The sequence below is a fragment of the Gemella sp. oral taxon 928 genome (genome assembly GCF_001553915.1).
GTDB classification, from domain to species: Bacteria; Bacillota; Bacilli; order Staphylococcales; family Gemellaceae; genus Gemella; species Gemella massiliensis.
Genome location: NZ_CP014233.1, coordinates 980,415 through 1,095,757, shown reverse-complemented (window position 1 = coordinate 1,095,757; position 115,343 = coordinate 980,415). Strand labels below are relative to the sequence as shown.

Sequence of the window (115,343 nt, the reverse complement as noted above, 5' to 3'; positions counted from 1 at the left end):
AATTAAAAGAAAAACAGGAGCAAGAGGATTACGTTCTATAATTGAAGAAATATTACTTGACGTAATGTATGATATACCTAGTAAAAAAAATATTACAGAGTGTATTGTAACTAAAGAGAATGTAATTAACAAAACAAAACCAATATTAAAATAATTGATTGAGAGAGGAGTTAGTTTTGGGTAAATATTATTTATTAGAGCATAAAGATTTATTTTTCCCGTCTAATACTTACACAATAGATATAGAGGATAAAAGATTTTTAAAAACTATAAAAGGATTGAAAAAAGATAAATTTTCCGTTTTTATTGCTAATAATCGAAAATTTATCGATACTTATGATGAGGAATTTTCAGAAGAGGATATGTATGATGCACAAGGTTTTAATATTTTCTTTGGTACATACGGTCAATTAACTGTTGATAAGAAAAATAAAATTTACCAATATTCATGTTACGGTGTTGCAGAAGTGAAAAGTGGTGTATATAAGGATAATATGGTAGAATACTTAGATATAACCACAAAAGAAACTGAACATGGTGATATTAATGAAAATGTGGCGTTGATAAAATTAAAAACCGAACTTAGTTCATACTTAGCTAATGAAAATTTTGAGATAGATCTTTATGAAACGGATGATTTGGAGAAATTTATTAATAAGAATATTAAGTATTTTCCAATTGATAAATTTTTTAAAAAACGTGTGTTATATTCATTAAGTTTAGATAAGAAAGTTGCTGCTATTATAAAAGGATTTGATATGCTTGATTCCGGTGTGGATTTAAAACGTAAAATTGATAAAAAAGTTAGAGAAAATATTGATAATCAACAAAAAGAATATTTTTTACGTGAGCAGATGAAAGTAGTTCAAGATGAACTTAAACAAATTGTTCCGGAAGATGACGATTTAGAAAAATTGAAAAAGCAAATTTTAGATATAAAATTAGCTAAAGAAGATGAAGATGTTCTTATGAAAGAGTTGGACAGATTAGAAAAAACTCCGGTAATGAGTCCGGAACATTCTATTATTAGAACATATTTAGAAACTGTAGTTGCACTTCCTTGGAATAATGTTACTAAAGATGAGATTGATATAAAAAATGCAGAAAAAATCTTAAATGAAGATCACTACGGTTTGGAAAAGATAAAAGAGCGTATTTTGGAATTTTTAGCAGTTAAAAAATTACGTGAGGATATGAAATCACCAATTCTCTGCTTAGCCGGTCCTCCGGGAGTAGGGAAAAGTTCTTTGGCAAAATCAATAGCGACTTCTATGAACAGAAGTTTTATTCGTATATCTTTAGGGGGTATAAGAGATGAAGCAGAGATAAGAGGGCATAGAAGAACCTATTTAGGAGCCTTACCGGGAAAATTAATTCAATCTTTAAAAAAAGTAAAAACTAAAAATCCGGTTATTTTATTGGATGAAATAGATAAAATGGCTTCAGATATAAAGGGAGATCCGGCAGCAGCAATGTTGGAAGTAATTGATCCTGAACAAAATAATGAATTTGTGGATCACTATTTGGATATTCCTTTTGATTTATCACAAGTATTATTTATTGCAACCGCTAATAATTTAGGGATGATTCCGGCACCGCTCCGTGATAGAATGGAGATTATAGAATTAGAATCTTATACGGTAAAAGAAAAAGAGAATATTGCAATTAAATATTTAATACCAAAACAAATAAAAGAGAATGGTTTAGAAATTAACAATGTTACATTTTCAAAAGCAGCGGTGAATAAGATAATTAACAGTTATACTTATGAAGCCGGAGTTAGAAGTTTAGACAGAGTAATTGCTTCGGTATGTAGAAAAGTCGCATTACGTGTATTAAAAGGTGAAGAAAAAATAAAAGTTGGCGTCAATAACTTAGAAAGTTTTGTTGGCCCTGAAAAATATAATATGAAAGATAAGAATAGTGAACCACAAATCGGATTAGTTAATGGTTTAGCCTATACTAGTGTAGGAGGGGATACTTTAGAAATAGAAACAAGTATTTCTAAAGGAAGCGGAAAAATTGTTCTTACCGGTAAGCTGGGTGATGTAATGAAAGAATCGGCACAAATGGCTATTTCATATTTAAGATCTAATGCGGAGGAGTTAGGACTTTCTGACATTAACTTCTCTGAAATAGATATTCATCTTCATGTTCCGGAAGGTGCAGTACCTAAAGATGGTCCTTCAGCGGGAATAACAATAACGACTTCTGTATATTCAGCACTTACAAAAAAAACGGTTGATAACAATATTGCTATGACAGGAGAAATGACCCTTCATGGAAAAATTCTTCCAATTGGCGGGGTAAAAGAAAAAGTTTTAAGTTCAGAAAAAATGAATATTAATACTATTATTATTCCAACTAAAAATAAAAAAGACTTAATTGATATTCCAAGAGAAGTTTTGAACAGATTGACTATTTATACCGTAGATAATATTCATCAAGTATTTGGTGTGGTGTTTGGAGAATAATATGAAAAAGTTAAATATTCATAATGTTGATTTAATGATAAGTGCCGTATCTAAAAAACAATATCCGAAACACAATAAACCGGAAGTTGCTATGTGTGGTAGGTCAAATGTGGGTAAATCGACATTTATTAATACAATATTAGAAAGAAAAAACTATGCCAGAGTATCATCAAAACCGGGGAAAACAAGAACGCTTAACTTTTTTGATATAGATAATAAAGTAGTATTAGTTGATGTTCCGGGGTATGGATATACTAAACTTTCCAAAGGTGAACAAGAAAAGTTATACGATATGATAGTAGAGTATCTTGTTAATAGTGAAAATTTAGGTTTTGTACTACATTTAGTAGATAGTAGACATAAGCCATCACAAGATGATATAGAAATGAATGAATTTTTGAATTATTATAAAATTCCATTTGTTTTAGTGCTAACTAAAGTTGATAAAATATCAAAAAATGAACTTGCAAAAAATATGGCAAAAATAAAAAAAGAATTAGATTTAACAAATAATATTTCAGTGATTGGGTTTTCTTCAGTTACAAAATTAGGTAAGGAAAAAGTAGTGGAAGAAATATCAAAAATTTTAGTATAAATAATATAAAATCGATTTTCTTATTAGAGATTTATCTATAATGGTTGTATAATAAATATTAAGGTATAAAAATATCCTTTACATCTCATTATAGAATCCCTTTAATGAGCAAGTCGATTTTTAAGAAAAACTGTTGATAAGCGTTTAAAAAAGTTTCCTTAAAATTAAAAATTTGATAATTAAAGTAAAAAATATTATAATTAATGGGGTATTGATTTAATTATTTTATAACAAAAAAGTATATGGAGGAAATTTTAGATGTCAGTTCTAGATATTAAAGATTTAGAAGTATCGATTAATAAAAAACAAATTTTAAAAGGGTTAGATTTAAAAATTAAATCAGGAGAAATTCATGCTGTAATGGGTCCTAATGGTGCCGGAAAATCTACACTTGCGTCTGCCATAATAGGGCATCCTAAATATGAGGTAGACGGAGGAAGTATTTTACTTGACGGTGAGGAAGTATTGGATATGGTGGTAGATGAACGTGCGCGTGCAGGTTTATTTTTAGCTATGCAATATCCATCAGAAATACCGGGTGTTCCAACATCCGAGTTTATAAAATCTGCGATTAATGCTCAGCGCGAAGATAATATTCCGTTGATGAAGTATATAAAAAAATTAGATAAAACAATGAAATTTTTGGATATGGATTTAAAAATGTCTCAGCGTTATGTAAATGACGGTTTTTCAGGTGGTGAAAAAAAACGTAATGAGATATTACAGTTAATGATGATAGAACCCAAATTTGCTATTTTAGATGAGATTGATTCAGGTCTGGATATTGACGCATTAAAAGTTGTTTCTAAAGGCGTTAATAAAATGCGTGGTGAAAATTTTGGATGTTTAATTATCACTCATTATCAACGTTTATTAGATTACATTGTTCCTGATTTTGTCCATGTACTAATGAATGGGAAAATTGTAAAAACCGGTGGGTCTGAACTGGCATTACGTTTAGAAAAAGAAGGATATGATTGGTTAAAAGAAGAGGTTTAATATGGAAAACAATAAGTTAAAATTAAGTATTAAAACTTTAAAAAGCGTTTTTTCTGATACAAATGAACCGACATGGTTTTTAAATATTAGAAAACTGGCTATGTATAAAAGTTATACTTTGCCTTTTCCTAAATTAGAGTCTATGAATTTAGAAAGTTGGCAATTATTTAATATTGATTTTTCGAATTTAAGGCTTCCTGATGAAAAAATTGATATTAATGAAATAAAAGATAAGTATAATATTAAAGATTCCGATATTGTTATAATTCAAAAAAACAATACAATACTATATATTAATGTTCCTGAACAGTATAAAGAAAAATTGGTTATTAAAAATATTTTTGAAGCTATGAATAATGACCACATTAAAGATAGTTTTTTATCTGTTGTTGATTATGCAGAAAGTAAGGTTACAGCGGTTCACTATAGTTTATTAAATGCCGGTTTATTTGTAGAAACTAAGGATAATGTTGTTATTAATGAACCTATTCAGTATATTGTAATAACTGATAAAAAACAAAGTTTATTTAATCATGTAACTATAAAAGCGGGTAAAAATTCGTCAATTAATTTTGTAGAAAACTATATAAACAATTTGAAAAATGATGATACACCGTTTAGTATTGTAGTAGAAGTTGTAGCAGAAGAGAATGCCAAAGTAAACTATAGTTCTATAACCAATTTACCGAAAGGAAAACGAGGGACTATTTTGCGTCGTGGATTAACAAACGATAATTCACTTATTAACTGGAATGTAGCAGCTATGGATGAGGCTGACGTTTATCATGACAATACTACTAATATTCTTGGAGACGGTTCGGAGGCTAACTTAAAAATAGTAACTCTTGGGGTAAAAGAACAAAAAACATATTTTAATAGTGAAGTGGTAAATCAAGGGTTAAACTCTAAAGGAGATATACTTCAACATGGGGTTATGTTAGATAGATCGCATATTGTTTTTAATGGAGTGGGATTTATTGTAAAAGGTGCTACCGGTTCAAATGCTTATCAAAGTTCACGAATGTTAACATTATCAAGTGAAGCAAAAGGTAATGCTAATCCAATGTTGTTAATTGATGAAAATGATGTTATGGCAGGGCATGGTGCTTCTCTTGGAAGAATTGATGAGGAACAACTTTACTATTTGCAAAGTAGAGGATTATCAAAAAAAGAATCAAGTAGATTATTAGTTCATGGTTTTTTGTCACCGGTTATATCAGAACTAACAGTTAATTTTATCAAAGAAATGGCAACTGTACTTATCGATGAAAAAATAAATAATAATGAGAGTGAATAGTATAATATGGAAAAATTCAGCAGTGTTAGGGAAGATTTCCCTATTTTAAAGCGAAAAATTGGAGATAATAAGTTAGTATTTTTTGATAATGGTGCAACTACTCAAAAACCTATTCAGGTAATAGATGCTATAACAAATTATTATAAAAATTATAACTCAAATATTCATCGTTCGGTTTATACTTTAGGTGATGAATCAGAGAAAATTTATATGGAGTCAAAAGAACTCGTAAAAAATTTTATTAATGCTGAAAGTTATGAGGAAATAATCTATACAAGTGGGACTACTGAGGGCTTAAACTTTGTTGCAAGAATGGTAGAACAAGAGTTAAACAGTGGTGATGAGATAATTCTTAGCTATATGGAACATCATGCTAATATTGTACCGTGGCAACAACTTGCTAAACGAAAAAATCTTGTATTAAAGTATCTTGAACTAGATGAAAAAGGTAGAATAAGCATAAATCAACTGCAAGATTACATTACTGCTAAAACTAAGGTTGTTTCCCTTTGTCACGCTTCTAATGTATTAGGTAATATTAATCCTGTTTATAAAATAGGGGAATTGTTAAAAGATAAAGATATTTATTTTATAGTAGATGCGGCACAATCGGCACCACACTTAACACTTGATGTTCAGAAAATGAACTGTGATTTTTTGACGTTTAGTGCTCATAAAATGTGCGGTCCTACCGGAATAGGGGTGCTTTATGGGAAAAAAGCATTATTAGAAAAATTTGATCCTGTTGAATTTGGTGGCGGTATGATTGGTATTGTTGAAGAACGTTCTGCGACATGGGCAGTTTTACCGGATAAGTTTGAAGCGGGAACGCCGTTATTAGCACAAGCTGCCGGTCTTGGTGCTACGATAAAATATTTAACTAATCTTAATTTAGAAAATATAGAAAAATATACTAAGGAATTGACTAAGTACCTTTATGATGAACTTTCTAAAATTGAAGATATAGATATATATGGTACTGATAATATTAATGAGAAAGTATCATTGATTTCATTCAATTTAAGGGGTGTCCATCCACATGATTTAACGAGTTTCTTGGACGAAAAAGGTATATGTATTCGTGCAGGACATCAATGTACCCAGTTGTTATTACAAAAATTAGGTGTTTACTCTGTTGCCAGAGTTAGTTTGTATTTTTATAATACAAAAGAGGAAGTTGATTTCTTTATTAAAACATTAAAAGAAACGAAGGAATTTTTTGATAATGAGTTTTAGTGATTTAAAAGATTTATATAAACAAGTGATCTTGGATCACAGTAAGCACCCACGTAATTATGGAGTGATAGAGGATAGTTACAAATTGGAAATGCTCAATCCTTCGTGTGGTGACAAGATTACCGTCAGTATGTGTATTGAAAATAATATTATAACTGATATTAAATTTATTGGGACAGGTTGTTCTATTTCTCTTGCTTCTGCTTCCATGTTAACAGAAGAATTAAAAGGTCTTAGTGTAGAAAAGGCTAATGAAAAAATAAAAGATTTTTTAAATATGATTATGGGTATGGAGTATAATGCCGATAATCTTGAAGACAGTATTTCTTTAGAAAATATTTCAAAATTACCGGCACGTGTTAAATGTGCTACATTGGCATGGAAGATTACAGAAAAAATATTAGAAGAAAATAGAGATAGTTAAAGTGTAGAAAAAGGAGTGAGTGCATTGAGTAAAAACGAAGAAATGTTTACCGATTATCAGTATGGATTTTCTGATGTTGATGTTTCAATATTTAAAACTGAAAAAGGTTTAACGAAAGAAATAGTTGAAACTATTTCAAAAAGAAAAAAAGAACCGGACTGGATGTTGGACTTTAGGTTGCATGCTTTGAAAGAATTTTATAGAATGCCAATGCCTACATGGGGTGGAGATTTATCCGAAATTGATTTTGAAGATTTAACCTATTATGTAAAACCATCTGAAAAAACAGAACGTTCTTGGGATGAAGTACCGACAGAAATCAAAAATACATTCGAAAAACTTGGTATTCCGGAAGCGGAGCAAAAATATCTTGCCGGTGTATCGGCACAATATGAATCAGAAGTTGTTTATCATAATATGCACAAAAAATTTGAAGAGTTGGGAATTATTTTTGAAGATACCGATACGGCACTAAAAAATCACGAAGAAATATTCAAACAATATTTTTCAAAAGCCGTGGATTATAACGATAATAAATTTGCAGCTTTAAATTCAGCAGTTTGGTCAGGCGGTTCATTTATTTATTGTCCTAAAAATGTTTCTATAGATGCACCATTACAGGCATATTTTAGAATTAATAGTGAAAAGATGGGACAGTTCGAACGTACATTAATCATTATTGAGGAAAATTCTTCTGTACATTATGTAGAAGGTTGTACAGCACCAACTTATTCTGCAAGTTCATTGCATGCAGCGGTTGTAGAGATATTTATTAAACCTAATGCACGTTTTAGATATACAACTATTCAAAACTGGTCAACAAATGTATATAATTTGGTAACAAAACGTGCTATCGTTGAACAAAACGGAACAATGGAATGGGTTGATGGAAATCTCGGCTCTAAGCTAACTATGAAATATCCGGCATGTGTTCTAGTTGGAGAAGGTGCCAGCGGTAGTACATTGTCGATTGCTATGGCGAGTGAGGGACAGGTGCTTGATGCGGGTTCTAAGATGATACATTTAGCACCAAGGACATCTTCTACGGTAGTATCTAAATCAATGTCACGTCGTGGCGGTAAAGTAAACTATCGTGGTTGGATACACTTTGGTAAAGATTCTGAAGGCTCACGTTCTAATATTGAATGTGATACGTTGATTTTAGATGAGTATTCAACATCTGATACTATTCCGTATAATATTATTCAAAATTCTAATGTATCATTAGAACATGAAGCCAAAGTATCAAAAGTTTCAGAGGAACAACTATTTTATTTAATGAGTCGAGGGCTAGATGAAGCACAAGCAACAGAGATGATTGTTATGGGATTTATCGAACCATTTACAAAAGAATTACCTATGGAATATGCAGTTGAATTAAATAGATTAATTTCATTTGAAATGGAAGGCTCAATCGGTTAATAATATGGTTATATAATAAATTTCAAAGAATTAAGATGTAAGACAAATAAGTTAATTAAGCTCTATGTTAAATAGTGGAGATAGAGAAAATTAGCCTCTGCAAAATGAGGCTCTGTGTCAAATACGGGCATGAGAAAAAAATAAAGATAAAATGCTAAGTAACATTGTGTTGCTTGGCATTTTTCAAATCACTCTTAAAAGAAATATTATTTTTATACTCAGAAACAAATAATCTGAAAACAACTAAAATGCGTAATCTAAAATTATTAGTTTCACATCTATTGTAACACTGCAATAGTCAAAATATTTGATTGTAATAATCATTTTGTTTTTTAAGATATTGTGATATTATAATATTAAACAATGATTTTAGGAGAAATATAGTTATGAATAAAAATAATAAAGAACAATATAATAATGTAAATAATTATTCTGAATACAATCAGGATAATTATCAAAATCAAAATTTTAATGATGAAAATTATCAATATGATCAATTTGGGAATTATAATACTGACTATCAGCATAATAAATTTAATAATGAACAATTCCAAGAAAATTATACAGATATACATCAAAATAACTATAATAACTTTAATGAAGAATATTACAAAGAAAAGCCTAAAAAGAAGAAAGGATTAATCACTTTTATTAGTGTAGTGATAATTTTAGTTTTAGGAGTTGGTGGTGTTTTCGGTTATAATTATTTTGTAAAAAATAAAACCATTACTGTTAATATGTCACAATATGATATTGAATTTGTTCCTTTTGGGACTGATGGAGACGGGAAACCGGAAGTGGATATAAAAAATATACCAACAGTAAATACAGATAGCGAAGATGTGAAAAAATTCTTACAAGAACCAACGATAACTTATAATAAAAATGATAATTTAAAAAATGGAGATAAAGTAGAAGTAATAATATCATTAAGTAAAACTTCTGCACAGGCAAAACATTTGGTACTTAAAGGGGAGTATAAAAGAACGTTTACTGTAAGAGGATTGAATGAAAAAACTAAAGAAAAAACAGTAATCGTAGGAGATAATCCATCATTAAGCGGAAAAATAAAAGAAGATCCTTTAATTGATACGAAAAAATTGTCAAAAGAACAAGTAGCCAAATGGGTAAAAGCATGTTATATAGAAAATAATACAGAATTAACAAATGATGATTTTATTGTTGATGTTTCGCTTGGAGAAGATAATTTAGTGTATGCTGTTTTAAGTAAAAATCCTAAATCATCTAAATTTAACTCACCTAAAGTGTTGGATCATCGATATAGAATAAATGCACATGGGGAACTGGAAATAAGCTCACGCTTGAAAGATGAGTGGACGATTATAAGTCGTGTATTCAAATATATAGAATAGCGTAAAAATTTAACGGTAAAATAAATAAAGGTGGGAAGCCTATCATAAAATATAATTATCTTCTTACTTATCCGTATCGTTATTTTGTAAAATTTTTTAAATAGCACTTGTAATTGTAAGCGATTAGTGAGATAATATTTAATATAATGTAAAACAACAATTAAGAGGAGATAGGCACTTATGACAAAGATATTAGCTATAAATTCGGGGAGTTCATCTCTTAAATTTCAATTATTTGAAATGCCTGAAGAAAAAGTTATTACCAAAGGATTAGTAGAAAGAATAGGAATTGAAAATAGTATCTTTACTATTGAGTTTAACGGAGAGAAAGATAAACAAATATTGGATATTCCTAATCATGATACAGCTATAGAAATGTTGCTGGAAAAATTAATATCGAAAGGGATAGTAAAAGATGTAAAAGAGATTGAAGGTGTAGGACACCGTGTTGTACATGGTGGAGAATTCTATGATTCATCTGTACTAGTAACTGATGAAGAACTGGCTAAAGTTGATTCAATTGAAGATTTAGCACCTTTACACAATCCGGCAAATATTAAAGGTGTACGCTCATTCCAAAAAGAATTACCGGGAGTTCCAAATGTATTAACATTTGATACAGCGTTCCACCAAAGTATGCCAAAATCTACTTACATGTATGCAGTACCTAGAGAGTTTTATGAAAAATATGGCGTTCGTAAATATGGGGCTCATGGAACAAGCCATAGATATATTGGACAAAAAGTTGCTGAAATTTTAGGTAAAGATCCTAAAGAATTAAAAACTATTTCTTGTCATATAGGAAACGGGGCATCAATCTGTGCTATTAAAAATGGTAAATCATTTGATACTTCTATGGGATTCACACCGCTTTCAGGCTTGGTTATGGGAACTAGAACAGGAGATATAGATCCGGCGACAATACCTTATATTGCACAAAAAACCGGTCTTTCATTAGAGGAAATCGTTCATATTTTCAATTTTGAATCAGGACTTAAAGGTGTTTCAGCTATCTCATCTGATTTACGTGACGTAGAGGTTGCAAGAGATACTGATCCGCACGCAGCAGAAGCTATTGATGTATATATTACAAGAATTAAAGAATATATTGGGGCATATGCAGCAGCGATGAATGGTGTCGATGCTATCGTCTTTACCGCAGGTGTTGGAGAAAACGCAGCTTGGGTACGTGAAGAAGTTCTTGAGGGCGTATCATTCTTAGGGGTTGAGGTTGATAAAGAGAAAAACGGCGTACGTGGTAAAGTCGCAGAGATTTCTACACCGAATTCTAAAGTAAAAGCATTTGTTATTCCAACAGATGAAGAAGTAATGATTGCTAGAGACACTTATAACTTATCTAAATAAATAGCAAGGATTTTAGTAGGCTGGGGCTTCCACTCCGGCCTTTTAATTTTATAAATGTGAAAAGCAGGTGAATTGTGTTAGAATATAATAATGAATTATTTAAAGAAAAATTTAATACAGCTATTGAAATTCTTAAAACATTTGAAAACAACAACTTTAAAGCATATTTTGTAGGTGGTTGTGTTAGAGATTATATATTAAAAAAAGAATTTTCGGATATAGATATAACAACTAATGCATTGCCGGAAGAAATAAAAACTATTTTCAATAGAACTATTGATACAGGAATCAAGCATGGGACTGTAACAATTTTCCATAAAGGTAATTATTATGAAGTTACAACTTTTAGAACGGAATTAGACTATACTAATCATCGTTCTCCGGATAAAGTAGAATTTGTTGGCAGTTTAGAAAAGGATTTAGAACGCCGTGATTTTACGATTAATGCAATGGCACTGGATTCAAGAGGACGACTTTATGATTTTCATAATGGGCTTAGTGATTTGAATTATAAAATCATTAAAACTGTAAATTCCCCAAATGAACGCTTTAATGAAGATGCACTTAGAATGTTGCGGGCATTCCGGTTTTCTTCCAAATTAGAATTTAAAATAGAGGATGAAACTTATAATGCTATTGTGAAAAATAGAGAATTAATTAAATTTGTTTCTATAGAAAGAGTAGTAGTTGAATTTAAAAAATTATTACATGAAAAAGGTAATAAAAATGCTTTAGAACAACTTATTAATAGCAAAATAGGCTGTTATATTCCTTTTATTAAATTTGTAAAAGAGTATACTGATTTTGCTAATTTTACTTTTTCTCAAGCATTATATTGGTTAATGTATTTTAATAATATAGAGTTATTGGAGTTAAAAAAATTAAAACTTTCCAATAATGAAATAAATAAAATTAAAAAATATAAAAAAATAAAATTGGAATTTGACAAAAAAACTCCTATTGAAGTAATAATTTATGATTTTGGAAAAGAAGATGTTAAATTCATAGTGGACATATTTAAGATTATGTCAATTGAGAAATTAAATGATATTTCTCTACCTATTTTAAACTTTTCTGAAATAGAAATAACATCAAAGGAAATAATAAAAATAATAAATAAAAAACCCGGATCATGGATAAAAGAAGTTAATAGGTTAATTGAAGTAAATATTTTATTAAATAATCTACAAAATAGTAATAAAGAGATAATAGATTTTTTATTAAAATTAAAGGATAAAATATAGATAGATAAAATTTAATTTTGTAATGAAAGAGAGGTGAGTAATTTGAAAAATAATAATTTTTGTATTGTGGATATAGAATTAACGGAAGAAAAAGAAATAATTCAATTAGCTGCAGTAAAACTGGATAGTAATTTTTTTGAAGTTGATAGTATGAACTATTATATAAAACCTGAAACAGGGTTATCCAATTTTGTTGTAGAATTTACAGGAATTACTGATAAACAACTTAGTAATAAACCGAAATTCTCTGATATTTCAAATAAAATATATAATTTTATAAAAGATTCTATTTTAATTTGTCATGGTTTAGATTCCGATTATGGAATTTTATATAAGCATTTTATTAAAAACGGAATATATTATAAACCACCTAAAATGTTTGATACTGTTAAATTGTCACAATTATTCTTCCCAATGGAAAGTAGTTATAGATTATCCGATTTAGCTAATTCATTAAATCTTTATAATGGAAATAATTATCACAATGCAAAGACGGATGTTATAGTCACATCTAATTTATTAAAAAAAATAACAAAAAAAATATCTTCTCTTGAACAAGAAAATTATAATAAAATATTAAAAATATTAACAGCTGTTAAATCCGATATTATTTGGTTTATGAAATTTAGTAGAACAAAAAGAAAATTTGTGAAAAATAATATAGGGTATATTTTTTATGCCGGAGTAAAATTTAAAAAAATATATTATTCAAATAAAAATAAAAATGTATCAGGAAAAATATTTTTTTCTGCAATTCCTGAAGAAGAATATGCTAAAATGTTTAAAATAAGAAACTATGAAATATTAAAAAATAAAAGTTCTTATGTTCCGCTTAATATATTTTCGCTCTTACCCAAGAAAAAAGATAATAATTTAGTCAATCTTAGAATAAAGTTAATTGTTTGGATATTGGAAACAAGTACGGGCGATTTTTCGGAATTAAATCTTTTAAATTCTGAAAAAGTATTTTTAGATGAAATTATGGATTACTTATCAAATAGCCATAAGTCTTATTATTTTGATATAAGAAATAAAAAAGCACAGATGAGCAAAAATATTATTACAAATTATTCTAATATTTCAAATATTATTAAAAATATATATTTTAAAAATTATAAGTTAATATTTGAAAATGCCAATGTACTGGGAAGAGAATTAAATTCTAAAAATATAAATTTCTATTTTTATAAAAATGTTATAACAGAGTTAAATATTGCTATATCGCAAAATCCCAGCAATAAAAATTTAAAAAATATTCGTGATAATCTGGATAGTTTGGTTAAATTTTTAAATGAAATGTATATTTCCGAAAGTTTGTTTTTATATAACGATAGTATTTATTTTATTAAGCAGGATATAGGGATACTTAAAGATGAGGTAAGTAATAGTAAGTTGAAAATTCCTATAACCAAAAGTTTTATTTTAAATTTGGATAAGGCAATAATAAATGAAAAAAATAGTTTTAAATTTGATAATTTTACCCAAGAGAACAGCTTGTACTTAAAGATTGTTAATGACAAAAATATAAAATATATAGTTAATTCTATTCATACAAAAAAATATTATTATTTAAATGTAAAAAACAGATTGAATATTAGTTACGTTTCCGATAAAAATGAGATATTGTTTAATAAAATACAAGGCAGAATTTTATATATTTTTGAAAGTAATAAATACCGTGACTTATATTTTAGTGAACGTGATAAAAAATCTTATATAAAATATATTAATTTTTCGTCAACAGATAATTTTAGAGACTTATATATTGATCTAAATAAAAATAATCGTTTAATGTATGTTTGCTATGCTACTAAAGATATTTTAGAATATAATTGTTATTTAAAAAATATCTTTGATTCTATAGTTGTTTTAAAAAATTTAGAATATTAAGTATTATATAAATATAGAAGCATTTTGATTTGATATTATTCCGTTATTATTTAAAAAAATATTATTTTATGTTATAATTTTATTAGTTTTTATAATTAAAGATTGAAATATTTAAAAGTAATTTTTTAAGGAGGAGTTTAGTTTGAACATCAATAATTTAAAGGAAAAACTAGGTCAAAAAGTAACGATTGGTGCTTGGATTTCCAACAAAAGAAGTAGTGGAAAGATAGCATTTTTACAATTACGCTATGGTGCCGGATTTATTCAAGCTGTTGCATTAAAAGAGAGTTTAGGAGAAGAACGTTATCAACAATTACGTCATTTGCCTCAAGAATCTTCATTGAAAGTAACAGGATTAATTAAAGAAAATAATAGAGAGTTATCCGGTATTGAGTTGGAAATTGAAGATTTTACAATTATTTCGGAAGCAATTGATTATCCAATTACGCCAAAAGAACATGGAGTAGAGTTTTTAGCAGATAATCGTCATATTTGGATACGTTCTAAAAAACAACATGCTATTTTAATCGTTCGTAATCAAATTATCAAATCAACTTATGATTTCTTTGAAAAAGAAGGATTTTTAAAAACTGATCCTCCAATTTTAACTTCATCTGCTCCTGAGGGAACTACCGAATTATTTAATACAAAGTATTTTGACGAAGAAGCCTATCTTTCTCAGTCCGGTCAATTATATTTAGAAGCTACTGCTATGGCATTCGGTAAAGTATTTTCATTTGGGCCGACGTTCAGAGCGGAAAAATCTAAAACACGTCGTCATTTAATTGAATTTTGGATGATTGAAGCAGAAATGGCATTTTGTAATCATAATGAAAGTTTAACATTACAAGAGGCTTACGTTAATCATTTAATTGCTGATGTTATTGAAAAATGCCCTGAACAACTAAAAATTCTTGGGCGTGATTTAGAAACTTTAAACAATGCTCGTGGTGAATTTCCTCGTATTAAATATAAAGATGCTATTAAGTTGTTAAAAGATAATGGTTTTGATGATATTGAATACGGTGACGATTTCGGTTCTCCACACGAAACATTTATAGCAAACAGTTATAATAAACCTGTATTTATTACTAATTGGCCAATAGACATTAAACCTTTCTATATGATAGAAGATCCTGCTGACCCGGGGACAGTATTATGTGCTGATCTTATTGCACCTGAGGGCTATGGAGAAATCATTGGTGGTTCGCAACGTATTGATGATTATGATAAATTGCTGGAAAATATCAAAAAGCATGATTTAAACTTGGATGCTTACGGTTGGTATTTGGATCTTAGAAAATATGGTTCTGTTGAACATTCAGGTTTTGGTCTTGGATTGGAAAGAACTGTGGCATGGATTACAGGAAATGGTCATGTTCGTGAAACTATCCCATTCCCACGTCTATTAAATAGACTTACACCTTAATTATGCTAAATGTTAACACTAATGGACTATTAGTTGATGCTGAATTTTTAATGAATTACAAAAATTATAATTTATCTGGAGAGGAAGCAATTTTTCTTCTTCAGATAAATTACTTAACAGAGCAAGGGGAGAAAATATTTTCTGTAAATTCATTTTCAGTAGCACTAAATATGCCTGAAAAAGATATATTTTCTATGTTGGACAGTTTACTTAGAAAAAGAGTTATTAAATTAGCAAAAAATAATGGAATTAGTTTTATTATTTTTAATACTGAAGATAATTTTTATACTCTAAAAGAATTACTAAAATTAGTTGAGAGTATGGTTTCAAGAATGTTGACTTCGAGAGAAATTGATATTATTTCATCTTGGATTGACAGAAAATTTTTAAAAAGTGAAATAGATGAAGCCCTAAACATTTCAAAAAATATTAATTATGTAAATGGAATTTTAAATAATAAAATTAACAATGATATGATAAATTCGGAAGAAAGCGAGAATATTTTGGGATATGACTGGCTTAACAAATAAAAAATTGAATGAAAAAGCTAAAAAAGTAAGTAAATATCTTGATAGAGTTTTTCCAAATGTTGAATGTGAGCTTAATTTTTCTAATAATCTTGAATTAATTATTGCTGTATTATTATCGGCACAGTGTAAAGATGAGTACGTTAACCGTGCTACTGTTGGTTTATTTGAAAAATATAAAACTATTGATGATTATGCTGATGCCAAAGTTAATGATATAGAAAAATTAATTAAAAGTCTAGGATTATATAAGGCAAAATCAAAAAACATCGTGGGTATGGCAAATATGTTAAGGGATGTTTATGATTACAAAATACCACAAACACGTGAAGAGCTTATAAAGTTACCCGGTGTTGGTAGAAAAACAGCAAATGTTGTCCTTTCTGTTGGATTTGGGATACCGGCTATTGCTGTTGATACGCACGTAGAACGTGTTACAAAATTGATGGGGCTTGTTGATATGAATGCTACACCGCTGGAAGTAGAAAAGAAATTAATGGAGATATTTCCTATGAAAGATTGGGGGAAAATTCATCATCAGCTTATACATTTAGGTAGATATAAATTACCTGCACGTGGTGAAAAAGACACAGATCCCGAGTTGGAAAGATTATTAATTGAATAATTTGTAAGGAGAGTTCGATATGGTATATATTATTATTTTTTCAATAATTTTTATTTTTTTAGATCAGCTTAGTAAATATTTTATTCTTAATGATATGAATTTAGGAGATAGTAAAGAAATCATAACTAACTTTTTTAATATTACTTCTCATAGAAATCGTGGAGCAGCTTGGGGAATACTTCAAGACAGCAGGTACTTTTTTATAGTAACAACACTTATATTTTTAATTATTCTTTTTTATTATATTTATAAACAAAGAGAAAAAATTACTAAATTTGATATTCTTACTTTTTCGCTGATTGTAGGTGGTGCAATTGGTAATTTTATTGATAGAATAATACGTCATGAAGTTGTTGACTTTTTAGATTTTGAATTATTCGGATATAATTTTCCAATTTTTAACCTTGCCGATACATTTATTTGTGTAGGGGTATTGTTTTTACTTGTAAAAATATATAAAGAAGAAAATTAATAAAATATGATAAAACAGTAAGGTAATAAAATTTTATGGCTCTGTGTCAAATACGGGGCATGAGAAAAAATAAGGATAAAATGCTAAGCAATGCAGTGTTGCTTGGCATTTTTCAAAACGCCCTTAAAAGAAATATTATTTTTATACTCAGAAACAAATAACTTAGAAACAACTAAAATGCGTAATCTAAAGTTATAAAAGCTATTATAACCATAAGAAACTCTCTTTAAAACCTTTATCTTATTATTAATACCCTCCAAAGAACCATTAGAGATAGAATACCTAACACTATTAAGCATATACTCTTTATGTTTTCTCATAGTATTAATAGCCTTACTAACACCATCAGATAAACCGATAGTAGATTTTTCAATTAATTCTTTAAACTCCAACTCATTTCTATACCTTATCGCATATCTAATATCCTGAACTCTCTCATAGCTAGCCTTAAATATACAATCTAATCCTAATAAATAATCTAAAATATCACGTCTAGTAACTAAACTCCTAAAACTCCTATTAAAGAAAAACCTACCATGAGTAACATTACTTTCATCTTCTAATATTAACTTCCAATTATTTTTTAAAAGAGTATAATTAATACCTTTTTGTTTTTTGTAAATATTCATTAGCTTAACTCTAGTTCTATTAAGTTCTCTATTAACATTTTGAATAAAGTTCTCTATTAACATTTTGAATAATATGAAACCTATCTATAACAATTTCAGCATTAGGAAACTTATTTCTAATCAACTTCATATAAGGAGTATAAATATCAATACAAATAGCCTTAACATTACTTCTAGCCTCTTTAGAAAATCTGGAAAAATAATTATTTAAAATATACTCAGTTCTACCATCAACTATATCAATAATCTCATGAGTTAAAGCATCTAAAAAAATAAAACTCATACCATTTTTACTATCTTTAGTAAACTTTAACTCATCAAAGCATAAATACTCAGGTAAGGTATTATAGTTAAGAATGTCTACATGGGATTTACATTTATAAAGAGTTCTTATAACAGTATTAACCGATACATTATTCATTTTGGCTATTTGTTTAAAAGATAAAGTATCAGCTAAATCACTCATTATAGAAAACTTAACATTTTTAGAAATACTACAGTATTTATCTACAAAAGAAGTAGTAGCTACAAATTTTTTATTACAAGTTTTACACTTGAAACGTTGCTTTCTTAGTTCCAAATAAGCAGGGATACCTGATATTTTTAATAGATTAATTCTAGTAAGTTCATTAAAGCCGTTTTTAACTACAGTATAACCTTTATTAAGACAACCACAGCATTCACACTTCTTGGGTTTATATGTTAAGGTACCTTTGAATACAAAGTACTTTTGATTATTTTTTATAGTTTCGTTATGTGTTTTCTCAATAGTTATATTTTTATCTTTTATTTGTAGTAGGTTTTTAATGAATTCTCCCTCTTTTATTTCTTTTGTTTTTGTGTTAAAATTATTCATGACAGATATCCTTTCATAGTTTATTTTTTTTGCACTTTAATTATATTGGATATTTGTCTTTTTGTATATTAAAAAACAATACGAGGTATGGATTTTTTTTCATGCCCCGTATTTATTATACAACCAATTTTATTATCTTACTGCTTTTTGATAACATAAAATATTTTGTGTAGATAAAATATTTAAAAGAAAATAAATTTATTATTATTCTTTTACTTGTAAAGTATTTGAATTAAAAGTATAACATTGTTATAATTGATATTATAGTTTTTATTTATGGAGGTAATATGAGAATTTCGTTTAAAAGAGGTAATATTAAATATTTATTAATTAGCGGTTTAATTTATTTTATGGCTGTATTTGTAATACCGAGTATTTTACCGACATCAATAAATGTTTACACAAGATTAAATATTGTTCTGGCTTTATCAATAGCTGCAACTATAATTTTAGGAATGTATAGCCGAAAAATAACGAACGACATAGAACATGATGGAAAAAGGTATAATTTTTTAATACTTTTTACAATAGGACTTATAGGGTTTATGGCAATGATGTTTTTACAGGGAGCTGTTAATTATATCTTGCAATATTTAGCGAAATTTTTTGAATTCCAGACTACAAGCAAAAATACCAGTCATGTAGTAGAAATTATAAAACGTATGCCAATTTTCGTGTTATATGTAACTGTATTAGGACCTATTATGGAAGAATTATTTTTTAGAAAAGCTGTTTTTGGATATTTTTATGATATTTTTCTTGGAAGTAAATCATGGATAAGATTTACTATACCTGCAGTAATAACAGGAGTAGTGTTCGCTTTACCGCACGACGGGTTTTCTCCGCTTATGTTAATTTATATCGTTATGTCAATAGTATTTAGTTATTTATATACTTTAACAAAAAGTATTATTACTCCAATGGTTGCTCATATATTTATGAATATTTTAGTTGTTGTTGTTCAAATATTTTTAGGTGCATAGAGGAGAGAAATATGTCATCAAAAACATGGTTATCCACAAATTATTTTTTACAATTTGCAGTAAATGGTGTATTTTTACCGTTTTGGATACTTTATTTAACGAGTGTAAAAAATATAACAGTTTTAGAGGCAAGTTCAATATTTTCAATGTTATATTTTGCCAGATTTCTTAGTGGTATTTTTGTAAGTCCCTATTTAGTAAAAAAATATAGTTTAGGTTTAACGTTGAAAATATCGGTTGCTGTGGGACTTGTACTTGCAATAAGTTATGGTTTTACAAATGAAAAAAGTATTTTAACTATAATAACATTTTTATTTGGAATGATTTATTTCACAGTATCACCATTGGTGGAAAGTCTTGCGTCACTATTTTTAAAAGAGGAAAATATTGATTATGGTAAGGTTAGAACATATGGTTCTGTCAGTTTCACCTTGGTTGGAATATTAATTGGTGGTGTTATTGGTTATGTTGGTAACAATGCGCTATACTATATTTTAGTATTTTTGGTATTGATATATTTGATTTTTATGTTTTTGCCACAACCAAAATTAGTAAGTAATCTTAAAGTAGAAAAGGAAGAAAAAAGAGAACAATTATATTCATGGGTAATAAAAGATAAAAATGCCTTATTTTTAATTATATCAATTTTTTTATATCAACTAGCTCATACAGCTTATAATAATTATAATGCTATTTATTTAGAAAGTATGAATATATCTGCGAAATGGTTATCAGGAATAATCTTGAATATTTCTGTGATAGCTGAAATATTATTTTTTATTTTTTCAAAAAATATAATTAGTAAAGTAAAACCAACACATCTTTTTATTTTATCCGGAGTTGGTGGTGTAATACGTTGGGCAGTGTTGGGAACTTTTCATAATATTTATGTTTTTATTTCAATGCAATGTTTTCATGCAATAACATTTGCAATGTCACATATTGCTTTTATTTTGATTTTAAATAAAGGATTTAGCACAAAAAAAATTATTGATATGCAGAATTTATATATGGCTATAGGTTTTCAACTAAGCATGGCTGTAGGACTTTACCTTATGGGAGGATTATGGGATATTAGTACAACATATGTTTTTTATGCTTCGGCCGGAATAGCATTAGTTGGAACAATATTTGCAATGAAAATAAAAGAGAAGTAAAAAATAATTTTATCATATTATAAAATTTTAATACATAAATTAAGTTAGTAAAACCGAAAGACTATAGAAAGTCTTCCGGTTTTATATCATTCATACCGATCATCGGGTCTATTATATTAATATTTTTAAAAGTTAGTATAGTATCCTCATTAAATTTATTATTAAATTCATTATCAGACGAATTATATCTAAAGAACCATTCTAAAGCTGTTTGTCGACTAATGGTATTCGTCGGTTCTATAGATTTATAAAATACATTAGGATTTCCACAAAGAATTAATTTCTTTTTGGCACGGGTTACAGCAGTATATGTTAAATTTTTATTTAACATAAAATTATAAGAATCTATAAAAGGTACTATTACATTATCAAATTCAGAACCTTGTGCCTTATGAATAGAAGAAGCATAAGCTAATGTTATTTGATTAAGTTCTTGTTTTTCATAGGTAACAAAATTTTCATCATAGTTGATTATAATTTTGAATTTTCCGTCTTCTTTTACTATATCATAGATATATCCAATATCACCGTTAAAAATATTATCTTCCGGGCGATTAACAAGTTGCATAACTCTATCATCAATCTTGTAGATTAATTCTCCATATTCAATATAAACTTCATTTATATTAAATATATTTTGGATAGTTTTATTAATTTCATTTATACCTACCATTCCTTTGTAAATAGGGGCAAGAATTTGTATTTTTTCTTTTCCGGATGTTTTTAATAAGTTACTATAAGTTGTAACTATTACATCAAGAATCTCGTTTTTATTAGCCATTAGGAATTCTTTATCATCGAAATTTTCAAGTACATCAAATGGGATATTATTTTTTATAGAATGGGATATATTTATAATACTAGAATTTTCACTTTGTCTGAAAATTCTATTCAATTTAACTGTTGATATTGTATTAGAGTTTATTAAATCGTTAAGAACATTACCGGGAGCGATTGAAGGAAGTTGATCATTATCTCCAACTAAAATAATTTTTGCATCAAAGTTGATTATTTTAAGAAGATTATACATTAAAAAAACGTCAATCATACTGGCTTCATCAATAATAACAAGTTCAGATTTAATACTTTTATCGCTAATAAATTCTTCCATATTTTCATTTTCATTAGTCCAACCGATTGCTTTATGTATCGTTGAAGCGTAGAAACCGGTGCTTTCTGCCATTCGTTTAGCAGCCTTTCCGGTAGGTGCACAAAGGGTCAGAATATTTTTATGTTCGTTTAATAGATCGCTAAGATCATAGTTTTTAATTTTTTGAAAAATTTTTATCACTGCAAGAATAATAGTTGTTTTTCCGGTACCGGGGCCTCCCGTTAAAATAGAAACATTGTTTAGGATAGAATTTTTTATTGCGGCAATTTGTACAATATCATATTTAATGTCTAATTCTTCTTCCACTTCTTCAATATATGTTTCCAATAATTTATCATCTAAATTAATAGTGTTTTCTCGTTCTAAACGTTTTTCAATATCACTATAAATAGAATACTCTGAATAATATATTTCAGGTAAAAATATTTTATCATCAAGTTCAATAAGTTTTCCCAAATCAAGGGCATAGTTTAGAGAGTTTACAATATCTTCCTTAGCTAAAACTTCTTCACGTGATGCATAAAGTGTATTAAAAGTGTTATAAAGCAAACTATTTTTCTTAATGTAAGTATTTCCGGTAGAAAAACAAAATGTGTTTATTGTATAAATAAAACCATATAAAATACGCTCTTTATCATTAGCGGCTATCCCATTAATTTCGGCAATTTTATCAACAGTTTTAAAATTTATTCCTTTAATATCTCGAATAAGAGAATATGGTGTTTCGGTTATAGTTTTTATTGTATTATGTTTATAAAAATTATAGATTTTTAAAATTAAATTATTACTAAGATTATATTCATTAAGTTTTAAAATAACATCTTGTGTTTGTTTATTAGTGATAATAGTAGAATAGATAATATCTTTTCGTTGTTTAGTGATACCCTTAATGTTATATAAAGAATCTTTATCATTATAAATTTTGTCAAGTGCTTCAATACCGAGAGTATCAACAATATGTTCAGCAGTTTTTCTCCCGATACCTTGAAAAATAGAGCTTGATAAATAAGAAATTATAGCTTCTTTATCTTTTTCAATAATGGGCTCGGCAACTATAGCGCTAAGTTGTTTACCATATTTTCGGTGTTCAATAATTTCTCCTTTAAACATATAAAGCACTTCATTTTCAAATTTAACATCGGGGAAAGTCCCAACAACACTGAAATAATCCCCATTAATAAAATCGTAATTATCATTTAAAAATATAGAAAGAATGTAATAATTGTTTTCTTTGTTATGGAAAATTATTTTATTTAAAAATCCTTCAACAGTTTTCATTATCTAACTCCTAATAAACTAAGTAATAACACTATAATAATACATAATAGACAAAAAGTCTATAAATAGCTAATAATGATAGTTGTAATTTTAATAGATATATTAAATTAAAGTATAAAAGGTAAAATATTAAAAGTAGTATGCAAAAAATGACATATAAAATTTTAAATTATATTAATAATATTGTAAGTATAGTTTATTGCTAAAACTAGTGGCGTATAAAAATATAATTTGTTATAATAACAATGTAAAGAATAATAGGAGGGAGAATATATGGACATAAGACAGCTTAATTATTTTGTTACTGTAGCAGATAAAAAAAATTATTCATTGGCAGCTAAAGAACTTTATGTGACACAGCCTACATTATCGCTTGCTATACAAAAATTAGAAAAAGAATTTGAAACAGTGTTATTTAAACAAAGCAACAGACAGCTAATACTTACTGAAAGTGGGAGAGTACTTTATGAAAGCGGAAAAGAGCTATTAAAAAACTATAATAAAGTTGTAGAGAAAATGAATGATTTTCATAATAGTAATCAAACGGTATTAAAAGTAGGGCTTACTGTACTTTTTGCTATACAGTATATGGACGAAATTTCAAATTTTATTGCTACACAACCTAAGGTTGAGTTACGTTTAATACAACACGGTTCTAAAAAATTACAGCATATGGTTGTGAATGATGAATTGGATATCGGACTATTGTCATTTCCTCAATATGAGAATTCCATTATTATGGAAAAAATAGAAAAGAAAAAAGGTTCATACAAGGCGGCGGTTGTACTTCCAAAAAATCACCATCTTTCTGAGAGAAGTTCATTATCTATAGCGGATTTTAAAAATCAAAAACTAAGTTCTTTATCTAAAAGTTATGTATTAGGTAATGAAATATATATTAAGTGTCGTGAATATGGTTTTGATCCTAATATAGTTTTTACTGATGATAATTGGACAGTGCTTGTAAAAAGTGTTCTTACGTTTAACAGTATGGTATTATTGCCGGCAGAATTTGAGGAAATTGGGAAATTTTCCGATGTTAAGTGGATACCTTTGGAAGAGGATATAGAATATTTTATTGGTGTTGCACATAGAAAAGATAAAGAAATTTCTGAAATGGCAGAGTTGTTTATTGAATCTATATTGAAGTAGAAAATAAAAGAGAAATAATTTTTAATGTATAGATATTATTTACATAAAATAAATTACGTAAACATATATAATTTTTTTATTACTTAAAACTGACTTATAAAAATATTGTTATCTTTTTTAATACGTGTTACAATAGTAATTGTAAATAAGATTATTTAATATAGAAAAGAGGGGTAGTATGCCGATAGGAGTGTTAATCAACACAGCGGCAATTTTTCTTGGCGGTATAGTTGGGGTATTATTCGGAAATAAATTTTCTGAACATTTTAAAGAACAACTTAATCTAATTTTTGGGTTATGCTCAATTGGAATGGGAATTTCAGCAATAGGACTTATGAAATATATGCCGGCAGTAATTTTTGCAATAATTCTCGGTACAATTTTGGGAATTATATTTCATCTTGGTGAATGGATATATCGAGGTTGTGCGCAATTACAAAAGGCAATGGTTAAAATTATACCTACACGTAAAAATACAATATCGGAAATAGAATCATTAACGGTGTTAATTACGGCGATTGTGCTTTTTTGTGCTAGTGGTACAGGTATATATGGTAGTCTTGATGAAGGAATGACGGGGGATGCCAGTTTACTGATTGCTAAATCTGTCCTAGATTTCTTTACAGCTGCAATTTTTGCTTGTAACCTTGGTTATATCGTATCACTTGTTGCGGTACCGCAATTAATCATTTTTTCATGTTTATATTTTTCAGCTGGATTTATTGTACCGTTAACAACACCGGATATGGTTGCTGATTTTAAAGCATGTGGTGGTTTTTTGATGATTGCGACAGGTTTTAGAATAATTAAAGTTAAAATGTTTCCGGTTGCTGATATGATACCGTCAATGGTTATTGTTATGCCGCTAAGTTGGTTGTGGGTTAATGTGATTTTACACTTAATATGATTATGTATACATTGAAAAAATGGACTTTTAAATCAGTTCATTTTTATTTTTGCTTTAAAAAATATTCATTACGTTCTTTTGATTTAATAAAAATTTGTTCATAATTTTCTAACATTTCGGCAGTATAAATTCCTTCTTTTATAATAATGTTTAAAGAAGCTAAAACTTTATTAATACGTTTAAAAATATCTTCTACTGTTAAAGGAATTCCAAGTAAATTTTCTAAAGTATCCATACACTCAGGCTTAATAATGGGGTAGTTGTAGTTAATTTTTTGATTAGAAATTCCGATGTCATAAAATTCTTTCATAATTCCAGCACGTCGGTTTTGATTGCCAAACAGGCTTATGTAAATAGAGATAATGACGGAATTTTTTATTTTTCGTTGGGCAATACCTGCAAATTTTTTTCCGTTAATACTCAGATCAAAATCTCCCGGGCAATATGAGTTTTTAATTTCATATGCTTTTATTGATTTACTTCCTTCGGGAAATATAGCTTTAATGAAATCAGTCATAAGAAAATAACCTTCATTAATTGAAAAATTTTCTTTGGGTTTTGTCATAATAATAGAAAAATTTAAAATACCGGTATCAGCGATAATTCCAAGACCACCGATATTTCTAACAGCAGGAATCATATTATTTCTATAAAACGTAAAAAGCGATTTATAAAAGAATGGAATTCTTGTATCAGGAATACCGATTATAGCTGAATTGGTTAATGTATATATGTGTAATATACATTCATTATCGGACAGTTCGGTTCTTAAAAACATCTCATCGGTTGCAATTGGAATAAGTGGGTTTACAATATTTATTGTTTTAAAAATATTAAATTTTTTATTTGTTAACAGTTTAAGCATAATGACTCCAAAAATGAAATTATTGTGTTACTTACTTATTATATCAAAAATAAAAAATCAAGCCAATATAATTATTAGCCTGATTAAGATAAATAATTTATTTTTCTTTAAAAATTTGAGCTGTTTCTTCACCATTTAAAACACGTAGTGCACCGTTAGCGAGTGCTGACATTTCTTTTTCACCGGGGACGGTAAAAAACGGTGCAATAAATTTCACACGCTCATGTACTTCTTCTGCAATAAAACTAGAATGAGCAATTCCTCCTGTGAGTACAGTTGCATCTACATTACCTTTTAAAACAGTCGCTAATTCTCCAATAGCTTTAGCAATTTGATAAGCCATAGCTTTTAGAACCAATAACGCTTTTTCATCACCATTATTCATCAATTCATGTATTTTTCGTGCATCATTTGTGCCGAAATACGAAACAAGACCACCTTTTTTTCGAGTTAGTTCGGTAACGGTTTGTTTATCGTACATGTAACACAGTTTGATATATTGTTTCAAAGGAATACCGCCCGTACGTTCACTTGAGAACATTACTTCATCATCTGAAATAACATCTATCATACGTCCTTTTTTATGTGCACTTGCGCTGGCACCACCGCCAACATGAACAACGATTATATTGCTTTCTTCATATGGTTTGTTAAGAGTTTTAGCTATCGTTCTGGCAACTGCACGCATATTCAATGCGTGGCCGGTGCTACTTCGTTCTATTAAAGAAGAACCGGAAATACGTGCAATATTGTCCATTTGATCGACAGTAACGGGATCATAAATAAATGATTTTGCAGATATAGAACCGAATTCCTTAGCAACTCTGTTTGCAAGAGCAGCACCAAGATTAGATGCATGTTCTAAGACCGGTCTGTTTTTTAAACAATCAATTAATTCATCGTTTACTTCTATAGCACCGGCTTCAACAGGTGGTAATAGTCCTCCGCGCCCAACGACAGCATCAAAGCTAATGTTCGTTAAATGTGTATTAATAATGTTTTTAATATCTTTAAAACGTAAATCAAGTTGTTCAAAAACTGTTTTAAATACTTTTAAATCATCAATATTATAAGTAAGTTCGGTTCCGAATACTTGTTGTTCATCTTCAAAATAAGCAACTTTAGTCGAAGTTGCACCGGGATTAATAACAAATATTTTTTTCATATTTATTTACCTCCACTGACTAGTAATGCGAGTGCTAATGAATATTTTTTTTCTATTTCAGTAGCAGAACGTGATGTTAAAACAATAGGAACGGTTGCTCCAAGCACAAGACCTGCCATTTGAGCGTTTGCCATTAGAATAAGTGATTTAGATACAGCATTTCCTGAAACAATATCCGGTACCAGCAACACATCCGCATCACCTTGAATAACACCGGTATAGCCTTTTTCTTCAGCAATAGGTTTATCAAGTGATATATCTAGTGATAGAGGGCCCTCGACTATAATGTTTGTGTTACTTTTATATTGTTCGGCTATTTCAGCAGCTTCGACGGATGATTGCAGTTTAGGGTTAACTTTTTCAGCAGCTGATAATAAACTGATTTTTGTTTTTTTATATCCTAATTTTGTAAAAATATCAGTTACATCGGTAATAATTTGTTTTTTTTGTTCTATAGTCGGAAAAAGGAGCATACCACCATCGGTGATACCAAGCAGTTTATTGTAATTTGGAATATCCAAAAGTGCTAGATGGAAAAGTACATCATTATTTCGAATACCTGTTTTACTGTTAACAACTTCACGAAGTAATGTTGCGGTATTAAGTTGACCTTTCATTAAAAAATCAGATTTTTTATTTTTGATTAATTCAACACCTTTCTTGGCAGCCAGCGTATCATCAGCCTCATCAATAATTTCATATGGAATATTTTCAGTATCAATAGAGGAAAGTATATTGATAATAGTTTCCTTAGAGTCGATTAAAATAGGAGTTAAATATCCTGCACGTGCAAACTCAAAAACACTCTGTAATGCGTGCTTTTGACCGGCTTTAACGACAACGATTTTTTTTGGAGTTGCTACATTTTTTTTTAATAATTCATCAATTTCTTTAAAATTTTTTATCATACATAAATCTCCTTGTAAAAAATGCACCTAATAAAACAGAATTTATTGTTGTTATTAGGTGCAATATATTATAAATTAATTTTATAGTCTTCTTCTTTAATAATAGGGATAATTTTTGTAAATAACTTAACAAAGAAATATCCTGTGATAATTGGTACTCCTGCAAAAATCAGAAAGGCTTTAATTATCTCAAAAATTCCTCCATTAGTAGTGCTTAGGTGTGCTAGTGGCCCTACAAATCCACTAAAACCGAAACCTGCACTCATTGCAGTACCTTTAATATTAAAAAATGTTGCTAGAACACCGGTGCATGCGGCACTGCATATAGCAGGGAGCATAATTTTTGGTTTAGCAAGAACATTTGCCATTGAAATTTTCGGCGAACCGATAAAATGTGCTAAGCTAATACCTTTACTATTAACATACCATCCTGCAATTGCAAGGGTAAAACCACAAGCACAAATACCAAGGTTAGCAGCACCGGAAGCAATACCGTCAATATTAATAGCAAGTGCAACACCAACAGAAGTAATCGGTGTTACTATTAAACAAGCGAAGATAATAGCAATTAGAATTGTTAGTAAAATCGGTTGAAGTGTTAATAAATGTTTAATACCGTCTCCGAGAATTCTAGTCAATTCTGAAAAGAAAGGCAGTGTATATCTACCAATACCGCCGACGCCAACTAATGTCAATGGCGGTAGTATTAATACCGCATAATTCTTAGTTTTATCACCGATTAATAGTATAAAAGCGGTAGCTAATGCTGCTGTAAAAATCATAGTAACAATGTCACCGGCACCTTTTAACATAAGTCCCGTTTTATCAGGTGTTAAAACAATAGAACCGCTTGCGTAAAGTGTAGCTAATCCGATGGAAATAGATTGTATAGGTGTAAACTTAAACATCATCCCTATAATAACACCGGATGCAAGCCCGATAACGGCATTAGATATTGTTGTTGACATTGATAAAAACGATAAACTTGGATATGCTTTGACTAAGGGTTTTAATAATTCACCTAGTAATGCGCCGGGTATTAAGCAAATAACAGTACCTAAAGCAATACCATTAAGTACATTCATAATAAATGTTTTAAACGTTACTTTTTCTTCCATTATAGTAACCTCCTTATAAATATTTAGTAGTAAAAATACTTGTTAAATATTATAAAACAAATTAGTATTTTTGTATAAAATTTGTAATAAATATACCATGAAGTTTACATAAACTTATTTATATTAATTATGCAATAAAGAGAAGGGGGATAATCCCCCTCAATCTCCGGAGTTATCCATGGATGGCTTTTTTCAATATCATATCTGCTGCTTCAACAACTACTTCATTTAATGACGGATGACCATGTATAGTTAAGGAAATATCATCAACGGTTAATCCTTGTTCTATTGCTATAGATAATTCTGCAATTAAATCACTGGCACCGGGACCAACAATAGCCGCACCTAATAGCTTGTTGGTATCTTTTAGTGCAATTATGCGGACGAATCCCTGATTTTGTCCAATGGATAATGCACGACCGTTGTGACCGAATGGATATTGACCGACAACAACATCATAACCATGTTCTTTAGCTTGTTCTTTAGTATATCCGACAAGTGCTATTTCCGGCGTAGTGAAACATACAGTAGGAATACTGAAATAATCTACAACAGCGGTGCTGTCCCCAACTAGTGCTTCAGCAGCTATTTTTGCTTCATACATAGCTTTATGTGCAAGTGTAGGACCGGGAACAATGTCACCGATAGCGAAAATATGTTTTACAGTGGTACGGCGTTGCTCATCGACACGTATTAAACCTTTACTATCTAATTCTATACCTGCATATTCCAAACCTAATTCTTCAAAGTTGGGTTTTCTTCCGACAGAAACGAGGACATAATCTGCTGAAATGGAGTATTTCTCATTACCTATTGAATAATTAACGAGGGCAGATGTATCACTACTTTCTGCATTTTCAGCATGAGCGTTGGTAATAATTTCCACACCTTTTGATTTGAGATTATTTATAACAACATTGGCAATATCATCTTCAAAGACGCGTAATATCTTATCTGTTCCTTCAAGTATCGTTACTTTTGTGCCAAGTGTAGCATATGCTCCTGCCAGTTCAATTCCGATATATCCTCCACCTATAACAACAAGTGAACTCGGAATTTCGATTAAATTTAATACTTCTGTTGAACTGAGAATACGATCTTTAAACTTAAATCCTTTTATTTCAATAGGTTCAGTTCCTGTTGCAATAATAGCATTTTTGAAATGATAGGTATTATTGTGGAATTCATCTAAAATAACACTGACGGTATTATCATTAACAAAATTAACTTCACCGTAGACTACTTCTACACCATTTTTCTTTAATAAATTCTTAACACCATTATGTAACAAACCTATTACTTCTTCATTTTTCCATTGTTGTGTAAGTGAAAAATCAATAGTAACATTATCAGCTTTAATACCTCTTGAAGTGTTTTTAGTATTCTCGTATTGGTGGCCGACTGAAATTAATGCTTTAGAGGGGATACATCCACAGTGTAAGCATGTACCGCCAACTTTATTTTTTTCAAAGAGAGTAACTTTTTTCCCAAGTTGTGCAAGACGAATAGCAGCCACATATCCACCGGGGCCTCCACCTATAACGATTGTTTCTAATTCTTGAATAAAATTTCCAACTACCATACTTATCCCTCCACCAATAATAATTCAGGATTAGCTAAGTATTCTTTAATTGTATTTAATGCACGTTGTGCTGTACCGCCATCTATTATACGATGATCAAATGAGAATGATAGTTTTAACATAGGAACAAGTTTTGGTTGTTTGTTTTCATCGGGAATAAATGTTTCTTCAAAACGTCCAAAACCTAAAATTGCCACTTCCGGTTGATTAATAATTGGAGTTGCCCATACTCCGCTGGTAGCGATTGATCCAACATTAGTTATAGTCATTGATCCATCAGTTTGAACGTCACGGCCCAATTTACCTGCATGTGCTAATTCTGTGTTTTTTTCCAGTTCACGAGCTATAGTAAATAAACTCTTATGGTTGGTATCTTTAATATTTGGAACAAATAATCCATGTTGAGTATCCGTAGCTACACCAACATTAATATAGTTCTTATAAATAATTTCCTGTTTTTCATTATCAATAGAAACATTCAATTCCGGGAATTTTGTCAATGTAGCGGCAACAGCTTTAATAAAATATGCCGTATATGTTAATTTTATTTCTCTATCTTGAGCGAGTGGTTTTATTGAATTTCTATGCTCTACCAATCGTTCAACATTAACTTGATCCAACACTGTTACATGAGGAGAAATTGTCTTACTTGAAACCATTGCTTTGGCAATTACTTTACGAATACCGGACATCGGAACACGTGTGATGCGTTCTTTATGCGTAGGAATAGTAGAAATTTGTGGCTGTATATCTTCTTGAGCAGCAGGTTTTATATCTTCAATAACGGCTTCCGGACTAATATCTACTATTGAATGTTTATCTATTGTTACTTGGTTAGTGCCGCTTAAATAATTATCAATATCTTTAATTGTAACTAGCCCACGTCTACCGGTTGGGGATACTAAGCGTATATCTACACCTTTTTCGCGTGCATATTTTCTAACACGAGGAATGGCTAACAAACGGATATCAATATCATTATTATTTTCTTTTTTAGATGATACCGGAGTAGGAATATTTATTTTTTCTTCTGTATTACTTTGTTTTTCTTTTGGGGAATCATTAGGTACATGTTCAGTTTCTATATCAACGATAACCGAACCTACCTTAGCAATATCTCCTTCTTTTGCATATATTGTTTTAATAGTACCGGTGACAGGTGATGGTAAACCGATAACAGCTTTATCACTTTGTATTTCTACTAAAATATCGTCTTCTTTGACCGTTTCACCTTCTTTGAATCCCCATAATATAATTTCACTTTCATGTAATCCTTCACCGCTATCCGGTAAAATAAATGAATAAATCATAATTTTCCCTCCTTTCAACTAAAAATCGTATATTTCCTTAGCTTTTGCTATAATATCTTCCGGAGTAGGTAGCCAGTAATCTTCTGCTAAACCGAACGCAAATGTTGTATCCGGTGATGTAACACGACCAACAGGAGCATCTAAATACATAAATGCACGTTCAGCAATTTCAGATAACAGTTGACCTGCAACCCCTGCCTGACGTTGTGATTCTTGAACAACTATGACACGACCGGTTTTTTTCACGGAGGTGATAACAGTTTCCATATCAATAGGAGATACTGTACGTAAATCAACAACTTCTACTGAAATACCTTGTTTTTCCAATTCTTCAGCTGCTTGCAAGCTGTAATGAACCATTAATCCATAAGTGATAATAGACACATCAGTACCTTTTCTTACAACACTTGCTTTGTCTAATGGAACACGATAAGCTTCTTCCGGAACGTCGCCTTTAATTGAACGATACATTTTCAGATGTTCTAAAAAAACAACAGGGTCGTTACTTTCGATGGCAGAAATCAGCAAGCCTTTTGCATCATAGGGGTTGCTTGGCACAACAACACGTAATCCGGGGATTTGTGCTAATAAACCGTCTAAGCTATCAGAGTGTAATTCCGGAGTATGTACAGGACCTCCAAAAGTGGAACGGATAGTTACCGGCATATTACGAGTATTTCCTGAACGATATCTAAAACGTGATAATTGAGAGTAAACTGCATCAAATCCTTCTAAAATAAAACTTAAAAACTGAATTTCAGGAATGGGTCTAAATCCTTCTGCGGCAAGCCCTATAGATAATCCTAAAATTCCTGACTCTGCAAGTGGGGTATCAAGAACACGTTTATCACCATATTTTGCTTGCAAACCGTCTGTGATACGGAACACGCCACCATTTTTACCTACATCTTCTCCAAAGATAATAGTTTTATCATCGGTTGCTAATTTATAATCTAATGCTTCTGTTACAGCTTGTGCAATAGTTTTTTCAGTCATGTTATTCCGCCTCCCTTTGTTTATAAATTTCAATTTGTTCTTTAATATTTTGAGTCGGTACTTCGAACATATACTCTAAGAATGTTGATATTTTTTGTTTTTCCGCTTTGTTAATGTTAACCATAGCTTCTTTAATTTGACGTTTTACATCTTCAACAGTTTCTTCTTCCATCGTTTCGTTCCATAATCCTTTTTTCTCAAGATATTTTCTTAATCTTATAAGCGGATCTTTTTTTTGCCATTCGGCTACTTCTTCATCACTACGATAACGAGTAGGATCATCTGACATGGTATGTGGTCCTAAACGGTACGTATATGCTTCTATTAATACCGGCCCATTCTCAATGGCATATTCACGTGCTTTTAATACAGCAGAATACATTGCCAGCGGATCCATTCCGTCTACTTTAATACAAGCGATACCGGCAGCAACACCTTTTTGTGCAAAGGTAAGTGCTTTTGTTTGTTTTGATGTTGGAGTTGAAATACCGTAACCGTTATTTTGTAGAATAGTTATTAATGGCGCATTATAAACACCTGCAAAATTTAAACCTTCGTAGAAATCTCCTTGCGATGAACCGCCATCACCACAAAATGCTAATACAACATTTTTTTCACCTTTTAAACGTTTACCGAATGCTACCCCGGTCGCATGTGGCATTTGACCACCTACGATAACTTGTGGAGAAAATGCAGTAATGCTTTCTGGATATTGATTTGATCTAATATGACCTTTATACCATAAAAATGCTTGTTCAAGAGTTAGTCCACGTAATAATAACGGAGGAATATCACGGTAGGTAGGTACTAAAAAATCATTATCCTGTAACGCAAATGTCGTAGCAAGCTGACTTGCTTCTTGACCACCGGCAGGCGGATAATTACCTAATGCACCTTGTCGATTAAGAATAATGACGCGTTCGTCATATGTTCTTCCGAAAATCAATACTTTCATCAATTCAACAAGCTTTTCATCACTTACATCAGGAAATAAATCGGGATTAACAATTTCTCCATCTTCATTTAAAACCTGATACATTGGAAACAGTTTCGCTGCTTGTGTGATTGAATCTTCAAAAGCAAAAGTTCCTTTGTTTACAATTTTCATAATGCTCACTCCTTTGTTATATTTGAAAACGATTCCTTATATCTTTATTATATTTTATTTATATAAAAATTTCTAATTGCATTTTTTAATATAAGTATTAATAAAATTAATAGTTCTTATAATTAAAAATATATTATATATTAGGTCTAAGAAGTGTTATATATAAATAGACAGTTAAATATTTTTAAAAAATTTAATATTTATATGTATTAAATTTTCTTAACTTAATAGATAAAATTTATACTTTATGGATATATTTTTTAACATGTTTAATTTCCTTGTTTAACATATGTATCTTTTGTGCCTAAAATTTATACTTTTTCCATTAGTTGTTTTAAGTAATATAATTATAAAAAATGTTATTGAGGTATATGAAATTTATTTTTTAAATAATTATAAAACGATAAAAATTTTAGTTTCTAGTATTTTTAATTTCTTCCTAAATATTAGTATTCTTTTGTATTATTGTTTTTCTGAAAAGAAAACGGTTTATTTGTTATAATATAGTTGAATAGTTTATGAAGGAATTGACAAATGATGAAAATTTAAGAATAATCGCTAAACAAATAGGTAGAAATTTTGTAATGCAAGTTTTTATTAGTGAATTAAGAAAAGATGAGAGAGCAAAGGTCTATAAATGGCAAGAGTTGGTTGATAAAGTAAACTCTATAAATACAAATAATATAGGTGTTAATATTTCTGGGCTGAGTGTTTTCAGTGAGGTTGTTCCGGAAAGTGAAATAAGTATTAAAGGGGCAGCATCAGCAGTTTATGATTTTGCAGCCTCACGTACTGAAAGGTTCTACTTACATTCTAAGGAACATAATTCTCATGAAGAATTAGGGATTGGACATGAAAAATTATCAGAAAGACTTTATTGGTCGTTTGCAGCAGTTCAAGATCCAAAAGGTCTTGATGCAGGGGTAACACAAAATAAAGAAATTTATATTATAGAGTATAGATTTTTTTAAAAAATGCATTTTACCTAAATACTTGAGATTTTTTAAGTTTAAATTTATAATAAAATAATTAAAGATGGAGTGTGAAAAAATGTACGCATACATAAAAGGAAATATAGCGGAAATAAATCCTACTAATATAATAATTGAAAATAATGGTATTGGTTATGAAATTATTGTAGCCAATCCTTATGAATATAAACTTAATAGTGAAATGACAGTTTACATTAATCAGCAGGTAAGGGAAGATTCAAATACATTGTACGGTTTTTTAAGTAAAGAACAAAAAAAAGTATTTTTGTTATTACTAAAAGTAAAAGGTGTTGGTCCGAAAAGTGCTTTAGCTATTCTTGCCGGTGCGACAAGTGATGAAATTATTTCAGCAATAGAAAAACAAGATGTCGTTTACTTAATGAAATTTCCGGGAGTTGGCAAAAAATCAGCACAACAAATTATTTTGGATCTACAAGGGAAAATAGATTTTAATGTAGCAAATTCAAAAATATCAACAACAGATATTTATTTAAAAGATGCGTTACTAGCGTTGGAAGCATTAGGATACAGTAAACGAGAATTAACAAAAATTGAAAAAAAACTCTCTACATTTGGATACGACGGTGTTGACGAATATGTAAAACAAGGATTAAAATTATTAATGAGTGTTTAGGAGAATAATATGGAAGAAAGAATAGTTTCTGCCGGACAAAATAGCGGAGAAGAAAGAGAAGAACAGTCTTTGCGTCCAAAATTTTTAAGCCAGTACATAGGACAAAATCAAATAAAAGATAATTTAAAAATATTTATTGAAGCGGCAAAATTACGTGATGAAGTATTGGATCATTGTTTGTTGTACGGTCCTCCCGGGCTTGGGAAAACAACGTTAGCAACGATTATTGCTAATGAAATGGGCGTAAATATAAAATATACCTCCGGACCGGCAATAGAAAAATCCGGAGATCTTGCAGCAATTCTTACCAGTTTAGAACCCGGTGATGTATTATTTATTGACGAAATACATCGTATTAGCCGTTCAATAGAAGAAATACTTTATTCTGCAATGGAAGATTTTTATTTAGATATTGTAATTGGAAAAGGAGATGAATCACGCAGTATTCGTATTGATTTGCCGCCATTTACTTTGGTTGGAGCTACAACACGTGCAGGAGCGTTAACTGCTCCGTTAAGAGATCGTTTTGGAGTACATTGTCGTTTAGAATTTTACAATATTGATGACTTACAACACATAATAAACAGAACCGCAGCTATTTTCGATTGCCAAATTGATGAGCAAAGCGGTTATGAGATTGCTATGCGATCACGAGGAACACCACGTATAGCAAATAGACTTCTTAAGCGAGTTAGAGATTTTGCTCAGGTAAAAAATGATGGAACTATAACACAAGACTTAGCAATAAATTCACTTGATTTACTTCAAGTTGATGCAAAAGGGCTTGATAGTGTTGATTATAAAATCCTTGAGTGTTTAGTAAAACGTTACGACGGGAGGGCGGTTGGATTAGAAACAATAGCCGTGACGATAGGAGAAGAAAGCATTACAATAGAAGATGTTTATGAACCGTATCTGGTAAAAGAAGGATTTATAGAAAGAACTCCACGAGGACGTCGTGCAACAATTAAAGCGTATAAACATTTGAATATAGAATATAAACAGTAGTTTTATATTATTAAATTTCCGTTATAATAGACATTTTTAAAAATGTCCGTTAAAATGGAAATTTTTTATAGTATATGATATAATAATTTTAAAAGAGGTGGTTAAATTGTATATAGCAATAATAGGAGATATTATAGCATCAAAGAAAATAATAGATAGGGATACTGCTCAAAAAAAATTATATACTTTATTAGATAAAATTAATATTAAATATAAAGAACAATTATATTCTCCATTTACAATAACGGCAGGTGATGAATTTCAAGCCTTATTTATACCTAATACTTATATATTTCAGATAATAGATGAGATTTCATTGGCTTTTATGCCGTATGAAATACGATTCGGTATCGGTGTAGGAACAATGTTAACCAAAATTGACAGAACCATAAGTATAGGTTCAGATGGACCGGCTTATTGGCGAGCACGTAAAGCAATTAATTTTATACATTCTAATAATGATTATGGAATGAACAGAATAGCTGTTTCCATAGAGAACAAAGCTACGGAAGAAGTAATTAACACTATACTTTCTGCTTGTGCTTTTATTCAATCAAAGTGGATAAAAACACAGCGAATAATCTTAAAACAACTAATTATTGAAAATAATTACAGTGAATATTTTTCAAATAAAAATTTAGCTAAATCATTGGAACTAACACCAAGTGCATTTAATAAAAGATTGAAAGCAAGTGGTATAAAAATTTATCTACGTAATAAAAATATTGCAATGAATATGTTACTTAATGAAACGAGGGAGGAATAGTAAACATGAATATTTTTTTCTTAGGTATATCAAATATGTTATTATATAACCCTATAGTATTAATTACATTATTAGTACATATATTATCGGATTTTCAGTTTCAAAGCGAAAAAATATCATCGCTAAAAACAACTAAATTAACATATTTACTTAAGCATCTAATAATTGTAGGATTACCACTTATACTATTGGTTATTATTTTCCCGATAAATATAACGTATTTTTTACTGGTATGGCTTAGTCATATAATAATAGATAGCATGAAATATAGTTTAAACACATACATTAGTAAAAATAAATTGGAACGCATAGCATTTGTAATTGATCAAATATTTCATATATGTTGCATTGTGTGTTTATATTATTTAGTTGGTTTTAATGATGAAAAATTAAATTCAGTTGGCAATATTTTACGTCTTATACTGTTTTTTGCTATATTAGGAAAACCTATTAATATTGTTTTTAAAATACTATTCTCTAAATATCAAGTTGTAGAAAATAATTCAGGTACTATTGCGGGGGCGGGAGCAATAATCGGCGTCTTAGAACGATATATTATCGGAATATGTGTATTATTAGGTCAATATGCATCAATTGGATTAATATTTGCAGCAAAATCAGTGGCACGTTATAATAAAATATCGGAAAACCAATCATTTGCTGAATATTATTTAATCGGTTCGCTATTTAGTATAATTTGCGTCTTGGTTACTCATATCGTTTTATTTATGCTATAATATTAATTGCTTGAACAAGATTGTAATAAATTTACGAATTTATAGAAAGGTTTTACATGATAGATAGTAAACAATTTATAAACACACGGCATAAAAATCAAAAAATAAATTATGATAATATACTAAAAAAACTTATTGAAGAATGGAAAAAAATTAATTTTAGACCTAAGATACTTATTCATTCATGTTGTGCTCCATGTAGTACATATGTGCTTGAATATTTATCCGAATTTAGTGATATAACTATTTTCTTTTCTAATTCAAATATTCATCCTAAAGAAGAGTATGTTAAACGAATGTTGGTTCAAAAAGATTTTGTAGAAAAATTTAATAAACGTAATAAAACTAAAATAACATTTCTAGCTGATGAATATGCACCGAGTAAATTTATAAAAGCTGTTAAAGGACATGAAGAGGATAGAGAAGGTGGAGAAAGATGTCATATTTGTTATGAAATGCGTCTTGATACTTCAGCATTAAAAGCATTAGAATTAGGTTATGATTATTTCGCATCGGCACTAACTATCAGTCCAAAGAAAAATGCACAGGTAATTAATGAAACGGGTTATATTCTTCAAGAAAAAGTTTCTATTTATTATTTACCATCAGATTTTAAAAAAAATAATGGATATAAACGCTCTGTAGAAATGTGTAATGACTACAATATATATCGTCAATGCTACTGTGGATGTGTTTTTGCAGCAACAGATCAAGGTATTAACTTGAGAGAAATTAATCAGAATGCAAAAGAATTTAACAGAAATCATGAAGATTACGAACGTTTTAAGTCATTAATTAAAGTGGGAGGTAAGTTAATATAAAGATTTAATAGATGTGGTTTAGTTAAAAACTAAAAATTCTAATAGAATTTACTGATTACCAGATGGAGGAAGTTGTTCATTAGATTTGGGAAAAGTTTTTAATAAGTATTATATAATTAATATATAATTTATTTAATAAAATTATATAAATATTTCATTTTCATTCTATTTTCATAAAATATTACATACGTATAAAATAATCTAATGAAACTGTTATCTTTACTGGATATTAAAAGAAAAATTGCAATTGTAACTTTATATAAAATACTTGTAAATATTGTTTTCATGTGGTATTATGTGTCTGTAAATATTTTTTTAAATCAAAGGAGAATATAACTATGGTACAAAAAGAATTTAAAGTAATTGATGAAACAGGAATTCATGCCAGACCGGCCACTTTATTAGTCCAAGCCGCTTCTAAATTCCAATCTAATATTGAGTTGGAGTACAATGGACGTAAAGTAAACTTAAAATCAATCATGGGTGTTATGAGCCTTGGTGTCGGTAAAGATGCCGATATAATAATTTATGCTGATGGATCTGATGAGACAGAAGCATTAGCTGTAATAGAAGAAACAATGAAGAAAGAAGGATTAGCATAAGATGTTACAACTAAAAGGTATAGCAGCTTCTCAAGGTATATCTTTTGCTAAAGCGTATATATTAGTAGAACCTAATTTAACAGTAAAAGAAATTAAAATTCAAGATGTAGATGCTGAAATTAAACGTTTTGAAAATGCAATTGAAGTATCAAAAAAAGAATTAACGATTATTAAGGAAAAAGCATTAGAAAATCTTGGTGCGGACAAAGCTGCTATCTTTGAGGCTCACCTGTTAATTTTAGAAGATCCTGAGTTTATGGGAACTGTTAAAACTGATATTGAGTCAAAAGTAATTAATGCGGAATATGCATTAAAAGAAACAAGCGATATGTTTGTTTCCATGTTTGAGGCTATGGATAATGAATATATGAAAGAACGTGCTGCGGATATTCGTGATGTTTCCAAACGTATTTTGGCGCATCTGTTAGGAGAAGATTTGCCTAATCCAAGCCTTATTGATGAAGAAGTGATTATTATTGCAGAAGACTTGACGCCGTCGGATACTGCACAATTAAATAAACAGTTTGTAAAAGGTTTTGCAACTAATATCGGCGGGCGTACTTCGCACTCCGCTATTATGGCACGTTCATTAGAGATACCGGCTGTTGTAGGTACTAGTACGATTACTGAAGAAGTAAAAAATGGCGATATTTTAATTCTTGACGGATTGGATGGTATGGTACTGGTGAATCCGGATGACGTTACCATGGCTGAATATAAAGAAAAACATGCTAAATTTGAAGCTAAAAAAGCGGAGTGGGCTAAGTTGGTGACCGAAAAATCTGTTACAAAAGATGGTCATGAAGTTATTTTAGCTGCCAATATCGGTACTCCAGCCGACTTAGATGGTGTAAATAATAACGGAGGAGAGGCTGTCGGTTTATATCGTACAGAGTTTTTATATATGGGACGTGATCAACTGCCAACAGAAGAAGAGCAGTTTGAAGCGTACAAATCCGTTTTAGAAGGAATGGGAGATAGATCGGTTGTTGTGCGTACTCTTGACATAGGTGGAGATAAAGAACTGCCTTACTTGGATCTTCCTAAAGAAATGAATCCATTCCTAGGTTTTAGAGCGATTAGATTGTGCTTAGAAGAAAAGGATTTATTTAGAACTCAATTAAGAGCGTTATTACGTGCATCTGTTTATGGGAAATTATGTGTAATGTTTCCTATGATTGCAACTATTCAGGAATTTCGTTCGGCTAAAGCATTATTCTTAGAAGAAAAAGAAAAATTAGTTGCAGAAGGTGTTGCAGTAAGTAATAACATTGAATTAGGTATCATGGTTGAAATTCCATCAACAGCTGTTATTGCAGATGTTTTTGCAAAAGAAGTGGACTTCTTTTCAATCGGAACCAACGATCTTGTGCAATATACAATGGCGGCAGATCGTATGAGCGAAAAAGTATCTTATTTATATCAACCCTACAATCCTGCTATTTTACGCCTTGTAAAAAATGTTATTGAAGCATCTCACAAGGAAGGTAAATGGACCGGTATGTGTGGAGAAATGGCAGGCGATAGTTTGGCAATTCCGCTGCTTTTAGGTATGGAATTAGATGAATTTTCAATGTCGGCAACATCAATACTTCAGGCAAGAAGTCAAATTAAAAACTTATCATTAGATAAAATGAAAGAATTAGTTAATAAAGCAATTAATTGCTCAACAACAGAAGAAGTATTAGTTCTAGTTGAAGAATATACTAAATAGCAAGATTAAGAAACTCATAGTTTATGTTTAAACTGTGAGTTTTAAATTTATATACTTTAATTATTAATAAATATAATAAATAAATTTTTTTATTTTTTCTCATAAATATCAAAGTTTATGATATAATTAATTTAAAATAATAAGGAGATTTATAAGGATATGTTTATAGTGGAAGTTTGTGCAAATAGTGTTCGTGATTGTTTAATATCTCAGACGGAGGGAGCAGGAAGAATTGAACTCGTTGGTGCAACAAATATAGGAGGATTAACTCCGACAACAACAACGCTTGATATGGCACTTGAGCGGGGAGTTACCATTCCTATAATATGTATGGTAAGACCCCGTGGGGGAGGATTTTGTTATACAGAATTAGAGAAAGAACAAATGTTTAGAGAAGCGAGAGAATTATTAAAACACGGTGCCAGCGGTATTGCGTTTGGATTTTTAACAGAAGATAGAAGGATAGATTGGCAAGCAACTGAAAAAATGATAGAGCTATGTGATTCGTTTGGAGCGGAGAGCGTTTTTCATCGTGCATATGATGTTGCAAAAAATCCGGAACACAATATTCAAAGACTGGTAGGGTTAGGTTGTACCAGAATTTTAACCAGCGGATTAGGAGAAACAGTGGAGCAAGGAGCTAGTATGCTACGTTATCTTCAAGAAAAATATGGTCGTCATATAGAAATTTTAGCGGGTGCCGGTGTTAATTCAAATAACATAAAGAGTATAGTAGAACAAACGGGTGTAACACAAATTCACGGAACATTTAAAACTTGGGGGATAGATCCTACAACAACCGGAGAAAAAGTTTCCTATATTTATAGTAATGAAGGTCATTATGAAGAAACAAGTCCGGAAGTATTAAATAGGGTAGTAGAACTTTTACAAGAACAATAAAGGGTCTTTAGGGAGAATATTATGAAAGTAGATAAAGATGAAATAATTGTTTTTTTAAAACAAAATAGTAAAACAATGCTTTGGGCTCTAACAATCAGTATTATTTTAGTTTGTGGAGCGGTTTACTTTTTGGGAGGTAGCAAAACTGAAGATTATAGTGATACAAACTTTGCAAAAGAAGCTAAGGAAATATCACAAGAAAAAACTTCAGAAGTTTCAAAAAAGATTTTTGTTGATGTAAAAGGTGCTGTTAAAAAACCGGGAGTGTACGAAACAACAAATGAAAAAAGAATAAAAGATATTATTGATGAAGCCGGCGGATTATTAGAGGGTGCAGATACTTCAAATATTAATCTTAGTCAAAAACTAAAAGATCAAATGGTTATTAATATACTCAAAAAAGGTGAAAAATCGAAAAATAAGGATAATTCAACAGATAATTTTCAAAATGAAAATAAAGAAATAATTAATATCAATACAGCCGATAAAGATCAACTCATGAAAATTTCCGGAGTAGGAAAAACAAAAGCGGAAGCGATAATTTCTTATCGTGAAAAAAATGGAGAATTTAAAAATAAAGAAGAAATAACAAAAGTAAAAGGTATAGGGAAAGCAACCTACGAAAAAATAAAAGAAAATATAGAGGTATAAAAGTTATGGAAAGAATTAGTTGGGATGAATATTTTATGGCACAAAGCCATCTCTTATCACTTCGTTCTACTTGTAGTAGATTAGCGGTTGGTGCAACAATAGTAAAAGATAAAAGAATAGTATCCGGCGGATATAATGGATCTATAAAAGGGGATGAACATTGTATTGATGTTGGTTGTAAAGTAGTAGAAGGTCATTGTGTGAGAACCATTCATGCGGAAATTAATGCGATCCTTCAATGTTCTAAATTTGGCGTTGGAACAGAAGGCGCAACTATTTATGTGACACATTTTCCATGTTTAAACTGTACAAAATCAATTATTCAAGCTGGTATTAAAGAAATTTGTTATGCAAATGATTATAGAAATAATGAATATGCAAAAGAATTATTAGAAAAATCAGGTGTTATAGTTCGTAAGGTGGATTATGACGTTCAAGCGGTAGTAGAAAGGTTATTAAATAAAGAATAATGTTTTATTTACAATTAGTTTTACTAGCGTTAATAGGTATATTATTAAACTATAATATACAAATCGCTTTAATGCTAACGGCTATTTTTCTGATAATACTTATGAAAAATAAAAATTTAAACGCTAGGAAAACTATCTGTTGTTTGATAGTCTTCTTAGTGTTCTTTGTGCGTGGTGTGCATATTCAAAAAACAAATATTACTCATCTTAATAATTCAAATTCTCAAGAAATTATGCTAAATGTAGATGATATGGTAGCTATTAATGGTAATTATTTAAAGGGAATTGCTACTATAGATAATGAAAAAGTATTGTTTAATTATACTTTGAAAACCAAAACGGAGAAAGATTTTTTTAAAGAAAATTTTACTATCGGAAGAATTTATGCAATAGGAAGTATAGAAGATTTGAAAGATCGAAATAATTTTTATTCATTTGATTATAAAAATTATAATAAAAATAAAGGAATTTTCAAACAAATAACTCTAAAAAATATAGAAAAAATTGAAGATAGTGAAAATATTTTATCAAAATTAAAAGAAATTAGAATAAAACTTATTAAAAAAATAGATAAAGATATTACTTTTGACAAAAGCGGATACTTCCAAGCACTAATATTTGGAGATAAGAGTTACATGCAAAAAGATGATGTTATAAGTTATAAAAATTTGGGGACGAGTCACCTTCTTGCAATATCAGGACTTCATCTTGGGGTATTAGTAGGATTAATTTATTACGTGCTGGGTAAGATGAGGGTAAGTGTTGAAATTATAGAAAAAATAATTTTTCTTGTTTTACCGTTTTATATTTTTATTAGTGGGCTAAGCCCTTCAATTTTAAGAGCCGGTGGAACGATTTTAATTTTTATTTTATTGAGAAAAAATGATAAAAGTAAAGTTGAGTCTTTATGTATAACATGTATAATTTTATTAGCACTAAAACCTCTTTATGTATTTGATATAGGGTTTGAACTTTCATTTTTTATTGCTTTTAGTCTTTTGATGTCCGGAGATTATATAAAAAGTTCTAAAAATCCGCTACAAAAAGCTTTTAAAATCAGCTTAATTTCAAGTATGGCAAGTTTTCCAATATTAGCAGCTAATTTTTATACGTTTTCTTATATTTCGCTAATAAGTAATATTATTTTAGTCCCAATATTTAGTTTAATAATTTTTCCAATAGTATTGATAAGTTACACTGTTTCTTTAATAAATTTATCTCTTTTTAAAATGTTGTTTAAACCTATATTAAACATTATATTCAATGTTTATGATAAAATTCAAGAATTATTTGGTATTTTTAAACCCATAGTAATAGGCAAACAAAAAATTATAACATTAATAACTTTATTTTTATTAGTATTATTTATTTTAGCTAATCTAAATAAACGTAACAATAAGTTAGTTATCATTAATTTAATAATTTTGACTTTTATAATAGGCAGCCTTAATTTTTTTAATTATGAATACAAATTTGAAAAATTAATTATCGCAGGAAAAGAAGTTTATTATTTAAGAGAAAAAAATAAAACTTTGTTAATAAATACTTCAAATAATATTAAAAATTTTTATACAGATTTTAGAAAAAAAGATAGTGAATATGATATAATGGACGAGTATCATTTACTGTTAAATCATGAATCAAAGAGAAATTTTGATTATTTATTAATAACGAGTTCTAATACCAATATTAGCGGTTATGCAAATGAAATAGCAGGTCATAATTTAGTGAAAAATATTATAATTTTAGATAATCAGGACGAAAAAACAAAAGAATTGGTAAAACTGGCTAAATTTAAAAATATAAAAATCGAAAAATTAGAAAAATATAGAGGAATAAAACTAGGTGAAGTGGATATTTATTATGAAGCAGATAAAATAATAATAAATAAAAACAGTAATAAGTTTGAGATTAAACTAGAGGATAAATAATGAAAAATATATATGTAATCTATGGAGAAAATAAAGAAGCTGTAAATGACTATGAAAAAAAAATAGCGAAAAATTATTTAAAAATATTAGATGAATTTAATTATATAAAAATAAATATGAATGAAAATACGATTGAGTCATTAATTTATGAATGTAGGAGTAGCGGTTTGTTTGGTAATGAAAAAGTTGTTATTGCCGAAAATTGTAATTTTTTATTATCAAGACCTAAAAAAATAAAAATAGAACATAATATTGATGTTTTAGAAAAATATTTAGAGAATATCAATGATGATGTTGTTTTAATATTAAAATCTTCTGAAAAAATTGATAATAGGAAAAAAATTGTAAAAATCTTGAAGACACAAGGGGAGTTAAAGGAATTTTCTAATTTTAATGAGAGAGAGCTTGTAGATTTTATTGTTAAAGAAGTTAAAAATTATAACATAAAAATTACTAAGGAAAATGCACAATTTTTAGTAAATTATACTAGATTTGATTTTTCAAATATTAAGCGTGAACTTGAAAAGTTGATACTATACTGTGAATCTAAAGGTAGTATAAAAAAAGAAGATATAGAGTTACTGTCTACCAGAAGTTTGGAATATGATGTTTTTGCTTTGACTAATGAGCTTTTTAATAAAAATTATGATAAATTAAGAGAAGTATATTCGGCTTTAGTATTAAATAAGGAAGATTCCACATTTTTACTTTTGTTAATAGCCGGTCAGTTGAGAATTTATTATAAAGTAAAAACACTTTTAAATGAACAATATTCTCAAAAAGAAATAGCGAAAAATTTAGGTCTTCATCCTTATAGAGTTCAATTGGCGGTACAAGGTGTGGTCCATTATGATATTGAGAAAATAATGAAAACATTAGTTCTTGCGGCAGAATATGATAAAATGTTGAAAACATCTTATATAGATAAGTATTTAATTTTAGATTTATTTATTAATAAACTAATAGAAGAATTTAAAATAAGCACTAATTAAGTAAATTTTACTAATATTTTCAGCTTTTAGGTTAGTTTAAATGACAGAAAAAACAATATAAAAGTATGCAAATAAGGAGATAAAACTTATGGATATAGAAAAATTTGTTAAAAAGTATAGTGTAGAACGTCGAAATACCGATTCATTGAAATGGGATGCCTTAGAAGAAAAATTTGGTAACTCAAATTTATTAGCGTTATGGGTAGCCGATATGGAGTTTAAAACACCGGAGTGTGTAAGAAAAACCCTGAAAAATAGGGTAGAGCATGGTGTATTTGGTTATACAAAATTAAGTGAAAGTTATTATACCGAATATATAAAATGGCATAAAGAGCGTCATAACTACACGATAGAAAAAGAATGGATAAGATTTGCTCCCGGTATAGTTCAAGCTATATTGTGGATATTACACGCTTATACGAAAGAAGATGATAGTGTTGTTATTATGCCGCCTGTTTATTATCCTTTTTCTTTAATGATAAAAAATAGTAAGAGAAAACTAGTAGAAGCAAATTTACTAGAAAAAAACGGAAAATTTAAAATAGATTTTGAAACTTTTGAGAAAGTCATAAAAGAAAACAATGTTAAATTATATATTCATTGTTCTCCACATAATCCGATTGGAAGAGTTTGGACATTAGAAGAGCAAATGAGAGTATTTGAAATTTGTGAAAAATATAACGTTCTTGTATTATCAGATGAAATTCATCAAGATTTTGTTTATAAACCACATAAACAAATAGCAACACTATCGCTTGAAAATGGGAAATACATCGATAGATTAATTGTTGCAAATTCCGGTTCAAAAAGCTTTAATTTAGCTTCATTATGCCATTCTTCCATAATAATTGCTGATGAAACTTTACGAAAAAGATTTGATGATTTCGGTAAAAAATATTTAGCTGTAGAATCGAGTTATTTAGGGCAAATAGCATTAGAATCAGCCTATCGCGAGGGAAAAGAGTGGTTGGAAAACCTTAAAGAAGTAATTGAGTATAATTATAAAATGTTGTACAATGAATTTAAAAAGTATTTACCGACTGTAACAGTTTATCCGTTGGAAGGAACCTATTTAGCGTTTGTCAATTTAAAAAGTATATTAAACGGTAGAACAATAAAGGAATTTATTCAAGATGAATGTAGCCTTGCAATAGATTATGGAGAATGGTTTGGGAAAAACTATAAAGAATATATTAGAATAAATTTAGCAACGACACCGGAAAATATAAAAGAAGCTATAAGTCGAATAATAGAAAGAGCATAAGTGAGAATACATTATGAAATAGAGCGAATTTGATATTGTCAATTCGTTTTATTTGTTTAAGAGTATTTTACTATTTGATAATAGAACAATAATTTAAAGTATGGTATAATTAATAAGATTAAGTTGTGATAGGAGAAATAAATGAGTAAGAAAAAAATAGTATTTATGGGTACACCTAAATTTGCTGTTCCAATATTAGAAATGTTAATAGAAAATTTTGGTGTAGAGTTGGTTATTACTCAACCGGATAAAAGAGTTGGAAGAAAAAAGGTATTAACTGCTCCGCCGGTGAAGGCCATTGCTGAAAAAAATAATATTCCGGTGTTACAACCGGAAAAAATATCTAATGATAAAGAAATATTAAATGCACTAAAAAAAATAAATCCGGATATAATAATTACAGCGGCTTATGGTCAACTAGTGCCGGATAGCATATTGGAAATACCTAAGTACAAATGTATAAATGTTCATGGTTCTTTACTTCCAAAATTACGAGGCGGGGCACCGATTCAGTATGCGATATTAGAAGATCACCGAAAAACAGGAGTGACAATAATGTACATGGTAAAAAAATTAGATGCCGGGGATATGATTTCAAAGGTTGAAATTGATATTTTTGATAGCGATAATTATGAAACACTTCATGACAAATTGTCATATGCGGGTTGTGAACTATTAAAAGAAACTTTACCAAAAATATTTTCAGGAGATATTTCTCCACAAAAACAAGATAATTCTATGGCAACTTTTGCTAGAAATATTCTTCATGATGATGAAAAAATATCTTGGGAGGAAAATGCAAGAGTGATTTTTAATAAAGTTCGCGCATTAGATCCTAATGTTGGAGCATTTACATATTTAGATAAAAATATTTTAAAAATTTGGAGTGCAGAAGAGATAATTGTTAAAGAAAATTATAATAAAAAAGTTGGTACAATAGTAAAACAAGATAAAAAATTTTTATATGTACTTTGCGGAAACAATACGATACTTAAAATTAAAGAATTACAAATTGCCGGAAAAAAAAGAATGCCCGTTGTAAACTTTTTATCTAATATGAAAGATTATGTCGGAATAACTTTTGGTGATAATAATGACTAAGATTGATGCAAGAAAAATCACTTATAAAGTATTATATGATATTATATTAGAAGAAGGATATAGTAATATCACATTAAATAAATATTTTAAACAAAATTCTTTAGATGAGCAGGACAGAAGATTTATTAGTGAGATAGTTTATGGAACTATAAAAAATAAAATTTATTTAGAATATATAATTAAACATTATTCAAAGGGGAGAATAAAGCCAAAGGTAAAAATAATTTTGTTAATGGGTGTTTACCAGTTGTTGTTTATGGATAAAACCCCGAATTTCGCTATTATTAATGAAAGTGTAAAACTTACAAAAGATGTTGCAGGAAATATTACCGGAAAGTTTGTTAATGGGATACTTAGAAATATAGAACGTACTTTTAATAAAGATAATTTAAAATATAGAAATTTAGATGAACAATTTATTATTGAAAAAAGTTGCCCTAAAGTATTATTTGACATATTGGTAAAACAGTATGGAAAAGAAAAGGCAAAAAGCATAATTTTATCTTTTAATACGAAAAGTGAAAACAGTATCCGTTATAATCCGTTAAAAATATCTAAAGATGATTTATTAGAATTATTAGGTAATAACCCAAGAAAAAGTTATATTTGCGAAGATAATTTAATATTAACTAAGCAAAATTTAGATAATGAATATTTTAAAAAAGGTTACTATATTGTTCAAGATGAGGCTAGTTCTTTAGTGGCCTGCTCAATAACTGAAGACGAGAAGAAAAATTATAAAATTTTAGATACGTGTGCCGCACCGGGCGGCAAAAGCATACATATCGCCACTAAGTATTTTAATTCGACTTTAATTTCATGTGATAAATATATACATAAGTTAAGGCTAATTGATGAAAATATAGAAAAACTTGGCATAAAAAATGTTGTAACATTAGAACAAGATGCAACTGTTAGTAATGATAACTTTGTGGATAATTTTGATATAGTAATTTGTGATGTTCCTTGTTCCGGAATGGGCGTAATAAAGAATAAACCGGAAATAAAATATAAAATTACTGATAAATACATTGAAGATATCGCAAAATTTCAATATAAAATTTTAGAAATTAGTAAAAACTACGTAAAGGACGGTGGAATACTTATGTATTCTACCTGTACAATAGATAAAAGGGAAAACATTGAAAATATAAAAAGATTTTTAATGAAAAATAAAAATTTTAAATTAGAACAAATAACTCTAAAAAATAGTATAGTGAAGACGACCGTGTATGGTGTTTTAGAAATATTACCCGATGAGTATAATTGCGACGGGTTCTTTATTGCAAAATTAAGAAAAGTGGAGGAAAAATGTTAATTTCGGATTTTAAAGGTTACAAGAAGTCAAGATGGCTTAAAGATTTTGAGAAAATGTCAATTTATTCTTTGAGATTAGATCAATTAGAAGAGTATTTTCTTAGTATTGGTGAAAAAAAATTTAGAGCTAAACAAGTATTTGATTGGCTATACAAAAAAAGAGTTACTGATTTTTCCTTAATGAAAAATTTACCTAAAAATTTGCAAGAAAAGTTAAATGAAGAATTTCAAATAACAACCTTGAAAACTATTATTAAGCAAGAATCAACAGATGGAACAATGAAATTTTTATTTGAACTACAAGACAAATATACTATCGAAAGTGTTTTAATGAAAAATAAATATGGTAATTCTCTATGTGTAACAACACAGGTGGGATGTCGAATTGGTTGTACTTTTTGTGCTTCAACTCTAGGTGGCTTAAAACGAAACTTGGAGGCCGGTGAAATTGTTTCTCAAGTATTAAAGGTTCAAAAAGAACTTGATAAACGTGGTGAACGAATTTCGAGCATAGTGATTATGGGTATTGGAGAACCGTTTGAGAACTATTCTGAAATGATGGATTTTATTAAAATAATTAATAGTAATGAGAGTTTTAATATTGGAGCAAGACATATTACAGTTTCTACGTCAGGTATTGTTCCTAAAATATACGATTTTGCGAATGAAAATATTCAAATTAATTTTGCCGTTTCACTTCATGCACCGACAAATGAATTAAGAAGTAAGATAATGCCGGTAAATAGAGCATATAGTATTGATAAATTAATGGAAGCATTAAAGTATTATCAAAAAACAACAAATCGTCGAATAACTTTTGAGTATGGGCTTATGGGTAGAGTTAATGACCAAAAAGAACATGCGGAAAAATTATCAGAAATAATTAGAGAATTAAACTGTCATGTCAATTTAATTCCAATAAATTATGTTCCGGAAAGAAATTATGTAAGAACAAGTAAAAATGATATTTTTGCTTTTGAAAAAGTATTGAAGAAAAATAGGGTTAATGTAACGATAAGAAGAACTCAAGGAGATGATATTGACGCTGCTTGTGGTCAATTACGTGCAAAAGAACGTAAAGATGAGGTAGAAGGAGGAATCCCAGATGCCACTAGTATATTCGTATAATAGTAATAAGGGTAGAAAAACAAAAAATGAAGATGCCGTAAGTGTTGTAAAGAATAGTAAAGGTGATGCATTAGCTATTATTTGTGACGGTGTCGGTAGCCATAGTAATGCTGCATATTCCAGCAATTATATTGTCACAACTTTGGAAAAAGAGTGGCAAAATATGTCTTTTGCTAATTTTAAAAATATGAAAAATTGGCTTTATGATAAAATTGAAAAATTAAATATAGAGTTATATACAAAATCTAAAAAAAGTAGTAAAAAAATGGGAACAACTATTGTTGTAGTAGCTACTTTCAAAGAAGAAGTTGTAGTTTATAATATCGGTGATAGTAGAGCATATGGTGTAACAATAGATAATGATATGAAATTATTGACTATAGATGATTCTTTTGTCGGTGCATTAATTAATGCCGGAGCAATTACAGAAGAAGAGGCAAAAAATCATCCGGAAAAACATATTTTAACACAAGCTTTGGCAACAAGAGAAAAGATAAATCTCCATACTTATACTGATACATTAGAAAAATTCGATTATTTTTTAATATGTTCTGATGGGTTATCTAATATGATAGAAACTGATGAAATAAAAAATATAATTAGAAATGAAGAATTATCTGACAGCATAGAGAAATTAATTAATTTAAGTGTAGAACGTGGTGGCATTGATAATATTTCAGTGGCAATCATAAAAAATCTAAGGGGTGGCAATAATGATTAATAAAATGATATGCAATCGCTACAAAGTATTGGATCATCTCGGAACCGGAGGAATGGCAACTGTTTGGCTAGGTTACGATACAATTTTAGATCGTCAAGTTGCGATTAAAACTTTTAAAATAGATGCAAACGACAAAGATGCGGTAAAAAGATTTAATAGGGAAGCGAAGGCTGTTACCAGTTTATCACATCCTAATATCGTTTCGATATATGATGTAGAAAATGAAGGCGATTTTTATTATTTAATGCTTGAATATGTAGAAGGTATGACTTTGAAAGATTATATGATGAAAAATCCGAAAATACCGATTGATACGATTATTTATATTGCTAAGCAAATTGCTGACGGATTAAGCCACGCTCATCAAAACGGCATTATTCATCGTGATATTAAACCGCAAAATATACTCATGAAACCGGATCTTACATGTAAAATTACAGATTTTGGAATAGCACGTGCTTATGGAGATACTACACTTACTCAAACTAATCAAATGTTAGGTACAGTTTATTATCTTTCACCGGAGCAAGCACGGGGTAATGTAGCAACAGCACAAAGTGATATTTATTCTCTTGGTATTCTAATTTTCGAGATGATAACAGGACAAATTCCATTTAAAGGTGAGTCAGCGGTTGCGATAGCACTTAAACATCTTCAAGAGGAACTTCCGGATATTGATAAATATCGTGATAATGTACCGCAAAGTGTAAAAAATATTGTCCTTCAAGCTACAATGAAAAATCCTAACGAACGCTATATTAGTTCTAAAGAATTAGCACAGGATATTTCTACTTGCCTGAGCCCTGAAAGATTAAATGAAAATAAGTATGTCGGATTTAAAATTCCAACTGATGAAAATCAACATTTTAATCAAACCCAGTATATTGACAGTAGAAACATAGAACCTTACTATGAAGAACAATATCAACCGGATGAATATTATGATAATTATGAAGATGACAACAGAACTAATCATAATAATAAAAAAAATAGCTATAATAATGTTGGAAAAAATAAAAAAGAATCATCTAAAGGGAAGCATATTATTCTGGCGTTATTAGCAATAATACTTATAGCTGTAGGTTCATTTTTTGCTTATAATTATATAGTAGGTGCAGACAGTGTTTCAGCACCCGATGTTAAAAATCAAAAATTAGATGAAGCAAAAGTTACAATAGAAAAAGCCGGCTTGGAAGTTGGAGATATAACAAAGGTAGCCAGTGATGAAATTAAAGAAAATACGGTAATTGACAGTGATCCTAAAGCCGGTAAAAAAGTTAGAAAAGGTACGAAAGTGGATTTACGGGTTTCTTCGGGAAAAACTACGGTTGATATGCCGAATTTTATCGGAATGGATGAAGAAACGGTTAAACGTAATGTATCAAAATTAGGCTTTAAGAATGTCACCGTAGAAAAAGTAGCAAGCGACAGGTATGATAGTGGCAAAGTCGTTGCACAAAGTATTCCTGCCGGAACACAAATAGTTCCGAAAGAAAAAGAGCTTATTATTCAAGTATCAACAGGTAAGAAAAAAGTTAGTATGCCTAATTTAGTAGGTATTTCGCGTGCTGAGGCAAAAAGTATTATTGATACTTATGGTTTTAGAAGTGTTTCTTATAAAGAAGAATATTCAGATAAAGAGAAAGAAGGCACAGTTATTTCTCAAAGTATTCGAAGTGGTTCAAGCATTATTCCAAGTGAGGAAATATTAGAGATTATTGTTTCAAAAGGAAAAGAAGAAACTAATAAAGGTAATAATATTTCAGATCAGAATAATAAAAATAATAATAACTCGGAAAATTCAAATAATACTCCAGGGAATAATTCATCGGGTAATTAAAAAAGAAGTGACCTAGAAAAAACATTCATAATTTAATTTAGGTACAGCAGTTTATCAGTGTTCAAATTTATTTTTCAAATATTTTTGAATATCTTATAAATCTTACGGGAGTGACTTTTAAAAAATTATTTTTTGAAATCATGATTTTAAAGGCGCTCCCATTTTTAAAAATAAAATTTTATGGTGAAAAAATGAATACAACATTAGAAAAAAAATTAGAGTTGCTTCCTAATAATCCGGGGTGTTATTTATATAAAAATAATATTGGAGAGATTATTTACGTAGGAAAAGCAAAAAATTTGAAAAATAGAGTGAAAAGTTATTTTACAGGAAGTCATAATAAGAAAACTCAGATGTTGGTAGCTAAGATAGATGATTTAGAATATATAATCGTTAACTCTGAAAAAGAGGCATTGCTTCTGGAAAACAATTTAATAAAAAAATATAAACCATATTTCAATATTCGTTTAAAAGATGATAAAACTTATCCATATCTTATGATAACAAAAGAAGAACATCCACGCTTGGTGTTAACTAGAAAATATAAAAAAAATAATAAAAATATTTATTTCGGTCCATATGTTGATATAAAATCAGCAACACAAGTAAAAAAAATTCTTGATAAAATATATCCATTACGTAAATGTAATCCTGTTGGGAAACGACCTTGTATGTATTATCAAATAGGGGAATGTATAGGCCCGTGTGCAAAATATGTAAGTCAAGAAGAATACAAAGAGCAAATATCTAAAATAAAATTATTTTTACAGGGAAATACTAAAGAAATATTAACGATATTAAACGAAAAAATGCAGAATTACATCACAAATCTTGAATTTGAGAATGCAGAAAAAATTCATAATTACATTAACTCGATTCAAGTGTCAATTCAAAATCAAATTGTTGCAGATGTAAATAATGTGGATAAAGATTATGTAGGATATTGTTATAACGAAGAATATATATGTATTCAAATATTTTTATCACGCTTAGGGAATATAATTGAGCGTAAAGTAGAATATTTTACCTTATATGATACCCCGGAGGAAATATTATATTCATATTTACTTCAGTATTATACATTTAATAAAGTACCGAAAGAAATTTATATAAACAACATTAATATTGAATTACTTTCTAAAGTTATTGAAACCAAAATTATTACTCCTAAAAGAGGTAATAATAAAAAACTTTTAACGATTGTAGAGGATAATGCTAACTATTTTTTAGAAAATAATTTAAAAATAGAAGAACAAAAAGAAATAAAATTACAGGAAACACTTAAAAATCTTGCAAAAAAAATCGGAGTAAAAAGTATCAATAGTATAGATGCTTTTGATAATTCAAATATTATGGGAATTGATGCTGTATCGGTTAAGGTGAATTTCACAAATGGAAAAAAGAATACTTATAATTATAGAAAATTTAAAATTAAGGAAACCGTAGGAATAAATGATATAAAAACGATGAAAGAAGTTTTATATAAAAATTATAAAGATAAGGTTACAGATACCGAACTCATCGTTATTGACGGCGGAAAAAATCATGTTAGTGCCGCTATTGAAATTATTCATGATAATCTAAATTTAGATATAAAAATAATAGGTTTAGCAAAAAACGATAAGCACGTAACAGAATATATTGTAACTGATGATTTTGAAATTATAGAATTGGATAAACGTTCATCAGAATATTTATTTTTAAAGCAAATTCAAGATGAAGTACATAGATTTGCAATTACATATCATCGTGCAACAAAAACTAAAAATATGTTTACATCAAAACTTGACAGTATTTCCGGAATAGGGAAAGTTAGGAAAAAGGTATTGTTAGAAACCTTTTCTTCATTGGAGGAAATAAAAAACTGCTCTTGTGAAAAACTTTATGATCTTGGAATTCCTAAGGAAGTTATAAAAAGAATAAAAGAGGAATTGTAAAAAAATAAAAAGTACGGATATCTTAATTTTTTGATTTAATACTATGGTATATTTTAAAAAATTATGATATAATACTATAAAAGATTAACGGTATTTAGGAGGCAGACTATGAAATTTTTATCTTTTAGATATGAAGATAGAGAATTGTACGGAGTAAAAGTAAAACGTGAAGAAAACGCTTGGAATTTAATTAAAATATTAAAAGAATTTGATAATGTTGATACAGTTCCAAAAACTTTAAGGGAAGCTATTGAAATTTATGGAGTTTCCTTTATAGAAAAAGTAAGAAAAGTGTTAAAACACGTTGAAAAATTAGAAACAGCTGAGGATTATAAAATTCCACTTGATAAAATTATCTGGCGTTCTCCTATAACAAGAACTCCGAAAAATATATTATGTGTAGGTCATAACTATGCAACTCACGTCAATGAACTTGGAGATGAATTAGCAAAAACTCCTAAAGATGTCCTTATATTTACAAAATCTACTACAGCCTTGGCAGGTAATAATGAAGTTGTCCCGTCTCATAAAGATATTACAGATAGTCTTGATTTTGGAGGAGAGCTGGCAGTAGTTATTGCAAAAAATGGTAAAAATATTTTACGTCCGCTAGTATTGGATTATATTTTCGGATATACAATTATGAATGATATTACGGCTACGGATCTTCAGTATAAACATGGTCAGTTTTTCTTAGGAAAATCATTGGAGAAATCTGCAGTTGTTGGACCATATCTTGTAACTAAAGACGAAGTAAGTTCACCGGAATCTATGAATATTGTTACTAAAGTAAATGGTGAAATTAAACAAAATGCTATGACTTCGGAAATGTTATTTAGAGTTGATGATGTTCTTGCCGAAATTAGTAAAATTATTGAGTTGGAAGCAGGGGATATTATAGCAACCGGAACTCCGGCAGGAGTAGGACAAGCACAAAAACCGCCACGCTTTTTAAAAGAAGGCGATGAGGTGAAGATAACCGTAGAAGGTATAGGAACATTGACAACCATTATAGGAGAATAAGAAAGGAAATGAGTTATGGCAAAGGCTAAATCTAAAATAAAAGATAAAGTTACCAGAATTGATAGAGAAGATACAAAAGGAAGACAAGAAGCAATAGCTAATGCGATAAAAGCTATTGAAAAAGAATTTGGGAAAGGTGCAATAATGGATCTTTCTAAAGATAATCCCATAAAAGTTGAATCAATTTCTTCAGGCTCGCTGGCGATTGATTCGGCTCTTGGCATAGGTGGCTATCCGAAAGGGCGTATTGTTGAAGTATTCGGACCGGAGTCATCCGGAAAAACTACAATTGCATTACATGCTATTGCAGAAGTACAAAAACAAGGGGGTATAGCTGCGTTTATTGATGCGGAAAATGCGTTGGATATAGAGTATGCTAAAGCGTTAGGTGTTGATTTTTCACCCGGGAAATTCTTTTTATCACAACCCGATAGTGGAGAACAAGCATTAGATATTGCAGAAAAATTAATTTTATCCGGTGCTATCGATATTATTGTTATAGATTCAGTTGCCGCTTTGGTTCCACAAGCGGAGATTGATGGAGTAATGGGTGCCTCACACGTCGGTCTTCAAGCACGTTTGATGTCACAAGCACTTAGAAAATTAACAGGAAACATTAACAAAACTAATACAATTGCATTATTTATCAATCAACTTCGTGAAAAAGTTGGGGTAACCTATGGAAATCCTGAGGTAACAACAGGAGGACGAGCACTAAAATTTTATTCATCTATTCGTTTGGAAGTGCGTAAAATTTCTGCAATTAAAAATTCCGGAGAGAATGTAATAGGTAACAGAACAAAAATTAAAATAGTTAAAAATAAAGTAGCACCACCATTCAAACAAGTAGAAGTCGATATTATGTTTGGAGAGGGTATTTCTAAACTTGGAGAGTTAATTGATTTTGGTGTTGAACTTGATATTGTAAATAAATCGGGTTCATGGTTCTCTTATAATGGAGAAAAATTAGGACAAGGCAAGGAGAATGCAAAAAAAGTTTTAGAAGAAAACCAAGAACTATACCAAGAAATTCGTGATGCGGTAAGAGCAGAACTTATGAATACAGAATCGGAAAAAACAAAAGAGCTTATAAATTCGAGTAATGATGAAGAAAATGAATTGTTAGAGGAAATAGATGAATAAAAAAGTATTTAAAATAGTATTATGGGTAATGATATTTGCAATGCTAATTGGTGGTTTTGCTTCAGCTATTGCAATATTTCTAAGATAAAAAATACCACAATATAAAATAATATTAATAGCTATAATTTGTTAATAATTATTAGTAAATTATACGGGGGTGAGTGGACGTTAGTGTAATACTTTCAACCTCACCTCTTTCTTTTTATGATATAAGTATAGGAGAATAAAATCGTGAATTTAATTCAAAATATGAATAATAATCAACTAAAAGCTATTTTAAAAACAGATGGTGCAGTTATGGTTATAGCAGGAGCCGGAAGTGGTAAAACTAGGGTGCTCACTAACCGAATAGCATATTTAATTTCAGAAAAAAATGTGTTAGAAAGTAATATTCTTGCTATTACGTTTACAAATAAAGCGGCAAAAGAAATGAAAGAAAGAATTTATTCATTAGTAGGAGAAACGGCTAAATTTATTTGGATAAATACCTTTCACTCAATGTGTGTACGTATTCTAAGGAAACATATTGATTTATTAGGTTATAATAAGACATTTACAATCTTAGATACCGGTGAGCAAAAAACTGTAATAAAAAATATAATCAAAGAATCAAATTTACCGGAAGATTCTTATCAACCAAATAGCATATTAAAAATTATTTCTAATGCAAAAAATAAAATGGTTACCTCTAAAGAAATGAGAGAAACATCAAAATTCGGATTTATGAAAAATGTAGCAGAAATATATTGTCAATATGAAAGATATTTGAAAAAAAATAGTGTTTTAGATTTTGATGATTTAATGCTGAAAACTATAGAATTATTTGAAAAAAATAAAGATATATTAAGTATTTACCAAAATAAATTCGAATACATCCATGTTGATGAATATCAAGATACCAATGTAATACAATATAAGTTAATAAAGATGTTAACAGCGATTCATAAAAATATTTGTGTTGTTGGAGATGATGATCAAAGTATTTACAGTTGGCGTGGTGCGTGTAGTGATAATATTATAAATTTTGAAAAAGATTTTGATAATGTAGAAATTATTTTTTTAGATCAAAATTATCGTTCAAATTCGATAATATTAGATGTAGCAAATTCAGTTATTAAAAACAATACTGATAGAAAAGAAAAGGCACTCTGGTCTGAGAATAAGGGCGGCGAAAAAATAACAGTTTATGCTGCATTAAATGATAGAGATGAAACCGATGATATTGCTAAGAAAATCACAGAGTTAAAACTTCAAGGAAATTCATATAAAGATATAGCAATACTGTATCGAGCAAACTATCTGTCTCGTTCTTTAGAAAACTCTTGTGTATCATTCGGTATACCGTACAAGCTGATTGGTTCATTAAAATTCTTACAACGACAAGAAATTAGAGATATATTATCTTACATGAATGTTTTGGTAAACCCAAATGATGAATTTAGTCTAAGAAGAATTATTAATACCCCTAAACGTGGTATAGGTGCCAGTTCCATAGAAAAAATAGAAAATTATGCTAGTGAGAACAATATTTCATTATTTCAAGCGCTTAAAGAAATTGAAAATATAAAACTTTCTAAGAAAATATCTACAAATGTTAAGTTGTTTATAAAACTGTTTGATAAATATTCGCAAGTAGAAGATTATACCATTGAAGAGTTAATTATAGGAATTTATAAAGATTCAGGATATGAAAGTATGTTAAAAGAATCTGCTGATGTCTATGCTGAAAGTAGAATAGAAAACATTTCAGAATTAGTATCATCAGCAAAACAGTTTTCAAGTATGAATGACAATTTAATTGATTTTATTTCTGAAATGTCGCTTACTTCTGATTCTGATGATGAAAATGAAGATGATGCTGTAACATTATCTACAGTTCATGCAGCTAAAGGTCTTGAGTATAAAGTGGTATTTATTATGGGACTTGAGGAAAATCTTTTTCCTTCTATTCGTGATGCCGATAGTTCAGAAGATGAAAAAAATAAAATGGAAGAAGAAAGACGCTTAGCTTATGTAGCTATAACTCGAGCAAAAGAAAAATTATTTATGTCATATGCCAATAGGCGTATGCAATTTGGTAATATAAAAATGAATAAACGCTCCAGATTTTTAGATGAAGTTCCCGGTAATTTAGTGAACTTTGAATCATCGTTTGGAGATTTGGAAAACACTAATGATAAAATACAAAGTGTAAATAAATTTGTAAGTAAACTTAGTCCAAAAATAAAAATTGATGACAAGCCAAAAATTAGTGCCAAAAGTGCGAATTATTCCGTTGGCGATAAGGTTAATCATAAAAAATTTGGAGATGGTGTAGTGGTAGAAATAAAACATGATAGTGTTAAAGTGAATTTCGAAGAAGTTGGGGTTAAGATACTTCTTATAGAATATGTGAAGTTGACAAGAAAGGGATAAATAATGCAACATATTAAAGATGAAATATTAAAACTGGTAGATCTTTTAAACAAATATTCCTATGAATATTATGTTGACGATAATCCGACAGTTAGCGATACAGAATATGACACTTTATATAAACAATTAGAAAAATTGGAAAAAAAATATCCGGAATATATATTGGAAAACTCACCTACAAAACGTGTAGGGGATGTTGTATTGGAAGAATTTCAAAAAGTTACCCATACTGTGCCTATGCTTAGCTTATCAAATACGTTTTCTATAGATGAAATTAATGATTTTGATGGTAGAATTAGAAAACTAATACCGGAAAATAAAATAGAATATATTTGTGAGTTAAAAATAGATGGTTTAGCAATATCTATAAATTATGAAAACGGAAAATTAATAGAGGCTGCAACACGTGGAGACGGAATGATTGGAGAAAATGTAACAGAAAATATAAAAACCATTTTTTCTATCCCTAAAATCTTAAAAAATAATAAAACTTTTGAAGTACGCGGTGAAGTCTATCTCCCGAAAAAATCTTTTGAATTATTAAATAATAATCGTAAAAAAAATGGAGAACAACTTTTTGCAAATCCGAGAAATGCAGCAGCCGGCTCTTTAAGACAATTAGATTCAAAAATTACCGCAAAAAGAAAATTATCAGCATTTATTTATTCTGTAGTCGGTGAAAATGATATTAATTCACAAGAAGAAGCGTTAATATTGGCAAAAGAATATTCATTTCCAATAAATACCAATTATAAATTATGTAAAAACATCACTGAGGTGGGAGATTATATAAAATATTGGGAAGAGAATAAGGATAATTTACCTTATGCTATAGACGGAATAGTAATAAAGGTTAACTCGTTTTCTTCGCAGGAAATAGTAGGTTATACCCAGAAAAGTCCACGTTGGGCAACAGCATATAAGTTTCCGGAAGAAGAACTTGCCACAAAATTGCTTGATATTGAACTTAGTGTAGGCAGAACAGGAATAATTACGCCGGTGGCTGTTTTAGAGCCTATTAATATATCGGGCTCTGTTGTTTCAAAGTCTTCTTTACATAATAAGGATATTATTGACGAATTGGATATTCATATTGGTGATATGGTTATAGTGAAAAAAGCAGGAGAAATTATTCCTAAAGTGGTAAGGGTTGTTAAAGAACTACGTAATGAAAATTCACTAAAATATGAAATGCCGAATATATGCCCCTCATGCAAGGAAAAAACAATAACAAAAGAAGATGATCCGTTTACACGCTGTGTTAATCCAAATTGTCCTGAACAGAATATTAGAAAAATAATTCATTTTGCCAGTCGTGATGCTTTAAATATAGAAGGTCTTGGTGATAAAGTGGTCGCTACACTGTATGAAAAAAACTTATTCAACATGTTATTGATTTGTATAGTTTAACAAAAGAAAAAATAATAGATATAGAACGAATGGGCGAAAAGTCTGTTGATAATCTTCTAAATGCAATTGAAGATTCTAAAAATATTAGTTTGGACAGACTTATTTATGCTCTTGGTATCTTGAATGTTGGTAAAAAAGCTGGTAAAATATTAGCTGAAAACTATGGAACATTATTATCTTTTTCTAAAGCCACTATGGAGGAATTGTTAGAGCTTCAAGATGTTGGGAAAATTACGGCAGAGTCAATTATTGATTATTTTTCAGATGAAAATAATTTGAAATTTATTAGTGATTTAATTGCATTAGGAATTAACCCTGCTTATAATAAAGAGAAAATAAATGAAGATAATTTATTTAACAAAAAAACTGTTGTCCTTACCGGGAAACTAATCAGCTTAACACGTAATGAAGCTAAAGAAAGTCTTGAACGTTTAGGGGCAAAAGTAACAGGAAGTGTTACTAAAAATACTGATTTAGTAGTAGCAGGTGAAAAAGCCGGTTCAAAATTAAAAAAAGCAAAGGAATTAAATATTTCTGTAATCAGCGAAGAAGAATTTATAAATTTAATTAAAGAGGTGTAACTATGGATAATAAATTACCTTATAAAATTTTTGGTCTAGTAATTTTATTTGTATCTATAATAACATTTTTTATAATGAATTATAACTCAGTTCCTGTTTCATTTATATTTTTTACTGTAAAATTACCGCTAACATTATTATTTTTTATATGCTTTTTTATCGGGATAGGAATAGCTAGTTTTTATTGGTATTCAAAATATAAAACATTAGAAAAAAAATGGGAAAGAACAGAAAAATTATTATTTTCAAAAGAAAAATTGGAAGATGACTCTAATGATAAAAATAATAATTAAAGAGGTACAGCTAATATGGGATTGAAGTATAATTGGATTTATCCACAATATAATGAAAAATTTTTAGAAGAAGTTGTATCCTATAACATTTCAAATAATATCGGTAAAATATTAAATGCAAGAGGTGTTTCGACAATCGAAGATGTAAAAAAATATTTTTCTGATGAATATGAAGAAGGATATGATCCATTTTTGATTTATGATATGAAAAAAGCTGTTGATAGAATAAATCAAGCAATAAGTAATGAAGAAAAAATATTAGTCTATGGTGACTATGATGCTGACGGTATTACATCAACAGTACTTTTAGTAGAAACATTGATTTCTATGGGGGCTGATGTTTCTTCTTACATTCCTAATCGTTTTGATGAAGGGTACGGGCCTAACAAAGAAGCATTTAAAAAAATAATAGAATCAGGTATTACTCTTATTATAACAGTAGATAATGGGATAGCCGGCATAGAAGAAGTAGATTTTGCCAATAAATTAGACTGTGATATCATTATTACTGATCATCATAAAATTCAAGATACATTACCGAATGCTTATGCAATAATCCATCCGGAGCACCCTAAAGGAACATATCCTTTTAAAAAGTTGGCAGGAGTGGGAGTTGCATTTAAATTGGCACATGCACTCTTAGAGATTTATCCGGATTTTTTATTAGATTTAGTTGCCATAGGGACGGTTGCAGATATGGTTCCTATGGTTGATGAAAATAGAATTTTTGTAAAACAAGGTTTGGAATTATTAAATGAAGATTTGCGAATTGGAATAAAAATGTTGCTAGAATTATCCGGTATTACAACAAAAATTGATGAACAAACGATTGGTTTTTATATTGCACCAAAGTTAAATTCTATCGGAAGGATGGATAGCGCAAAACTGGGACTATCATTTTTAATGACGGAAGACATTGAACAAGCTAGACAATTAGCACGAAGAATAGAAGAGTACAATATAAATCGAAAAACAGTAACTGAAACAATTATCAAAGATGTTATTAATCAAATAGAAACAACAGGTAAAAAAGATAAAAATATACTTATGATAGCAAGTGAAAAATATCATGAGGGAGTTCTCGGTATAGTCGCTTCAAAAATTACTGAATTATACAATAAACCCGCTCTTGTTATGAAAGATAATGGGGGTATTTTAAAAGGATCGGCACGAAGTGTTTATGATTTTAATATTTATGATGCTATAAATAAAATAGGAAACTTATTTAATGCTTATGGCGGCCATACACTTGCAGCCGGATTTTCATTTGAAAAGAATAATTTTGAACTAATAGAACAAGGATTAGATAAAAAATATAAAGAATATGTTAGCACTCATGAATTAAAGTTAGATAAAAAAATTGATATTGTCACCCATTTAGAAGAAGTAAGTTATCAATTTTTAAGTTCATTGGATACACTTAAGCCGTATGGAATGGATTTTGAAAAACCGACTGTATTGCTGGAAAATGTCAATGTTATAGACAAGGTATATTTTGGTAAAGATAAACAGTATTTACGTTTAATTATATCAGATGAAACAAGTACCTTAGAATGCGTTAGTTTTAAAGATAATTCTTTATTTAGATTTGTTGAAAAAAATGATATAATTGATTTACTTTGTACACTGGATAAAAATAATTTTAACGGTCATACAAAGTTGCAAGCACAAATTATTGATTTAGAAATAAAAGAATTTTTATTTGAAGACTTAAGAAATACAACGTTCAACATTGATAATATTGAGACTGATAGTTTGAAAATATCTAAAAAACTGGATAATCCACAGAATAATTACTTTAAATATAAAGATATTTCCAATATAAATGGAGTATTTGATAATATATATTTACTTGATGTTCCACAATCAAGAGGTCAAATTCTGGAGCTATTAAAATTACAACCTAAAAAAATATATGTTGTATGTAAAGAAAAACAAATAATGTCAGATTATTATAAAATAGATAAAGCTAGATTGATTAAGTTATTTAATTTATTAATTCGTACTAAAGAAAAGAAAATTAATATAACAAAAACTTTGCAGAAATTATTGAATTTATTGGAAACAAATGTTGATAGTTTAAAAATAATGATACAAATTTTTCAAGAACTTGAATTAATACAAGTTATAAATAATACTATTATCTTAAATTCAAATTATGCAACAGTTAATTTAAGACAATCACCAAGTTTTGTTTCAATGGAAAATATTTTCGAAATGGAGAAATTATTTTTAAAAGAAAATATAATGATAATAAATAAAAAATTTGAAAATATATTATAATATAATATAAGAACTGAGAAATAAAATGAGATTTATTGAGGAAAACAGATTATGACAAAAGAAGAACGTGCAATAAAGTGGTTTCGTAATATACCTAATGCAGAATTACTTGATATGAAAACAAAAATGAATATATGTAGTAAAGTTGCAAAGAAAGTGATTATTATATTTTTGATATTATTTGCAGTGGAGTTCATTTTATTATTTATGATAAGTGACGGTGAAATTTTCAGTATCATGACAAATTTTCTTAATAATATTTCGGAGGGTAGTTCTACAAGAAATCGTTATAGAAGAGTAGCTTTTATAGGAGGGCTTATATGTTTACCTGTCGTAATGTTACCTTTAATTATTGCTCTGATATATAAGAATAAATCTCTTAAATCTGAAACAGCTAAAGCTACCGATCCCTAAAACTTGGACAAGTTTTAGGGGCTATTTTAATGAAATTAACAAATAAAAATAGAGTACAAAACATAGTAAAATAATACAAAACGGTCAATAGTTTTTATTTTTGGAACAACCTTTATATTTTACAAAAATTGAAAATGGTTGAGTTGGGGATTTTTATTTGGTTTTACAACTTGGTAAATTTGAAAAAAATGCGATTTTATCGTATAATATAGTGATATAGAAATATACTTTTAAATTGGATGGAGGGCAGTTGTGGAGATAGAAAAAATTATTCAAATTACACAACTATATGATTTTTATTCTGAATTACTTAGTGAAAAACAAAAACAGTATCTTAACGATTATTTTTTTTATGATTTATCACTAACAGAAATTTCAGAAAATTATTCAATATCGAAACAAGCTGTTTCGAATAATATTAAAAGAACGGTAGCTGAATTAGAACAATTTGAAGAAAAATTAAATTTAATTAAATTAAACAATGAACGATTATTTTTATTAAATGAAATAAAAAAAATAACTGATAACAAGGATATTTTAGATTACATTTATCAGTTAGAAAAACTTGAAAATTAGGAGCAAAAATTATGGCATTTGAAAATTTGTCGGAAAGACTACAAAATACAATAGCTAAATTGACCGGTAAAGGGAAAGTTTCTGAGGCGGATGTTAAAGAAATGATGCGAGAAGTTCGTCTTGCGTTATTGGAAGCTGACGTTAATTTTAAAGTTGTAAAGAGTTTTGTAAAAAAAATTAGTGAGCGGGCTGTGGGTACGGAAGTTATGAAATCACTGACACCGGCTCAACAAATTGTAAAAATTGTTAATGAAGAATTGGTTGAATTGTTAGGTGGCTCTAATGTTGAATTAAATCAAGGCGGGAAAATCACAACCGTTATGATGGTTGGACTACAAGGTGCAGGTAAAACGACAACCGCCGGGAAATTAGCGTTAAAAGTTAAAAAAACGATGAAGAAAAAACCGTTGCTTATTGCAGCCGATGTTTATCGTCCGGCTGCTGTTCAACAATTACGAACACTGGGAAAACAATTGGATATAGAAGTGTTTTATGTTGATAAAGATCCTGTTGATATTGTAAAAGAAGGATTGGAATATGCCAAAGAGCATTATTTTAACTATGTAATTGTTGATACTGCCGGTCGTTTACATATTGATGAACTATTAATGGATGAATTAAAAAATATTAAACAAGCTGTTACACCGGACGAAATTTTACTTGTTGTTGATTCGATGATAGGGCAAGAAGCTGTCAATATAGCTACATCATTTGACGAACAACTTGATATTACAGGTTTAGTATTAACAAAACTGGACGGTGATACTCGTGGTGGTGCTGCTTTGTCTATTAAATCTATTACCGGAAAACCGATAAAATTGGTTGGTATGGGTGAGAAGATGAATGATCTTGAATTATTCCATCCGGAACGTATGGCATCACGTATATTGGGGATGGGTGATGTATTGACATTGATAGAAAAGGCACAAGCGTCTATTGATGAAGATGAAGCAAAAAAAATGCAAGAAAAAATGATGAATCAAAGTTTCACATTTGAAGATTTTCTAACACAACTTGAACAAGTAAAAAAACTTGGTAGTATTAAAGATATATTAGGTATGCTACCGGGTATGGGTAAAATAAAAAATATAAATCTTGATTCTGTTGATGAAAAACAATTTGTTTATGTTGAAGCGATTATTAAATCAATGACACCGGAAGAACGTCAAAATCCTGATATTATCAGTGTTCCACGCAGAAAACGTATAGCACAAGGTAGTGGACGACCGATAAGTGAAGTACATAAGTTAATTAAACAATTTGAAGAGATGCGTAAAATGATGAAACAATTTGGCGGTATTATGAATGATAAATCAAAAAGAAAGGGACTTGGAAAAATGTTTGGTGGCAAACTTCCATTTTAGAAAAGTATGAATCATATAGTTTTATTTCAACCGGAAATTCCAGCTAATACCGGAAATATTGCACGTACATGCGTCGGAACAAATACACGATTACATCTTATAAGACCGCTCGGTTTTTCTATTGATGATAAGGATGTAAAACGTGCAGGTCTTGACTATTGGAAAGATTTAGATTTAGTCGTTTGGGACAGTTTTGAAGAATTTTTAGCTGCTACCGATGATAAATGTTATTATCTTATAACAAAATTCGGAGAGAAAATATATTCTGATTTTAATTTTTCCAACAGGAAGAATAAAGATATTTACTTTATTTTCGGGCGTGAAACGAAAGGGTTACCCAAAGATTTCAGAGAATTATATCACAAGCAAACTTTAAGAATTCCTATGAGTGATAATGTCAGATCTCTTAATCTTTCAAACACAGCAGCACTAATTATATATGAAGCATTAAGACAACAAAATTTTAATGAATTACATTAAGGAGATACTATGAGTTTTGTAGATATTATTGATAATAATAATTTGATTGAAGATAGTATAAAAGAAATGCTATTGTCACTTTTAGACACGGCTGCCGAATATGAAAATATAAATACCGATATTGCTGATATGTCACTTACGTTTGTTAATAAAGATGAAATTCAATATATAAATCGTGAATATCGTGGAAAAGATGTTCCCACTGATGTTATTTCATTCGCTTTAAATGATGAAGTCGAAGACGAAATTAATATTATCGGTTTAGAAAATGAAATCAACTCCCTTGGCGATGTTATTATTTGTGTTGATATTGCTAAGGAACAAGCATTGGAATATAATCATAGTTTTGATAGAGAAATAGGATTTCTAGCAGTTCACGGTTTCTTACATCTTTTAGGATATGATCATATGAATAAAGATGATGAAAAAGAAATGTTTGAGAAACAGGAAATTATTTTAGAAAAATTTGGATTGAGGAGATAAGTATGTTGCCAATAGAAAAGGTTAAAACCGGTTTTGTAACAATTATAGGTAGACCTAATGCAGGAAAATCAACGTTATTAAATAATATTCTTAAACAAAAAATAGCTATTATGTCAGATAAACCGCAAACGACTCGTAATATTATTAATGGCGTTTATACCGATGAAGATTCTCAAATCGTTTTTATTGATACACCGGGTATTCATAAACCAAGGCATAGATTAGGTGATTATATGATGAAGTTGGCTAATAGCGCCATTAAAGATTCAGAAATAGTTTATTTAATAATTAATGCTAATGAAAAATTCGGTAGTGGTGATCAACATATTATTAATATTATAAAAGAACTTAATGTTCCGACCTTTTTATTAATAAATAAAATAGATTTAATTAGTCCGGAAAATATAATAGAAATTATAGAATTTTATAGAAATTTGCATGATTTTGTAGAGATTGTTCCTATTTCAGCTTTGAAATCTATTAATGTTGATAATTTATTAAAGACAACTAAAAAATATTTAATTCCAAGCATAAAAATGTATCCTGATGACGTCATTACAGATTCTCCCGAATATTTTGTTATTTCTGAATTTATTCGTGAAAAAGTTTTGCAACTTACTGAACAGGAAATTCCACATTCTATTGCGGTTGTTATTGATAAAATTTCAAAAGAAAAAGGTAAGAAAAAAAATATTATAGCTACAATAGTTGTTGAACGAAAATCACAAAAAGGTATGATTATTGGAAAACAGGGGAAAATGATAAAAGAGATTGGTACTCGTGCTAGAAAAGATATTGAAATACTACTTGGAGAAAGGGTATTTCTTGAGTTATGGGTAAAAGTAATTGATAATTGGCGTTCAAAACCTAATTTAATCCGTGATTTAGGCTATAGGGATGATGTCTTTGACTAGAAATAATTATGTAACAGGTATAATAATAAAAAAAATAAAATATCGTGATTATCATGAGATACTTCATGTTTTAACCGAACATGGATGTATTGAAAGCTTTTTTTATGAAAATGTTTATAAGAATAAAAAAAAATTAAAGGTAAATATCCCATACAAAGTTTTGATTAATTATTTTCCAACAGGTGGGATGAATAAAATAATAGCATTGGAAATAGAAAATATGTATAACACCATAATTTATGATGTTATGAAAAATGCGTATGCCACTAACATAATAGAGTATATCGCGTATAGCAATGATACATATTTAAACATATATAAGCTTCTTGGTAAGTGTTTAGATTACATGAATCGTAACATATCTGAACGTTTAGTTACGATTTATTGCTTAATTAATTTATTAAAAGTACACGGTTTTAATTTTAAATATCAAAAAACAGATTTAGAATATGTGGCATATAGTTTTAGATACAGTATTTTTGTAGATAAAAATCATTTAGACCAAGGATGTTATACCATAAATAACAGTCTTGTAAAGTTGGTTTATTACTTTAGCATAAAACCGATAAATTTTTTAGAAACATTGGATATTAGCGATAGAGAATTAGTTTCCTTATTTGAATTTTGCAATTTATTGTTTAAGGAATATGTTGGAATTGAAACAAAATCATACCCAAAAATAATAGAGTTGGAGAAATTACTTAACTCTATTTAGTAGAAAGGATTTTATAAAATGAGTGCTATAGGAGTTTTTGATAGCGGTGTAGGTGGTTTAACAGTTGCTAGAGAAATTATGAGGCAACTGCCAAATGAAACTATCTATTATTTTGGTGATGTGAAAAATTGCCCATATGGAGATAGAAAAAAAGAAGAAATTATTAAGTACACAGAAAAAGCTGTGAAGTTTTTAATTAGTAAAGGCGTTAAGATGATTGTTTTAGCGTGCAATACTGCGACTGCGGCAGCTCTTGATCATTTGCATGATAAATATGAACTTCCGATAATCGGGGTAGTTCAACCGGGTGCAAGGCGTGCTATTCAGGCATCGCAAAACAACAAAGTATTAGTATTGGGAACACGTTTTACCGCACAGTCTAAAGTATATAATAACGAAATCGATAATATTAATCCGGAAATGACGGTATATAATAAAGCATGTCCGACGTTTTGTCCTTTTATTGAAGCTGAAGGTAATCTTATTCCTCATGCTACCGAAAATCTATTAAAAGAAGCATTGGATGAAACAAAAAAACTGGACATGGATACTGTTGTTCTTGGTTGTACACATTACCCTATATTAAAAAAAGAAATAGAAAAATTTTATGGTAAGGATATTAAAGTTATTTCTTCCGGTAGGGAAGCCGCACGTGAAGTGAGTACCGTCCTTACTTATGAAAAATTACATCAAAAAAAATTAAATAAAACTGCACATCAATTTTTTATATCTCAAGAAGGAAAAAATTTTAATAATATAGCTTCGAAATGGTTAAAACAAGATATTATTGCACAGATAGTGGATATTTAAGGAGTATGTCATGAAAGAGTTGGTATTAGCATCAAATAATACACATAAAATTGAAGAAATTAAAGAAATTTTAACAAATTATAATATATTAAGCCTTGCCGATGTTGGATTTTTTGATGAAATTATTGAAGATGGAGTCACTTTTGAAGAAAATGCACTTATAAAGGCGAGAATTATTTCTAATTATACTAAAAAAACTTCAATAGCCGATGATAGTGGGTTGGTAATAGATTTATTAAATGGTGAACCGGGTATTTATTCTTCTCGCTATTCAAAGGAACAAACTGATGAAAAAAATATTGAAAAGGTAATAACAAAACTTAATGGGAAAGAATCTCCGGCACATTTTGTATCTGTTATAGCTTTAGTAACTCCCAATGGAGAAGAGATAACATTTAGAGGAGAATGTCATGGAAAAATCATTTCAAAACAACGTGGTAATAACGGATTTGGTTATGACCCAATTTTTTACATAGAAAAATTAAATAAAACATTTGCTGAACTAAGCAGTGAAGAAAAAAATTCTATTAGTCATAGAAGAAATTCTTTAAACGAATTAGCAAGTTACTTAAGGGAACAAATTAATGAAAACTAAAATAAATAGGGAAGATTGTATTGCATGTGGGAATTGCAGTGCAATTTGCCCGGATGTATACGATTATGATGAAGACGGCATAGCATTTTGTCATATTGATAATAATTCTATGAGTGCAGTTATTCCTGAAAAATATGAAAGTTTAATAAAAGAAGCATGTGAGAATTGCCCGACTGAGTCAGTTATTGTGGAAGATAATAAGGAAGGAGAGCAGATTGAGTACTAAAAAAACTACAACAAAGAAAAAAACAAAACAAGTAAAAACACAAAAGATAGGAGCAATACCTAAAAAGAAAAAATCTGCAAAAACAAAAAAATCATCGAAAAAAAATAATATTCCTACACTTTCTAAAGAAACATATCGTTCAATATTTTTTATGATTTCTATCATTATAGTAATTTTATCAGTTTTACAAATGGGAGTTATTGGGAAATTTTTTGATGCTGTATTTAAATACTGTTTTGGTAATTTTAGCTATCTGTTGTATTTAATATTAGCCAGTATTCCGATATATCATGTAATTAACAAAAAATTGAAATCACCAATTTTTCTTATTGTAATATTAGTACTTATTGACTTTTTATTCCAACTAATTTTAATTGGTAATAAAGATATGAACTATATCAATTTTAATGATATTTATAATGATAAAGTATCACTTTATGGCGGTGGAGTGATTTCATATTTTCCTGTAAAATTACTTATATACTTATTATCATATTACGGAGCGCTACTCGTTGTTATTTCAGTGATAATCACAACAATAATACTATACCTGAATATTCATCATCGAATGTTTGTTCTAAAAGTAAAAAATACCATACAAAACGCATTTGATAAAAATGTATATGAGTCGGAAAGTGAAAATAAAGATGATTATGAAGTAATAATTTCTGAGAATGATAAGATAATAGAAAATTCCAATGAGAAACGCTATAATAAAATAAAAAATAAAGAATTGGAAGTTGACATAAGAGAATTTAATGAAGAAGTTTCTGAGTTTGATAATGTAAAAAAAGAAGAAGAATCTTATGATAGTTATATTTTACCTTCCATATCCTTGCTTAACAATCCTACAAAACAACAAACTATAACTAAAAGCGATGTCGTTAAAAAATCAAAAATTTTGCAAAGTACTTTTAACAACTTCGGTATAGAAGTAAAAATTGTTAAGGCTATAGTCGGCCCATCAATTACACAGTTTCAAATTTTACCAACACCAGGTACAAAAGTAAGTAAAATTGTTAATTTAAGCAATGATATTGCGCTAAATTTAGCAGCAAAAGATGTTCGTATTGAGGCTCCAATTCCGGGTAAATCACTTATAGGTATAGAAATTCCGAATACAATTAATGAACTTGTAACAATGAAAGAAGTATTTGTTAACAGTAAGGATAACTCACCATTATCAGTGGCTTTGGGTAAAGATGTTTCAGGAGAAGCTATCTTTACACGTTTGGACAAAACACCTCATTTACTTATTGCAGGATCTACCGGCAGTGGTAAGTCGGTTTGTGTAAATACAATAATAACCAGTATTTTACTCAAAAATAAACCTGACAAAGTTAAATTGATAATGATTGATCCTAAAATGGTAGAACTTTCCATTTACGATGGTATTCCACATCTACTAACGTCGGTTGTTACCGATCCGTTAAAGGCTGCCGATGTATTACATAAGGTTGTTCTTGAAATGGAAAATAGATATCGTGAATTTTCACGTGCTAGAGTTAGAAATATGGAAGGCTATAATAAAATAGCCGAAAAAGATCCGGATTATAAAAAATTACCATATATTGTCGTTATAATTGACGAGCTTGCTGATTTGATGATGGTTTCATCGAAAGAGGTGGAAGAATCAATAGCACGAATAGCACAAAAAGCACGTGCTGCAGGTATTCATATGATTATTGCCACACAACGTCCATCGGTTGATGTTATTACGGGGGTAATTAAAACAAATATTCCATCACGTATAGCTTTTGCGGTAAGTTCCAGTGTTGATTCAAGGACTATACTTGATAAATCAGGTGCTGAAACATTGCTTGGTAAAGGCGATATGCTTTATCTGTCAGCCGATTCAAATAAACCTGTACGTATCCAAGGTGCTTATTTATCAGATGAAGAAGTTGAAAAGGTAGTAGATTATGTAAAAAGTCAGTCAAAAGCACAATATGATCCAAATATGACACCAAGTGAAACAACAAAGGAAAATAACGGGGTAGGTAATAATGAAATAGATCCCCTTTATAAAGAAGTGCTACTATTTATCGCAAAAACACAAAAAGCATCTGCATCACTATTGCAAAGAAGGTTTAAAATAGGTTATAATAGAGCTGCACGTATTGTTGAAATGTTGGAAGATGATGGTTACATAGGCCCGGCAGATGGTGCAAAACCTAGAAAGGTTTTTTTAGAAAAAGAATTTTCGGAAGATAACTAATAAATTTTATTTACATATATTAAATTATGTTAACTTAAATAATATTAAGAGGTACAAATAATGAAAAAAAATAATAAATTATTATCAGGAATACTTGTTGCATTATTATTTATTATAGGAGGGCTTTCTGCCTACGCATATAATAAAGAACAAAGCTATAAAAATAATAAACCTGTAACAAGTAATAATAATTCTCAAGAAACAGCTAACACAAAATTTATAAATAATAGTTTGAATAAGTTTAACGAAGTAGATACATTAGACAAAAAAGTATCTGAACTTAAAACATTACTTGATAAAAAAGATGAGATAACTTCTAAAAATAAAGATGACGAAATTAAATTATTTAATGATGTGCTTAAACAAATGCGTACTAGTTTATCATCTTTAATAGAAAAAGAAATTCAGAATAATACATTATCACAAGTAGATAAACAAGATAGTGAAAAAGTTAATTCGGCTAAAGATAGTTTAAATGCGTTACAAGCAATTATTGAAAAAGAAAAAACCGTGATATATGAAAATGAAGGAGACGGTGCAACGACATTAACAACAATAGCAAATGTACTGGTAGCAAATAATGAAGTTCTTGCAGCAGCCAGTGCACAGCAAGCTGCACCTTCTACGCAAACACAAGACCAAACTAACGGTCAAACAGCTCAAGGACAAACAACACCGCCTGTTGTTACTCCTACTCAACCTGCAAGACAAAACTCAGGTGCGACTGTGCCTAATAATCAAAAGAGCCAATAATATGCTTAATTAATAAAACAATGAGAAAACCATTACTTTAAAGGTTTTCTCATTGTTTTTATATTGTAGCTAATCATTGTTTATGTTATAATAAATTAGTACATTAAAAAAGATAAAACAAAAGTCAGAAGGATAAGTAATTACGATGAATCTACCAAACAAAATAACATTATTTAGAACAATTTTAATACCGGTTTTTATAATTTTTTTACTAATTGATATGGGTGGTTCTATATCAATAATAAATGGGAGATCTATTAAGTTAAACACTTTTATTGCCGCTTTAATATTTATTTTTGCTTCTATAACAGATTTTGTTGATGGTTATTTAGCAAGAAAATATAATCTTATAACAAATATGGGGAAATTTTTAGATCCGCTAGCGGATAAACTGCTTGTAGGAAGTGCATTTATTGTAATGGTTGAACTGGGGATGATGCACAGTTGGATGGTTGTTGTCGTTATTGCAAGAGAGTTTGCTGTAACAGGGCTTCGACTATTGGCGGTGGAAAAAGGTAAAGTTATACCTGCCGGTGTACTGGGAAAATTGAAGACAGTAAGTCAATTGGTAGCTATTATACTTATTTTGCTGGGGAATCCTATTTTTAATACGTGGAATTTTGAATTAGATTATATTTTACTTTGGATTTCCGTTATTTTAACTATCCTTTCAGGTTTGGAATATTTTAAGAATTCTATACATGTTTTTAAATAAACAAAATCGCAGAAGATATAATTGATAAATTCTTCTGCGATTTTGTTTGAAAACTATTTAAAATGTTTAAAGCGATATTATTCATCAAGTTTGTCAATAGATTGTTTTATTATCTTTTTAGATTCATTAATGTAAAGCATAGAAGTATCACTGTTTGAATGACCCATTTGAGTCATTATAATTGGAATATTACCATTTGTTTTTAATGCTAATTTTGTACCGTAACTATGGCGGAGTTTATGTGGTGACATTGGAACATTAAATGCGTCGGTATATTTCATTACTAACTTTTGAATAGCACGAATTGAAAGTCCGGTTTTATTTTTAGATGTAAAAACAAAATCTTCACTTGTTGGTTTTAATGCCAATGAATTAAAATATATATTCAATTTAGTGAGAGCAGATTCCGGTATAATTACCGTATCTGTTTTATTTCCTTTACGAATTACATTAATTTCACTATTAAGAAAATCAATATCTTTCACTTTAAGATTAGCCAACTCATTAACACGAATACCACTTTTTAAGAAAAGGGTGAGGATAGCTATATCTCTTGTTTTATCACGTAAAAAAAATATTTTAGCATGTTTAGAAAGTGTATTTTCATATTGATTTTCGACAAAATCAAGAAATTCTTCATCTTGCGAATCAAGAAAAATTTTTTCTGATATTTTTTTTGAACGTGAAGATAATGTTTCTTTAACACGTGTAATAGGTATTTTAAGCATAACATTACGCTCAAAATAAGCACGCCCTTGTTCATTTTCACTCGTTACAGTAAGAAATTTATAAAGAGAACGCATAGCAGCTTTATAATTGTTTATTGTTGTTTGTGTACGATATTTACCGTTTATTGCTTCACGAGAAAGATATTTAAAATAACTTTCCATTTCTTTTTTTGAGATATTTTCTAATGTAGAGAGTTCTACATTTTTAATTATATCAGCATGAGAAATAGTTTCACTAATTAACCAAGAAAGAAAATTTTTATATGTTTCTAAATATCTATGCAACGTAAGTGGCGATAAAATATAATAATAAGTATCAATAAAATCCTCAATATAATCAGGAAATTCAGGAATGAGTTTATTTATTTTTTGACGGTAATAATCACGTTGATTGCGTACCACTATTATATTTCTCCTTTACACAATAATTTATGCATATAATATGTATTATGCGAACAATTATATTATAATATATATAAATTATTTTTTCAACTCTTTTAATCACTATTAGATTTTTAATTTCAAATTTTAATACCTCAAAATTTAAGATTACAAAGTAAAAAACTACCTAAGATAATCTTAGATAGTTTAAAGTCTATTGCTAATTATACACGCTCAACTTTTCCAGATTTTAAAGCTCTAGCAGAAACCCAAACTTTTTTAGGTTGTCCATCTACTAAAATTGTTACTTTTTGTAGATTAGCTTTGAATTTTCTTTTTGATGCGTTCATCGCATGTGAACGAGTATTTCCTGAACGTGCTTTACGTCCGGTAACGTAACAAACTTTTGCCATGAATTAATCCTCCTTTTTGGAAATAGTTTATTCATAACATTTACTACATACACAAAATATAATATACCATATACTAACACGTATAGCAAGTGATATTGTTTATAATTTTTAAATTAACTGAATTGAACCAATAATAAAACTATTACAAACGCAATTATACTGGCGACACTTGTACCAAAAGTCCATGTCTTAAATGTTGACTTTAAATCAAGGTTTAAATATTGTTTGAATAGTCAAAAACCCGGATCGTTAACATGAGAACAAAACATACTTCCAGCTGCAATGCTAAGCATAACCAAAGTTGCAGGATAATTTATACTATTAATCATCGGTTCTACTATTGCCAATGTTGTGATAGCAGATACCGTACTGCTTCCTAGAGTAATCCTTAATATCGCAGCAACCACGAAACTAATAAGTAATACTGAAATATTAAGTTTTGATGTTATACTAACTATCTCTTCAGTAACCTTTGCATCTATTAAAATCTGTTTTAACCCCCCTGCTGCTCCATTAATTAATAACACTGTTGCTATAGATTTTGCAGATAGGGTTAAATCATTAGAAATTTGAGAAATTTTTTGCCCTCTCATTATTCCTAATCTTACTATTGCTATGATAAGAGTGATTATAAGAGCCGAAATAGGATTAGAAATCAACTTCAAATATGAATTTACCGTCTTTGGTAGACTTATCATTGATATTATCAACTGTGGTATTGTTATTAAAATAACCGGCAGTAATAAAATAAAAATAGAAATAGAAAAGCTAATGCTACTATCAGTATTATCAAAACTCAATTCATTTTTTTGCTTTGTTTTTTGCTCTGAACTAGTAAGAGTAATTTTAGTTAATAACACACCACTTATTATTACCGTTGGAATAGCCACTATTAAACCATAGTACATAACTTCAGTGATTTGTAAATTAAAACTTTTTACTATAATACTTGGACTGGGATGTGGTGGAAATAACGCATGTATTGTTAAAATAGAGATACCGGTAGGAAGTGCTAACCAAAGTTTATTGACATTTTAGTGTTTTGCAATATTGAGAACTATTGGAATAATCAAAATAAATGCTACATCAAAAAATAATGAAAAACTAATACACATACCGGCAACAATAAGACCCCATTGAATACCTTTAACACCAAAAAAGTCAATTAAGCGTGTTGCGGTAATTTCTGCTACTTTTGAAGTATTCAGTAAAGAACCCAACATAGCCCCTAATCCTAAAATAAGTGATAGATGACCTAGTAATACACCATTCCCCTTTTCTACAGTATCAATAATTTCTATCGGTGATAATCCGAGAATTAATCCTAGAATAATTGAAATTAATAAAATAGATATAAACGGTTCAACGTTTAATTTAGTTATTAATATAATCAATGCTATAATCCCAATAAAAACCGTAAATAACCGTATTGAATTATTTAATATAAGCACTGTTGATATTATTAAAAATAATATGCTAATAATAGATAACTTATTTTTTTTTAACATACTCACTCCTTAAAATTTTTATAAAGTTTATTATAACATTTTTTCAAAAACGTTTCTAAAAATTGAATTGATAAGTAATTTAATATTAATTAACATTTAGATCATTTTACTATAAACATTATTTTATTATTTAATAACTTCACTTTGGAAAACTTTTTTCGCTTTACTAACTTGTAAATTAAAAAAAAATATGTTATTATATAATCAATTCATTACCGAGGATAATCTCGGTATAATAAAAATTTATAAGTGGGAAAATATTATGTCGGCAAAAAGATTAAAAAAAGAAGAAAGAAAAAAATTTATACAAGATATAGCAAAAGAATTATTTTTAGAAAAAGGATTTAAAAATACTACTATGCAAGATATAGTAGTTGCTTCTGAAATGTCTATTGGCGGTCTATACCACCATTATAAGAGTACAGGCGAAATACTTTACGATATAATGATAGAAGGGAATATCTACAGAAAAAATATTATGTTTGAAAAAATTAATAATAATACAGTTACAAATAAATTATTAGCAGAATTAATAGTTGACAAAATGTTGGCTGATAATGAATTTACACCATTGTATGTTATGTTTTTACAACAATTAAATGAAGATGAAAGTTTAAAAAAACTTTTTGAAAAATTAAAAAAAGATTCTATAAATAGCCTTAAAAAATTTTTTGAGAAAATTGATTGTATTTGTTCTCTTGATGAAATACTTGAATTTATTACGTGTATAATTAATACTTCAGTGCTAGGGTGCGAATTAATTGATATTAGAAAAAATTTTATAAAAAATAGAAACCAGCTAGAATTTATGATTGAATCATATTTAACAAAAAATATTATTATAAAATAATCAATGAAAGGAATGATAAATATGGATAAAAATAGTAAGGAGTTACTAACTGCTACTCCACTTAATATTATGGTTAAATTATCTATCCCCGCAATTATTGGAATGATTGTTATAGGATTATATCCTTTAATGGATGGTATATTTGCAGGACAACTTTTAGGGCAAGATGCAATGACCGCTGTAGGTGTTGCAATGCCTTTTACATACTTTAATACAGGAATTGCAACGTTAATCGGTGTAGGTTCCGCCTCTGTCTTATCTCGTGCTATAGGAGAAAGAAATCAAAACACTATCGATAAAATTATGAATAATTTACTTTATTGGGTTATTCTATTGTCAGTTATTATAACAATTATAGGTTTTTTATTTTCAAAACAATTTTTGAGTTTGGTAGGAGCAAGCGGAAATATATTAGATTTAGCTACGCGTTATTTAAAAATTATATTTATAGGTTCTCTATTTGTCAATTTTGCTCAGGCAGCCAATATGGTTATGCGTGGTGAAGGATTAATGAAAAGAGCAATGCTAATTATGGGAATTGGTGCTGTAATTAATATTATTTTAGACCCTATATTTATGATATCAATGGGAGATAGAGGAATTGAAGGTGCTGCCATTGCAACTATTACAGCACAAATAATTCAAGCAATTATCACATTTTATTATTTTAAATATAAAAGTAATACTGTTAAAATTAATAAAATTATTAGTGAAACCAGTATTTATAAAGAAGTATTTTCTATTGGAGTATCTGCGATGTTAATGCAGGTTTTAACTATTATTCAGCAAAGTTTATTATACAATCAAGCATTCAGGTACGGTGAAGATGAAGCCGGATCAATAATGGCAGCTTCATTAAGAATATTGGCATTTTCATTTATTCCAATTTGGGGTATGAGCCAAGGACTACAACCGGCAATAGGAGCGAATTTCGGCGCAAAACAATATGATAGAGTCAGATCAATTTTTAAAATATTTACAATCTACTCTATTGTGTTAGCTGCTATTTTTTGGATACCATCAATTATTTTTACTAAACCACTATTAAGTCTTTTTGGTTTAACAGGAAATTCTTTAATAAATGGAGTAACAAGTTTTAGAATACTTTATAGTGCTTTCATTTTATATGGAGTAATGATAATGTTACTAACATTTTTCCAAGCGATTGGTGATGCAAAATCTGCCGGACGCTTGGTAATGTTAAGACAAGTTATAATATTTGTACCTGCGATGATAATATTACCAATGTTTTTCGGTCTTAAAGCAGTTTGGTTTACAACGCCGGTTATAGATATTTTAATCGTTGTTTTAGGTATGCTCACATATTTAAAAACAATAAAAAAATTTAATTAAAATCCGTATTATTAAGGTATTGTACATACAAAAATAACCATTTGAATTTACAAATGGTTATTTTTGTACAATAATTATGCTCTTGATACATAGTTACCTTCTGCTGTGTTGATAACTAATATATCTCCTTCTTTTACGAATAACGGTACTTGTAATGTATAGCCGGTTTCTACTGTTGCAGATTTAGAAGCACCTTGTGCTGTATCCCCTTTTACACCCGGTTCTGTCTCTGTAACAAGTAATTCAACTGTTGTTGGTAAATCAATTCCTAAAATTTCATCTCCAAACATTAAAATCGAAACTTCCATGTTTTCTTTTAAGAAGTTCAACTCATGAGTAAGGTTTTCTTCCGGTACTTCTATTTGTTCATAAGTAGCATTATCCATAAACACATAAGCATCACCTGTTGAATATAGATAAGACATTTTTTGATTGTTTATTTGTGCTTTGGCAACTTTCTCACCTGCTCTAAACGTTTTATCATTTACGGCACCGGTTCTCATATTTCTAAGTTTAGAACGAACAAATGCAGCTCCTTTTCCCGGTTTAACGTGTTGAAATTCTAACACTTTCCAAATGTTACCATCAACTTCAATAGTAACACCGGTTTTAAAATCATTTACTGAAATCATTTTTAAATCTCCTTTGAATATTACTAATTATTATTATAATTAATTTCTTTTATTTAATCAATACTAAATTTATAGTTAACTTTACATAAATAAAAATATGTAAAGTGCAACATAATTTTTTAATTTAATTTTCTTTTACGGCTTCTACCATGTAAATTTTATTACCCTTTTGGATAAACTTATCCTCATATTCAGTGTGAACATTATCTTCTTCATATATACTGTTTGTCAAATCCAGCGATATTTTTTCAAAAGTAAAATCATTTTTTGCAAAACTCATAAGACTATATTCAAATAGCCCTTGATTATCAGTTTTTTGGACAATAGTCTTTTTATTATTTAAGATAATTTCATAACGTTCCAAAAATTTACTAAATGTTAAACGTCGTTTTTCATGACGTGTCTTAGGCCATGGATCTGAAAAATTTAAATATAGTTTACTTATTTCAAATGGTGCAAAATAATCTAATAAATCTTCTGCATTCCCTGAAATAAGTTTTAGATTATCTCGATATGTTTCTTCAATCTTATCCAGCAAAAAGCTAAGTACAGTTTGTTGTGATTCCATTGCGATAAAATTAATATTTGGATATTTTTCCGCTAATGTGTGAATAAACTTCCCTTTTCCACTTCCTATTTCCAGATGTATAGGATTGTTGTTTCCAAAAATGTTTTTCCATTTTCCCTTGTTATCCTTTGGTTGTAAAAATACTAAGGGGCTGTTTTCAAGACGTTCTCTTGAATTTGATCTGTTACGAACTCTCATTCATATTCCTTTCTTAGTTTAATTCTATTATTTTATTGAATAATTTTTTGTTTTCAGTTATTTTTTCTTTTGAACCTATAATACATTTATGCGAAAATCTAATATTTTCAAATTCTTCTGCAATTTGGCGTAAATCTGAAACCGTAGTATTTTTGACTTCATTAACAATTTTTTCATAAAAATCCTTTGGACTGTTCGTAAGATATTTAGTTAAAGAATAATATGCTTTTGCATTTGGTGACATAAGTGTATCAAGAGTGTTAAGTGTACCGATAATGTATTTATTTAAAGTTTTATCATCTATTTCAAGATTTTTAATATAATTATAAATATTATAATAAGTTTCTAAGGTTTCCTCTAAATTCGGATCACGGTATGACCACAGACCGAAATTTCCATAATTATTAATAATCATTCCGGCACCGTAAGCACCATTTTTAACTCTAACATTATTCCATAAATAATCAAGGTTTAATATATGACGTAATACCAAATATGCTCCGGAATAGCTACTAATATTATAACCAACGCCTACATATTGAACCAATGTGTCAAAATAAAAACCTTCTGAATAATTTTTATCTTTTAATTCAACTTTAAATCCACCTTGATCATTAATATTGTTTGGAAATTTTTTTACTAATTTAGAAATATTTTTTTTAAAGTTTTTATATTCTCTTTCATTACCAACAAAATTAACTAAAAGTCGTGAACTGTTAAAAATTAATTTGGTAATATTTTCTAGGTTTTCTTTTATATTCTCAAACTCAGTTTCAAAATTAGCTACTAAATTTTCGATAAATAAATAGAAATTATATTCTGAAATCTGTTCAGCCAAAGCACCTTGAACGGTATAATAACTGATAAGTCGTTTTGATACGAAACTATGCCCTGCTTGTTTAAATCTATTTTCAAGCATAAGTTTAAGCTCTAATAGTACATTATATATAGATGTTTTATTTTCAAAATCAAAGTTTAAAGTAGTTTCTTCTAAAATATCAAATAGTTTTTTTGATTTTTCTACAAGATATTTTGTCCCTATTATAAAATTAATTGAACAACGTTCACTTTCAAATTCTCTAAAAATCTCAATACTTGAACTAATATTACCTAAATTGAAATCAATTTCTTTTATTATTTCGGATTCTGTTTTATTTTTAGTATTTAGATTAAATAACAAATAAGTTAATAGCGAAGAATATTGTAACTGTGGTATGGTAAAGTCCGTTATATTAAATAATAATCTTGAATAAGAAATGCCGTTAGTTACTGTATCAAAATGTGAATATGTAACATCTTTTAATATTTCAATCTCAGTTTTTTCCAGTGGATTTTTTAATTCTACAGTTTTTGCATCAACACTTTTTATTTTTCTCAAATTTTCTTCACTATCCGGTGTTTCTTGCCAAACTTTCAAATCGTTTGTTTCTTTAATGATGTCATTTATTTCTTCAGCAGATAAAGTTTTCTGATAAGAGACCAGATCTTTTTCCGTTTGTTCTTTTTTATCAACCGGTAAAAGTTCAACTATACTTGATTTTTCATTATCTAATAACCATTTTTTGGCTATTTTTTCAAAGTGTTTATTATCGCAGTTTTTCTGTATATTATTAATAACTTTATCAATATCAAAACTATCTAACGGATCGTATCCATAATTCCAAGCGCGCATAATTTTTACGGCATAAGATATTCCTTTAGGAGAGCCGGTTTTGTTAATTTCCTCTTTAACGGAAAAGTTCTTTTTATTAATTGTAGCCTGAACTTGTTCGTAATCAAATCCGGCTGTTATTATTCTACTTAAGGTATCTTTATAAAGTTTATCTAATTTACTAAGCTGATTATCATCTACATATTTAAAGATAATATTATATACAGCTTCTTTGCGATCTTTATGCAAGTAACTATATACATCTTCACAAATATTATTATCAATAAAATATTTTCTAAATTCCGTATTACTGCTTCCCAATAAAATATCATCAATAATATCTATATTATCTATTTCTATGCTGTTATTGCTATCTCCCAATATATAACTATATGCAACATACCCTTTATTATTAGTTTTTTCATTAAAATAAGTACGTCTAAAGACTTTATCAGAAAATTCATTTTGTGAGATTATTTGATAATTACTGTAATCTTTATACTCATAATTATTTAAATAATTATCAATTTTTATAAGATAATTATCAATTTTTAAATTACCGTAAAGAACAATATAACTGTTACTTGGATGATAATTATAGTTATATGTATCAATAAATTCTTTATATGTAATACTGGGAATGGCTTCCGGTTTACCGCCGGATGAATAACGATAAGGTGTTTTTGTAAACAACGCTTGTGATATATAGTCATCAAGGACTTCATCAACAGAAGAATAAGCACCTTTCATTTCGTTATAAACAACACCTTTATAAGTTAATTTATCATCAACACTTTCTAAATGATAGTGCCATCCTTCTTGAGATAAAATATTCTTATTTGTTTTTAATTTTGGATTAAAGACAGCATCTAGGTAAATATCAGTTAAAATTTCAAGATCTTTGTCATTTTTAGAGGCTACCGGATACATAGTTTTATCAGGAAATGTCCAAGCATTTAAAAATGTATTAAAAGAACCTTTTAGTAATTCTACAAAAGGTTCTTTTACCGGATATTTCTCTGAACCACATAAAACAGAATGCTCTAAAATATGAAAAATACCATTGTCATTATAAGGGATAGTTTTAAATGCTATACTGAAACTTTTGTTTATGTCCTCATTTTCCAGAAAAATTAATTTTGCCTTTGTCTTTTTATGTTCATAAACATAGGCATTGGTATTTATATTCTTAAGATATTTTGTTTCTTTTAGTTCAAATGTCATATTAATATTTTAGTAGTAGATTACATTTTTAATAATGTAAGTACATCATAATCTTTTAGTTTATCCATTCCGTTTAAACCGTCTAATTCAATTAAGAATGCAATACCTACTACAATTCCTCCTAATTGTTCTACTAATTTTATTGATGCTTCAATAGTACCGCCGGTTGCAAGTAAATCGTCGGTAATTAAAACACGTTGCCCGGGTTTAATAGCATCGGCGTGCATTGTTAATGTGTTACTTCCATATTCTAAATCATATTTATAGCTAATTACTTCACGTGGAAGTTTGTTAGGTTTTCTCACCGGAACAAATCCTATTTTTAATGAATATGCAACCGGACAACCAATAATGAAACCACGAGCTTCCGGTCCGACTACTACATCTACTTTTTTTTCTTTTGCATAGTTAACAATTTGATCAGTTGCATATTTATAGGCTTCACCATCTGCCATTAATGTTGTAATATCTTTAAAACTTATTCCTTCTTTTGGCCAATCTTCTACGATTGAAATATATTTTTCTAAATTCATCTATTTTACTTGTTCTCCTAAAAGTTTTCTTAACTAATACATTATACTATATTTTAAGCAAATAAGCAATTTAACAAGTGCCAAAAATAAGGCGGTATACGAAAAATATTATTTAATTGACAAAGCGGCAAGTTATATTGATATGTTATTTTTTCGAAGTATTTATCTTTAGTTTTTTCACCATATATAAACCTACATCAATAATAGGTAATGACGTTATTTTTTTTAATTCATTTTTTATATAAGGAAAATGTGTGCATCCTAACACAATTGCTTCGACCTGCATCTGTTCAAAATAATTTAATAAATGTATAAAGTTAAATTTAGTAACTATTTCATCAGGTTTTTGTTTTTCCTCTATTGCTTTGACAAGTTCTAACATTGTTATCCCTAATATTTTTAATTCGGGATTAGCGACATAAAGATTATTTTCAACGCCTACTAAACCGTGAGAATTAGCTGTTATAACCGCTAGATTACGATATTCAAGCCCAAGAGTGCGATACATCTGCATAGGAGTTATTATTGTTACATTGTATTTCTTTGATAATTCATCAAAATTAATAGCGGAACTAAGTGAGTTGCAATAAACAAAAATTTTAGTACAATTTTGAATTTTTAACTTTTTAATATATCCAATAATTATTTTTTCTTTTTCTATTTTTTTCATTGCTTGAAATGTTGTTTGTTCAATCGGATTTTTCGATATTGGTATGGCAACAAGATTATTATAACCATGCTTTTTTAATAATTCTGCTCCCAAATTTGTATCAACTGGTGTTCCTGCCATAACTGCTATTTTCATAATATTCCTCCTAACTTATGATTAATCGTTGATATGATTATACTATAAAAAGATAAAAAAATAAAAGTAAAATTCATAATTTAGAGAAATCCATTTTTTATACTTATTCTATAATTTCATACCACATCTGTTTTAATTTATAATATTAATTGATTTATCTAATAAAAAATCGGAGATAAATATTTCTAAATATCTCCGATATAATGAAATTATTTTTATATTATTTTATATTAATTAATAATTCATTATTATAATCAAGTTTAATCTCCATACCATCTTCAATACCATGGCGAATTAATTCTACTGACAGTTTATTTTCAATTTGACTTTGAATGAAACGTTTAAGCGGTCTTGCACCAAATTTTATGTCAAAACCTGCTGTTGCAACCCACTCTGCCACATGATCTGTATAAGTTAATATAATATTTTTATTTTCTAAACGAACAACCAACTCATTTAATAATTTATTTGCTATACCTTTAATATTATCCTGAGTAAGCGGTTTAAAGATAATAATATCATCCATACGATTTAGAATTTCCGGTTTAAAGTAAGCATATAGTTGATTAGTTACATTTTTACGTGTTTGCTCGCTAATTTGTCCATCTTTAACTTCTTCTAATAGTTCTAATGAGCCTATATTTGATGTCATTATAATTATAGTATTTTTAAAATCTACGACAACACCTTTAGAATCTGTTAACGTACCTTCATCCAGTAGTTGAAGCAAGATGTTAAACACATCAGGGTGAGCTTTTTCTATTTCATCCATTAGAATAATGCTATATGGATTACGACGAACACTTTCTGTTAATTGTCCTCCTTCTTCATATCCAATATATCCCGGAGGTGCTCCTATTAAACGACTTACTGAATGTTTTTCCATATATTCACTCATATCTATTCTAACGATATTTTTTTCATCATCAAATAAATTAAGCGCCAATGCTTTAGCTAGTTCTGTTTTACCTACACCGGTTGGACCAAGGAATAAAAAACTACCTATTGGTCTATTTGGATCTGCAATTCCTGCACGTGAACGTAAGATTGCATTTGTAACGCTCTCTACCGCCTCATCTTGACCAATTACTTTTTTATGGATTGTATCTGCTAAATGTAGTAATTTTTCTTTTTCTGTTTCGACCAAACGTGTTACAGGAATACCTGTCATTTGGCTTACGATAAAACCGATTTCATCTTCTGTTACTTCTTGTTTTAAAAGTTTATATTCTTCTGTTTTCGACTTTTCTTCCAATTCATTTAATTCTTGTTGTAATTTTGGCAAGGTAGAATATTGCAACTCTGATGCCTTTTCTAAGTTATAGCTATTTTGTGCTTGTTCTAGCTCCAATTTTACCTTATCAATTTTTTCACGTAAATTTTTAACTGCCGATAATTTTTCTTTTTCATTATCAACTTGTAATTGTAAAGCATTTTGTTCTTCTTTTAAATTTGCTAATTCTTCACGTAAGTGTAACAAACGTTTTTGTGAAATTTCATCATCTTCACTACTTAGTGCTTTTTCTTCAATTTCTAATTGCATCACTTTACGATTAATAGTATCCAGTTCAGCAGGATTAGAAGAATTTTCCGTTTTTATTGTTGCGCATGCTTGGTCAATTAAATCGATAGCCTTATCCGGTAAAAATCTATCGGTTATATATCTATTAGATAATTCGGCGGCTTCTACTATTGCTCTATCAGAAATTTTTACTCCGTGATAAACTTCAAAACGTTCTTTAAGACCACGTAAAATTGAAATAGTGTCTTCTACAGTCGGTTCTTTAACTAATACTTTTTGGAAACGACGTTCTAACGCTGAATCTTTTTCGATATATTGGCGATATTCATTAAGAGTGGTTGCCCCTATACAGTGCAATTCTCCACGCGCCAACATCGGTTTTAAAATATTACCCGCATCCATCGCGCCGTCAGTTTTACCGGCTCCGACTAACATATGAATTTCATCGATAAATAATATAATTTTCCCCTCTTGTTCTTTAATCTCTTTTAATACGGCTTTTAAACGTTCTTCAAATTCACCACGATATTTAGCTCCGGCTACCAAACTGGTTAAATCTAACTCAAATACTGTTTTGTTTTTTAAACTTTCCGGTACATCACCACGAACAATACGCTGTGCTAATGCTTCTACTATCGCCGTTTTACCTACACCGGGTTCTCCGATTAACACAGGATTATTTTTTGTTTTACGTGATAAAATTCGTACTACATTACGTATTTCTTCATCACGTCCGATAACAGGGTCAATTTTACCGTTTTTCGCCTCGTCTACCAAATCTCGACCATATTTTTCTAATACTTCGTAATTATTTTCAGGATTTTCATTCATTACTTTTTTCCCTCCTCTGATATCATCAATTATAATTGACAATTCTTTTAATGTTGCTACTTTATCCACATATTTTTTTACAATACTATTTTTTACATAACTTGCCAGCACTATATGCTCACATGAGATAAATTTATCTTCATATTTGTTTTTATATTTATCAGCCTCTACTAATAAAACATTTAAATCATTACTTAAATAACCACCATATTGTATATTCTCTCCGTCTACGGCACTTATTTTATTGATTTCATTTTTTAAATCGTTCAATAATCCTGCTTTATCAATATTTATTCTTCCTAATATATCACTATATAAATTATTACCAGATAATGCTTCGTAAAGAAACATTTCACTCGTAATACTTTGACTTTTTTTCTCTATTGCTTGTTGTGAAGATTTTGCTAATATTTCTTTAACACTATTTGTAAAACTATTAATATCCATAGTAAATCTCCTTAAATTATTTTATATTTAGTAAAAAAGATCAATTATTTTGACCTTTTTTGACCTTAATCCAATTATATCACTTTTGACCTTTTTTGACAATGATTTTTTTAAAAAAAAATTAAAAATTAAGCAAAATTAATGCTTAATTTTTAATTTTTACATTTTATAATATTTTTATTAGTTGTTCTACATCTTCTTTTTTAGTTGACCAATCTACGACGAAGCGGATAATTGTATGTGAATCATCATATTTTTCCCATTTTGCAAATTGAACGGTTTTTTTAAGTTTTTCCATTCTACTATTTTCCATAATAATAAATTGTTGGTTAGTAGGTGAATCAATGTAGAATTTATAACCTTTATCTTTTAAACCTTTTTTCAATAACTCTGCCATTTCGATAGCATGTTTACTTATATTAAAATATAAATTGTCGGTAAATAATGTATCAAATTGTACACCAAGAAGTCTACCTTTAGCTAACAATGCCCCTGCTTGTTTAATAATTGTTATGTAATTTGCCGGTATTATGGTTTTATTAGTAAAAACAACCGCTTCTCCGCATAATGCTCCTACTTTTGTTCCTCCGATATAGAAAACATCGCACAAGTCAGTAAATTCTTTAAATGTTATATCACATTCTTTAGCCATTAAACCGTAACCTAAACGTGCGCCGTCTACAAATAAAGGTACATTATATTTTTTACATACTGTATGCAGTGCTGTTAATTCTTCTTTATTATATAGTGTTCCGTATTCCGTAGGATATGAGATATAAACCATACCGGGTTTTACCATATGCATAAGATTGGCATCTTTGCCAAATGTATCAAAATACTCTTCCACATCTTCAGCCCTTAATTTACCATTATAATTAGGTAGTTCTATTACTTTATGTCCTGTGTATTCAATTGCGCCTGCTTCATGGGTACTGATGTGTCCTGTATTTGCTGCAATTACTCCCTCATAAGAACGTAGTAAAGATTTTATTACAACAGCGTTTGTTTGTGTTCCACCGACTAAAAAATAAATTTCAGCCTCTTCTTTTTCGCATGCAAGTCGAATTTTTTCTTTTGCTAGTTCACTATAACTATCCATTCCATAACCATATTCTGATTCTAAATTTGTTTGGGTAAGTTGCTCTAATATTTTTGGATGAGCACCTCTTCCATAATCATTTACAAAAAATAATGTCATTTAGTATCTCCTTATATCCTTTTTAGTTTATATCATCCAAAAAATATTATATAATAAATAAACTTATTAATCAATAAACAGTAGAAAGAGTATAATATGAATTTTAAAATTTTACATAGTTACCAAAATGTAGAACAATACCTAAAAATTTTCCTAAAATTATCTAAAAAAAATATTCACGCCATTCGCATGAATAGCCATCACAATAAAGAAACTATAATAATTAATAAAAAACCTGCAACTTTAAATACACCGTTAAAAAAAGATGATATATTAATTATTAATATATTTTTTGTACAATCAAAATATATCGTAAATACTTCATTAGATATTATTAAAGAATATGAAGATGATTATTTTCTTGTAGTATCGAAACCGGCTGGAATGAAAACGCACCCTAATGATATTGATGTAGAAAATGATACACTTGTTAACTTCTTGATTAGTGATTATATATATCTTGAGCCGATACATCGTTTAGATGTTGATACGAGTGGACTTGTTATTTTTGCTAAAACCCCTTTTGTAAAGGCAAAACTTGATTTAATGTTGGAACAACGCTTAATAAAACGTTATTATAATGCGTTAATAAAAAATAATCTCACTCCGCAGACTATTAAAACAAATATCGGTCGTGATAGACGTGAAAAAAATAAAATGGTTGTTGTTCATAACGGAAAATCAGCAGTAACTCATATTCTTAACTGTAAAAAAATAGGTAATGAACGTTATGTTATTACACTTTCATTGGATACAGGACGAACTCATCAAATTCGTGTTCATCTAGCACATTTAAAATCGGCGATTATAGGTGACAGATTGTATTCTAATGATGGATATAAATACGATAAAATGTATTTAGGAGCATTCAAAGTCGAATTTAAACACCCGATTACTAATAAAAATATTACTATTATGTCACAATTAGAAGATGAATTTTATTTATAATGTGTATAAAATTTATATGAGATTATTCTTTAAAATCAACCTCTAAAACTTAGATAAGTTTTAGAGGTTGATTTCCTTTTTATATCTCGTATTTACCATACAATTACATTAATTTTTTATTTCCACAAATCTTCTAACAAGTGCGTTTGTGTTCTATCTGGTCCGGTTGAAAATACGGAAATTTTTACACCCACCAATTCCTCAATTTTTTCTAAATATTTTCTTGCATTGGTAGGTAGTTCTTCTAATGATGATATACCGGTAATATCTTCGTTAAAACCTGATAATGTTTCGTAAATTGGTTTGCAATCTTTTATAATATTTTCATTTGCAGGATACTCTGTTAAAATTTCTCCCTTATAGTCATAAGCTGTACAGATTTTTATTTCTTTAAGACCTGACAATACATCAAGGCAGTTGACCGATAAGTTTGTCATACCTGACACACGTGCTGAATGACGCATTACAACAGTGTCAAACCAACCTATACGACGTGGACGTTTTGTTACCGTTCCATATTCATGTCCCACTTCACGAATTGTATCCCCAACTTCATCAAATAATTCTGTTGGAAATGGTCCGTCACCTACACGAGAAGTGTATGCTTTACAAATGCCAAGGACTTTAAAACCGTTTGTCGGAACAAAACCGTTACCTATAGTAATTCCGCCGGCACTTGGATTTGATGATGTAACATAAGGATATGTCCCATGGTCAATATCAAGCATTACCCCTTGTGCTCCTTCAAATAAAATATTTTTTCTTTCTTTCTGAGCATCTCCTAACACTTTTGATGTATCGGTAACATATTGTGCTAACTGTTTTCCGTATTCAAAATATTCGTTAAAAATTTCTTCAACTGTAAAACCATCAACACCGTAAATTTTTTCAAATACTTCATTTTTTTCTTTCAGATTCTGTTCTAATTTTTTCTTAAATAATTCTTTATCTAATAAATCAGCAATACGTACTCCACAACGTTTATACTTATCTACATAACATGGCCCGATACCTTTTTTAGTAGTACCTATTTTGTTGTCCCCACGTCTTGCTTCTTCTACTTCATCAAGTTTCAAGTGATATGGCAATACTACATGTGCTCTGTTAGAAATCCTTAAACCGTTACATGTTACACCACTTTCTTTTAGACGGTTAATTTCACCGCAAATCCATTTCGGATCAACTACTAAACCATTACCTATAACAGATAATTTCTCATCATTAAAAATACCGGATGGAATAAGTTGTAGTTTATAAGTTTTACCGTCGAACTTAATTGTATGTCCTGCATTGTTACCACCTTGATAACGTGCTATAACATCAGCACGCTCTGCTAAAAAATCGGTGATTTTACCTTTCCCTTCATCACCCCATTGTGAACCTACTACTACAATTATTGACATTAGTTGTGCCTCCTGAAAGCTATTATTTTTTCCATTAATTATTATACCACAAATACGGATATTTGCGAACATTTTTTTATAATTTTATAAAAAATTGTGTAAAATATAATATAAAAGTGAATTTACATAATTTTTTTGTTATTTTTATTATAAAAAACGATTATTATATATAAACTGTGTATAAATTACTTTAAATAAATACGAAATATTAAAATATCATTTCCTATTTATATCTAGTATATTATATAGGAGTTGGATACTATATTAAATCTAACTACGAAGGAGATCGTGATATACACTATACAATAATATATAGAAATGAATTGGAGTTTAAAAAACTATTTGAAAAATGCTAAGCAACATCATGTTGCTTAGCATTTTATCCTTATTTTTTCTCATACCCCATACTTGACACAGAGCTACTTTATTTTCCGGTTCTACTTTCTATATTATACTTATTTGATTAATTATTTTAGAATATTCCTAAAATTGTTTCTGTTTCTTCATCTATATTGATATTTAATGCACTTGGTACTTTTGGTAATCCCGGCATTGTCAGTACTTTATTAGCGTACGCTACCACAAATCCTGCTCCGCTACGTAGTTTTACATCACTGATTGTAATATTAAATCCATGTGGTCGACCTTTCAATTTTGAATTATCAGAAAGTGATAATGGTGTTTTCGCCATACAAACCGGTAAATTTCCGAAACCTAACTTTTCGATTTTTTCTATTTCTTCTTTTACTTCATCAGTAATATTTACACCATCTGCACCGTAGATTTCACGACAGATAGTTTCGATTTTTTCTATTATCGATACTTCGTCTTTATACAGTAATTTTAACTTTTTATCATTACTTTCTACAACTTTTACTACTTTTTCAGCTAAATCTATTCCGCCTATGCCACCTTTTTCCCAAACTTCTACACGAGAAAATTCAACATTTTTTCTTTTGCCCAATTTTCTAAAAATTCCAGTTCTTTTACTGTATCAGTAATAAAAACATTTAGGGCTATTATAACCAGTAAATTAAATTTTCGTAAATTTTCAATATGTTTTTCTAAATTTTTTACCCCTTTTGCCAATGCTTCTAAATTTTCTTCTTTTAAGTTTTTTTCTTCAATATCACCATGAAGTTTTAATGCTTTAATAGTAGCCACAACTACAGCAGCTTTCGGATTAAGACCTGCCTTACGACATTTTATATTTAAAAATTTTTCAGCACCAAGGTCTGCTCCAAATCCCGCTTCTGTAATAACGTAATCTGCATATTTCAAAGCTGTTTTTGTTGCCAAAATTGAGTTACAGCCATGAGCAATATTCGCAAACGGACCTCCATGAATAATAGCCGGATTATTTTCTAACGTTTGAACAATATTAGGTTTAATTGCATCTTTTAACAGAGAAGTAATAACCCCTTCAATCTTCAAATCCTTAAGATATACCGGATCTCCTTTTTTATTATAAGCTACTAATATATTACTTAGTTTTTCTTTTAAATCACCAAGATTTTCTGATAGGCATAAAATCGCCATAATTTCACTGGCAACTGTAATATCAAAACCATCTCTACGTTCCAATTCTGTTCCTACATTGATTTTTATATGACGTAAATCACGTGCATTCATATCCATTACACGATTAAAAATAATTTTATCAATTTCAAGTTCATTACCTTGAAATACATGATTATTAACAAGAACTGCTATTGCATTATGAGCGGTTGTAATAGCGTGCATATCACCGGTAAAGTGTAAGTTGATGTCCTCCATAGGAACAACCTGTGCATATCCTCCACCTGCTGCACCACCTTTTCTCCCTAATACAGGGCCTAATGACGGTTCACGTAACGCTACACACGATTTTTTACCAATTTTATTTAGAGCATCTGACAACCCTATGGTAACAGTTGACTTACCTTCTCCACTTGATGTTGGGTTGATTGAAGTTACTAAGATTAAATTAGCATCCTCTTTAATATTTTTCTTTATATTTTTTGTTTGAATTTTGGCTTTATAATTACCATATAAAATCAAATCATTTTCACTTATTCCTAATTTATTTGCCACTGTTTTAATATCTTGTTTTTTACATTCATTTGAAATTTGAAAATCTGATTTCATTTATCATACCTCTTTTCTATAAGGGTTATTTTTTATATAAATCACGATGTTTTAAATTATTCTTCCAATCCCGGGACACGTTTATAAATTTTATCAATATTTATCAAATGAACATTTAGGTCAAAACAACTGTCCAATATTTCTTTTGATACCGTTTTTTGAATAATTTCATTTTCTTCTAATAATTGTTTAAATGGAATATTTTCGAACCATGATCTCATTGCCAACGGTTGTACTAAATCATATGCTTCTTCGCGAGAAAATCCATAATTTTTAATTAGATTACTCATAGTTCTTTGAGCAAAAATAACCCCATTAGTTGCATAAATATTTTTAATCATATTATCGGTAAATACTGTCAGATTTTTTACAACATTTGTAAAACGATTTAACATATAATCTAACAATGTTGTTGCATCATTACTTAAAATACGTTCTGCGCTTGAATGTGAAATATCACGTTCATGCCATAAAGGAATATTTTCATAAGCAGCTAGCATATAACCACGCATAATTCTGGCACAACCCGCCATATTTTCACTTGAAATAGGGTTTCGTTTGTGTGGCATTGCACTGGAACCTTTCTGATTTTTTGAAAAGAACTCTTCTGCTTCACGAACTTCTGTTCTTTGCAAGTGACGAATTTCTACCCCTATTTTCTCAATAGAGCTTGCAATTAATGCCAATGTCGCATAGTAATCAGCGTGTCTGTCACGTTGTAGAGTTTGTGTCGAAATGTTACTTGACTCTATTCCTAATTTTTTACATACATAGTCTTGTACTTCCGGTGGCGTATTAGAAAATGTTCCTACTGCACCGGAAATTTTCCCTACTTCAATGATTTTTCTTACTTCATTAAAACGTTTAAGATGACGATTAAATTCATCATAGTATAGTGCAAACTTTAATCCGAAACTACTTATATCGGCATGAACTCCGTGAGTACGTCCAATACATGGAGTAAATTTGTACTGCAATGCTTTTTCTTTTAATACTTCTTGAAATTTTAATAAATCTTGATACAAAATATCGTTTGCCTGTTTATATAAATATCCGTATGCAGTATCAACTACATCTGTTGATGTTAAACCGTAGTGTATCCATTTTTTTTCATCACCTAAGTAACTTGATACATTGCGAGTAAAAGCTACTATATCATGTTTTGTTTCTTTTTCCAATTCAAAAATTCCTTTTAAATCAAATTTTGCATTGGTAAATAATTTTTCCACATCTTTTTTCGGAACAACTCCTAGTTCACTCCATGCTTCGGTAGCATATAATTCAACTTCTAAATATGCTTTAAAGCGATTTTCATCACTGAAAACATTACGCATTACTTCTCTGCTATATCTTTCAATCATTTAAAATAATCTCCTGCCATTAATAAAAATACTGTGGGATAAACAATCAACTTTATCACAATTATTATGTATATTAAAAATTATTAACATCAATAATAAACTAATATACTAACACATTTTTTATAAGGATAAATGACCTATATCTCGTCTGAAAAATAGTTCTTTACATTCTATTTTTTCTATTTCATTATATACTTTTTCTCGTGCTTCTTGCAAGGTTTTTCCATTTGCACATACTAATATAACACGTCCGCCATTTATAACAATTTCACCGGATACCTTTTTTGTTCCCATGTGAAAAACGGGTGTCGATACTTTATCTAAACCTTTAATTATTGCACCTTTTTCACTATGTTCCGGATAACCTTTAGCTGCCATTACCACCCCGATAAATGCATCACTGTTCCATTTTAGTTCAATATCTTTTCCATCAATCACATTGTTAGCAATATCATACAAACTACTCTCTAATTTCAGTAATAATATTTCACTTTCAGGATCTCCAAAACGAACATTAAATTCAATAGTTTTAATACCGTTTTTACATTTCATAAGCCCGGCATACAAAATGCCGTAAAATGGCATCCCCTCGTCACTCATTGCATTAACAATAGGTTGAACTACTTTTTCAATTCCTTCTTTTATGTCATCTACAGTGATTTTTTTCAGCGGAGTATAAGCTCCCATCCCTCCGGTATTTAACCCTTGATCATTATCAAAAGCTCGCTTGTGATCTTGTGCAATTTCCATTGGATAAACCTTTTTATTCGAAACGAAGCACATTAATGAAAATTCTTCTCCTTGAAGAAATTCTTCAATTACGACTTTAGCACCTGCTGAATTAAACTTGGAATTACACATCATTTCTTTTAATTCATACTGTGCTTCTTCTAAAGTATTCGCAATAATAACACCTTTACCTGCTGCTAAACCGTCAGCTTTTAAAACTATAGGCACTTGTTGTTCAGCTAAATATTCACTAGCTTTTTTATAATCACTAAAACTTTCATATTTAGCAGTTGGAATATCGTATTTTTTCATCATCATTTTTGAAAATACTTTACTTCCTTCTAATTGTGCAGCTTTTTTACTTGGTCCAAAAGCACGAACATCTTTTTCTTGAAGTTTATCAATAAGTCCATTAACTAATGGTACTTCCGGGCCGACAAATACTAGGTCTATATTGTTTTCTTTTGCATAACTTGGTATTTGGTCTTCATTTATTGTTACGCACGTTCCAAACTCTTCGACCGCAGGATTAATTTCTGTCATAAATATTTCATGACCCTCTTTATAAAGTTTATATGCAATAGCGTGTTCTCTTCCGCCATTACCGACTATTAATACTTTTGCCATAATTAGTGTTTAAAGTGGCGAATTTTACTGAAGACCATTGCCACTCCTTTCTCATTGCAAGCATCAATGCTTTCTTGATCCCGAATAGAACCTCCCGGTTGAACTATTGCTGAAATTCCATATTTAGCTGCCAAATCTACACTATCACGCATTGGAAAGTACGCATCTGATGCCAAAATTGCACCCTTTGCTTTTTCTCCGGCTTGCTCAAGAGCAATTTTACATGAACCGACACGATTCATTTGTCCTGCTCCGATTCCCAAAGTTTGAGAATTCTTCACTACCACAATAGCATTTGATTTTACATGTTTTACTACCTTTAACCCAAATTCTATATCTTTTTGTTGTTCAGCGGTAATTTTTTTATAAGTTACATCTATATATTCATCAGCAAGTTTGTCATTAAAATCTTGAACCAGTATGCCTCCACGAACACTTTTAATTTGTTCAACTGAATTATTGTTTTTTTCGCTTAACTTATAAATACGTAAATTTTTCTTCTTAGTCAATATATCCAACGCTTCCTTCTCATAATCATTAGCCAAAATAATTTCCAAGAAAGTTTTACTCATTTTTTCAGCCGTACGAATATCGATTACTCCATTAATCGCAATAATACCACCGTATATTGATACAGGATCTGCCTCGTAAGCACGACTATACGCCTCAAAAACATCTTTACCGACAGCAACACCACAAGGGTTCATATGCTTAACAGCAATACAAGTAGTTTCATCAAATTCATTCAATATATCTAATGCAGCACTTGCATCTTGAATATTATTGTAAGACATCGCTTTGCCATGTAATTGAACGGCATTGTGCAGTGCATAACTTTCATTGTTATTTTGAACATAATGATGTGCTTTTTGATGCGGATTTTCTCCATAACGTAAAGTATCTTGTAATTTATACGAAATTGTTAATTTTTCCGGAACTAAGCTATCTTTTTTATTAAAATAATTTGCAATAGCTGCGTCATAACTTGCTGTTGTATTAAATACTTTTATTGCTAAAGAACGTCGTGTTGATAAAGAAATGCTACCATTTTCTAATTCTTTCAAAATTTTATCGTAATCAGCAATATCAGTTACTACAACCACATCATTAAAATTTTTTGCAGCACTTCTTAACATACTGGGGCCACCAATATCAATATTTTCAATAATTTCTTCTTCAGTTACATCAATTTTTTTTATCGTTTGTTCAAAAGGGTATAAATTTACACAAACTAAATCTATATATTCTATATTATTTTCTCTTATATGCTTATTGTGTAATTTGTTCCCACGTTTTGAAAGTAATCCTCCATGAATTTTAGGGTGCAGTGTTTTTACACGTCCTTCTAAAATTTCAGGAAAATGTGTTATATCTTCAATACTTATACATGAAACACCGTTATTTTTTAAATGAGTAAATGTTCCTCCTGTACTAATAATTTCATATCCGTATTTCTCTAAACCTTTCGCAAATTCTACAATATTCGTTTTATCACTTACACTAATTAATGCTCTTTTTGTCATAGCTCCTCCTCTAATAGTTTTAAAATAACATTTGGATAAAGTTCATGCTCTAATTTATGGATTTTTTCAGTTATTGTTTCTAATGTATCGTCACTTGATACTTTTAACGAACGTTGGGCTATTACCCTACCACCATCTAATTCTTCATTTACATAATGAATACTTATACCAATTTTATTTTCTCTTGCATTAAATGCTTGTTTAATGGCGTCTTTCCCTTTGTATTTTGGCAACAATGACGGATGTAGATTTAAGATTGTTTTTTTATAATTTTCTAAAAAGTATGGAGAGATAATTCTCATATATCCTGCTAAAAAGATATAATCAAAATTCTTAACTTTTTCAAAAATTTCTTTTTCGTAGTCTTGTTTTGTCGAAAAATTTTTTGCAGAAAAAACATAGGTTGGAATACCTCTAGCTTGTGCTTTTTTAATAACTGCAGCATTTTTTTTATCACATACTAATAGTTCTATTACCATTTTTTCTTTTAAACGTTTATCATCCGCTATTTTTTCAAAATTACTACCTGTTCCTGATGCAAAAATGGCTACTTTCTTCATATTATTTTTATTCCACTTTCATTAGTTACTTCTCCTAAAACAAAGGAATTATCCAATAAAGATAAAGTTTTTCCTACATCTTCTTTTTCTACTACAAGTACCATACCGACACCCATATTAAAAATATGATACATTTCTTCTTCGTCTATACCACCTTTTTCTGCTAGAAAGTTAAAAATTTTTGGTACGCTATAAGAAGATTTGATAATTTTCATTCCTAAGCCATCTTTTAAACAGCGTGGCAAATTTTCATGAAAGCCCCCTCCCGTTATATGAGCAATTCCTGCTACTTTTACTTCTTTAAGAACCGTTAAAACTTCTTTAACATATATTTTTGTAGGTGTTAAAAGAGTTTCCCCTATTGTACTATCTTCAAATTTTTCATTTAAACTGATATTATTATCTTTTAAGATTTTTCTTACTAATGAAAAACCGTTTGAATGAACACCGCTAGATGCTAAACCGATAACTACTTGTCCGGCTTTAGTATTTTCGGGATTAAGTAACAATTCTTTTTCTTGTGCACCGACACAAAAACCTGCAATATCATACTCGCCATCTTCATAAAAACCGGACATTTCCGCTGTTTCTCCACCAACTATAGCACAATTGGCTTGCATACAACCTTCAGCTACACCTTCAACAATAGCTTCTACCTGTTTAGGATAATTTTTCCCAACAGCTAAATAATCTAAGAAAAACAAAGGTATTGCGCCTTGAGCAAGTATATCATTGGCACACATTGCCACTACATCAATACCGATAGTATTATGAATATTCAATTCAAATGCCAACTTTAATTTAGTTCCTACACCATCAGTTCCACTTACTAAAACGGGATTTTTAAAGTTATAAGCACTAAGATCGAATGCTCCGCCAAATCCCCCGATTGCTGACATCATACCCAAATTTTTTGTACGTTCTACATGTTTTTTTATACGTTCTACCGATTCGTATCCGGCTTGTAAACTAACACCACTTTCCTCATATTTTTTGCTCATTATTTTTACCCCTTTCTTGTAAAAATTTTTTTTGAATATCTGTCATTGAACTTATGTAATTATCTTCATAATCATATAACCCTGCCGAATAATCTCCATTGAAGCAATCCATACATAACCCTGTATATGGTGCATCATAATTAAGACCTATTGATTCTACTAAACCATCTTCACTTAAAAATCCCAACGAATCAGCTCCTATTATTTCTTTAATTTCTGTTATTGTTTTATTAGCTGAAATTAATTCTTGTGTTGTTGAAATATCTATTCCGTAAAAACTTGGAAACATTAGTGGAGGACAGGCTATTCTTACATGTACTTCTCTTGCGCCCGCTTCTTTAAGTAATTGAACAATACGTTTACTTGTAGTTCCTCTTACAATTGAGTCATCTACCATTACAATACTCTTACCTTTTACCACGCCTTTAACAGCGGATAATTTCATTCTAACTCCCTGTTCTCGCAATTTTTGAGTTGGCTGAATAAAGGTACGAGCTACATATTGATTTTTAATCAATCCCATTTCATAAGGTAGTCCACTTTCTTCTGCATAGCCACTTGCTGCTGATAATGATGAGTTTGGTACTCCAATAACCATATCGGCATCCGGAGTTGGTTGTTCCTTAGCCAAGCGGCGTCCGGTTCTTTTTCGTGCCGAGTGAACATTAATTCCTGCAATATTTGAATCAGGACGTGCAAAATAGACATACTCCATAGCAGCAATAGCTACCAAAGTGTTATTGGTATATTTTTCAATACGAATTCCATCATCATCAATTATAACCATCTCTCCCGCACCGACATTACAAACAAATTCTGCACCTACAACATCAATAGCACAGGTTTCACTAGCTGCCACATATGCTCCGTTCTTTGTTTTTCCTATTGCTAAAGGTCTTAAACCATTTGGATCTACTGCACCATATAAAGCATCTTTTGTTAAAAGCAAATACGTAAAACCGCCCTTAATTTTTTGTAAACTTTCTTTTAATTGTTCTTTAAATGTTGATTTACCACTTCTTCTTATTAAATGAATTAAAACTTCCGTATCTGATGATGAGTGAAAAATTGCCCCATCTTGTTCTAATTCACGTCGTAAAGTTTTAGCATTAATTAAATTACCGTTATGACAAACGCCTACACTCATATCATAAAAATGGTATAAGAAAGGTTGAATATTTTGAATACTATTGTTACCTGATGTTGCATATCTAACGTGTCCTATTGCACTGTTACCTACAAGATGTTCTAATTTTTCCTTATCACGAAATACTTCTGAAACCAAACCTAAATCTCGATACCCTCTTAAAGTATTATTATCGCGTGAAACTATTCCAGCCCCTTCTTGACCGCGATGTTGTAAACTATGTAATCCAAAGTACGTAACATTACTTGCAGATGGATGATTCCAAATACCGAACACACCACACTCTTCATTAATCCCTCGCATCTTCTAATCTCCTTAAAACTTCTTCATAAGCTTCCATCACCGAACCTAAATCTCTTCTAAATCTATCTTTATCTAATTTTTCATTTGTATCTTTGTCCCATAGGCGACAAGTATCCGGAGAAATTTCATCAGCTAAAATAATATTTCCATCCTTATCACGACCAAACTCTATTTTGAAATCTACCAAAATTAAATTGGCTTTTAAATATAATTTTTGGAGTAAACTATTAATTTTAAGTGCTTGCATTCTTATATTTTCCAATTCTTCTTCCGTTACAATTTCCAATGCGACGGCATGATCGTTATTAATTAACGGATCGTTAAGCTCATCATTTTTATAACTAAGTTCAAAAATCGGCTTTATCAATTTTTTTCCTTCTTCAATACCATATTTTTTAGCCATTGAGCCTGCAACTATATTGCGAATTATTACTTCCAACGGAATAATTGTTACATGTTTACAAAGTTGATCTGTTTCATTTATTTTTTTTATAAAATGAGTTTTGATGCCTTCTTTTTCTAAGTATTCAAAGATTAATGAAGTAATGGTATTATTGAAAACTCCTTTCCCTTCAAACTCTTCTTTTTTTACGCCGTTGAATGCTGTAGCACTATTTTTGTAGTGAACGTAAATTTCATCATCATTAGCACATTCGAACAATTGTTTTGCTTTTCCTTCATATAATAATTTCATTTTATTCTTCCCCTTTAAAATAATTTACACCATTTTTAAAAATATCTTGTTTTATTTTTATTGTATTAGTTTTATATAGAGTTTTTCCATAACGCTCACTATGCCCCATTTTTCCTAATATTAATCCATTTTCACTTATTAAACCTTCCGTAGCCAATAACGAACCGTTTGGATTAAATTTTCCGTTTAAAGTCGCATTACCGTTGAAGTCGCTATATTGAAAAGCAATCAAATGTTTGAATCTTTCAATATTTATTCCGACTACTTTTCCTTCACCATGGCTGAACACAACTTCATGTTGTTCGCCAATATTAAAATCTTGTAACCAAGGAGAATTTGTGTTGGCAACACGTGTAAAGGCTGTTGTGGAAATATGTTCATAGCTATCATTACGATACAAAGTTAAATCATCTTTTGTTAATTCTCTAATTTCTCCATATGGAATTAATCCCGATTTTAACAATGCTTGAAATCCATTACATATGCCTAAAATTAATTTTTTTTCAGCTAAATGTTTATGAATTGCATTTTTAACTTTAATATTTTTTAAGAAGTTAACAATATATTTAGCGCTTCCATCCGGTTCATCACCACTAGAAAATCCACCGGGGAACATAATAATATGTGACTTCTCAATAGCACTCACAAACTCATCTATTGATTCATTAATATCATTTTTACGGGTATTTCTTATAACTACTGTTGTAGGGGTAGCCCCCGCTTCTATAAATGCTCTTTCGCTATCATATTCACAATTTGTTCCCGGAAATACTGGAATAACTACTTTTACATCTTCTACATATTGAGGATAGTACACTTTTTTATTGTGTTCGGTATGTAGATTTTCAACAGTTCCTCTATCTTCATTTTGATATATTGGATAAATGTCATTTAATGTTTTAGTATAAGCATCGTATATTTCTGTACGCATAAATACTTCATTATTAATGATTATTCTTTCACTGACAACCCCTAATTTTTCAAAAGGTAATTCTTTTATCGATTCTACTACCAGTGATGCCGGATCAAAGTTTAAAATGTTATCTTTAGCTACTTCAAATCCCAAATCATTACCTAAAGACATTTTAACCAACGATGCAACTATGCTGCCTTCTTCTTGGACATATGCTGAAACAATAGTTCCATCTTTAATATATCTACCTATTTTTTCATAATTTTTTAAAGTTTCTTTAATATTCGGGTATCCTTTTTCATCTTTTATTACAGGAATATGATACAAATGATTACCTATTGTTTTTAATTCCGGCGTTATAACATCTTCTATTTTTATAGGAGTACAAGCAAATGAAATCAATGTTTCAACTACATCTAAATTATTGAACGTTCCTGACATACTGTCTTTACCACCTATGCTAGGACGACCAATTTCTTTTTGAGCATAAATGCTACCCAATAAACTTTGAGTAACTTTTCCCCATTTTGTACTATCTTTACCCAATTTTTCAAAGTATTCTTGGAATGAGAAGTAAAGACTTTCTGTATTTCCTCCTACTGCATATACTTTAGCGACCGATTCTAATACAGCATATATAGACGATAAAAATGGTGAATAATGAGAAATTTTCGGAATAAATCCATAAGTCAAAATTGTTGCCGTATCACTTGTTGAATGGAGTGTCGGTAATGCCTGAACACTAGCTTGGACCGGTGTTAGTTTATTTTTTCCAGAAAATGGCATAAGCACCGTACTAACTCCGATTGAGGAGTCAAATTTTGATGCTAAACCTTTTTGACATGTAACATTTAACTCACCCAATTCAGATAAAATATTTTTTCTTGATACATTTTTATCTATAAAAGGATTTTCTCCCATATTATCTTTTAGTGTCGCTACTGCACATTGGCGAACACCGGCTGTTTCTAAGAAGTCAGCCCCCATATCTACTACTTTTTCCCCATTGTAATACATTTCCAAACAACGTTTATCAGTAACAGTTGCAACGTGAGAATACTCAATATTTTCCTTTTCACATTCTTTAATAAATTTTTCATAATCTTTCTTATCAATTGCCACCGCCATACGCTCTTGTGATTCACTGGTAGCTAATTCCGTTGCATTTAATCCTTGATATTTAGTTAAAACCTTATCTAAATGAATCTCTATACCGTCTGATAGCTCTCCAATGGCTACACAAACACCACCGGCACCAAAATCATTACATTTTTTAATTAGTTTCGTTACTTCCGGCTTTCTAAATAAACGTTGTAGTTTTCTTTCTTCGGGAGCATTACCTTTTTGTACTTGGCTTGACATTGTTTCCAGTGAATTATTAGTATGTTCAAGACTTGACCCACTTGCACCTTGAATACCATCACGTCCGGTACGTCCACCGATCATAACAACAATATCCCCGGCTATTAAACTCTCACGTTTATAATCACCGTCTTTAACCGCTCCAACGACAGCACCTACTTCCATATGTTTTGCCACATAACTGTCATCATATAGCTCTCTAACAAAAGTAGTAGCCAAACCAATCTGATTACCGTAAGATGAATTACCATGTGCTGTACCTTTAGCTATTTCCACTTGTGGTAACTTATACGCTAACGTATTTTCACGTTTTTGCAAAATATTTCCGCTACCCGAAATACGCATAGCTTGATAAACATAACTACGTCCTGATAACGGATCACGAATAGCACCACCGATACAGGTACTCGCTCCACCGAAAGGTTCGATTTCACTCGGGTGATTATGCGTCTCATTTTTGAATTGAATTAACCAACGTTCATTTTCTCCGTTATTTTTAATAGTTGTGAAGAAAGAGCAAGCATTAATTTCCTCACTAACTTCAATATTTTTATCTTTTAATACTTTAACATGATATTTACCGATAATACTAGCCATATCCATTAATGTTAAAGGTTTATCTTCTCTTCCTAAATCAGATCTAATTTTTAAATAATAATCAAAAGCGTCTTGCATTTCTTTTTTAAATAATTCCGATTTGATATTAACTTCTTCTAAAATAGTTTCAAAAGTCGTATGACGACAATGATCACTCCAGTAACAATCTAATACATAAATTTCAGTCTCTGTCGGATTACGTTTTTCTGATTTAAAATAATTTTGAATAAAAATTAAATCCTCTATATTCATTGCCAGTGAAAATTCTTTTTTTAGATTTTCTAAATCTTTTTTTGTAAACTCTAAAAAACCTGTTAAATTTTTTAAGGGTGTCGGCTCAGAGTTTAGATTAAATTCTAAAACAGATAAATCTTTTTTCCGTGCTTCTATAGGATTTACTAAATAATTCTCAATCAATTTTAGTTCATCTTCGGTTAATTTTTTGTCAAAAATAACTAGTTTTCCACTTCTTACTGTCGTTTTACTTTTTGCATCAAGCAACTTAATACTTTCTTCTGCACTGTCGGCCCTTTGATCATATTGAGCCGGTAGCACTTCATATGCGAAATATTTTCCGGTTTCTAATTCAATACTTTCAAATACTTCATCAACAACAATTTCAGAAAATACAGAAGTTTTTGCCAATCTATATGTTTTTTCATCTATATTATAAATATCATAAATAACGTACAACTTAACTTCTTCCAGTCCCAGATTGTATTCTAAGTTTAAATTTTCTTTAAGTTGCAATTCTTCTTTATTATATCCACTACGCTTTTTGACAAAAATTCGTTTATTGTTCATCATAACCTCCTAAAATGATATTTCCGTAAAAGTTAATATGCCCTACTTTTCTATTTTTACGCGGTTCTTTTTCATACAAATGTAAAAAACCATGCTTTTTTGTAATTAAATTTTTAAAATATTCTAAATCTTGACCGAGTATATTATATAAAGTTGTTTCTCTGTTTTGTATTTTGCCAACACGCAAACCGCAAATAGCCTCAATATGAGCTCTAAATTGACTCTTAGTAGCTGATTGCATTGTAATATGTCCGGAATTATGAACTCGCGGAGCAATTTCATTAAAAATTACTTTCCCGTTACTAATAAAAAATTCTACTGTAAGAACTCCAAAGTATTCTATATTTTCCAAAATTTTTCTTGTATATTCTATTGCTAAATTTTCTTGCTCTTCAGTTGCGGTAGTCGGAACTTTTGAACGAAATAATATATTATTTTTATGTTCATTTTCTACAACCGCAATTATTTGAATATCAAATTTATCTTTAACAGCTACAACCGATATTTCTTTATCCAATGTTATTAATTCTTCTAAAATTGTATATTGTTCAATCTCTTCTTTTTTAGAAATTATTTTTTGACCTTTTCCATCATAACCGAAGCGGACGGTTTTCATAAGATAAGTTTTTTCTATATCAATATTTGTGTCTTCTTCAATATAAATATAATCAACAGTTGGAATATTCAACTTATGAGCAAATTCTTTTTCATAGTACCTATGTTGCGTGATTTTTAAAACCTCAGCACTTTGAACTATATTATATATTTCCTCTAATTTTTCTAATACCATTGCATTAATATTTTCAAATTCAAATGTAACAACATCACTTACCTTACATAATTTTTCTATACTTTCCGTATCATCAAACGATGCTTCAATAAAAATATCACTGAATTGTTTTGCGCAACAATCAAAACTCGGGTCTAAAATAGCAATTTTATACCCCATTTCCTTGGCACTCATAGCCAACATTCTACCCAGCTGTCCACCACCAATAATTCCTATAGTTTTTTCCGGTAAAATAGTTTTAATCATAATGTCATCTCTTCCAATACTATTCTTTCTTGTTCTCGTTTAAATTCTTCATATTTATCAGCATATTTTTTATTAGTAATTCCTAATATTGATAAAGCACTTATTGCAGCATTTTTTGCTCCTGCAATACCTATTGCCATAGTTAAAACCGGAACACCTGCCGGCATTTGTACTATAGAATACAAAGAATCTACTCCACTTAAAACACTGGACTTTATCGGAACACCAATTACCGGTAAAGTTGTCATTGATGCAACCATTCCGGGTAAATGAGCAGCACCGCCTGCTGCCGCTATTATTAGTGAATAACCATTTGTTCGTGCATTTTTTGCAAAATTAACCAATAAATTTGGTGTACGGTGTGCACTAACAACCTTTTTATCATAAGGAATCTCAAATTCATCTAATAATTTACATGTTTCTATCATTGTTTTATAATCCGAGTTTGAACCCATAATAACAGCTATTTTCATACATTAAACTCCTTTTTTACCACTAACGTCCGTTTTATAATAACATATCTTAACAATATAAATTTTAATGTCCGTTTATATTTTAAATTATACTCCCATATATAAATTAAATCAAGTATAAAACGTATTTTTTTATTTTATTTTTAGTATTTCATTTCATAATATGAACTTTTATAATAATATTCAATAAAAAATATATATTTTACACATTAATTATTAACAATTAAATATTTTATATTTTAAAATAATTATTTGTATTGGTTAATATATGGTTATATACAAAATTCTCTGTTTTATCGTTTTAAAACGTATATATTATTTTATAAATATTTTAGCAATAGTCAGTAGTGGTATGAACGCCTACAACTAACCTAGGTTAATTCTAGAATTAAGGTGTGCAAGGCTACTCTAATCTTTACGAACAAAGTGAGTAAAAGATTAGTTAGTAGCTACTGCCACGGGTCAGCAGTTGATACTAACGTATCATCTGCAACCTATGGTTTTGACGATACTAGTGTCTTTGCATACGTCACTTCTAATATTTATGATGTGCAAATAGCACTCATAAATAAAGAATTGTCGCATAAAATTCTCCAAAAAAATACCTTTATCATTTTTCTATTACCACTACAAACATTGCTATTAGGCTCGTTGCTATTCTTCGTGGTGGATTTCTTAAAATTGTATCCCCACTATATAATCAGCAACAAAAAATATTTTGTATATAAATATATAATAAAAGGCTCTGTGTCAAATACGGGGCATGAGAAAAAATAAGGATAAAATGCTAAGCAATGCAGTGTTGCTTGGCATTTTTCAAAACGCCCTTAAAAGAAATATTATTTTTATACTCAGAAACAAATAACCTAGAAACAACTAAAATGCGTAATCTAAAGTTATAAAAGCTATTATAACCATAAGAAACTCTCTTTAAAACCTTTATCTTATTATTAATACCCTCCAAAGAACCATTAGAAATAGAATACCTAACACTATTAAGCATATACTCTTTATCTTTTCTCATAGTATTAATAGCCTTACTAACACCATCAGATAAATCGATAGTAGATTTTTCAATTAATTCTTTAAACTCCAACTCATTTCTATACCTTATTGCATATCTAATATCCTGAACTCTCTCATAGCTAGCCTTAAATATACAATCTAATCCTAATAAATAATCTAAAATATCACGTCTAGTAACTAAACTCCTAAAACTCCTATTAAAGAAAAACCTACCATGAGTAACATTACTTTCATCTTCTAATATTAACTTCCAATTATTTTTTAAAAGAGTATAATTAATACCTTTTTGTTTTTTGTAAATATTCATTAGCTTAACTCTAGTTCTATTAAGTTCTCTATTAACATTTTGAATAATATGAAACCTATCTATAACAATTTCAGCATTAGGAAACTTATTTCTAATCAACTTCATATAAGGAGTATAAATATCAATACAAATAGCCTTAACATTACTTCTAGCCTCTTTAGAAAATCTGGAAAAATAATTATTTAAAATATACTCAGTTCTACCATCAACTATATCAATAATCTCATGAGTTAAAGCATCTAAAAAAATAAAACTCATACCATTTTTACTATCTTTAGTAAACTTTAACTCATCAAAGCATAAATACTCAGGTAAGGTATTATAGTTAAGAATGTCTACATGGGATTTACATTTATAAAGAGTTCTTATAACAGTATTAACCGATACATTATTCATTTTGGCTATTTGTTTAAAAGATAAAGTATCAGCTAAATCACTCATTATAGAAAACTTAACATTTTTAGAAATACTACAGTATTTATCTACAAAAGAAGTAGTAGCTACAAATTTTTTATTACAAGTTTTACACTTGAAACGTTGCTTTCTTAGTTCCAAATAAGCAGGGATACCTGATATTTTTAATAGATTAATTCTAGTAAGTTCATTAAAGCCGTTTTTAACTACAGTATAACCTTTATTAAGACAACCACAGCATTCACACTTCTTGGGTTTATATGTTAAGGTACCTTTGAATACAAAGTACTTTTGATTATTTTTTATAGTTTCGTTATGTGTTTTCTCAATAGTTATATTTTTATCTTTTATTTGTAGTAGGTTTTTAATGAATTCTCCCTCTTTTATTTCTTTTGTTTTTGTGTTAAAATTATTCATGACAGATATCCTTTCATAGTTTATTTTTTTTTGCACTTTAATTATATTGGATATTTGTCTTTTTGTATATTAAAAAACAATACGGGGTATGGATTTTTTTCATGCCCCGTATTTATTATACAACCTAATAAAAAAGCAGTATCGCTACTGATACTACTTTATATTTTTCCTCAATAATTCTACCATATGGTTGTTAGCAATAAATTCAACATCATTTTTTAATGGTTTCCACTCATAATTTCCATACTTATTATCTAATGCAGCTTTAATTAAATAATCAGCCACATTAGGATTTTTTGGTAAAATTGGTCCGTGAAGATATGTGCCTATTAAATTATTATACAATAATCCTTCTTTTTTATCATAATCATTATTTCCAAATCCAACTATAACATTACCTAGCGTATTATAATTATGATATGTTCTACCTCCGTGATTTTCAAAGCCGACGATATTTCCAAACATTTCCGATTCAACTAGTATATTCCCTATTAAACGTGGTGCATCTTTCTTCGATTCCGTATAAAAATTTAAAATATTTAACCCCGGCAATTTAACACCATCCACAGTTTTGTAATATTCCCCTAAAAATTGATAACCTCCACAAATAGTTAATGCCGGCACTCCGGCTTCTATGGCTGACTTAAACTCATTTTTTATCTTAGAAAATTGTTCAGTTGCAATGCACTGTTCTCTATCCGAGCCACCACCAATAAAGAACATATCACAGTTTGATAACTTTACACCATCCGTTGAAGTTATATTTTCTATTTTAAGATTTATACCACGCCATTCACATCTTTTTTTGAGTGCTATAACATTTCCAATATCACCATAAAGATTTAATTTATCAGGCATAAAATGATACAATTTCAATTCCATTTTAATTCTCCAATTCTTTTTGAGTTTCTATCAGTGCTGTATAATTCGGTATTACAATAGAATATTTTTCACTGTATTTTTTTAACCTCGCAACTGCCTCTTTTATATTTTCCAAAACTACTATATTGGCATTAATCTCACTGTATTTCAACCTTAATGCAAGTTCCTTGGCACGTTTACCTGAACAAATAATATTATTAATATTTTGAGATGCCAATATATTAAAATCAGTATCCCAAATCCATGAAATATCAAAACCGTCTGCACCGTTATCATTTAAAATCAATAAATAATTTATTCTCATATCTATTGTTTTTCCGATAGCTAATGAAGCGTTAAGTCCTGCCGGATTTTTAGCAAGGTTTAACAATGCAGTTGTTTTGCCGGTAATCTCAATACTTTGCATTCGCCCATTTTTAGAGGTGTAGCTTTCTAAACCTTTTTTAATTTTTTCTTTGTTTAATCCTAAAATATTTAACAAAGTATATGCTGCTAAGATATTGTAAATATTATAATCCCCGGCTAATTTCGTAGAGAAACTGTCTTCATTATTTACACTTAATGAAATAAAAGGTTTTAACTCAGCATAAGTTACTGTATAATCAGGATTAGGACGTGAAAATCCACAATTTGGACATTCATAATATCCAAGCTGACTATAATGAATATAACTATAAGTTAACTCTGTTCCACAATTCGGACAAAATTTCGATTCAGAAATTCCATAATCTGAAAATTTATACGCATCTTTACTTATACCAAAATATATATTATTTTTTCCGTATTTAGCAAGTCTTGTTACAAAAGGATCATCACTATTCAAAATAAGTTGAACATTTTTACCTTCTAATTGCTCCCCTATTGTTGCTATTAAAGTATCAATTTCTCCAAAACGATCTATTTGATCTCTAAAAAAATTATTAATAACAAACCTTGTAGGTGTTATATACTCCATTACCCTTTTTATGGATCCTTCGTCTATTTCTATAATTGCTAACTTTGTATTATTATTTGACTGAACAGCAAATGTTGAAATAATTCCATCCAGCATATTAGCTCCCTCAAAGTTATTTACAAAATTTATTCCCGCTTTTTTTAACGTATGTCCTATTAAATTAGAAGTTGTCGTTTTACCGTTAGTACCTGTAACAAAAACTATTTCATCAAATTGTTTTGCTAGCTTTACTAAAATATTTTTGTCTAATTTTCTTAGTACTTTTCCCGGTAAATCTGTTCCTTTTTTCCCAACAAGTTTACTTGTATTTCTTGTTAATTTTGCTAAATTTTTATAAAATGATAGCATTGGTTCTCCTTAATCTACAAACTATTTAAAGACGTATCAAATTTATAGCCAATACCCCAAACAGTAGTTATCATTTGTGCTACTTTAGGGGAAATTTTAGCTATTTTTTTTCTAACCCTCTTTATATGTGTATCTACAGTTCTAAGATCCGTATAGAAATCATAATTCCAAACAGCTCTCAATATTTCATTTCTCCTAAATGCTTTATCCGGCGATTTCGCCAAAAACATCAGTAAGTCAAATTCTTTCGGTGTTAAAAATATCTCGGTATCATCTACGATAACTTTATGTGAATTAACATCAATTATCAATCCCGGGAAAACTAAGACATCTTTTGTATATAACTCCGGTGTATAAAATACACTTCTTTTTGTTCTCTGTAGAATAGCATTCACCCTTAACATAAGTTCTCTTGGACTGAACGGTTTTATCACATAATCATCAGCACCAAGCTCAAAACCTTCCACTCTACTTTGCTCATCAGCTTGTGCTGACATAATTATTACCGGAGTGGCTTTCGTTTTTCTAAGTTCGGTTAATATAGTTTTCCCATTAAGCATTGGTAAATGAACGTCTAATAAAACACAAGAATAATCCATATATTTTAATCTTTCAAGTCCATCCTGCCCATTATCAGCCTCATCAACAATATATCCTTCCTTTTCAAGATACATCACCAATAATTTTCTAATTCTTTCTTCATCATCAACTATTAAAATTCTTTCAGCCACTTAAAAGCTCACCCCCTATAATCTACTTATCACCGTTTTTAGCCTTATTTATTAATCTCTTAACTTCATGAATAGTTAAAATGCGATATTCACCTTTTCTTAACCCCTCCAAAGTTAAATCCTCAATTGATTCACGTTTTAATTTTAATACTTCATAACCCAATGCTTCAAACATCTTTCTTATCTGTCTATTTTTTCCTTCATGAATAGTAAGTCTAACTAAGGTGTTGGAACTTTTATTTTTATTTTTTACAATACTTACTTCTGACGGAGATGTTTTATAATCATCTATTTTTACTCCGGAACGTAGTATTTTTAAATGTTTTTCCTCTAACTTTCCATTAATTTTAGCAATGTACGTTTTTCTTATTTTATGACTTGGATGTGTAATGAGATTTATAAATTCTCCGTCATTTGACATTATAAGAACACCGGATGTATCATAATCTAATCTTCCTACAGGTACTACTCTTTCATTTACTGCTTCAAAAAAGTCTTTAACACAAGTTCTTTCTTTCTCATCCGCCATAGAAGTAATTACTTTTTCCGGTTTATAAAATAAATAATACCTTTTGTTTTCTTTTAAAAGCCTTGTCCCCTCCACAATAATTATATCACTAGGTTCTGCTTTTGCACCTAATTCTCTTACTACTGAACCATTTACACTGACCTTCCCATCCAATATTAATTGCTCAGCTTTTCTTCTTGATGTATATCCTGAGGCAGCTATTAATTTTTGCAGTCTTTCCGCCATTTTATATCTCCTAATCTTTTAAAAATTTGGTTAATTCATCTTCATTAATAATTTCTGATTTCGGCAATTCTTCCAGACTTTCTAACCCAAAAACATCCAAAAACAATTCCGTTGTTTCATATAATTTCGGTTTCCCGATTGTGTCTAGTGTTTTATTTGATACAATTAATTCCTTATTTACAAGAGAGTATATTATAGTATCACTGTTGACACCTCTTATTTTATCAATTTGAGTCTTTGTTATTGGTTGATTGTACGCTATTATTGCCAATGTTTCGAGTGAAGATTTTGATAATTTTACTAAATTTTTTGAAACAATAGCCTTTTTTATCATATTATATATTTCATCTTTTATCAACATTTTATATAATGAACCATATTTTTTAATCGTTAAAGAATTATTCTTTTTATTATATTCTTCACAGAAAACATTAAGCATATTTTGTGCTTCGGCACTGTCTATTTCCATAAAAGTAGAAAAAAATTCTATTGAAACTCCATCTTCTCCTTTCATAAAAAGAAGTGCTTCTATTGTTTTTCTTGTTTCATCTAATAGCATATTATTCTTCCTTTATTAAATATTTTAAATTTATTTCATTATCATCGATAATACACAGCAAATCCTGATCTTTTATCATACCTAATATACTAATAAAAACAAGAACAATCTCCTGTTTTGTATCATAATAACTAATTAGCTCGGAAAAAAATATTTTCTTTTTTATTTTAAAAATATTAAGTAAAGTGTGTTTCACCTTTTCTAAAGATAACTCACTTCTATAGCTAATTAACGTTTCTTCCGTATTATTATCATAAGATTTTAAAACTTTTTCCATAGCTTTTAATAATTTATCAGAAGTAATCTTTAAATTTCTTACGCTGGATTTATCTTCTATATTATGGCTTTCTTTATCTAAAAATAATTCTCTTTGCTGTTTTAAATTTTGAAGTTTAATACTTAATTCTTTATAATTTTTGTATTCTATCAACTGCTGTACTAATTCTTCTTCTGTTTCTTCTGAATTTATTTCATCAAAAACCGGTAACAAATTTTTACTTTTTATGTGGAGTAATGTTGCTGCCATTACTATGTATTCTTCGGCATTTTCCAAAGAAAATTCTTCCGTATTGTTTATATATTCCAAATAGCTTTCCGTTAATTTTGCCATTGGAATATTATAAATATCTATTTCCATTTTTTCTATTAGATGCAATAATAAATCAAGCGGTCCTTGAAATACTTCTAATTCAACATTATACATTATAAAATCCTTATCTTATCGATTTTCTCGGATGATTTGACAACATTCTTTTTACATTTTTTTTTCGTTGTAATTTTCTAAAATGTAATTTTAAACTGTGAATATTTTTTAAACCTAAAATTTCCTGAACTTCTTCAGCCGGAATTTTATCTTCTAATAGGTGAATTGCTAAAGAATTTCTAAAATTCATAGTATTCAATTCTTTAGTTAGTCCCAGTTCTTGTTGACGTTTTTTGAATATTTTCCAAAATCCTTGTCGACTTATTCCCTCTCCATCATGATTTAAAAATAATTTACACTGATCATCTATATCAAATTTATGTTTTTTTAATTCTTCTATATAATTTTTTATAGAAACTATAG

Annotated in this window: 98 protein-coding genes and 4 pseudogenes (2 of these 102 cut by a window edge); 62 read left to right on the top strand and 40 right to left on the bottom strand. The window is 29.3% G+C overall.

The features are described 5' to 3' along the window. The 16 genes from clpX to lspA all read left to right on the top strand — a co-directional run. Positions 1-154 carry the end of an ATP-dependent Clp protease ATP-binding subunit ClpX gene (clpX, locus tag AXE85_RS04950; RefSeq protein WP_062173574.1) on the top strand. The gene continues 1,058 nt to the left of window position 1, outside the view, so 154 of the gene's 1,212 nt are visible here — the last part of the coding sequence; the start codon falls outside the window, past its left edge; its stop codon occupies positions 152-154. A gap of 22 nt (positions 155-176) precedes the next feature. Beyond that, on the top strand, positions 177-2,474 hold the full coding sequence (gene lon / locus AXE85_RS04945; RefSeq protein ID WP_062173573.1) for an endopeptidase La: 2,298 nt from the start codon (positions 177-179) through the stop codon (positions 2,472-2,474). Between the two features lies 1 nt (position 2,475). Beyond that, positions 2,476-3,069, top strand: a complete 594-nt coding sequence (gene yihA, locus AXE85_RS04940) for a ribosome biogenesis GTP-binding protein YihA/YsxC (protein ID WP_062173570.1) — start codon at positions 2,476-2,478, stop codon at positions 3,067-3,069. A gap of 258 nt (positions 3,070-3,327) precedes the next feature. Further along, positions 3,328-4,068: a Fe-S cluster assembly ATPase SufC gene (gene sufC / locus AXE85_RS04935; RefSeq protein WP_062173568.1), complete on the top strand. Its 741-nt coding sequence runs from the start codon at positions 3,328-3,330 to the stop codon at positions 4,066-4,068. 1 nt (position 4,069) lies between these two features. Beyond that, a complete protein-coding gene (sufD, locus tag AXE85_RS04930; RefSeq protein WP_062173566.1) occupies positions 4,070-5,365 on the top strand; it encodes a Fe-S cluster assembly protein SufD in 1,296 nt (431 codons plus the stop codon). A 6-nt stretch (positions 5,366-5,371) separates the two neighbouring features. Then, on the top strand, positions 5,372-6,601 hold the full coding sequence (locus AXE85_RS04925) for an aminotransferase class V-fold PLP-dependent enzyme (RefSeq protein WP_062173564.1): 1,230 nt from the start codon (positions 5,372-5,374) through the stop codon (positions 6,599-6,601). After that, positions 6,591-7,025, top strand: coding sequence for a Fe-S cluster assembly sulfur transfer protein SufU (gene sufU, locus AXE85_RS04920; protein ID WP_062173562.1), 435 nt, complete (start codon positions 6,591-6,593; stop codon positions 7,023-7,025). Before AXE85_RS04925 ends, sufU begins: the two co-directional genes overlap by 11 nt. 42 nt (positions 7,026-7,067) lie before the next feature. Further along, entirely contained in the window at positions 7,068-8,447 is a 1,380-nt protein-coding gene (sufB, locus tag AXE85_RS04915) for a Fe-S cluster assembly protein SufB (RefSeq protein WP_062174739.1), read from the top strand. A gap of 386 nt (positions 8,448-8,833) precedes the next feature. After that, complete coding sequence (locus AXE85_RS04910; RefSeq protein WP_062173559.1) at positions 8,834-9,820, top strand: hypothetical protein; 987 nt, start codon at positions 8,834-8,836, stop codon at positions 9,818-9,820. A gap of 180 nt (positions 9,821-10,000) precedes the next feature. After that, on the top strand, positions 10,001-11,185 hold the full coding sequence (locus AXE85_RS04905; protein ID WP_062173557.1) for an acetate/propionate family kinase: 1,185 nt from the start codon (positions 10,001-10,003) through the stop codon (positions 11,183-11,185). Positions 11,186-11,259: 74 nt separating this feature from the next. After that, complete coding sequence (locus tag AXE85_RS04900; protein ID WP_062173555.1) at positions 11,260-12,429, top strand: CCA tRNA nucleotidyltransferase; 1,170 nt, start codon at positions 11,260-11,262, stop codon at positions 12,427-12,429. Positions 12,430-12,462: 33 nt separating this feature from the next. Next, positions 12,463-14,319, top strand: coding sequence for an exonuclease domain-containing protein (locus AXE85_RS04895; protein ID WP_371523934.1), 1,857 nt, complete (start codon positions 12,463-12,465; stop codon positions 14,317-14,319). 142 nt (positions 14,320-14,461) lie between these two features. Further along, on the top strand, positions 14,462-15,748 hold the full coding sequence (asnS, locus tag AXE85_RS04890) for an asparagine--tRNA ligase (RefSeq protein ID WP_062173551.1): 1,287 nt from the start codon (positions 14,462-14,464) through the stop codon (positions 15,746-15,748). Between the two features lie 2 nt (positions 15,749-15,750). Beyond that, positions 15,751-16,278, top strand: a complete 528-nt coding sequence (locus tag AXE85_RS04885) for a DnaD domain protein (RefSeq protein ID WP_062173549.1) — start codon at positions 15,751-15,753, stop codon at positions 16,276-16,278. Next, entirely contained in the window at positions 16,259-16,900 is a 642-nt protein-coding gene (nth, locus tag AXE85_RS04880) for an endonuclease III (protein WP_062173546.1), read from the top strand. The genes AXE85_RS04885 and nth overlap by 20 nt, the downstream gene beginning before the upstream one ends. Positions 16,901-16,919: 19 nt before the next feature. Further along, positions 16,920-17,372 (top strand): signal peptidase II, encoded by a 453-nt coding sequence (gene lspA / locus AXE85_RS04875; protein WP_062173544.1) that lies wholly within the window; start codon positions 16,920-16,922, stop codon positions 17,370-17,372. Positions 17,373-17,455: 83 nt separating this feature from the next. Here lspA and AXE85_RS08870 read toward each other — a convergent pair. Beyond that, positions 17,456-18,857, bottom strand: a pseudogene (locus AXE85_RS08870) (ISL3 family transposase). Between the two features lie 287 nt (positions 18,858-19,144). Here AXE85_RS08870 and AXE85_RS04860 point away from each other — a divergent pair. Then, complete coding sequence (locus AXE85_RS04860; protein ID WP_062173542.1) at positions 19,145-19,840, top strand: CPBP family intramembrane glutamic endopeptidase; 696 nt, start codon at positions 19,145-19,147, stop codon at positions 19,838-19,840. 11 nt (positions 19,841-19,851) lie between these two features. Next, a complete protein-coding gene (locus AXE85_RS04855; protein WP_062173540.1) occupies positions 19,852-20,997 on the top strand; it encodes an MFS transporter in 1,146 nt (381 codons plus the stop codon). 61 nt (positions 20,998-21,058) lie between these two features. On the opposite strand, the gene recD2 is transcribed toward AXE85_RS04855, so the two are convergent. After that, positions 21,059-23,386 (bottom strand): SF1B family DNA helicase RecD2, encoded by a 2,328-nt coding sequence (gene recD2, locus AXE85_RS04850; protein WP_062173539.1) that lies wholly within the window; start codon positions 23,384-23,386, stop codon positions 21,059-21,061. Between the two features lie 273 nt (positions 23,387-23,659). On the opposite strand from recD2, the gene AXE85_RS04845 reads away from it, so the two are divergent. Beyond that, a complete protein-coding gene (locus tag AXE85_RS04845) occupies positions 23,660-24,538 on the top strand; it encodes a LysR family transcriptional regulator (protein WP_062173537.1) in 879 nt (292 codons plus the stop codon). A 178-nt stretch (positions 24,539-24,716) separates the two neighbouring features. Continuing rightward, the gene (locus tag AXE85_RS04840) at positions 24,717-25,445 is read left to right on the top strand and encodes a DUF554 domain-containing protein (protein ID WP_062173535.1); all 729 of its coding nucleotides are present in this window, start codon (positions 24,717-24,719) and stop codon (positions 25,443-25,445) included. A gap of 43 nt (positions 25,446-25,488) precedes the next feature. On the opposite strand, the gene AXE85_RS04835 is transcribed toward AXE85_RS04840, so the two are convergent. The 8 genes from AXE85_RS04835 to pdhA all read right to left on the bottom strand — a co-directional run bounded on the left by AXE85_RS04835 (position 25,489) and on the right by pdhA (position 34,497). Next, positions 25,489-26,310 carry a lipoate--protein ligase family protein gene (locus tag AXE85_RS04835; RefSeq protein WP_062173533.1) on the bottom strand — a complete coding sequence of 274 codons (822 nt, stop codon included), beginning with the start codon at positions 26,308-26,310 and terminating at the stop codon, positions 25,489-25,491. Positions 26,311-26,407: 97 nt separating this feature from the next. Next, positions 26,408-27,475 carry a butyrate kinase gene (gene buk, locus AXE85_RS04830; protein WP_062173531.1) on the bottom strand — a complete coding sequence of 356 codons (1,068 nt, stop codon included), beginning with the start codon at positions 27,473-27,475 and terminating at the stop codon, positions 26,408-26,410. 2 nt (positions 27,476-27,477) lie between these two features. Then, positions 27,478-28,383, bottom strand: coding sequence for a phosphate acyltransferase (locus tag AXE85_RS04825; RefSeq protein WP_062173529.1), 906 nt, complete (start codon positions 28,381-28,383; stop codon positions 27,478-27,480). Between the two features lie 68 nt (positions 28,384-28,451). After that, positions 28,452-29,501 (bottom strand): PTS sugar transporter subunit IIC, encoded by a 1,050-nt coding sequence (locus tag AXE85_RS04820; protein WP_062173527.1) that lies wholly within the window; start codon positions 29,499-29,501, stop codon positions 28,452-28,454. Positions 29,502-29,673: 172 nt separating this feature from the next. Next, a complete protein-coding gene (gene lpdA, locus AXE85_RS04815) occupies positions 29,674-31,083 on the bottom strand; it encodes a dihydrolipoyl dehydrogenase (RefSeq protein ID WP_062173525.1) in 1,410 nt (469 codons plus the stop codon). A 2-nt stretch (positions 31,084-31,085) separates the two neighbouring features. Beyond that, positions 31,086-32,393, bottom strand: a complete 1,308-nt coding sequence (locus tag AXE85_RS04810; protein WP_062173523.1) for a dihydrolipoamide acetyltransferase family protein — start codon at positions 32,391-32,393, stop codon at positions 31,086-31,088. Between the two features lie 18 nt (positions 32,394-32,411). After that, positions 32,412-33,389 (bottom strand): alpha-ketoacid dehydrogenase subunit beta, encoded by a 978-nt coding sequence (locus AXE85_RS04805; protein ID WP_062173521.1) that lies wholly within the window; start codon positions 33,387-33,389, stop codon positions 32,412-32,414. 1 nt (position 33,390) lies between these two features. Beyond that, positions 33,391-34,497 (bottom strand): pyruvate dehydrogenase (acetyl-transferring) E1 component subunit alpha, encoded by a 1,107-nt coding sequence (pdhA, locus tag AXE85_RS04800; protein ID WP_062173519.1) that lies wholly within the window; start codon positions 34,495-34,497, stop codon positions 33,391-33,393. A gap of 518 nt (positions 34,498-35,015) precedes the next feature. Here pdhA and AXE85_RS04795 point away from each other — a divergent pair. The 39 genes and pseudogenes from AXE85_RS04795 (at position 35,016) to pgsA (ending at position 75,434) form a co-directional block, all read left to right on the top strand. After that, a complete protein-coding gene (locus AXE85_RS04795; RefSeq protein ID WP_062173517.1) occupies positions 35,016-35,468 on the top strand; it encodes a hypothetical protein in 453 nt (150 codons plus the stop codon). Positions 35,469-35,547: 79 nt separating this feature from the next. Beyond that, positions 35,548-36,123, top strand: coding sequence for a Holliday junction branch migration protein RuvA (gene ruvA / locus AXE85_RS04790; protein ID WP_062173515.1), 576 nt, complete (start codon positions 35,548-35,550; stop codon positions 36,121-36,123). 9 nt (positions 36,124-36,132) lie between these two features. Beyond that, on the top strand, positions 36,133-37,131 hold the full coding sequence (gene ruvB / locus AXE85_RS04785) for a Holliday junction branch migration DNA helicase RuvB (RefSeq protein WP_062173513.1): 999 nt from the start codon (positions 36,133-36,135) through the stop codon (positions 37,129-37,131). Between the two features lie 106 nt (positions 37,132-37,237). Further along, positions 37,238-37,897, top strand: a complete 660-nt coding sequence (locus tag AXE85_RS04780) for a SatD family protein (RefSeq protein WP_062173511.1) — start codon at positions 37,238-37,240, stop codon at positions 37,895-37,897. A 5-nt stretch (positions 37,898-37,902) separates the two neighbouring features. Continuing rightward, the gene (locus AXE85_RS04775; protein ID WP_062173509.1) at positions 37,903-38,634 is read left to right on the top strand and encodes a DUF3307 domain-containing protein; all 732 of its coding nucleotides are present in this window, start codon (positions 37,903-37,905) and stop codon (positions 38,632-38,634) included. A 56-nt stretch (positions 38,635-38,690) separates the two neighbouring features. After that, positions 38,691-39,455, top strand: a complete 765-nt coding sequence (locus AXE85_RS04770) for an epoxyqueuosine reductase QueH (protein WP_062173507.1) — start codon at positions 38,691-38,693, stop codon at positions 39,453-39,455. 338 nt (positions 39,456-39,793) lie between these two features. Beyond that, positions 39,794-40,057: a phosphocarrier protein HPr gene (locus tag AXE85_RS04765; protein ID WP_062173506.1), complete on the top strand. Its 264-nt coding sequence runs from the start codon at positions 39,794-39,796 to the stop codon at positions 40,055-40,057. Between the two features lies 1 nt (position 40,058). Beyond that, positions 40,059-41,771 (top strand): phosphoenolpyruvate--protein phosphotransferase, encoded by a 1,713-nt coding sequence (ptsP, locus tag AXE85_RS04760; RefSeq protein WP_062173504.1) that lies wholly within the window; start codon positions 40,059-40,061, stop codon positions 41,769-41,771. Between the two features lie 159 nt (positions 41,772-41,930). Next, the gene (locus tag AXE85_RS04755; RefSeq protein ID WP_062173502.1) at positions 41,931-42,671 is read left to right on the top strand and encodes a copper homeostasis protein CutC; all 741 of its coding nucleotides are present in this window, start codon (positions 41,931-41,933) and stop codon (positions 42,669-42,671) included. Between the two features lie 21 nt (positions 42,672-42,692). Beyond that, on the top strand, positions 42,693-43,322 hold the full coding sequence (locus tag AXE85_RS04750; protein WP_062173500.1) for a helix-hairpin-helix domain-containing protein: 630 nt from the start codon (positions 42,693-42,695) through the stop codon (positions 43,320-43,322). A gap of 5 nt (positions 43,323-43,327) precedes the next feature. After that, positions 43,328-43,792: a ComE operon protein 2 gene (locus tag AXE85_RS04745; RefSeq protein WP_062173497.1), complete on the top strand. Its 465-nt coding sequence runs from the start codon at positions 43,328-43,330 to the stop codon at positions 43,790-43,792. A gap of 101 nt (positions 43,793-43,893) precedes the next feature. Continuing rightward, positions 43,894-45,723 carry a ComEC/Rec2 family competence protein gene (locus AXE85_RS04740; RefSeq protein WP_231723751.1) on the top strand — a complete coding sequence of 610 codons (1,830 nt, stop codon included), beginning with the start codon at positions 43,894-43,896 and terminating at the stop codon, positions 45,721-45,723. After that, entirely contained in the window at positions 45,723-46,715 is a 993-nt protein-coding gene (holA, locus tag AXE85_RS04735; protein ID WP_062173487.1) for a DNA polymerase III subunit delta, read from the top strand. The genes AXE85_RS04740 and holA overlap by 1 nt, the downstream gene beginning before the upstream one ends. Before the next feature lie 88 nt (positions 46,716-46,803). After that, a complete protein-coding gene (locus AXE85_RS04730; RefSeq protein ID WP_062173485.1) occupies positions 46,804-47,979 on the top strand; it encodes a MalY/PatB family protein in 1,176 nt (391 codons plus the stop codon). Positions 47,980-48,120: 141 nt separating this feature from the next. Further along, a complete protein-coding gene (fmt, locus tag AXE85_RS04725; protein ID WP_062173483.1) occupies positions 48,121-49,080 on the top strand; it encodes a methionyl-tRNA formyltransferase in 960 nt (319 codons plus the stop codon). Further along, positions 49,073-50,398: a 16S rRNA (cytosine(967)-C(5))-methyltransferase RsmB gene (gene rsmB / locus AXE85_RS04720; RefSeq protein WP_062173481.1), complete on the top strand. Its 1,326-nt coding sequence runs from the start codon at positions 49,073-49,075 to the stop codon at positions 50,396-50,398. The genes fmt and rsmB overlap by 8 nt, the downstream gene beginning before the upstream one ends. After that, complete coding sequence (gene rlmN, locus AXE85_RS04715; protein WP_062173479.1) at positions 50,392-51,525, top strand: dual-specificity RNA methyltransferase RlmN; 1,134 nt, start codon at positions 50,392-50,394, stop codon at positions 51,523-51,525. The genes rsmB and rlmN overlap by 7 nt, the downstream gene beginning before the upstream one ends. Beyond that, positions 51,503-52,246, top strand: coding sequence for a protein phosphatase 2C domain-containing protein (locus AXE85_RS04710; RefSeq protein ID WP_062173477.1), 744 nt, complete (start codon positions 51,503-51,505; stop codon positions 52,244-52,246). The genes rlmN and AXE85_RS04710 overlap by 23 nt, the downstream gene beginning before the upstream one ends. Further along, positions 52,239-54,086, top strand: a complete 1,848-nt coding sequence (pknB, locus tag AXE85_RS04705) for a Stk1 family PASTA domain-containing Ser/Thr kinase (RefSeq protein ID WP_062173475.1) — start codon at positions 52,239-52,241, stop codon at positions 54,084-54,086. The genes AXE85_RS04710 and pknB overlap by 8 nt, the downstream gene beginning before the upstream one ends. A gap of 191 nt (positions 54,087-54,277) precedes the next feature. Then, positions 54,278-56,023, top strand: coding sequence for an excinuclease ABC subunit UvrC (gene uvrC, locus AXE85_RS04700; RefSeq protein WP_062174737.1), 1,746 nt, complete (start codon positions 54,278-54,280; stop codon positions 56,021-56,023). Positions 56,024-56,131: 108 nt separating this feature from the next. Further along, complete coding sequence (locus tag AXE85_RS04695; RefSeq protein WP_062173473.1) at positions 56,132-57,046, top strand: fumarylacetoacetate hydrolase family protein; 915 nt, start codon at positions 56,132-56,134, stop codon at positions 57,044-57,046. Between the two features lie 15 nt (positions 57,047-57,061). Next, positions 57,062-58,189, top strand: a complete 1,128-nt coding sequence (recA, locus tag AXE85_RS04690) for a recombinase RecA (RefSeq protein WP_062173470.1) — start codon at positions 57,062-57,064, stop codon at positions 58,187-58,189. Positions 58,190-58,420: 231 nt separating this feature from the next. Further along, a complete protein-coding gene (locus tag AXE85_RS04685; RefSeq protein WP_062173469.1) occupies positions 58,421-60,604 on the top strand; it encodes an ATP-dependent helicase in 2,184 nt (727 codons plus the stop codon). Between the two features lie 3 nt (positions 60,605-60,607). Then, positions 60,608-62,595 (top strand): annotated as a pseudogene (ligA, locus tag AXE85_RS04680) (NAD-dependent DNA ligase LigA). Between the two features lie 2 nt (positions 62,596-62,597). Beyond that, positions 62,598-62,888, top strand: a complete 291-nt coding sequence (locus tag AXE85_RS04675; RefSeq protein WP_062173467.1) for a LapA family protein — start codon at positions 62,598-62,600, stop codon at positions 62,886-62,888. Between the two features lie 15 nt (positions 62,889-62,903). Continuing rightward, positions 62,904-65,171, top strand: a complete 2,268-nt coding sequence (gene recJ / locus AXE85_RS04670; protein ID WP_062173465.1) for a single-stranded-DNA-specific exonuclease RecJ — start codon at positions 62,904-62,906, stop codon at positions 65,169-65,171. A gap of 51 nt (positions 65,172-65,222) precedes the next feature. Next, positions 65,223-65,585, top strand: coding sequence for a hypothetical protein (locus tag AXE85_RS04665; protein ID WP_062173463.1), 363 nt, complete (start codon positions 65,223-65,225; stop codon positions 65,583-65,585). A 252-nt stretch (positions 65,586-65,837) separates the two neighbouring features. Further along, a complete protein-coding gene (ylxM, locus tag AXE85_RS04660) occupies positions 65,838-66,161 on the top strand; it encodes a YlxM family DNA-binding protein (protein ID WP_062173461.1) in 324 nt (107 codons plus the stop codon). 11 nt (positions 66,162-66,172) lie between these two features. Continuing rightward, positions 66,173-67,525 (top strand): signal recognition particle protein, encoded by a 1,353-nt coding sequence (gene ffh / locus AXE85_RS04655; protein ID WP_062173459.1) that lies wholly within the window; start codon positions 66,173-66,175, stop codon positions 67,523-67,525. Positions 67,526-67,531: 6 nt separating this feature from the next. After that, positions 67,532-68,005, top strand: a complete 474-nt coding sequence (trmL, locus tag AXE85_RS04650) for a tRNA (uridine(34)/cytosine(34)/5-carboxymethylaminomethyluridine(34)-2'-O)-methyltransferase TrmL (protein WP_062173457.1) — start codon at positions 67,532-67,534, stop codon at positions 68,003-68,005. 9 nt (positions 68,006-68,014) lie between these two features. After that, positions 68,015-68,488: an rRNA maturation RNase YbeY gene (ybeY, locus tag AXE85_RS04645; RefSeq protein WP_062173454.1), complete on the top strand. Its 474-nt coding sequence runs from the start codon at positions 68,015-68,017 to the stop codon at positions 68,486-68,488. A 2-nt stretch (positions 68,489-68,490) separates the two neighbouring features. Continuing rightward, positions 68,491-69,402, top strand: coding sequence for a GTPase Era (gene era / locus AXE85_RS04640; protein ID WP_062173452.1), 912 nt, complete (start codon positions 68,491-68,493; stop codon positions 69,400-69,402). Then, the gene (recO, locus tag AXE85_RS04635; RefSeq protein WP_231723750.1) at positions 69,389-70,117 is read left to right on the top strand and encodes a DNA repair protein RecO; all 729 of its coding nucleotides are present in this window, start codon (positions 69,389-69,391) and stop codon (positions 70,115-70,117) included. Before era ends, recO begins: the two co-directional genes overlap by 14 nt. An 18-nt stretch (positions 70,118-70,135) precedes the next feature. Continuing rightward, positions 70,136-70,927 (top strand): glutamate racemase, encoded by a 792-nt coding sequence (gene racE / locus AXE85_RS04630; protein ID WP_062173448.1) that lies wholly within the window; start codon positions 70,136-70,138, stop codon positions 70,925-70,927. Between the two features lie 10 nt (positions 70,928-70,937). Continuing rightward, complete coding sequence (locus tag AXE85_RS04625) at positions 70,938-71,522, top strand: XTP/dITP diphosphatase (RefSeq protein WP_062173446.1); 585 nt, start codon at positions 70,938-70,940, stop codon at positions 71,520-71,522. After that, complete coding sequence (locus tag AXE85_RS04620; RefSeq protein WP_062173444.1) at positions 71,512-71,748, top strand: ferredoxin; 237 nt, start codon at positions 71,512-71,514, stop codon at positions 71,746-71,748. The genes AXE85_RS04625 and AXE85_RS04620 overlap by 11 nt, the downstream gene beginning before the upstream one ends. Before the next feature lie 190 nt (positions 71,749-71,938). After that, positions 71,939-73,966: a DNA translocase FtsK gene (locus AXE85_RS04615; RefSeq protein ID WP_062174734.1), complete on the top strand. Its 2,028-nt coding sequence runs from the start codon at positions 71,939-71,941 to the stop codon at positions 73,964-73,966. A 60-nt stretch (positions 73,967-74,026) separates the two neighbouring features. Further along, on the top strand, positions 74,027-74,719 hold the full coding sequence (locus AXE85_RS04610; RefSeq protein WP_062173442.1) for a hypothetical protein: 693 nt from the start codon (positions 74,027-74,029) through the stop codon (positions 74,717-74,719). Between the two features lie 145 nt (positions 74,720-74,864). Then, positions 74,865-75,434, top strand: a complete 570-nt coding sequence (pgsA, locus tag AXE85_RS04605; protein WP_062173440.1) for a CDP-diacylglycerol--glycerol-3-phosphate 3-phosphatidyltransferase — start codon at positions 74,865-74,867, stop codon at positions 75,432-75,434. Positions 75,435-75,511: 77 nt separating this feature from the next. On the opposite strand, the gene xerS is transcribed toward pgsA, so the two are convergent. From xerS to AXE85_RS04590, 3 genes and pseudogenes are all read right to left on the bottom strand, one after another. Further along, positions 75,512-76,564: a tyrosine recombinase XerS gene (gene xerS / locus AXE85_RS04600; RefSeq protein ID WP_082729126.1), complete on the bottom strand. Its 1,053-nt coding sequence runs from the start codon at positions 76,562-76,564 to the stop codon at positions 75,512-75,514. 203 nt (positions 76,565-76,767) lie between these two features. Beyond that, positions 76,768-76,956: a 50S ribosomal protein L28 gene (gene rpmB / locus AXE85_RS04595; RefSeq protein ID WP_006365046.1), complete on the bottom strand. Its 189-nt coding sequence runs from the start codon at positions 76,954-76,956 to the stop codon at positions 76,768-76,770. Positions 76,957-77,069: 113 nt separating this feature from the next. After that, positions 77,070-78,464, bottom strand: a pseudogene (locus tag AXE85_RS04590) (GntT/GntP/DsdX family permease). A gap of 262 nt (positions 78,465-78,726) precedes the next feature. On the opposite strand from AXE85_RS04590, the gene AXE85_RS04585 reads away from it, so the two are divergent. Together AXE85_RS04585 and AXE85_RS04580 are read left to right on the top strand one after the other, a co-directional pair. Then, complete coding sequence (locus tag AXE85_RS04585; protein ID WP_062173436.1) at positions 78,727-79,314, top strand: TetR/AcrR family transcriptional regulator; 588 nt, start codon at positions 78,727-78,729, stop codon at positions 79,312-79,314. A 21-nt stretch (positions 79,315-79,335) separates the two neighbouring features. Beyond that, a complete protein-coding gene (locus AXE85_RS04580; RefSeq protein ID WP_062173434.1) occupies positions 79,336-80,667 on the top strand; it encodes an MATE family efflux transporter in 1,332 nt (443 codons plus the stop codon). A 74-nt stretch (positions 80,668-80,741) separates the two neighbouring features. On the opposite strand, the gene efp is transcribed toward AXE85_RS04580, so the two are convergent. The 7 genes from efp to AXE85_RS04545 all read right to left on the bottom strand — a co-directional run bounded on the left by efp (position 80,742) and on the right by AXE85_RS04545 (position 90,276). Beyond that, a complete protein-coding gene (efp, locus tag AXE85_RS04575; protein WP_062173432.1) occupies positions 80,742-81,299 on the bottom strand; it encodes an elongation factor P in 558 nt (185 codons plus the stop codon). 124 nt (positions 81,300-81,423) lie between these two features. Then, complete coding sequence (gene trmB, locus AXE85_RS04570; RefSeq protein ID WP_062173430.1) at positions 81,424-82,065, bottom strand: tRNA (guanosine(46)-N7)-methyltransferase TrmB; 642 nt, start codon at positions 82,063-82,065, stop codon at positions 81,424-81,426. A 13-nt stretch (positions 82,066-82,078) separates the two neighbouring features. Then, positions 82,079-84,940 (bottom strand): insulinase family protein, encoded by a 2,862-nt coding sequence (locus AXE85_RS04565; protein ID WP_062173429.1) that lies wholly within the window; start codon positions 84,938-84,940, stop codon positions 82,079-82,081. 20 nt (positions 84,941-84,960) lie between these two features. Further along, complete coding sequence (locus AXE85_RS04560) at positions 84,961-85,473, bottom strand: adenine phosphoribosyltransferase (RefSeq protein WP_021752837.1); 513 nt, start codon at positions 85,471-85,473, stop codon at positions 84,961-84,963. A 145-nt stretch (positions 85,474-85,618) separates the two neighbouring features. Continuing rightward, complete coding sequence (locus AXE85_RS04555) at positions 85,619-86,278, bottom strand: aspartate/glutamate racemase family protein (RefSeq protein ID WP_062173426.1); 660 nt, start codon at positions 86,276-86,278, stop codon at positions 85,619-85,621. A gap of 220 nt (positions 86,279-86,498) precedes the next feature. Further along, positions 86,499-89,078 (bottom strand): ATP-dependent Clp protease ATP-binding subunit, encoded by a 2,580-nt coding sequence (locus AXE85_RS04550; RefSeq protein ID WP_062173424.1) that lies wholly within the window; start codon positions 89,076-89,078, stop codon positions 86,499-86,501. A 166-nt stretch (positions 89,079-89,244) separates the two neighbouring features. After that, positions 89,245-90,276: a threonine aldolase family protein gene (locus AXE85_RS04545; RefSeq protein ID WP_062173422.1), complete on the bottom strand. Its 1,032-nt coding sequence runs from the start codon at positions 90,274-90,276 to the stop codon at positions 89,245-89,247. A gap of 96 nt (positions 90,277-90,372) precedes the next feature. Between AXE85_RS04545 and AXE85_RS04540 the strand changes: the two genes are divergently transcribed. Then, a complete protein-coding gene (locus AXE85_RS04540) occupies positions 90,373-91,224 on the top strand; it encodes an RluA family pseudouridine synthase (RefSeq protein ID WP_062173421.1) in 852 nt (283 codons plus the stop codon). Between the two features lie 116 nt (positions 91,225-91,340). Here the strand turns inward: AXE85_RS04540 and AXE85_RS04535 are convergent, their stop codons facing one another. The 20 genes and pseudogenes from AXE85_RS04535 to AXE85_RS08630 form a co-directional block, all read right to left on the bottom strand. Next, positions 91,341-92,627, bottom strand: a complete 1,287-nt coding sequence (locus AXE85_RS04535; protein ID WP_062173419.1) for an adenylosuccinate synthase — start codon at positions 92,625-92,627, stop codon at positions 91,341-91,343. 472 nt (positions 92,628-93,099) lie between these two features. Further along, a pseudogene (locus tag AXE85_RS04530) lies at positions 93,100-94,754 on the bottom strand (formate--tetrahydrofolate ligase). Between the two features lie 56 nt (positions 94,755-94,810). Next, positions 94,811-96,115 (bottom strand): adenylosuccinate lyase, encoded by a 1,305-nt coding sequence (gene purB / locus AXE85_RS04525; protein ID WP_062173417.1) that lies wholly within the window; start codon positions 96,113-96,115, stop codon positions 94,811-94,813. A 120-nt stretch (positions 96,116-96,235) separates the two neighbouring features. Beyond that, positions 96,236-97,471 (bottom strand): phosphoribosylamine--glycine ligase, encoded by a 1,236-nt coding sequence (gene purD, locus AXE85_RS04520; RefSeq protein ID WP_062173415.1) that lies wholly within the window; start codon positions 97,469-97,471, stop codon positions 96,236-96,238. Between the two features lie 2 nt (positions 97,472-97,473). After that, the gene (purH, locus tag AXE85_RS04515; protein WP_062173413.1) at positions 97,474-98,994 is read right to left on the bottom strand and encodes a bifunctional phosphoribosylaminoimidazolecarboxamide formyltransferase/IMP cyclohydrolase; all 1,521 of its coding nucleotides are present in this window, start codon (positions 98,992-98,994) and stop codon (positions 97,474-97,476) included. After that, a complete protein-coding gene (purN, locus tag AXE85_RS04510; RefSeq protein WP_062173411.1) occupies positions 98,991-99,554 on the bottom strand; it encodes a phosphoribosylglycinamide formyltransferase in 564 nt (187 codons plus the stop codon). The genes purH and purN overlap by 4 nt, the downstream gene beginning before the upstream one ends. Continuing rightward, positions 99,551-100,555 (bottom strand): phosphoribosylformylglycinamidine cyclo-ligase, encoded by a 1,005-nt coding sequence (gene purM / locus AXE85_RS04505; RefSeq protein ID WP_062173409.1) that lies wholly within the window; start codon positions 100,553-100,555, stop codon positions 99,551-99,553. Before purM ends, purN begins: the two co-directional genes overlap by 4 nt. After that, entirely contained in the window at positions 100,539-102,005 is a 1,467-nt protein-coding gene (purF, locus tag AXE85_RS04500; RefSeq protein ID WP_062173407.1) for an amidophosphoribosyltransferase, read from the bottom strand. The genes purM and purF overlap by 17 nt, the downstream gene beginning before the upstream one ends. Further along, entirely contained in the window at positions 101,992-102,699 is a 708-nt protein-coding gene (gene purC, locus AXE85_RS04495; RefSeq protein ID WP_062173405.1) for a phosphoribosylaminoimidazolesuccinocarboxamide synthase, read from the bottom strand. Before purC ends, purF begins: the two co-directional genes overlap by 14 nt. Position 102,700: 1 nt before the next feature. After that, complete coding sequence (locus tag AXE85_RS04490; protein WP_062173403.1) at positions 102,701-106,375, bottom strand: phosphoribosylformylglycinamidine synthase; 3,675 nt, start codon at positions 106,373-106,375, stop codon at positions 102,701-102,703. Beyond that, positions 106,365-107,411 carry a 5-(carboxyamino)imidazole ribonucleotide synthase gene (locus AXE85_RS04485; protein WP_062173401.1) on the bottom strand — a complete coding sequence of 349 codons (1,047 nt, stop codon included), beginning with the start codon at positions 107,409-107,411 and terminating at the stop codon, positions 106,365-106,367. The genes AXE85_RS04490 and AXE85_RS04485 overlap by 11 nt, the downstream gene beginning before the upstream one ends. After that, positions 107,408-107,884 carry a 5-(carboxyamino)imidazole ribonucleotide mutase gene (gene purE / locus AXE85_RS04480; RefSeq protein WP_062173399.1) on the bottom strand — a complete coding sequence of 159 codons (477 nt, stop codon included), beginning with the start codon at positions 107,882-107,884 and terminating at the stop codon, positions 107,408-107,410. Before purE ends, AXE85_RS04485 begins: the two co-directional genes overlap by 4 nt. A 787-nt stretch (positions 107,885-108,671) precedes the next feature. Further along, positions 108,672-110,048, bottom strand: a complete 1,377-nt coding sequence (locus AXE85_RS04475) for an ISL3 family transposase (protein ID WP_062171995.1) — start codon at positions 110,046-110,048, stop codon at positions 108,672-108,674. Positions 110,049-110,201: 153 nt separating this feature from the next. Beyond that, on the bottom strand, positions 110,202-110,930 hold the full coding sequence (locus tag AXE85_RS04470; protein WP_062173397.1) for a type 1 glutamine amidotransferase: 729 nt from the start codon (positions 110,928-110,930) through the stop codon (positions 110,202-110,204). 1 nt (position 110,931) lies between these two features. After that, positions 110,932-112,233: a Mur ligase family protein gene (locus AXE85_RS04465; protein ID WP_062173395.1), complete on the bottom strand. Its 1,302-nt coding sequence runs from the start codon at positions 112,231-112,233 to the stop codon at positions 110,932-110,934. 14 nt (positions 112,234-112,247) lie between these two features. Then, positions 112,248-112,964: a response regulator transcription factor gene (locus AXE85_RS04460; RefSeq protein WP_021752818.1), complete on the bottom strand. Its 717-nt coding sequence runs from the start codon at positions 112,962-112,964 to the stop codon at positions 112,248-112,250. Positions 112,965-112,986: 22 nt separating this feature from the next. Further along, positions 112,987-113,718: a pseudouridine synthase gene (locus AXE85_RS04455; RefSeq protein ID WP_062173393.1), complete on the bottom strand. Its 732-nt coding sequence runs from the start codon at positions 113,716-113,718 to the stop codon at positions 112,987-112,989. Positions 113,719-113,728: 10 nt separating this feature from the next. After that, positions 113,729-114,277, bottom strand: a complete 549-nt coding sequence (gene scpB, locus AXE85_RS04450; protein WP_062173391.1) for an SMC-Scp complex subunit ScpB — start codon at positions 114,275-114,277, stop codon at positions 113,729-113,731. Position 114,278: 1 nt separating this feature from the next. After that, positions 114,279-114,980 (bottom strand): segregation and condensation protein A, encoded by a 702-nt coding sequence (locus tag AXE85_RS04445; RefSeq protein WP_062173389.1) that lies wholly within the window; start codon positions 114,978-114,980, stop codon positions 114,279-114,281. A gap of 10 nt (positions 114,981-114,990) precedes the next feature. Then, positions 114,991-115,343: the 3' portion of a tyrosine-type recombinase/integrase gene (locus tag AXE85_RS08630; RefSeq protein ID WP_231723818.1), read on the bottom strand. 178 nt of this gene lie beyond the right edge of the window; 353 of the gene's 531 nt are visible here — the last part of the coding sequence; the start codon falls outside the window, past its right edge; its stop codon occupies positions 114,991-114,993.

What these genes read in the sequence shown, in the direction of transcription:
- AXE85_RS04490 (WP_062173403.1), bottom strand. Translation starts at nt 106,375, where the DNA reads ATGAACAATAAACGAATTTTTGTCAAAAAGCGTAGTGGATATAATAAA.
- AXE85_RS04445 (WP_062173389.1), bottom strand. Translation starts at nt 114,980, where the DNA reads ATGTATAATGTTGAATTAGAAGTATTTCAAGGACCGCTTGATTTATTA.
- efp (WP_062173432.1), bottom strand. Translation starts at nt 81,299, where the DNA reads ATGATTTCAGTAAATGATTTTAAAACCGGTGTTACTATTGAAGTTGAT.
- lpdA (WP_062173525.1), bottom strand. Translation starts at nt 31,083, where the DNA reads ATGGTAGTTGGAAATTTTATTCAAGAATTAGAAACAATCGTTATAGGT.
- sufB (WP_062174739.1), top strand. Translation starts at nt 7,068, where the DNA reads ATGTTTACCGATTATCAGTATGGATTTTCTGATGTTGATGTTTCAATA.
- AXE85_RS04765 (WP_062173506.1), top strand. Translation starts at nt 39,794, where the DNA reads ATGGTACAAAAAGAATTTAAAGTAATTGATGAAACAGGAATTCATGCC.
- AXE85_RS04620 (WP_062173444.1), top strand. Translation starts at nt 71,512, where the DNA reads ATGAAAACTAAAATAAATAGGGAAGATTGTATTGCATGTGGGAATTGC.
- AXE85_RS04860 (WP_062173542.1), top strand. Translation starts at nt 19,145, where the DNA reads ATGAGAATTTCGTTTAAAAGAGGTAATATTAAATATTTATTAATTAGC.
- sufD (WP_062173566.1), top strand. Translation starts at nt 4,070, where the DNA reads ATGGAAAACAATAAGTTAAAATTAAGTATTAAAACTTTAAAAAGCGTT.
- pknB (WP_062173475.1), top strand. Translation starts at nt 52,239, where the DNA reads ATGATTAATAAAATGATATGCAATCGCTACAAAGTATTGGATCATCTC.
- racE (WP_062173448.1), top strand. Translation starts at nt 70,136, where the DNA reads ATGAGTGCTATAGGAGTTTTTGATAGCGGTGTAGGTGGTTTAACAGTT.
- AXE85_RS04795 (WP_062173517.1), top strand. Translation starts at nt 35,016, where the DNA reads ATGAAGGAATTGACAAATGATGAAAATTTAAGAATAATCGCTAAACAA.
- AXE85_RS04555 (WP_062173426.1), bottom strand. Translation starts at nt 86,278, where the DNA reads ATGAAAATAGCAGTTATGGCAGGAACACCAGTTGATACAAATTTGGGA.
- purM (WP_062173409.1), bottom strand. Translation starts at nt 100,555, where the DNA reads ATGAGCAAAAAATATGAGGAAAGTGGTGTTAGTTTACAAGCCGGATAC.
- AXE85_RS04845 (WP_062173537.1), top strand. Translation starts at nt 23,660, where the DNA reads ATGGACATAAGACAGCTTAATTATTTTGTTACTGTAGCAGATAAAAAA.
- AXE85_RS04740 (WP_231723751.1), top strand. Translation starts at nt 43,894, where the DNA reads ATGAAAAATAAAAATTTAAACGCTAGGAAAACTATCTGTTGTTTGATA.
- AXE85_RS04615 (WP_062174734.1), top strand. Translation starts at nt 71,939, where the DNA reads ATGGGAGTTATTGGGAAATTTTTTGATGCTGTATTTAAATACTGTTTT.
- ruvB (WP_062173513.1), top strand. Translation starts at nt 36,133, where the DNA reads ATGGAAGAAAGAATAGTTTCTGCCGGACAAAATAGCGGAGAAGAAAGA.
- sufC (WP_062173568.1), top strand. Translation starts at nt 3,328, where the DNA reads ATGTCAGTTCTAGATATTAAAGATTTAGAAGTATCGATTAATAAAAAA.
- rlmN (WP_062173479.1), top strand. Translation starts at nt 50,392, where the DNA reads ATGTTAATTTCGGATTTTAAAGGTTACAAGAAGTCAAGATGGCTTAAA.
- AXE85_RS04775 (WP_062173509.1), top strand. Translation starts at nt 37,903, where the DNA reads ATGAATATTTTTTTCTTAGGTATATCAAATATGTTATTATATAACCCT.
- AXE85_RS04770 (WP_062173507.1), top strand. Translation starts at nt 38,691, where the DNA reads ATGATAGATAGTAAACAATTTATAAACACACGGCATAAAAATCAAAAA.
- AXE85_RS04825 (WP_062173529.1), bottom strand. Translation starts at nt 28,383, where the DNA reads ATGATAAAAAATTTTAAAGAAATTGATGAATTATTAAAAAAAAATGTA.
- recJ (WP_062173465.1), top strand. Translation starts at nt 62,904, where the DNA reads ATGGGATTGAAGTATAATTGGATTTATCCACAATATAATGAAAAATTT.
- yihA (WP_062173570.1), top strand. Translation starts at nt 2,476, where the DNA reads ATGAAAAAGTTAAATATTCATAATGTTGATTTAATGATAAGTGCCGTA.
- AXE85_RS04750 (WP_062173500.1), top strand. Translation starts at nt 42,693, where the DNA reads ATGAAAGTAGATAAAGATGAAATAATTGTTTTTTTAAAACAAAATAGT.
- trmL (WP_062173457.1), top strand. Translation starts at nt 67,532, where the DNA reads ATGAATCATATAGTTTTATTTCAACCGGAAATTCCAGCTAATACCGGA.
- AXE85_RS04625 (WP_062173446.1), top strand. Translation starts at nt 70,938, where the DNA reads ATGAAAGAGTTGGTATTAGCATCAAATAATACACATAAAATTGAAGAA.
- lspA (WP_062173544.1), top strand. Translation starts at nt 16,920, where the DNA reads ATGGTATATATTATTATTTTTTCAATAATTTTTATTTTTTTAGATCAG.
- ptsP (WP_062173504.1), top strand. Translation starts at nt 40,059, where the DNA reads ATGTTACAACTAAAAGGTATAGCAGCTTCTCAAGGTATATCTTTTGCT.
- AXE85_RS04465 (WP_062173395.1), bottom strand. Translation starts at nt 112,233, where the DNA reads ATGCTATCATTTTATAAAAATTTAGCAAAATTAACAAGAAATACAAGT.
- holA (WP_062173487.1), top strand. Translation starts at nt 45,723, where the DNA reads ATGAAAAATATATATGTAATCTATGGAGAAAATAAAGAAGCTGTAAAT.
- AXE85_RS04585 (WP_062173436.1), top strand. Translation starts at nt 78,727, where the DNA reads ATGTCGGCAAAAAGATTAAAAAAAGAAGAAAGAAAAAAATTTATACAA.
- AXE85_RS04475 (WP_062171995.1), bottom strand. Translation starts at nt 110,048, where the DNA reads ATGAATAATTTTAACACAAAAACAAAAGAAATAAAAGAGGGAGAATTC.
- AXE85_RS04675 (WP_062173467.1), top strand. Translation starts at nt 62,598, where the DNA reads ATGGATAATAAATTACCTTATAAAATTTTTGGTCTAGTAATTTTATTT.
- AXE85_RS04560 (WP_021752837.1), bottom strand. Translation starts at nt 85,473, where the DNA reads ATGAATTTAGAAAAATATATTTCAATCGTAGAAGATTGGCCAAAAGAA.
- recO (WP_231723750.1), top strand. Translation starts at nt 69,389, where the DNA reads ATGTCTTTGACTAGAAATAATTATGTAACAGGTATAATAATAAAAAAA.
- AXE85_RS04695 (WP_062173473.1), top strand. Translation starts at nt 56,132, where the DNA reads ATGAAATTTTTATCTTTTAGATATGAAGATAGAGAATTGTACGGAGTA.
- ffh (WP_062173459.1), top strand. Translation starts at nt 66,173, where the DNA reads ATGGCATTTGAAAATTTGTCGGAAAGACTACAAAATACAATAGCTAAA.
- nth (WP_062173546.1), top strand. Translation starts at nt 16,259, where the DNA reads ATGACTGGCTTAACAAATAAAAAATTGAATGAAAAAGCTAAAAAAGTA.
- AXE85_RS04810 (WP_062173523.1), bottom strand. Translation starts at nt 32,393, where the DNA reads ATGATTTATTCATTTATTTTACCGGATAGCGGTGAAGGATTACATGAA.
- purB (WP_062173417.1), bottom strand. Translation starts at nt 96,115, where the DNA reads ATGATTGAAAGATATAGCAGAGAAGTAATGCGTAATGTTTTCAGTGAT.
- rsmB (WP_062173481.1), top strand. Translation starts at nt 49,073, where the DNA reads ATGACTAAGATTGATGCAAGAAAAATCACTTATAAAGTATTATATGAT.
- purH (WP_062173413.1), bottom strand. Translation starts at nt 98,994, where the DNA reads ATGACAAAAAGAGCATTAATTAGTGTAAGTGATAAAACGAATATTGTA.
- purE (WP_062173399.1), bottom strand. Translation starts at nt 107,884, where the DNA reads ATGAAAATAGCTGTTATTATGGGTTCAAACTCGGATTATAAAACAATG.
- AXE85_RS04855 (WP_062173540.1), top strand. Translation starts at nt 19,852, where the DNA reads ATGTCATCAAAAACATGGTTATCCACAAATTATTTTTTACAATTTGCA.
- AXE85_RS04840 (WP_062173535.1), top strand. Translation starts at nt 24,717, where the DNA reads ATGCCGATAGGAGTGTTAATCAACACAGCGGCAATTTTTCTTGGCGGT.
- trmB (WP_062173430.1), bottom strand. Translation starts at nt 82,065, where the DNA reads ATGAGAGTTCGTAACAGATCAAATTCAAGAGAACGTCTTGAAAACAGC.
- AXE85_RS04470 (WP_062173397.1), bottom strand. Translation starts at nt 110,930, where the DNA reads ATGGAATTGAAATTGTATCATTTTATGCCTGATAAATTAAATCTTTAT.
- AXE85_RS04805 (WP_062173521.1), bottom strand. Translation starts at nt 33,389, where the DNA reads ATGACTGAAAAAACTATTGCACAAGCTGTAACAGAAGCATTAGATTAT.
- purN (WP_062173411.1), bottom strand. Translation starts at nt 99,554, where the DNA reads ATGAAGAAAGTAGCCATTTTTGCATCAGGAACAGGTAGTAATTTTGAA.
- AXE85_RS04540 (WP_062173421.1), top strand. Translation starts at nt 90,373, where the DNA reads ATGAATTTTAAAATTTTACATAGTTACCAAAATGTAGAACAATACCTA.
- purD (WP_062173415.1), bottom strand. Translation starts at nt 97,471, where the DNA reads ATGGCAAAAGTATTAATAGTCGGTAATGGCGGAAGAGAACACGCTATT.
- fmt (WP_062173483.1), top strand. Translation starts at nt 48,121, where the DNA reads ATGAGTAAGAAAAAAATAGTATTTATGGGTACACCTAAATTTGCTGTT.
- AXE85_RS04745 (WP_062173497.1), top strand. Translation starts at nt 43,328, where the DNA reads ATGGAAAGAATTAGTTGGGATGAATATTTTATGGCACAAAGCCATCTC.
- recD2 (WP_062173539.1), bottom strand. Translation starts at nt 23,386, where the DNA reads ATGAAAACTGTTGAAGGATTTTTAAATAAAATAATTTTCCATAACAAA.
- AXE85_RS04545 (WP_062173422.1), bottom strand. Translation starts at nt 90,276, where the DNA reads ATGACATTATTTTTTGTAAATGATTATGGAAGAGGTGCTCATCCAAAA.
- AXE85_RS04905 (WP_062173557.1), top strand. Translation starts at nt 10,001, where the DNA reads ATGACAAAGATATTAGCTATAAATTCGGGGAGTTCATCTCTTAAATTT.
- ybeY (WP_062173454.1), top strand. Translation starts at nt 68,015, where the DNA reads ATGAGTTTTGTAGATATTATTGATAATAATAATTTGATTGAAGATAGT.
- AXE85_RS04820 (WP_062173527.1), bottom strand. Translation starts at nt 29,501, where the DNA reads ATGGAAGAAAAAGTAACGTTTAAAACATTTATTATGAATGTACTTAAT.
- AXE85_RS04535 (WP_062173419.1), bottom strand. Translation starts at nt 92,627, where the DNA reads ATGTCAATAATTGTAGTAGTAGGTTCACAATGGGGTGATGAAGGGAAA.
- uvrC (WP_062174737.1), top strand. Translation starts at nt 54,278, where the DNA reads ATGAATACAACATTAGAAAAAAAATTAGAGTTGCTTCCTAATAATCCG.
- sufU (WP_062173562.1), top strand. Translation starts at nt 6,591, where the DNA reads ATGAGTTTTAGTGATTTAAAAGATTTATATAAACAAGTGATCTTGGAT.
- AXE85_RS04755 (WP_062173502.1), top strand. Translation starts at nt 41,931, where the DNA reads ATGTTTATAGTGGAAGTTTGTGCAAATAGTGTTCGTGATTGTTTAATA.
- AXE85_RS04835 (WP_062173533.1), bottom strand. Translation starts at nt 26,310, where the DNA reads ATGCTTAAACTGTTAACAAATAAAAAATTTAATATTTTTAAAACAATA.
- AXE85_RS04730 (WP_062173485.1), top strand. Translation starts at nt 46,804, where the DNA reads ATGGATATAGAAAAATTTGTTAAAAAGTATAGTGTAGAACGTCGAAAT.
- AXE85_RS04565 (WP_062173429.1), bottom strand. Translation starts at nt 84,940, where the DNA reads ATGACATTTGAACTAAAAGAAACAAAATATCTTAAGAATATAAATACC.
- AXE85_RS04910 (WP_062173559.1), top strand. Translation starts at nt 8,834, where the DNA reads ATGAATAAAAATAATAAAGAACAATATAATAATGTAAATAATTATTCT.
- pgsA (WP_062173440.1), top strand. Translation starts at nt 74,865, where the DNA reads ATGAATCTACCAAACAAAATAACATTATTTAGAACAATTTTAATACCG.
- purC (WP_062173405.1), bottom strand. Translation starts at nt 102,699, where the DNA reads ATGAAATTATTATATGAAGGAAAAGCAAAACAATTGTTCGAATGTGCT.
- AXE85_RS04885 (WP_062173549.1), top strand. Translation starts at nt 15,751, where the DNA reads ATGCTAAATGTTAACACTAATGGACTATTAGTTGATGCTGAATTTTTA.
- purF (WP_062173407.1), bottom strand. Translation starts at nt 102,005, where the DNA reads ATGCGAGGGATTAATGAAGAGTGTGGTGTGTTCGGTATTTGGAATCAT.
- rpmB (WP_006365046.1), bottom strand. Translation starts at nt 76,956, where the DNA reads ATGGCAAAAGTTTGTTACGTTACCGGACGTAAAGCACGTTCAGGAAAT.
- ruvA (WP_062173515.1), top strand. Translation starts at nt 35,548, where the DNA reads ATGTACGCATACATAAAAGGAAATATAGCGGAAATAAATCCTACTAAT.
- AXE85_RS04665 (WP_062173463.1), top strand. Translation starts at nt 65,223, where the DNA reads ATGACAAAAGAAGAACGTGCAATAAAGTGGTTTCGTAATATACCTAAT.
- buk (WP_062173531.1), bottom strand. Translation starts at nt 27,475, where the DNA reads ATGAAAAAAATATTTGTTATTAATCCCGGTGCAACTTCGACTAAAGTT.
- scpB (WP_062173391.1), bottom strand. Translation starts at nt 114,277, where the DNA reads ATGCTATTAGATGAAACAAGAAAAACAATAGAAGCACTTCTTTTTATG.
- recA (WP_062173470.1), top strand. Translation starts at nt 57,062, where the DNA reads ATGGCAAAGGCTAAATCTAAAATAAAAGATAAAGTTACCAGAATTGAT.
- AXE85_RS04580 (WP_062173434.1), top strand. Translation starts at nt 79,336, where the DNA reads ATGGATAAAAATAGTAAGGAGTTACTAACTGCTACTCCACTTAATATT.
- AXE85_RS04550 (WP_062173424.1), bottom strand. Translation starts at nt 89,078, where the DNA reads ATGGATATTAATAGTTTTACAAATAGTGTTAAAGAAATATTAGCAAAA.
- AXE85_RS04610 (WP_062173442.1), top strand. Translation starts at nt 74,027, where the DNA reads ATGAAAAAAAATAATAAATTATTATCAGGAATACTTGTTGCATTATTA.
- era (WP_062173452.1), top strand. Translation starts at nt 68,491, where the DNA reads ATGTTGCCAATAGAAAAGGTTAAAACCGGTTTTGTAACAATTATAGGT.
- AXE85_RS04710 (WP_062173477.1), top strand. Translation starts at nt 51,503, where the DNA reads ATGCCACTAGTATATTCGTATAATAGTAATAAGGGTAGAAAAACAAAA.
- AXE85_RS04455 (WP_062173393.1), bottom strand. Translation starts at nt 113,718, where the DNA reads ATGGCGGAAAGACTGCAAAAATTAATAGCTGCCTCAGGATATACATCA.
- AXE85_RS04925 (WP_062173564.1), top strand. Translation starts at nt 5,372, where the DNA reads ATGGAAAAATTCAGCAGTGTTAGGGAAGATTTCCCTATTTTAAAGCGA.
- AXE85_RS04485 (WP_062173401.1), bottom strand. Translation starts at nt 107,411, where the DNA reads ATGATTAAAACTATTTTACCGGAAAAAACTATAGGAATTATTGGTGGT.
- pdhA (WP_062173519.1), bottom strand. Translation starts at nt 34,497, where the DNA reads ATGAAAATTGTAAACAAAGGAACTTTTGCTTTTGAAGATTCAATCACA.